Origin of the sequence: Marinobacterium weihaiense, from assembly GCF_019061305.1 — a bacterium.
GTDB classification, from domain to species: Bacteria; Pseudomonadota; Gammaproteobacteria; order Pseudomonadales; family Balneatricaceae; genus Marinobacterium; species Marinobacterium weihaiense.
Window position 1 is genome coordinate 55,505 of the sequence record NZ_JAHQZT010000007.1, and the last position, 113,525, is coordinate 169,029.

Sequence of the window (113,525 nt, forward strand, 5' to 3'; positions counted from 1 at the left end):
CCAGGATATGCCAGTGCATGAAAACTCCAATACAAATGATGTGATCTTAGCCCTGTTGTGGCAGGGAATGAAACCGATATTAACAGGAGAGCCGCTATGCCTTCATTCGACGTCGTATCCGAACTGGATATGCATGAAGTAACCAATGCCGTGGATCAGGCCAACCGTGAACTGCAGAGCCGTTATGACTTCAAAGGCGTGCAGGCCGGTTTTGAGCAGAGCGGCGAAAACGTCACGCTGGAGGCGGAAGTGGACTTTCAGCTGCAGCAGATGCTGGAAATGCTGAAATCCAAGCTGACCAGTCGCAAGATCGATATCAAGTGCATGGAAGTGAAGGAGCCGGACGTCAGCGGCGTCAAGGCGAAACAGGAAGTGGTGCTGCGCCAAGGATTGGACCAGCCGATGTGCAAGAAGATCGGCAAGGTGGTTAAGGATGCTAAATTGAAGGTGCAGACCCAGATTCAGGGAGACAAGGTGCGCGTGACCGGCAAGAAACGTGACGACCTGCAGGACGCTATCGCCTTGTTGCGCGAAGCGGATATCGAGCTGCCGCTGCAGTTCAATAACTTCCGCGATTGATCTATCCGGCGCTGCCGTTCGGCAGCGCCGTCTTCCCGTTTCAATCCTGACAGCAGAGCAGAAACAGCTCCCGTGCCAGAGCTTGTTGCTCGTTTTCACTGCTACGGTGAAAGTCTGCTGCCACCAGTCCGCCCTTGTTCATGAGCCGCTGCAGTTGAGCGCCGTGCCACTGCAGCAGCATCATGCCGCTATTTTTATCACTGATACTCAGGGTCGGGTTGGGGCGCTCCAGCCAGGCGTTGATTTGAAACGTCATGTTATCGCTCCTGCCATTGGGTTGATGGCAAAACTATAGCGCTCAGAAGACTGGTTGTAAATGATAATAAGTATCATTTGCTTTTTAGGGGGTCCGTACCCTGGCTGATCCCGTTGAAGCGATCCCGCAAGACCCACAGCATCAGCAGTGATGGCAGCACCATCAAAGCAGTGACAACAAAGAAGCGTTCCCAGCTGCCCAGCCAGTCTACGGTGTAGCCGCTCAAGCCCGCCAGGGTCGTACGGCTCAGGTTGCCCAGTGAAGCCAGCAGGGCATACTGGGTGGCACTGAAGGCCCGGCCGGTCAGCAGGGTCAGGAAGGAGACGAAGGCGACAGTGGAGAAGGCCGTGGTAAAGTTGTCGATAACCAGCGTCAGCAGCAGCAGCCATTCGACAGGGCCGGTGGTGGCGAGAATGGCAAACATCAGGTTGCTGGCCGCCATGGCGCTGCCGCCCAGCATCAGGCCCTTGACTACACCGAAACGGGTGTTGAAAGCGCTACCCAGCAGAGTAAAGCTGACGGTAATGAACCAGCCGAACAGCTTGGTGTACTCACCGATCTGCTCGTTGCTGAAGCCGATTTCCTTATAGAACACCACCGACATCCGACCCAGAAAGGCCTCGCCGATCTTGAACAGGAAAATGAACAGCATCAGCATCAGTGCTACCTTAAGGCCGTTCTTACGGAAGAATTCGGCAAAAGGCTCGATGACGGTGGCCGCGAACCAGCCGGCCCAGCGGTGGCCATCCAACTGGCGCCGGTAGCGCTCATCGGCACGGGCCTGCAGTTGATCGCGCGCACTGGCGGGTTCGCGTACCAGCAGGGTAAATGTCATCAACAGCACAATGACACCGGCCATCAACAGGTAGATGTTGTTCCAGCCCAGTCGGTCGGCACTGGCAAAAGCCAGATAACCCGGCCAGGAATAGCCGGTCCACCAGCCCATGATCGCCACGGCTGCAGCCGGTGGCAGTGATGCTTTTTCATGCGGGGCGAACTGGTCGATGCGAAAGGCATCCACGGCGATATCCTGGGTTGCGGAACTGGCGGCGATGCCGAAGGCGAATAGGCCGGCCAGTAACAGCGAAGACGCCGGGTTGACCGTGGCCAGCAGCAGGGTGAATACCAGCATCATCAACTGGGTCGCCAGAATCCAGCTGCGGCGCTGGCCCAGAGTGCCCAGCAGCGGCAGGTGCACGCGGTCGACCAGTGGTGCCCATAGGAAGTTGACAGCGTATACCGTCGCCACGCTGCCCAGCAGGCCAACCTCGGCACGCTCGATGCCGGCATCGGTCAGCCAGCCACTGAGAATGCTGCCGGTCAGCAGAAAGGGAAAGCCGCTGGCGCAGCCCATCAGGAAAATCCACAGCAAGCGGATGTCGCGGTAGCGCTCGAAGGTGTCTTTCCAGGCGTTCGGCATGATCAGGCCCCTGCAGGTGAAAGGTGGCGCAGTATATCAGAGCGCACCGAGCGAATGCTGAACAGGGAGGCGAGGGGTCCGTCGGCTGGTGTAGTCGGCCGGACCCCGGGGCGGTGAGGTCAGATGCGCAGGGCGCCATCCACCTCGATGCAGCGGCCGTTGACGTAGTCGTTTTCGAGAATGAAAGTGACCGTGCTGGCAATCTCTTCCGGCTTGCCCAGGCGCTTGGCCGGGATACCCGAAGCGATCTTGTCCAGCGCTTCCGGTTTCATGCTCATGACCATCTCGGTGCCGATATACCCCGGTGCGATGGACGCTGCGCGAATGCCGTAACGCGCCAGTTCCTTGGACCAGGTCACCGCCATGGCCTGTACGCCGGCCTTGGTGGCGGTGTAATTAGTCTGGCCCATGTTGCCGGAGCGGGATACGGATGAGATGTTGATGATACAACCTTCGGAGCCGGTCTCGATCATCTTGATGGCGGCTTCGCGTCCGCACAGGAAGGTGCCGGTCAGGTTGACATCGATGACCTGATTCCACTGTTCCATTGTCATCTTGCCGACAACCTGACCGTCCTTGGCCTTGATGAACAGGCCATCGCGGGTAATACCGGCATTGTTGACCAGGCCATTGATGGCACTGAAGTCCCGGGCGATATCCGTAAACAGCTGCTCGACCTGCTGTTCGTCGGCAACATTGGCAGTGTAGGTACGCACTTCAACACCTTTCTCCATGCACAGGCCAGCGGCCTCATCCAGATCCGCCGGGTTCAGATCGACCAGTGCCAACTTGGCACCCTTGCCGGCCAGCTCCAGTGCCATGGCACGGCCCAAGCCGCGACCACCGCCTGTTACTACGATTACTTTGTCTTTGAGCTCCATGGGTATCACCTCTTTTTGGGGATGCTTGCTGTATTGTGCACTGCACATATTGCACTGCAACAATCTAGTTGTCATCGTCCAAAAAGTCTATATTTGACATGAAATAGTCATAAATTTCTGAAATTGTCCTGAAATTTGTTCATTGCTAAAAAGGCGTGTACGGGTGCCAAATATCTGTTAAGTAAGGGTTTTTACCTATTATTTGTGAGGCTAACAGGCAGGGAGCTTGCTTGGTTGAACCGAACAAAAATGAAACAATCCAAAGACACATCTCAGCCAAGTTCATAGCAAGAGGCTTCAATGCGCTTTCTTTTTTTGCTGTTCATCATCATTCCGATCATCGAAATCACTGTATTGATTCAGGTTGGACAAGCGATCGGTGCCTGGTACACGGTCGGTCTGGTGCTGTTATCCGCCTTCATTGGCGTCAACATGCTGCGTCATCAGGGACTATCCACGCTGGCACGTGCCCAACAGCGCATGCAGCAGGGTGAAATGCCGGGTCAGGAAATGGTCGAAGGCATCTTGTTGGCCGTGGGGGGCGCACTGCTGGTGACCCCCGGCTTCGTTACCGACGTGCTGGGCTTTAGCTGCCTGGTGCCCGGTATCCGCAAGGCACTGATCAAGCCGCTGCTCAGCCGCTTTACAGTTGTTGCCGCCGGTCAGGCGGGGCATGCCGGTTTCCAGTCGCAGGGTGCCGATATGCCGCCTCATGCTGCGCCGCATCATCCGCCACGGGAAGGGGATGTGATCGATGGTGAATATACGCGCCGCGATTGATCCTCAAGTCAGGCTTGAAAGCCGGTTCACTGTCCCCATTTAAATGTGGCAGTCAAGGTGAGCGCAGGTCAGCGTCTCATGCAAAAAAAGTTGCATGCAGGTCTTGAAATGCCATCGCGCCTCCCCCATCTAGGTTGCAAACAGGTTTGGGCTGTCCTGACGGATGGCCACCTTCAACAACAACATCGCATTGGATCCTCGATACCAGGAGAACAACCAGATGAAAATTCGTCCACTTCACGACCGTGTTGTAGTTCGCCGCAGCGAAGAAGAAACCAAAACGGCTGGCGGTATTGTCCTGCCGGGTTCTGCAGCCGAAAAGCCCAATCGTGGTGAAGTCGTGGCAGTCGGCCCGGGCCGCACACTGAACAACGGTGATGTTCAGGCGCCTTCCGTAAAAGTGGGTGACAAGGTCCTCTTCGGCCAGTATGCCGGCTCCAACACCGTCAAGGTTGACGGCGACGAGCTGCTGATCATGCAGGAAAGTGAGATCTACGGCGTGCTGGAAGACTGAGCAATCAGCTTCGCGTCGCTTAAATCATCAAATATTCAATTCGATACAGATACAGGACTAGCAAACAATGGCTGCTAAAGACGTACGTTTCGGTGATGATGCCCGTCAGCGCATGCTGCAGGGCGTAAACATTCTGGCTGATGCGGTTAAAACCACTCTGGGTCCCAAGGGCCGCAACGTGGTATTGGACAAGTCCTTCGGTGCTCCGACCGTGACCAAGGATGGCGTGTCCGTTGCCAAGGAAATCGAACTGAAAGACAAGTTCGAAAATATGGGCGCGCAGATGGTCAAGGAAGTGGCTTCCAAGGCCAACGACGTAGCCGGTGACGGTACGACCACTGCAACCGTTCTGGCGCAGGCGATCGTCAACGAAGGCCTGAAATCCGTTGCTGCCGGCATGAACCCGATGGACCTCAAGCGCGGTATCGACAAGGCCGCGATTGCCGTTGTTGAACAGCTGGCCAGCATGTCTGTTCCGTGCGAAGACTCCAAGGCGATCGCACAGGTGGGTACTATCTCCGCCAACTCTGATGCTGAAGTCGGCCGCATCATTGCCGAAGCAATGGAAAAGGTTGGCAAGGACGGTGTCATCACTGTTGAAGAAGGCTCCGGTTTCGACAACGAGCTGGATGTGGTTGAAGGCATGCAGTTTGACCGCGGCTACCTGTCTCCGTACTTCGTCAACGAGCAGGACACCATGACCTGTGAGCTGGAAGACCCGTTCATCCTGTTGGTTGACAAGAAAATCTCCAATATCCGCGAACTGCTGCCGACCCTGGAGCAGGTTGCCAAGGCCTCTCGTCCGCTGCTGATCATCGCGGAAGACGTCGAAGGCGAAGCGCTGGCGACGCTGGTGGTCAACACCATGCGCGGCATCGTCAAGGTATGTGCCGTTAAGGCGCCGGGCTTCGGTGATCGTCGCAAGGCCATGCTGCAGGATATCGCCGTGATCAGCGGTGGCCAGGTCATCTCCGAAGAGATCGGTCTGAGCCTGGAAACCGTGACGCTGGAGCAGCTGGGTACTGCCAAGCGTGTCAACATCACCAAAGAAAATACCGTGGTGGTCAACGGTGCCGGTTCTGCCGCTGAGATCGATGCGCGCGTACAGCAGATCCGTGCCCAGATCGAAGAAACCACGTCCGACTACGACCGTGAAAAGCTGCAGGAGCGCGTTGCCAAGCTGGCCGGCGGTGTTGCAGTCATCAAGGTGGGTGCCGCGACCGAAGTGGAAATGAAAGAGAAGAAGGCCCGCGTTGACGATGCCCTGCACGCGACCCGTGCGGCGGTTGAAGAAGGCGTGGTACCGGGCGGTGGTGTTGCACTGATCCGTGCGCTGAGCAAGGTCGAAGGCCTGGAAGGCGACAACCATGACCAGACCATCGGTATCCAGCTGGCCCTGCGTGCCATGGAAGCGCCGCTGCGTCAGATCGTGGGCAATGCCGGTGGCGAAGGCTCCGTGGTAGTGGACAAGGTCCGTGCTGGTGAAGGTGCCTTCGGCTTCAACGCCGGTACCGAAGAGTACGGCGACATGATGGAAATGGGCATCATCGACCCGGCCAAGGTGACCCGTTCTGCACTGCAGGCAGCGGCATCCATCGCCGGTCTGATGATTACTACCGAAGCTATGATTGCTGACCACCCGGAAGACAACGCCGGCGCTGGCATGCCTGACATGGGCGGCATGGGCGGCATGGGTGGCATGGGCGGCATGATGTGATGCGACGAGAGTCGCTCGCGAGGCGTATTGATTCCTTATAAATCAATACGTTGCCCGGGGTTTAGGTGTGTTGAGCACCTGCCCCATCCTCTCACCCGGACTGTGAATGAGAGGAGCCGCTGCGGCGGTCAGTCCACCCATGTGACCCCCGGTCGATGATGGCGTTCAGCTAAGCGCCTGAGACCACAGACTCGGTTCATCTGCGAATGAACCAACAACGCATGCGAAAGGAGAACCGGGCTTGTCTCGGTTCTCTGCATGCCTTCACCTTATGGCCCACTGGTCATATCACCTCGTGGTAACACATCCGCCCGGATGTCGTGAACACTCCGCTTCTGCACGGATAGTGCGTAGCACACTTACGATCACTACGGCTTACTTCAGCCACTGATCTAACCTCGCAGCGATGCAAGCTGTAACGATGATTGTTCGGCGCATTTAGCTGATGCGTAGAGAACCTGCTGTTCAGCCAGCTGTAGCCTAGGGATAGTGCGACTCTAGTAATGGAGTGGTGCGAAGCTTCCTGACAATGTAACCCCTTTTTATGGTGTGTGCGACCTGTGAGGGTACGTGCATGGATCCTGCGAGTGACAATGCGGGTGAGGTACTAGGCTGGGAGGTATGGTTAACGTATGTGAACTGCTGATAAATACCGTCAACCGCAAGGAGCCAAAGTCACTGACAGGCTTTAACCAAAATGGTGCGTAGCTGGTTAATCCTTTCACATCTGGGATTACGCTGACAATAAAGCTACCGGTAGATAGGCAGAACCTAACCCTCTTGTGTCATCGTTACGGAACTCGGTAAGCCCGTACACCTGCCCTCTGGGCAAGTAAGCCGCAAGGCGAACCCTTGGGTGTGCGGGTAAAGGAGGCTGGAAAAAGCGAATGTCTGGCTGTAATGGCCGGAATAGGGGTTCGAACTTTGCCCTGACTGGAAACAGTGCTGACTTCCAGCTGGTCTTTACTCGCGTAACGGCCTGTAAAGTTTTCTATCGAAGCCGGCTTCGGCCTGAGCTTCACTCATCGACACCCTTGTGGGGATGCAGAGTCCCCGCAAGGGGTTACTGCGTCTTCAGTCATTCAGGGGTGCTCAAACCTAGGAGGACTGCAAGATGAGTACATCAACTACGATTGACGTACCTGCGTCTTTCCACCCCGCCAGCTGGCACGGTATTGACTGGGAAACCTGTCATATCAGGCTGAGAGGACTACAGGTGCGCATCGCGAAGGCGGCCAGAAATCAGCAGTGGCGTAAGGTGAAAAGCCTGCAGCGCATGCTGGTTCGCTCGTTTTCGGCCAAGGCTTTGGCTGTGAAGCGAGTGACGGAAAACCGGGGGCGTAAAACTCCCGGTGTCGATGGCAAAACATGGGACACCCCTGATGCCAAATGGAATGCTGTATTTCGGTTGGTGCGAAAGGGCTACAAGCCCAGACCACTGCGCCGTGTATATATCCCGAAGTCAAATGGCGCTCGTCGCCCTTTGGGGATTCCGACGATGCTGGATCGAGCCATGCAGGCACTTTACCTGCTAGCGCTTGAGCCGGTGTCGGAGACCACGGCAGACCGAAATTCCTATGGCTTTCGTCCCCTGCGCTCTACAGCCGATGCAATTGAGCAGTTGTTCATCAACCTCAGTCGCAAGAGTTCGGCTCAATGGGTGCTGGAAGGCGATATCAAAGGGTGTTTCGACAACATCAGTCATGACTGGCTGGTTGCTCATGTCCCGCTGGACCGAGTGATCGTCAAAAAATGGCTAAAGGCAGGGTACATGGAATCCGGCCAGTTGTTCCCAACTGAGGCGGGGACTCCGCAAGGAGGTATCATCTCGCCGGTGTTGGCCAATATTGCGCTTGATGGCCTGGAACAGGAGTTAGAAACCCGATTCGGGAAGAAAAACACCAAAGCCAGCTACAAGACAAAGGTCAACTACGTGCGTTATGCGGATGACTTCGTTATCACCGGCATCTCGAAAGAGTTACTGGAAGATGAGGTAAAACCTATTGTTGAAGCCTTCATGGCGGAGCGCGGGTTAACCTTGTCAGCGGAGAAGACGCTGATTACGCATGTGTCGGAAGGGTTCGACTTTCTGGGTCAGAATATCAGGCAATATGGGGGCAGCTGTTAATCAAGCTTGCTCACAAGAACCTGAAGCAGTTTTTGGCCAAGATACGGCAAGTGGTGAAGGATAACAAAACGGCCCCGGCCTGGTTGTTGATAGATATGCTCAATCCGATGATTCGGGGCTGGGCCAACTATCACAGGCATATCGTGGCCAAGGAAATCTTTAACTACGTGGATTATCGTATCTGGAAGCTGTTGTGGCAGTGGTGTAAGCGTCGGCATCAAAACCGTCGTAAACGCTGGATCAAGGCGAAATATTTCAAGCGCGTTGAAAAACGCAATTGGGTGTTCGCGGAGCAGTATCCCAGCGGAAAACTCGCCAGCTGTTGTATGCAGCTGACACGCCGATAAAGCGGCATACCAAGATAAAGGCGGAAGCGAACCCGTACCTGCCGGAGTTTGAAACCTACTACGAGCAACGCTTGGAGTATGTGTGGAGAAATTCGGAACAGGGTAAACGGAAGACCTGCACGCTTTGGAATCGACAGCAAAAACGCTGCCCGATGTGCAAGCAGTACATCACGTTCGAGACCGGGTGGAACATCCACCACATTATTGAACGGCACAAGGGCGGGAGTGACAAGCTGGAAAACTTGGTGTTGTTGCATCCGAACTGCCATCGTAAGATACATGCATTGAGTGACGGGCCAGCTAGTTAATCTAGCTGGTTTGCTTAGACAGTTCTTGGTTTTCGGGGCCTATCCAGCCCTGAAATGTCGCTTGGGAAAGCGGCTAAAGGGCTTCTGGACTGGATGGTCAACCTCCCACGGGTGTGGGAACTATCCGCAGGCGGGGCCTGCCGGTAGGGGGAGATCCTCTGGAAAGGTTGTCCGGCGTTGAAGGGGATGCTAGTTCACCCTGATACAACCGCTTTGGCTAAGGCGGTATATAAATTCCAGGTTTCTTTGAATCTGGGCGCCCAGATCAAATTTTGAGGCATTAGCCGATGAATATTGATCTGACAGTAACGGTGGTTTTCGACCTCGCACAAGTACTGGCATCCTTAGCGGTGCTGCTACCAGTGATTTGGGGACGAAAGAAGTAATCACTGTTATCGGTGGGGCGTGTGCCCCACCATCCAATACCAAGATCTGATGCATGCGAAATTAGAAAGGTCTGCCGGTTCTCTGCAAAGAGGGCTTGTAAAGGCTTGAGCCGTATGCGGGGAAACTCGCTCGTACGGTTCTTAGGGGGCGGCGGCACAGTAATGCGCTGCTGCTACCCGGCATCTGCCCCCCGGCTCTCTGATCCAAGCCAAGCCCCGCGATTGCGGGGCTTTTTCGTTTTTGGCAAACCTGCTAGGGTTGATCGCCTGTTTTCTGCAAAGACTATATCCCGATGAGTGAACGCAAGGAACCCGGCCTGAATACGGACGGGCTGGAATCTCTGGTGGTCGAGAACGCGGCGCGACCGGCCGCCGCGACCCGTACCGCGCCATCGGCAGCCGCCCCGAACGGGCGCGGCGGTAACCTGCTGGTGACGCTGATACTGTTGCTGATGGCTACGGCCCTGGGGTACCTGGGCTTCATGCTGACACAACAGCAGGAGCAGTTGGCTGATGTACATGCCGAACTACAGCAGGCGCAGGAACGTGTCGAGTCCCTGGAAGCGATGCTGGAAGTGACTTCTGACAGTGCTGAGCAGTCTGGCGAGACGCTGCAGCAGCGCCTCGAAGGCGTGAACACGCGTGTGGAAGAACGGTTTGCCCATTTCGACTCCGAAGTGGCCAAGCTGTGGACCATCGCCTACCAGCGCAACAAGCCTCAACTGGAGCAGCAGGCCGAGCAGCTGAAGCAGCTGCAGGCGCGTCTGACAGCGACGAACACGGCGCTGGAGCAGGTGCGCACGGAAGCCGGCAAGGTGGCGGACGCGCTGGCACGGACCGACAGTCTCAGGACCGAGCAGGCGGCACTGAAGAAAACGCTGCAGGCGCGGCTGGCGGCGTCTGAACAGCAGCTGGCGACTCTGGAGCAGGGACTCAAGGTCGAAAGTGAAGGGCGTCTCAAGGTACAGAAGCAGCTGACACGCCAGCTGTCCGAACTGGAAGGCGGGTCGGGTGTCAGCGCCGGGCTGGCACAACGCATTCGCCAGAACGAACAGGCCATCAAGGCCATCGACGGCACCCGTCGGCAGATCAATCAGGATCTGTTGCGGATACGTCAGCAGCTGAACAATCTGCAGCTGCGCATGGAGCAGGGCTGAGCCCGAGGGAGAGCATCGAATGATCAAGGTATATGGCAGTGTCTTTTCGCGGGCCGGCATGGTGATGCTGGCGCTGGAGGAACTGGGACTGGAGTATGAGTCGGTCGATATGCTGCCGCGCAGCGAGCAGACACAGTCGGAGGACTACCGCGCCCTGAATCCGACCGGCAAGATCCCGACGCTGGTGGATGGCGAGCTGGTGCTGTTCGAGACCCAGGCCATTCTCTACTATCTGGCACGTCAATACGGCAACGGCTGCCTGTGGGCCGATACGCCGGCCGCGGAAGCGGATATCCTGCGCTGGTCGCTGTATATTAGCAATCAGATGGAAGTGCCGGCACTGGATATGCTGATGCAGTTCAAGTTCAACCGGGGTGCCCCGGATGCAGAGGTGATGGCACGTGCCAGTGCCGAGCTGGAGCGGTTCCTGCCGTTGCTGGAGCAGCAGCTACACGGCCGCACCTGGATCAGTGGCGATCATTTCACCATTGCCGATATTCATGGTGGCCTGGTGCTGAGCTGGCCCAAGTTGGCTGGGTTTGATTACAGTGCTTATCCAGAAGTGCATCGCTGGATCAAGTCCGTGCTGTCGCATCCGGCGCAGCAGCGGCTCATGGCGCAGGCAAAGGGGTAACACATGCCTGTTTGCAGGCTCTCGTTATGAACACAATAAGAACGTTTTTTGCGCTGCCGATTCCAGAGCGCATTGCCCGTCCGCTGTCGGACTGCGCCGATACGCTGTGCGAGTTCGATCGCGGTCTGGATGCGCACTGGGTCGACTCCTCCAACTACCATCTGACGCTCTGCTTCCTGGGCGATGTGACGCTGGAGCAGGTCACGGAGTTGGAACAGCTGGCCCGTGAAGTGTTGGCGGACCAGCCCAGCTTCATGGTGCCGTTAGATCAGCTGGGCTACTACCGGGCCAATCCGCGGCTGGGGGTGCTGGCGGCGCTGATCAGCGATCATGAGCAGTTGTATGCCCTGCATGATCGTATGGTTAATATCGCCAAAAAAGCCGGAATCCGCTATGATGAGCGCGATTTCATGCCCCATGTGACTCTGGCACGCCTACCGGCCGAAAACCGCTTTGAAGTGCCTGAAGCTTGGCCTCGGCCTGGCCTGACGACACCCGCGGATTCGGTGGTGCTGTACCAGAGTCGTCCGGGAGAGCGAGGCTCCATCTACACGCCTCTGTTTGGGATCAACCTGTCTGCCTGAGGCTCACTCAGGCCCGTTAATCTTCAGAACTCACTACAGGTCCTATGCGAACACCAGAACTGCTGTCCCCGGCCGGGACGTTGAAAAACATGAAGTATGCCTTCGCCTACGGGGCGGATGCCGTCTATGCGGGGCAGCCGCGCTACAGCCTGCGCGTGCGCAACAACGACTTCACCCATGACAACCTGGCCGAAGGCATTCGCATCGCCCATGAGCTGGGCAAGAAGTTCTTTGTGGCCAGCAATATCCTGCCGCACAACTCCAAGCTCAAGACCTACATGAAGGATCTGGATCCGGTCATCGCCATGGGCCCGGATGCGCTGATCATGTCCGACCCGGGCCTGATCATGATGGTCAAGGACAAGTATCCGGACCTGCCGATCCACCTGTCGGTGCAATCCAACACCATGAACTGGGCGTCGGTGAAGTTCTGGCACCGTGCCGGCATCGAACGCATCATTCTGTCGCGCGAGCTGTCGCTGGACGAAGTCGCCGAGATCCGCCAGCAGTGCCCGGAGATCGAACTGGAAGTGTTCGTGCACGGTTCTTTGTGCATTGCCTATTCCGGGCGTTGCCTGTTGTCTGGCTACATCAACCACCGCGACCCCAACCAGGGCACCTGCACCAACGCCTGCCGCTGGAAGTACGATGCCCACGAGGCCAAAGAGGACGAGTCCGGTGACGTGGTGCCGGTCCAGTCCTTTGATCCCGCAGCCGAGCCGCAGCCGGCCTTGGGTGAAGGTCAGCCCAGCGACAAAATCTTCCTGTTGCAGGAAGAGACGCGTCCGGGCGAATACATGCCGGCGTTCGAGGACGAGCACGGCACCTACATCATGAACTCCAAGGATTTGCGCGCCATTCAGCATGTGCACAAGTTGGCCGAGATGGGCGTGGACTCGCTCAAGATCGAAGGGCGTACCAAGTCGCACTACTACGTGGCGCGTACTGCGCAGGCCTACCGTCAGGCGATCGACGATGCGGTGGCGGGTAAGCCATTCGACATGAACCTGATGGATACGCTGGAGAACCTGGCTAATCGCGGCTACACCGAGGGCTTCTACCGCCGTCACGTGCATGACGAGTATCAGAACTACCAGACCGGCAGTTCGGTGGGCGTGCATCAGCAGTTCGTCGGCGAAATCACCGGTCATGATGCCCAGAAGGGCTTTATCGAGATCGACGTGAAGAACCGCTTCGAGCTGGGCGATACCCTGGAGCTGATGACCCCGGCGGGCAACAAGCGCTTCAAGCTGCAGGAGATGCTGAACAAGAAGGGACAGCCTGCCGAGGTGGCACCGGGCTCAGGGCACCGGGTCAGCATTCCGGTGGATTTCGACACCGACATGACCTACGCGCTGCTGATGCGCGATCTGCCCAACGCGCCCGAACGCGACTAGACGCGATCACACCGATACAGGGAGCCCAGCGGCTCCCTTTTTTATGTACAGTATGCCCACGCGGCAATGACAAGACTGCTGGGGCCGCCGTAAGGGTGCGGACCCCGGGCAGGTGAGGTAACCAGACGATGGAGTCAAGCGGGATGGCTGCAACCATGCAATCAGGATGTGATGCTGAGGATATCGGCAAGTATGCCTTTCGCCGTGCACTGCGTCCGTTTTCCTTTCCGGTGGCGCTGATCACCTGCATGATCGGCATTCTGCTGGCAGCCCTGCAGGGGCCGATCAATCCGTTTGCCGCGCTGCTGGTGCTGGCGGGCGGTCTGCTGCTGCAGGCGGGCGTCAACCTGATCAATGATCACGCCGATATTCGTCTGCTGCAGGGGCGCCCCGAGAATGCCGCCGCCATTACCGCGATCCGGCATAACTTCAAGTCCGGCATGCTCTGTTTTCTGCTGGCCTCGGCAATCGGTTTGCACTTTGTCATTCAACAGGGGATGGGGTTTCTGCTGCTCTGCGTACTGGGGTTGGCCGGGGCGCTGGGCTATACGGTCAGTCCGGTCAACTACAAGAGTCGCGGGCTGGGCGTGGTGCTGGTGTTCTGGCTGATGGGCGTGCTGATGATGGCCGGCAGTGCTCTGGCGCTGGGTGCTTCCCTGACACCGGAGCTGCTGCTGCAGACGGTGCCGGTCAGTCTGCTGGTGTCGCTGCTGCTGTTGAGCAATGAATTACGCGACTGCGAACGCGACCGCCGTGACGGCCTGCACACGCTGACCGTGCGCATGGGCTATGCGGCTGGGGTGCGGCTCTATCTGAGCCTGCTGGCCGGGGTCTATTTGGTATCGGCACTGCTGTTGGGGCTGGGGTTACTGCCCGGAGCGCTCTGGCTATTGCCGAGCCTGCTGCTGACCCTGAAGCCGGTGCGGTTGCTGCGTGTCGATGCCGATGCACGTCAGCCGCTGACGCCGGCAACGGCCCGCCTGCTGCTCGGGTTTGGCATGCTGTTTTGCCTGGCGCTGCTGAACCCCTGGCCGATTATGCTCTAATACCAATACCCGAGAAGTTAAGGGGTCGAATTGGTGTATAATGCTGCGCCAGTTTATGCCGGTCTGCGGACGGGCCCGACCTCAATGAACCACAACCAAGCCAGATTGGAGAGTCGTCAATGAGCGTTATTCGCCAGGATGATTTCATCAACAGCGTCGCCGATGCGCTGCAGTTCATTTCCTACTACCACCCGATTGACTTCGTGCAGGGTGTGCACGAGGCCTATCTGAAAGAGGAAAACCCGGCGGCGAAAGACGCCATGGCGCAGATCCTGATCAACTCCCGCATGTGTGCCGAAGGCCAGCGCCCGATCTGTCAGGATACCGGTATCGTTACCGTGTTCCTGAAAGTGGGCATGAACGTGCAGTGGGATGCCAAGATGTCCGTGACCGATATGGTCAACGAAGGCGTGCGTCGCGCCTACACGCACCCAGACAACGTGCTGCGTGCATCCATCCTGGCTGATCCGGCCGGCAAGCGTCAGAACACCAAGGACAACACCCCGGCGGTGATCCACTACGAAATCGTCGAAGGCGATGAAGTGGAAGTTCATGTGGCAGCCAAGGGCGGCGGCTCCGAGAACAAGTCCAAGATGGTGATGCTGAATCCGTCCGACAGCATTGTCGACTGGATCGTCAAGACCGTGCCGACCATGGGCGCCGGCTGGTGCCCGCCAGGCATGCTGGGCATCGGTATCGGCGGTACCGCCGAGAAGGCAGCGGTACTGGCGAAAGAGTCCCTGATGGACCCGATCGACATTCACGAGCTGCGCGAGCGCGGCCCGCAGAACCGTGTCGAAGAGCTGCGTCTGGAAATCATGGACGCGGTCAACGCACTGGGCATTGGCGCCCAGGGTCTGGGCGGTCTGACCACCATTCTGGATGTGAAGATCAAGGATTACCCGACGCACGCGGCGTCTCTGCCGGTGTGCATGATCCCGAACTGTGCCGCGACCCGTCACACCCACTTCACTCTGAACGGCAATGGTCCGGCCGTGCTGACGCCGCCGAGCCTGGATGACTGGCCGGAAGTGACCTTCGAAGTCGGCGCCAACACCCGTCGCGTCAATCTGGACGAGATCACCCCGGAAGCGGTGAAAGAATGGAAAGTCGGCGAAACCATCCTGCTTAACGGCAAGATGCTGACCGGTCGTGATGCTGCCCACAAGAAAATGGTGGAGATGCTGAACAACGGCGAAGAGCTGCCGGTGGATCTGAAAGGCCGCTTCATCTACTACGTGGGTCCGGTCGATCCGGTCCGTGACGAAGTGATGGGGCCGGCCGGTCCGACCACGGCGACCCGCATGGACAAGTTCACCCGTCAGATCCTGGAAAGCACCGGCCTGCTGGGCATGATCGGCAAGTCCGAGCGTGGCCCGGTGGCGATCGAAGCGATCAAGGACAGCGAAGCGGTCTACCTGATGGCGGTTGGCGGCGCAGCGTACCTGGTGTCCAAGGCGATCACCGACGCCAAGGTGCTGGCATTCCCGGAAATGGGCATGGAAGCGATCTACGAGTTCGAAGTGAAGGACATGCCGGTGACCGTGGCGGTCGATACCGCCGGCGAATCCGTGCACACCACGGGTCCGGCCAAGTGGAAGGACATCATCGCCCACAAGGCGGTCTGATCCTGAACGGCTGATCGTCCTCTGAATCATGCAACCCCGCTTCGGCGGGGTTTTTTGTGCCTGTCGTTTATCCGCCCGACTTATCCACAGCACCCAGCTTCTATCCTGGTGCCGTTTCCTCGCCGTCAAGCATTGAATGTATTGTTCATATAGTAAATAATGCAAATCGTTATCATTTGTTTTACTTAAACGGATTGCTCATGGACCGGATACCCTTGAAGGCGGTGCTGCTGTCTGTGCCGATGCTGTTGCCCGTCATGGCTCAGGCCAACACCCTGGAGCAGAACCAGCAGGTGCTGGAACGGGCGCACCAGCAGGGTGCGCAGGCGCAGCGCCACATCGACCAGCTCGATCAGCAGACGCGCGAAAACTATGACGCCTACACTGCGGCCCTGCGCCAGGCGGAACTGATGGAAGCCTACAACCGCCAGCTGTCACGCATGGTGGAAGACCAGCGTCGTGAACTGGCGGACGTCGAGGCTCAGCTGACCTCCCTGACCCAGACCGAGCAGGCGACGCTGCCGCTGCTGGTACGCATGCAGTCGATACTGGAGCAGTTTATCGCCAGCGATCTTCCTTTCCTGCCGGAAGAGCGCGAACAGCGTGTTCAGCGATTGGCGCGTCTGTTGGATCGTGCCGATATCAGTTTGGCGGAAAAATATCGTCAGATTTTGGAAGCCTACCGGATCGAGGCCGAGTACGGCCGGACCCTGGAGGCCTGGAGCGGAGCGCTGGAACAGGGGGGGCAGGTCCGAGAGGTTACCTTCCTGCGCCTGGGGCGTGTGGCGCTTTATTACCAGACACTGGACGGCGAAGAGAGCGGTCGCTGGCGTCGTCAGTCGGGTGACTGGGAACGACTTGATGCCGACTTTGACTGGCCGATCCGCAAGGGAGTCAGCATGGCCCGCCAGCAGTCGGTGCCCGAGTTGCTGGAACTGCCCATTGAGTTGGTGCCCAATGAACACAGCGGAGGTGCCTCATGAAGGCCATGACCCGTACCCTGGCCGCACTGATGCTGGTACTGGCGGTGCCGTCCCAGGCCAATGAGCTGCAGCAGCTGTTGCAGCAGGTGCGCTCCCAAGTGGCCACCGATCGTCAGGCCGATGCTGAACGTCTGGCTGAATTCCGCTCTGATAATGCCCGCCAGCAGGCGCTGCTGGACCAGGCCAGGGCTCGTCTGGCGGCCGCCGAAGCCGAGCAGGCCAAGCTCAAGGCGCAGTTCCAGAGTAATGAGGATGCGCTGACCGAGCAGGGCGAAGCCTTGCGTGTGCGCAGTGGTCAGTTGGGCGAGGTGTTCGGGGTCGTCAAGCAGCAGGCGCAGGAGCTGAAGGGGCTGGTGGATGATTCCCTGATCTCCGCACAGCACCCCGAGCGTGCCGAGCTGCTGGCCTTTGCCGAACGCAGACGCATCCCGACACTGAGCGAACTGGAAGGCCTCTGGTTCCTGTTGCAGCAGGAGATGACCGCGACCGGGGAAGTGACCCGCTTTACTGCCCCGGTTATCCAGGCGAATGGTGTACGAGAAGACGCCGAGGTGTTGCGTGTCGGCCCGTTCACGGCACTGACAGAGCAGGGACGCTACCTGAACTACGTCAATGGCGCGCTGCAGGTGTTGCCGGTACAGCCCGCGGGTGCTGTGATCGACCAGGCGCAAGCCTTCGTGCAGGGGCAGGGTGATACGCTGGTGGTCGACCCCAGTCGCGGCAACCTGCTGGCGCTGCTGGCGCAAACCCCTGACCTGAAAGCACGCATCGCCCAAGGCGGGCTGGTGGGCTACATCATTCTGGCGCTGGGCGGCATCGGCCTGCTGGTGGCGCTGTGGAAGCTGCTGACCACCTTGCAGATTGAAGTCAGCGTGCGGGCTCAGTTGCGCAATGCCGACCAGGCCAGTGAGCGCAACCCCCTGGGGCGTGTACTGGCGGCGGGCCAGGCAGGCCGGACCACGGATGAGACCGAGCTGCGCGTGGATGAGGCGCTGCTCAAGGAAGCGCCGTTGCTGGAGCGTGGCCTGACGCTGCTCAAACTGGTGGCCGCCGTAGCGCCCCTGTTGGGTCTGCTGGGTACGGTGACCGGCATGATCGGTACCTTCCAGAGCATCACCCTGTTCGGCACCGGTGATCCCAAACTGATGGCCGGGGGCATCTCCCAGGCACTGATGACGACCGTGCTGGGGCTGTGCGTCGCCATCCCGCTGCTGTTCTGTCACAGCTTGCTGGCGGCACGCAGTCGCCGCCTGTTGCAGTTGCTGCAGCAGAAAGGGTTGGCGTTGTTGGCCGTCAAGCGTGAGCAGCTCAGCGATGCCGAAGAGGCGCGCCATGCTGCCTGACCTGGCCCAATTCGAAGCGGCGCTGGCGGGCTTCTTCAATGCCGGTGGGCCGGTGCTCTGGGCGCTGCTGGCGGTCACCCTGGTGCTCTGGACGCTGTTGCTGGAGCGGCTCTGGTTCCGCTGGTTCGACTTCCCACGTCGTATTCGGGCCTATCGGGCGCAGCGACCGGGCAGCGCGCGCCAGTTGCAGCGCGCCGACCTGCTGCTGGAGCTGCAGAATGCACTGCCGTTGATCCGCACCCTGATTGCGCTCTGCCCGCTGATCGGCTTGCTGGGCACCGTTACCGGCATGATTCACCTGTTTGACACCCTGGCGCTGAATGGTACCGGTAATCCGCGCCTGATGGCGGCGGGGGTGGCGCGGGCCACGCTGCCAACGCTGGCCGGCATGGTCATTGCGGTCAGCGGCCTGCTGCTGTGGAACCGCCTGGCCCGCTGGAGCCAACTGCAACGCACTCGACTGGATATCACGGGAGCCAGAGGATGAGGCAACGACTGAACCTGGACATGATGGACAACGATGCCGAGATCGACATGACGCCCATGCTCGACATCGTGTTCATCATGCTGATCTTTTTTATCGTATCGACCAGTTTCGTGCGCGAAGCCGGGGTCGAGATCGAGCGCCCGGTGTCGGAGACCGCCGAGGTGAAGGAAAACCAGGGCGTGATGCTGGCCATTACGGCCCAGGATGAGATCTGGCTGGATCGTCAGCCGGTGGATGTGCGCATGATTCGGCCCACGCTGGAGCGGCTCAAGGTGGAGCAGCCGGATCTGGGGGTAATGATTCAGGCGGACAGAGACGCCAAAACCGGCCTGCTGGTGCAGGTGATGGATCAGGTCAAGCTGTCCGGTATCGAACAGGTGGCCGTGGCGACACGTGAAGGAGCAGGCTGATGCGGGGGCTGTTGTTTATTCCGCCCGCTATCCTGGTCAGCCTGCTGCTGTTCCTGTTGATGGCGCATCTGGCCGGGGTCGGGCGTACCGTCGAACCGGAGGTATCGGCACAGACGCGCATTAACGTGCAGCGGCTGACACTGGACTCCGAAGTTCAGGTGCGTGAGCGTGAAGCCGTGCCGCCACCGGATATCATGCCGGAGCAGCCGCCCAGCCCGGCCGTGCCGGACATGGCGCAGCCGGTCGCCGTGAACACCCCGGCGGTGGCATTGAACATGCCCGCGCCCCAGCTGGATATCGGCATGAAGATCAATGCGGCGGTGGATCTGTCGTCGGTGCAGGCCCTGTCAGTGGCTGCGCCCTCACCTGCGGTCAGTATGGCGACCAATCTGAATGCCGCGCCGGTGTCGCGCATGAATCCACAGTATCCGCGGCGTGCGCTCAGTCGGCGCATTGAAGGTTTTGTGGTCGCCGAATTCACGGTGGACCCCAAGGGGCGTGTCGTGCCGGACTCATTCAAAATTGTCGAAGCGACCCCGCCGGGAGTGTTTGATCGCGCGGTGGAGCGGGCCCTGTTGCGCTGGCGCTTCAACCCGATGACTGAAGGAGGAGCAGCGGTACCCTTTCGGACCCGCCAGCGGCTGGAATTCAAACTGGAGTAAATCATGAAACGGATGATGCAAGCGCTGTGCCTGTCGGTTGGGCTGATGCTCGGCACGACCGCGCTGGCCGAACGGATCCAGCTGTCACCGGGGGTACTGCGGCAACTGAACCAGGCCCAGCAGGCGATGGCCGAGGACAATTACGCCCAGGCGGCCAAGATTCTGCAGCAACTGTCGTCGCACACGCTGAGCAAGCCGGCACAGGCCTATACCCTGCAGTTTCGCGGTAACCTGGCGCTGGCGCGGCAGCAGGAGACGGCGGCACTACAACACTTTGCCGCCGCCCATGCGCTGAAGGCCCTGTCGGGCGCGGATCAGCGTCGTTTGCTACATACGGTGGCTCAGCTGCAGATGGGGCAGGAGCAGTGGCGCAAGGGGATCGCCTCGCTGGAGCAGTGGATGCAGCAGGTTCGTACCCAGGGTGGACAGCACGAAAGCATCCGCGCCGAGGATTATCTGTTGCTGGCACAGGGCTATTCGCAACGGGCGCAGTGGTCGCGTGTGGTCAAACCCGTACAAACGGCGATCCGCCTCAAGGGAAGGGCGCCTGAGGATTGGTATCGATTGCAGTTGGCGGCGCACTTTCAGCTCAAGCAATGGAAGGGCGCGACAGCGGTGCTGCAGTTGCTGGTCAACCGTTATCCACAGCAGGCCCGGTACTGGGAGCAGCTGGCCAGTGTGTATCAGCTGCGTGACCGCCACAGCGATGCGCTGACGACGCTGAGAGCGGCCTGGCTGGCGGGCAAGTTCAGCCAGGAACGCCACTACACCTGGCTGGCCCAGCTGATGGTGCAGCAGGGACTGCCACAGCGGGCCGCCGAACTGCTGGACGATGCCATGTCCCGGCAGCAATTGAGCCGTACGCTCAAGCATGAGCGTCTGTTGGCACAAACCCAATTGCAGGCCAAACTTTATCCACAGGGGCGCGCAACCTTGCAGCGCATTGCCAAACGCCAGCCGGATTACGCCACCTGGCGCCAGATCGCCTATCTGGACATGCAGCTCAAGCACTGGGATGCCATGCAGCGCAGTATTGGTGAAGCGGTGGCGCTGAAGCCGGACGCGGCGGATCTCTATCTGCTCGACGGCATTGCCGACGTCAACCGTGCCCGCTATGAGCGAGCGCGCCAGCGTTTCAATAAGGCGCGTGAGTTTGAGGCGACCCGCGCCCAGGCACAACGCTGGCTCAACTACCTGGACCAGGTGAGCAACAGTGTCGCCAGTCGCGAAGCACCGACCACCGAAGGGCCGCTGACCGCGCGCAGCTGACGAGAAAATCGGCGCCGGATATGGCAGGATACGCCCATCTCCAACCAGGTAACGATGATGAGCAAGACACCCCAAGCCCTGTCCGGTCGTGCGCCACAGCAACAGTGGTCGACCCGCATCTCCTTTATATTGGCTGCAGCAGGGGCAGCCGTTGGCCTGGGTAACATCTGGAAGTTCCCGTATATCGCCGGCGAGAACGGAGGCGGAGCCTTCATTCTGGTCTATCTGGCCTGCATCGCCCTGCTGGGGGTGCCGCTGCTGATGGCCGAGGTGTTGATCGGCCGTCGCGGCCAGCAGAACCCGATCAACTCCATGGCCAGACTGGCGCAGGAGGCGGGCGCCAATCCGGCGTGGAAAAACGTGGGTCGCCTCGGGGTGCTGACCGGCTTTCTGCTGCTCAGCTTCTATGTGGTCGTGGCGGGCTGGGCGCTGGCCTATATCCCCGTGACGGCCAGCGGCACCTTTACCGGCCTGGAGCCGCAGGCAATCGGCCAGCGCTTTGATGCCCATCTGGAGCAGCCGCTGGTCCTGATCGGCTGGAGTACACTGGTGCTGCTGCTGACGTTGGGCATTGTCGGGCGCGGCGTGCGCAAGGGCCTGGAAAGGGCCGCTAACCTGTTGATGCCGCTGCTGTTTCTGTTCCTGGTGATTCTGGTGGGCTATGCCACCACCACGGGGCATTTCGGCGCGGCGGTGGCGTTTATGTTCGAGCCCGATTTCAGCAAGCTGACCGCATCCGGCATTCTGGTGGCGCTGGGGCATGCCTTTTTTACCCTCAGCATCGGTGGCGGCGCCATGATGATCTATGGCTCCTATCTGCCGCCGGATGTTTCCATCGCCCGTACCTCCATGCTGGTGGCGGTGCTCGATACGGCGGCGGCACTGCTGGCGGGGCTGGCGATCTTCCCCATCGTCTTTGCCTACGGGCTGGAGCCGGGCGCCGGGCCCGGGCTGATCTTTGTCACCCTGCCGATCGCCTTCGGCCAGATGCCGCTCGGCACCCTGTTCGGCACCCTGTTCTTTGTCATGCTGTCGGTGGCGGCGCTGACGTCGGCGTTCTCGCTGATCGAACCGGCCATCGCCTGGCTAACGGAAAAGCAGGGCATGTCGCGCCTCAAGGCCAGCGTGCTGGGGGGCAGCGGCATCTGGCTGCTCAGCCTGGGCACAGTACTGTCGTTCAATCTGGGCGCCGAGTGGACCCTGGCCGGCAAGACCTTCTTCGAGAGTCTGGACTATTTGACCTCCGGTTGGATGCTGCCGCTGGGCGCCTTGTTGATGGCGCTGTTTACCGCCTGGGTGATGAAGCCGGAGATCACCGCCTATGAGTTGGGTGGTGAGAGCACCGGTTACCGCATCTGGTTACTGTTGATCCGGTTTCTGGCACCGGTGGTGATTCTGGTGATTTTCCTGCAGGCGATCGGGCTGATCGGCCTCTGAGCCCCGTTAGAATGCGTCTGTCACGCCGCCCGTGCCGATAAGGTCGGGCGGCTTTTTTGTTCGCCGCCCAAGGTTTACAAAACTTAACCATTCTCATTCGTTGATGGTTAATGAGAATTGTTATATTCTGGTCTCCTGTCATTCAGGCCTGCCCTGATCTTCATCGGTTCCCGTCAGGGATGTATTGCAAGGAAGAAGAATGCTCGTCAGACGCTCGCTTTGGCTACGCCGCCTCCTGACCTGGCACTGGATCAGTTCGGCGCTGGCGCTGTTCGGCATGCTGCTGTTCGCCCTGACTGGCTTCACCCTGAACCACGCCGGGCAAATACCCGCCGATGTTCGTGTGCAAACCCTTGAGCAGCCGGTACCGGCGCCCTTGCTGGAGCGCCTGCGTGCCACGGCAGTCGAAGCGGATGCTGCTCCTCTGCCGGCAAGTGCGCGTGACTGGTTGCGTGACGAGCAGGGTATCAACCTGCCGCATCGTGATGCGGAATGGTCCGCCTTCGAAGTGTACCTGTCACTGCCGCGCCCCGGTGGGGATGCCTGGTTGAGTGTTGACCTTGAAAGCGGCGTGCTGTTGTACGAGTCCACCGATCGTGGCTGGATCGCCTATCTGAATGACCTGCACAAGGGGCGGGATGCCGGCCCTGCCTGGAGTCTGTTTATTGATGCCTTTGCCCTGATCTGCGTGCTGTTCAGTCTAACCGGGCTGGCGGTGCTCGGGCTGCATGCGCGTGAGCGCGCGGCGGTCTGGCCGGTCACGGGGCTGGGGGTTCTGGTGCCGGTGCTGCTGGCCGTACTGCTGATTCACTGAGGAATGTTTATGCAATGGAAACCCTTGGCAGCGGCGTGTCTGCTGTCAGCCATGGCCATACCGGCCTGTGCGTCCGAGTTCAGTGTGGAGATCGAGATTCCGGCGCTGAACGTGGCCGAATATCACCGCCCCTATGTGGCGGTCTGGATCGAAACCGACAAGGGGCGTCATCAGCAGGACCTGGCGCTCTGGTATGACCTGGCGCTGCAGGACAACGAAGGCACCAAGTGGCTGAAAGACCTGCGCCTGTGGTGGCGGCGCAGTGGGCGCCAACTTGAATTTCCGGTGGATGGACTCTCGGGGGCGACCCGCCCGGTGGGGGTGCATCAACTGACATTCAAGGCGGACTCTCCGCAGTTAAAGGCATTGCCGGCAGGTGACTACCGGCTGGTGGTGGAAGCCGCCCGCGAGGTGGGCGGCCGCGAGGTGATCCGCTTGCCGTTCAGCTGGCCGACTGACGCCCCCGGACAGATTTCCCGACAGGGCAAGCACGAGTTGGGGCGCGTTGCCCTGCAGCTGACGCCCTGAGCCCTCAATTTCATTCGCAATAAGGACATCACATGAATATCAAACGTTTGGGCGCCTGTACCCTGCTGGCCCTGGGTATCGGCGTGGCGACCACGGCACAGGCGCACCGTGCCTGGATGCTGCCGTCGGCCACGGTGCTTTCCGGTGACAACGCCTGGGTCACCGTGGACGGTGCCGTCTCCAACAGCCTGTTCTATTTCGAACACCATCCTTTGTCACTGGAGCGGCTGGAGATCCTGTCGCCCTCCGGTGAGCCGGTCGAAGCCCAGAACCCGGCGCGTGGGCGCTACCGTTCCATGTTTGATATCGAGCTGAAGGAAGAGGGTACCTATACCCTGCAGATGTATCGTCAGGGCGCCTTTGCCCGTTATAAGCAGGCGGGCGAGTTCAAGCGCTGGTCGGGCCCGGTGGAGCAGCTGGATCAGATCCCGGTGGCTGCCGAAGACGTGCGTGTCAGCGAGATCGATAGCCGGATGCAGGTGTTCGTGACCAAAGGCGCACCGAGCGCGCATAACTTCACGCCGACCGGGCAGGGGATCGAGCTGGTGCCCATCACCCATCCCAATGATCTGGTGACCGGCGAACCGGTCCGTTTCAAGTTTCTGCTGGATGGCCAGCCGGCGGCCGGACTGCCTCTGGTGCTGATTCGGGATGGTATCCGTTACCGCGATCAGGTCGGGGAGATCGAGCTGACGGCGGATACGAATGGCCAAGTTGAAGTGACCTTCACCGAGCCCGGCATGTACTGGCTGGAAGCCGAACTGGAACAGCCCAGCCGCCTGATCGAAGGGGCTCAGCGTCGCCTCGGTTACAGCGCCACCCTTGAGGTACTGCCGCTTTGAGACCGGGGTTGAAAACCCTCGCGGCGGCAGTGGCGCTCGCCCTGCTGCTGGTCTGGCAGCTGGACGACGTGAGCGGTGCACGGCGCTGGATCGCGAGTCTGGCACTGCTGGCCTATGCCGCAGTCCTGGCTGCCGCGCTGCGCAGGTCGGGTGACCGCGCGGGGCTTCAGGGCGGGGCACAGGACTACTGCATCGCCTATGCCACCGAGACTGGCACCGCCCGCCAGCTGGCACAGGCCACGCGCAAGCGGCTGCGCCAGACCGGTTTCCAGGCCGAGGTGGTCGCACTGAACCGGCTGGCCGACACGGAGGTGCCCGAGCAGGCCCTGCTGCTGGTGGCCAGTACCACGGGGCAGGGCGATGCACCCAAAACCGCTCAGGGCTGGGATGATGCTGCGGTGCTGGCCCGTTTTGACCAGAAACCCTATGCCGTGCTGGCGCTGGGGGATCGAAGCTATCCCCGTTTCTGTGCCTTCGGTCTGGAGGTCCACCGGCGCCTGCAGGCCGCCGGGGCACAGCCACTGTTCGACCCCGTGCAAGTGAGTCAGGCTGATCCGCGCATGGTGGATGTTTGGTTCCGGCAACTGCTGCCTGCCAGCGATTAATCGCCCGCCGCTGCCCGAATCTGAAGGCTATTCTCGGCCAGCTCGGCAAGGCGAGCCGGTTCAATCGCGACGGTAGACGATTCGGAAGGTGGCTCCCGGGCCGTGATCACCCTGGATGGCAAATTCCTGCCATACACGCCGTTCTGATGATCGGTTAGACTCTGCGCCGGTGTACAACACCGGCGTTTCTGTTTACACGGGTAACCACTGCATCATGTCTCAACAGTCTTCCTCGATCGGCGCCCGTATGGCGGGCATCTGGCCCATGCTGATCATTATTGCGCTGGCGCTGAACCTGCGTCCCATCGTCACCTCACACGGCCCTCTCTTGGAGTCGATCCGTCAGAGTACGGGGCTGGGGCTGCAGTCGGCCTCGCTGCTGACGGTCCTGCCCATGCTGTGCATGGGCGTCTTTGCCCTGTTGTTGCCCCGCATCGGCCGCTGGCTGAGTGAAGGCGGCTGGGTTCTGTTCGGCCTGCTGGCCATTGCCGTGGCCTGCGGCTGGCGCTTCTGGCTGGAAGACGGTGCCTCACTGGTGGTGACGGCTCTGGTGGCCGGCATCGGTGTGGCGGTAGTGCAATCACTGGCGCCGGGGGTGGTCAAGCGCTGGTACACGCACAAGGTGCCGCTGGGCATGGGACTGTACTCGGCGGCGTTGATGGGCGGTGGCGGCTTGGCTGCTGTGGTCAGCCCGTTGGTGGCCCGTGCCAGCGGCCACTGGCAGGCCGGGCTGGGCATCTGGTTATTACCGGCGGTGTTGGCGTTGCTGTGCTGGCGGCTGCGTCCGCGTGATGGCGTCTCGACGGCCGCTGCGCCGCCGCAGCTGAACTGTCTGCGCAACCGCCGAGCCTGGCTGCTGGCGGCGTATTTCGGGCTGGCCAACGGCGGTTATGCCAGCATGGTGGCCTGGTTGCCGCTCTATGCCCAGTCGTTGGGCTGGAGTGCCGCCGACAGCGGCGAACTGATCGGTCTGATGACCCTGTTGCAGGTGTGTGCCGCGCTCTGCGTGCCCCTGCTATGTCGCGGCCGTGTCGACCGCCGTCCCTGGCTGCTGCTGGCCGTCGGTCTGCAGCTGATCGGTTTTAGCGGTCTGCTGTTCTGGCCCGAGCCGGGGCTGGTGGTGTGGGTGGCGCTGATCGGCTATGGCCTGGGCAGCTGCTTCGCACTGACATTGACGCTGACGCTGGATCATCTGGAGGGGCCGGCCATGGCCGGTGTGCTGGCGGCATTCGTGCAGGGAGTGGGATTTGTCATTACCGCGCTGGTGCCCTATCTGGCGGGCTTGCTGCATGATCTGGCGGGCAGCTTTGCCGCGTCTTGGGGGCTGATTCTGGTGACGCTGGTGGCGATGCTCATGGTGACCGGGCGCTTTGCGCCGCAAGGTTATGCTCAGGCCATGGCCGAGATTGCTGCGCCCAGGCGCTGAGCGGCCACAGCAGGCTGGGCGGTTGTTATTGCTGTGCGCATGATAATTCCCGTGTGTTCGGATTGTGATCCCCCGAGGCAAACCCTGCCCCGGGGGGGATGTCAGCCGGTTAAAACCAGAAGCTGACCCCTAGTCGCCAGTAGGTTTCTTCCACGTCGTGACCGCTGGCGCGGGCCAGGTCGGCGCTGTCACCCAGCTTGCGCTCCCAGGTGACGCCGACATAGGGCGCCAGGTCGGGGCGCACTTCCCAGGCCAGACGCAGTTCCAGGTCCAGGTCGGCCAGGCCGCTGCCTTGGTGTTCCTCGGGATCACTGAAGTTGTGCGCCGTCAGGCCGACTTCCGGGCTGAGCACCCATTGCCGGGTCAGTCGGATCTCTCGTTCCACGCTCAGCTCGGCGCTGAGGTCGGTGCCTGGGCCCATCAGCAGGTTGAACTCGGTTTCCAGGTACCCGGGCGCGGTGCCGTTGATGCCCAGCAGGGCGCGGTCATCGCGGCGCTCGGCCAGGGGCGCGTGGTGCCAGCCCAGCTGCAGGTCCCAGTAGGGCGCGATGGCGCGACGATAGAACAGGCGCAGTTCCTGCTCCTCGCTGCGGCCATCCAGGCGCGCCCCCTCGCTGGTGAGCACCAGCTTGTGCAGATCGGTCCCCAGCCAGCCCTCGATATTCCAGGCCAGACGGGTATCGCCATCGCGGTAGGCGCCTTCCAGTTGCTTGACGTCGAGCTTGGTGAGCACCGGATCGTCATTCATGCCGGCCAGCGCCAGGGCCGGTGTCAGCAGGGCCGCCAGTGGCCAGTATGCATGCAGTTTCATTCGCTCTCTCCTCAGCTGACCACGACTTTTCGGAACATGCCCATCATGTGATAGAGCAGGTGGCAGTGGAATGCCCATTCGCCCTTGGCGTCGGCGGTCACCAGATAGCTCAGGCGTGCGCCGGGCTGCACTACCAGGGTGTGTTTGCGCGGCAGGTGCGTGGCGTCACCGGTTTCCAGATCGCTCCACATGCCGTGCAGGTGGACCGGGTGCGGCATCATGGTGTCGTTGACCAGGGTGATACGCACGCGCTCGCCGTAGTTCAGATGGATGGGGTCGGCGTCGGCATAACGGATGCCGTTGAGCGACCACATGTAGCGGCTCATGTTGCCGGTCAGGTGCAGCTCGATCTCGCGGCCGGGCTCGCGGGTGTCGGGCGTGGGGTGCAGGCTACGCAGGTCAGCGTAGGTCAGCACTTTGCGGCCGTTGTTGCGCAGACCAACGCCGGGATCATCCAGGCGGTATTCTGGTGCTTCGGCGCGCATGTCCACATGGGGGCCGTATTCGCTGTCGGCATGCACCGGCATGCCGGCCGACAGGGGATGGCCCTTATAGGTTGGCGCATCGGTGTGAGCCTGGCCATGCGACCTGCCCTGTGAAGCGCTATGGGTATTGCCGTGGGACATGCCGTGCCCGTTGCTCGACGCCATGCCGTGGCTGGCATGTGCATCCTGAGCGCCCTGATTCATGGTGTGTTGGCCCATGCTGTGCCCGGTCATGCCGTGGTCGGCGTGTGACTGAGCCATCGGCATTGCCATGCCTTGGTGCGGCATGGCAGCGTGCTCGCCACGCACGCCAAGGTGGCCGCCGTGTTGCATGCCGCTGTCGGCCGTCGGCATGTCATGCCCTGCATGTCCGTGTTGGGTTGGCATCGCATGGCCGCCATGCGCACCATGATCACCGCTGCTCATCGCCATGCCCATATCCATGTGGGTCAGTTCGGGGGCCGGGTCCATGGCCGGCGGCGTGGCACTGAGCGCCGGGTCTGGGGTCAGGTGACCGTGGGCGTAACCGGAACGATCAATGGCCTGGGCGAACAGGCTGTAAGCCTTGTGTTCGATGGGTTCCACAATGATATCGATGGTTTCGGCCACGCCGATGCGGAACTCGCCGACACGGACCGGTTCCACGTACTGGCCGTCACAGGCCACCACGGTCATGCTCAGGCCGGGAATGCGCAGGTCGAAGAAGGTCATGGCCGCGGCGTTGATCACGCGCAGGCGCACCTTCTCGCCGGGGCTGAACAGGCCGGTCCAGCCGCTGGCCGGCGTCTGGCCGTTCATCAGGAAGGTGTAGGTGTACCCGGTGACATCGGAGATGTCGCGATCGCTCATGCGCATCTTCTCCCACATCTGGCGCCGTGACAGCGCCGCGCCCCAGCCATCCTGCTGCGCTTCCGGGATGAGATCATCGGCCAGGGTACGCTCGCGGCGGTTGTAGTAGTGGCTCATCTTCTTCAGGTTGGCGTACACCCGCTCCGGCGGGGTATCGCTCCAGTCCGACAGCATGAGCACGTAATCGCGGTCGTAGCTGAAGGGCTCGGGCTCCTTGGGGTCGATGATGATGGCGCCGTACAGGCCGGTCTGTTCCTGGAAGCCGGAGTGGCTGTGATACCAGTAGGTGCCGTTCTGCTGCACATCGAACTCATAGGTAAAGGTTTCGCCGGGGGCGATGCCATCGAAACTGAGCCCCGGCACGCCATCCATGTCCGTGGGCAGAATGATGCCGTGCCAGTGGATGGAGGAGTCGGTGTCCAGGGTATTGCGTACGTTGAGGCGAACCCGGTCACCCTCGCGCCAGCGCAGGATGGGGGCAGGCAGGGAGCCGTTGACCGTCGTGGCCAGCGTGTCGGTGCCGGTGAAATTGACCACCTGATGGCCGATGTCGAGGTTGAACTCGGTACCGCTCAGCACGGGATGCGCAGTGGCAGCCGGCGTTGCGGCCAGCAGCGGGCGGGCATGCAGGCCCAGTCCGGTGGCGAGACCGCCCAGGGCCAGTCCCTGGACGAAACGGCGCCGCGAGGGCGCAGGCAAAGTCGTATCCTTGCTCATGAAGGTGCTCCTGAAAGACGTCAATAATGTCGGGCCGCGAACGGTCGGGCCGCGATCGGTCGAGCCGCGTACGGTCGGGCCGCGTACGGTCGGGCCGTGCATGAAACAGCGGCGATTATTCGGCGTATGTCAGGCGATTGGAGGGCGGTGCAGGCTGTTGGGGAACAGCCGTTGATACAGGTCGGGCGGGAGCGTGCCATGGACACTGCCGGCGGCAGTTGCCAGCGCGATACCGGGCACCAGCGGGGCGCAGTGACTGGCGCAGCTGGCCATGCACTGCTGCCAGCAGTCGGCGGCGGTCTGATGTTGTTGGTCGCTGTCATGCGGCATGTCGGTGGCATGCAGGTGCTGTGCGGACGGGTCGGTCATGGGGACTGCTGCCGTGATCACGGGCGCGAGCAGCAACAGCAGCAGCGCAAGTGCGCTCAGCAGGCTGATCAGTCGTGGTGCGGGCAGATTCGGCATGACAGCTCCATCAGGGTTTTGGCATAGTATAGCGTTGTGACCGGTGCCGGGTGCAAGGGTTCCGGTTGTTTCCGTCCAGTGTACCGGTAACCGAGATCGCCTTGTCCAACCGTCATCCTTCTTTTCTGCAACGTTATCTGCTGCGGCCGTTCTGGCGCCTGTGCTGGCGTCTGGGGCTGGCGCTCATGCTGCTACTGACACTGCTGGTGCTCAGCCTGAAGGTGATCGACCCGCCGGTCTGGTCCTGGCAAGTCTGGCGCGACTGGACGCGCCCGGCCGGTTATCCCGACCAGCAAGCGCACCGCTGGGTGGATCTGGATCGCATTCCGCTGCACCTGCAGCTGGCGGTCGTGGCGGCCGAGGATCAGCGCTTTCCGCTGCATGCCGGGATTGACCTGCGGGCGGTGCGTCAGGCCGTCGATGACGCCTTGGCCGGAGAGGGACTGCGAGGCGCCAGCACACTGACCCAGCAAACGGCCAAGAACCTGTTTCTCTGGCCCGGGCGTGATTGGGCCCGTAAGGGACTGGAGGTCCCGCTGGCACTGATGCTGGAGGGAATACTGGGCAAGGCGCGGATTCTGGAGCTGTACCTGAATATTGTTGAATTTGCGCCGGGCGTGTATGGCGTGGCGGCTGCCAGTGAATACTGGTATCGGCAACCGGTCGAGCAGCTGGATGCGGATCAGGTGGCACGGCTGGCCGCGATTCTGCCTAATCCGTGGCGCTACAGCGCCCAGCCGGCATCGCCCCATGTGCGTCAGCGGGCGGATTGGATCCGTCGCCAGATGCAGCAGCTGGGGTCTGACTGGATCCTGCAGATTGAGTAATCGGTTATAAAAGGTTCAGTTTTTATGATGATTGCGGTATAAAGAATCCATTCTCGGTACCCTTGGGTACCATGCCCCTGCATGGATACGTGCCGACCGGCTTGGCACTGCGCATAACTTCTTGATTCCGTTCGCTGCCCCGCTGACCTGGCCGGGCAGTGGTGAATATTTGACCTGATCGGTCAGGCATGACTCGGATAGCACAATGACGAAAAACTCTCCCTTGGCCCTGTTGCCACTCGGACTCTTTCTGGCCCTGTTTATCGGCAGCGGTCTGTATTATCAGGCGGCCGGCGTCGAGTTCGCCTTTTACGAGATATCGGCGCCCGTCGCCATTCTGCCGGCCATCGTACTGGCCCTGATGCTGGAAAAAGGGCGCTTGAACGCCCGCATCGAAACCTTTATTGCCGGGGTGGGCGATCACACCATCATCACCATGGCATTGATTTACCTGCTGGCCGGCGCCTTTGCCAGCGTGGCCAAGGCGGTGGGCGGTGTCGATGCTACGGTCAATTTCGGACTCAGCATCATTCCGCCGGAGCTGGTGCTGCCGGGGCTGTTCGTGATCAGTGCTTTCATCGCCACGTCCATGGGCACGTCCATGGGCACCATCGCCGCCATAGCCCCCATTGCCGTGGGCGTGGCCGATGCCACGGACCTGTCGCTGCTGTTGGCGGTCGGTACCGTGGTGGGGGGCGCGATGTTCGGTGACAACCTGTCCATCATTTCCGATACCACCATTGCCGCCACGCGCACTCAGGGATGCGAGATGAAGGACAAGTTCCGCCTCAACTTCAAGATCGCGTTGCCGGCGGCGCTGCTGACGCTGGTCTGGCTGTTCTTCCAGGGCAGCAGTGCACAGGTGGAAGTGCCCGGCGAGTATGAATTGATCCGTGTGCTGCCTTATCTGGCTGTGCTGGCGCTGGCGCTGTCGGGTCTGAACGTGATGCTGGTGCTGTTTGTCGGCATTCTGCTGGCCGGTGGCGTGGGCCTGTTTGCCACCGAGGGCTACAGCGTGGCGCAGTGGTCCAAGGATATCTACGCCGGGTATACCGGCATGCAGGAAATCCTGATTCTGTCGCTGCTGATCGGCGGGCTGGGTGCCCTGATGAAGTCCCAGGGCGGTCTGGTGTGGCTGTCGGGCATGATCGACAAGCTGTCACGCCAGAGTGATGACCCGAAAAAGCACCGTCGTTCCGGTGAGTTCAGCATCAGCGCCGCAGTGGCCCTGACCAACGTCTGTACCGCCAACAACACCGTGGCGATCATCATTTCCGGTGGTTTGGCCAAGGACATCGCCGGCCGTTACGGCGTCGACCCGCGCCGCAGCGCCAGCCTGATGGATATCTTCTCCTGCGTGGTGCAGGGCATGCTGCCGTATGGTGCCCAGGTGCTGCTGGCAGGCTCTATTGCCAAGCTGTCCCCACTGGAGATCATCGGCAATATTCACTACTGCTGGGTGTTGGGACTGGTGGCGCTGGTGTCCATCGTGGCCGGTTATCCACAGCCGAAAAAGGCACTGAACGGCTGAGCGTTCAGTAACCTGAAAACGCAAAAGGCCGCTGCACTGCAGCGGCCTTTTTGATGGAGCCCCACGCGGTCGGGGTCAGAACCGCAGTTCCATGGAGGCCAGGAAGTTGCGGCCCTCACCGATGACGGTGTTGTTCCGGTCACCCCCGGCCAAGTAGTCCTCATCGAACAGGTTTTCCACCTTCAGGCGCAGGGTCAGGTCGGCCTGGTTAAACTGGTGCAGCTGGTGTGATACAGCGGCATCAAAGCGGGTGTAGCTGTCCTTCTTGTAGGTGTTGCGGGCATCGCCATAACGCTCGCCCACGTGAATGGCACCCAGGTTGAAAGCAGTGCTGTCGGTCAGGTCGTAGCGGGTCCAGACGCTGGCCGCAAACTCCGGCACGTCGGCCGGGCGGTTGCCGTCCAGTGAGGCGTCGTAGGGGTCCTTGAGTTCGGCATCCAGCCAAGTGGCCGAGCCCTGCAGGGACAGCTTGTCGGTCAGTCGCCCCGATGCCAGGATTTCGGCACCGACGTGTTTCTGTTCGCCGACCTGGCGCGTTTCCACCAGGCCCGCGCCCAGGTCGTCACGGTCACGGGTCAGAACCTTGTTGGTCTGGGTCAGATCGAACACGGCGGCACTGAACATCAGACGGTCGTCCATCAGGTTCCACTTGGTGCCCAGCTCGTAGATTTCACCGCTGACCGGGTCCAGTGTCATGCCATCGTTGATGTCATCCGGGTTGCTGACCGGGCTCTGTGGCTCGAAGCTTTCGGCATAGGTCAGGTATACGGAGCCGGCCGGAGTCGGGTGGTAGATGACGCCGGCCTTGGGTACCAGGTTGCCCTGATTGTCGTCACCACTGTCTTCGTAGTCGTAACGGGCACCTATCAGCAGCTGCCACTGCGGGTTCAGGGTGATCAGGTCCTGTACATAAAGGCCATAGGAATCACGCTCCGGGTAGACGCGCGCATCCGCGGTGCGGTAATCGAGGTCGGCCGGTTTTTCGATGGGCTGCCCGACGGTTGCGTCCACCGCATTGCTGCCACGGAAACTCTGTTGCTGGCGCTTGTAGTAGTAGTTGAGCCAGTTGGCGCCAATCAGCACCTCATGCTGGACCTGTCCGGTATTAAAATGTCCATTGAGGTCGGCATAGGCGGTGTCAAACTGCCAGTTGTCGTGGCGGTCAAAGCCGCTGACCTTGTAGGTGCCGGCAGCGGCGTCGTAATGACTGAAGGACGAGCTTTCCAGGTCATGACGGACGAAGTCCTGATGGTTGTAACCGGCTTTCAGGCGCCAGTCCTGCCCAAGCTGCCAGTCCAGATCGACGCCGATGTTTTCCACATCGTTGTCAATGTTGGACCACTGGGCGTTCCAGATGTGCTGATCCCCCAGCACCGGTTTGCCGTTTTCAATCAAGGCACCGGAATCCACGCTGCCATCGTCGTGGGTCTTGTCGTAGTGAAAGGAGAGGGTCGCCGTGTCGGTCAGGTCATAGTCCACGAACAGGCCGCCGACGAAGCGCTCGGTTTCAGGCGTGCTGCCGTCGGTGTACTCGCGCCAGCTGTCATACTGCTGGCGTGACAGGACCAGGCGTGCCCGCAGGCGCTCGTCCTCGGTCAGCGCACCGCCGGTGTCCAGCATCGTGCGCAACTCGTTGTCCGAGCCAACGTCCTGGCGGATGATCGTCTGGCGTTCGTAGGTCGGCTTTTTGGTGACCATGTTGATCAGACCGCCCGGCGCGGACTTGCCGTACAGAAGGCCGGACGGGCCTTTCAGAACTTCAACTCGGTCCAGCAATTCGATCGGCTGGCGATAGTGGGACCAGTGCTGCTGACCGTTGCGCAGAAAACCCGAGCCGCTGCTCAGTTCAAAGCCGCGCAGGGAAAAGCGCTCGCGGTTACGGCTGGTACCGCCGGCCGACACACTGGCATCGTTGCTCAGTACCTGACCCAGGGTGGTCGAGCCCTGCTCCGTCATCAACTGCTCATTGATGACATTGACCTGCTGGGGCGTTTCCAGCTGATCCATTTCCATGCGCATGGCGCCGCTGCTGGTGATGGTCTTGAAACCGTCTTGTACACCGGTGATCAGGATACTGTCGTTCTGGACGACCTCCCGGTGACTGGTGTTGTCAGTGGCGTGAGCGGCCTGGGTACTCAGCAGGGTGGCAATGGCAAGAGCAAGAGGGTGTGGCTTGGGCATGGAACAGTCCTTATGCATTGGCTTCCGGGGATAAGTAAATATTGTAATTATACTAATGATAACAATTCGCGTTAGCAATTAGTTTTTGTGTGAGGCTTTATGGGCCCAGGCCGGATAGCCTCGGTTACAAAAGTCGGTTCCGGTTGCAAAACGCGCTATAATTGGCCGTTAACTTGTGCCTTACCGACCGGGATCTTCATGCACGCTGTCACTCCGATTTACGATTACACGCCGTACTGGGCCGAATGCTTCGGCTCGGCGCCTTTCCTGCCCATGTCCCGGAAGGAGATGGATCAGCTCGGCTGGGACAGCTGCGACATCATCATCGTCACCGGCGATGCCTACGTGGATCATCCCTCCTTCGGCATGGCGATCATCGGCCGCCTGCTGGAAGCCCAGGGCTTTCGCGTCGGTATCATCGCTCAGCCGGAGTGGCACTCGGCCGATCCCTTCAAGGCGCTTGGCAAGCCAAACCTGTTCTTCGGCATCGCCGCCGGCAACATGGATTCGATGATCAACCGCTACACGGCTGATCGAAAAATCCGCTCCGACGACGCCTATACCCCGGGCGGCAAGGCGGGCAAGCGCCCGGACCGTGCCAGCCTGGTGTACAGCCAGCGCTGCCGTGAAGCCTACAAGGATGTGCCGATCATTCTCGGTGGTATCGAAGGCTCGCTGCGCCGCATCGCGCATTACGATTACTGGCAGGACAAGGTGCGCCGTTCCATCCTGCTGGATGCCCGCGCCGACCTGCTGCTGTACGGCAATGCCGAGCGCGCCGTGGTTGAGGTGGCCCACCGCATCGCCCGGGGCGAACTGGTCAGCGAGATCACCGATGTGCGCGGCACGGCATTCGTGCGCAAGGACACCCCCGAAGGCTGGATGGAGATCGACTCCACCCGCATCGACCGTCCGGGCAAGATCGACAAGATCATCAATCCCTATGTGAATACCCGTGACCTGGACGCCTGCCAGATCGAAAACGGCCGTGACGATGGCGAGACCGCCGAGATGGACGCCGAGGACGAGGTGCAGATTTTGCACATCGAGCCGCGGGTGAAGCTGGACCGCAGCCAGACGGTGATTCGTCTGCCGTCGTTTGAAAAGGTCAGCAAGGACCCGGTGCTCTACGCCCACGCCAACCGGGTGCTGCACCTGGAAACCAACCCGGGCAACGCCCGTGCGCTGGTGCAGTTGCACGGCGATCAGGAGGTCTGGCTCAACCCGCCGCCGATTCCGCTGAGCACCGAAGAGATGGATCACGTCTTTGGTTTGCCGTACCAGCGCGTGCCGCACCCGACCTACGGCAAGGCGGAGATCCCGGCGTACAAGATGATCCGGTTCTCGGTCAATATCATGCGCGGCTGCTTTGGCGGCTGTACTTTCTGCTCCATCACCGAGCACGAAGGGCGCATCATCCAGAACCGCTCTCACGAGTCGATCCTCAACGAGATCGAAGAGATTCGCGACAAGGTGCCGGGCTTTACCGGCGTCATCTCCGATCTGGGTGGCCCGACCGCCAACATGTACCGGCTGGCATGCAAGAGCCGTGAAATCGAAGCGGCCTGCCGCAAGCCATCCTGCGTGTTCCCCGGTATCTGCCAGAACCTGAACACCGATCACAGCTCGCTGACCGGTCTGTACCGCAAGGCGCGGGATCTCAAGGGCGTGAACAAGATCCTGATCGCCTCCGGCCTGCGCTATGATCTAGCGGTGGAAGACCCCGAGTACGTGCGCGAGCTGGTGACTCACCATGTCGGCGGCTATCTAAAAATCGCGCCCGAGCATACCGAGCGTGGTGTGCTCGACAAGATGATGAAGCCGGGTATCGGCACCTATGATGCCTTCAAGCGCATGTTCGAGAAGTTCTCCAAGGAGGCGGGCAAGGATCAGTACCTGATCCCGTACTTCATCGCGGCGCACCCGGGCACCACCGACGAGGATATGATGAACCTGGCGCTCTGGCTCAAGCGCAACGACTTCAAGGCCGACCAGGTGCAGGCGTTCTATCCGTCCCCCATGGCCACCGCTACGGCGATGTACCACTCCGGTCGCAACCCGCTGCGCAAGCTGACCTACAAGAAGAGTGGCGAGAAGGTGGAAACGGCCAAGGGCGAACGCCAGCGCCGTCTGCATAAGGCGTTCCTGCGCTGGCACGATCCGGACAACTGGCCGCTGCTGCGCGAGGCGCTGACCGCCATGGGCCGTGCCGACCTGATCGGTGACGGGGAGAAGCAGTTGATTCCGGCGACCCAGCCCGAGGATGCCCAGCATGTGAATCCGCGGCGCAAGAACTCGCCCAAGGCGGCGCCCGCGAAGGCGCGTGCCGGCAAGGGTAAACTGCTGACTCAGCACACCGGTCTGCCGCCTCGCGCGGGCAACAAGCCCGGGCGTGGCGGCAAGCACAAGCCGAACGCGGGGGGCCGTTCCGGTCGCCGTTGAGTGGCTCTAACGCCGGCCTGCAGCGTCAGACCGGCCGTTGCCTCAGCGCCGGCTGATCTCCTGCTTCAATGCGTCGTCATCCTCGAACGGCGTTGGGCGAGGAGTGGCGTCGGCGGAGGGCGGCAGCATCGGCAGCAGGAATCGGGGCTGGTCGCCGGTCAGCGTTTTCAAGAATGCCACTATCTTGGCATTCTCTTCCTGGCTGAACTCACGCCCTAGCTGCAGCCGAGCCATGATATCCACAGCCTCGGTCAGCGTTGCCGCCTCGCCATCATGAAAGTAGGGGTACGTCAGTTCCACATTGCGCAGTGTCGGGACCTTGAACGTGAACCGATCGGCATCCTTGCCGGTTACCGCAATCCGGCCTTCGGCCGGGTTGGAGGTGCTGTAGGGTTTGACGACCCCCATTTTCTGGAGTGAGTTGCCGCCCACGGCTGCACCGTTGTGGCAGGCAGTGCAGCCACTGCTCTTGAACAGCTCGTAACCTTCCCGTTCGAAGGATGTAATGGCTTCGGCATCCCCCAGCAGCCATTGGTCAAAGGGCGCGTTGGGAGTCACCAGTGTCTTTTCGAACTCCGCAATGGCTCCGGTGATACGTTCGATACTGACATCTTCACCATTGAAAACCAGCTTGAATTCGCGCACGTAGCCGGGAATGGACGAGATGACGTCAACGGCCAGCGCGTGTGAAGAGCCCATTTCCATCGGGTTGGCGATGGGGCCTCCGGCCTGTTCCTGCAGATCTTCAGCTCGCCCGTCCCAAAACTGCGCCAAGTTCAGGCTGGCATTGAGCACGGTGGGGGAGTTGATAGGGCCTTGCTGCCAGTTGTCACCGATCGATGTTTTCAGGTTGTCGGTGCCGCCCATGCTGAGGTTATGGCAGGAGTTACATGAAATGACTCCCGATTTAGACAAGCGGGGATCGAAGTAGAGCTTCTTGCCCAGTTCCGCCATGGCCGCATTGATTTCCTTTACCGGCTGAATGGGTTGAATCGGTTCCGTGGCTTGAAGCTGCGGGCTGGCTCCGACGGCAAGTGCCAGGAGCGAGATTTTCAGTATGTTCATGACAGTCCTTTGATTTGCGTGTATCGCGTGTACGGTGAATTACATTTCATCGCCCGGGCATTGTGAAGTCAGCCAGGGCTTTGGGCAATGTGGAAAATGGGGGACACTGCAGGGTACAGCGGTGAGAAAGGGGGCCGCCCGATTGGCGTTTGCGTGTCAATTAGAGGGGTAAAAAATGCCCTTTGGAGCATTGTAATTGGGATTTACTGGGGTATTATGCGGTAAAGATATTTTATCCGGTGTGATTTGCGCAGGGCTTGCCAAGCGTAAATCCGGCCCTTGAAAAGGGCACCGGGCGACCGGAGCAATCCGGTACGGAGTTTGATTTAGTTGATTCGATTTTTATTCAGCAACCCCGGGGTTGCCCGTAAAAACCCGACAATCGCACCCCCGCGTGCGAGGAACAGCTTGTATACCATCCGGCACATCATGATGGCTCCCGAGATGGTCTCCTCCCTGTTTTACCTGCGTTCTTTATCCACTTCCCGTTCATTCCGCTCAGACAGCACCTTCATCGGCCGCCGCGCCTTCGGTCGTCTCGTCACGGGATCGCAACGAAGTGTGGATAGACTAGACTTGTCGAGGTTTTCAACGGTACTGGTGCACGTCGTGTCTGTACCATGGAAGATTTCCGCCTCCGGTTGACTGGAGGCAGAAGGCGCCCGCGGCCACCGGCGGCGGGCACGGGATTCGGCATGAGGCCGTTTCCCCACGATCGGATGGCACCCGAGTGCGTCCAAACATAAGAAAAACCAGCACATCGCTGGTGTACATGCAAAAGAAAGAGGCAAAAAATGTCACAGCTCGTTACCGGTACCGTCAAGTGGTTCAACGATGAAAAAGGCTTCGGCTTTATCCAGCAGGAAAACGGCCCGGACGTGTTCGTTCACTTCCGCGCTATCAACGGTACTGGTCGTCGCACTCTGCACGAAAACCAGACAGTAACTTTCGAAGTTACCCAGGGCCAGAAAGGTCCCCAGGCTGAAAACGTAACTGTTGTTGCTTAATCGCTGACAGTTCGGATTCGCAACAGCGGGCGTTCTGCCCGCTGTTCTGTTTTTGACTCTCCGCTTTCAGGGGCGCGGCACCGCCAGCGGCAGCTGCAGACCCGTCTCGCTTTCCCCCAGCAGCCAGGGCTGATTAAGCTCGATGGCTTCACGCAGAAACTGCCATAGCAAACGTACCCGCAGCAACTGACGCTGCTCGCTGCGTGCGGCAATCCAGAATTCACGACAGATCTCGATTTCCTGCTGCAGCACGGACAGCAGGGTATTTTCCTGTGCCGCCATGAAACAGGGCAAAACTGCCAGCCCGGCACCGGCTCGCACGGCATGCAACTGGGCAATCACGCTCGTGCTGCGTTGCACAAAGTGAGGCTGGGAGGATAGCTCGCGCAGGAGCGGATCCAGATAGCACAGCTGGTCACTGAAAATCAGGTCATCCACATACCCGATCAGCTCGAAGCGTGACAGGTCGCCCACATGTTCGGGGGCGCCCCTGCGCGCCAGGTAGCCGGCTTCACCGTAGAGGCGCAGCCGGTAGTCACACAGCCGGGACACGACCATTTCGGCATTTTTCGGACGGTCAATGGTGATCGCCAGATCGGCTTCATGACGGCTGAGGTTGACCGCGCGAGGCAGTGCCAGCAGTTCCACGGTGACATCCGGATAACGGCGCTGAAAGGCGCTGAGCAGCGGGGTAATGACGTAGGTGCCGAAGCCTTCTGTGACGCCGACGCGGATCTGTCCGCTAACTTGCAGGTTCTGATTGCTGATGCCTTCCTGGGCGCTGCCGGCCTGGCGTGACATCTCCTCGGCAAACAGCAGCAGCTGCTCGCCGGCGGCGGTCAGACGATAGCCGCTGGTACTGCGCTCGAACAGCTGGGTATTGAGCTCGGTTTCAAAGCGTCGAATGCGACGCGATACCGTGGAGTGATCGATAGCGAGCCGTCGGGCGGCATCGGTCAGGCGGTCGGCACGGGCGACTTCAAGAAAAATCTGCATGTCTTGCCAGTTGAGCATTCCCTATCCCTCTGTGCATTTTTGCACAAGCAATGTGCTTGGCTGAGCGTTGTCTGTCAACCACATGCGCCGCTAGACTCGAATGCACCTGCAACAGGGTTCTGTTTTGCCTGAATACACAAAAAATATAAGGAGATCAGGTGCATGTCGGTTCGAGAAATCCCGCTTTTCATCAATGGTGAAGCCGTACGTTCAAACAGCAGCGAATGGCGTGACGTGGTCAACCCGGCGACGCAGGAGGTGGTGGCACGTGTGCCTTTTGCCACCGAAGCCGAAGTCAATCGGGCGGTGGCGGCGGCCAGTGAAGCCTTCAAAAGCTGGCGCAAGGTATCTCTGGCGCAGCGCATGCGCATCATGCTGCGCTTCCAGGCGCTGGTGCGCGAGCATACTGCCGAGCTGGCGGCACTGATCACCGAAGAGCACGGCAAGACGCTGCCGGATGCCGAGGGTGAAGTGGGGCGTGGGCTGGAAGTGATCGAACACGCCTGCTCCATCACCTCGTTGCAGCTGGGCGAAATCGCTGAAAATGCCGCGGGCAATGTCAATGTCTACTCGCTGCAGCAGCCGCTGGGTGTAGGGGCCGGCATCACCGCGTTCAACTTCCCGGTGATGCTGCCCTGTTTCATGTTCCCGCTGGCGATCGCCACTGGCAATACCTTCGTGCTCAAACCGTCTGAGCAGGACCCGACCTCCACCATGCGCCTGGTCGAGCTGGCCCACGAGGCGGGTATCCCCGCGGGGGTGCTTAACGTGGTGCATGGCGGCCCGGCTGTGGCCAACCAGATCTGCGATCACCCGGATATCAAGGCACTGTCCTTCATCGGTTCCACCCACGTGGGCACCCACATCTATGACCGCGCCGGTGCCGCCGGCAAGCGCGTGCAGTCGATGATGGGCGCCAAGAACCACTGCGTGATCATGCCGGATGCCAACCGCAGCCAGGCAATCAACAATGTGATCGGTTCCTGCTTTGGTGCGGCGGGGCAGCGCTGCATGGCCAACTCGGTGGTGGTGCTGGTCGGCCAGGCGAAAGAGTGGCTGCCGGAAATCATCGAAAGCTCCAGAACCATGAAGGTGGGGCCGGGCACTCAGCGTGACGCCGACCTGGGGCCGCTGGTGTCACCGCAGGCGCGCGACCGTGTGGTCAGCCTGATCGATACCGGTGTCGCCGAGGGCGCGACCCTGGCACTGGACGGGCGTGGTATCAGCGTCGACGGGTATCCCAACGGCAACTTTGTCGGTCCCACCATCTTCACCGACGTGAAGCCGGGCATGCGCATCTATGATGAAGAGATCTTCGGCCCGGTGATGTGCATCGTGACCGCGGAGACGCTGGACGAGGCCATCGAATTCATCAACGCCAACCCCAACGGCAACGGTACCTCCATCTTCACCAGTTCCGGCTGGGCGGCGCGCCGCTACGAGGCCGATATCGATGTGGGCCAGGTCGGCATCAACGTGCCGATTCCGGTGCCGGTGGCCTTCTTCAGCTTTACCGGCTCCCGTGCCTCCAAGCTGGGTGACCTGGGTCCGAACGGCAAGCAGGCGATCCAGTTCTGGACCCAGACCAAGACCGTCACCTCGCGCTGGTTCGAGCCGGACAGCGAATCTGACGGCGTCAATACGACCATCAGCATGAAGTAAACCCCGGTCGACACGGTTGTCAGCCAACCGTGTCGCTGTATCCTGTTTTCACCCGCAATAAAAACAAAAGGAAGTGAAATCATGAGTCAGTATTCCCGCTTTACCACTGCTCTGGGCGCCGGTGCCGCTGCACTGGCACTGTCCACGACCCTGCACGCGGCCGGGCCGTCCAAGCTGGACGTGGCCAACACCTTCAACACCAACATCTTCATCGGTGAAGGCGCGGTGCGCTTTGCCTAAGAACTGGAAACCGTGACCGACGGCAAGGTCAAGCTGAAGGTGCACAACCCCGGCGACCTGGTGCCGGCGTTCGAGGTGTTCAATGCGGTTTCCTCTGGTGCGGTACCGGCCGGCTGGGACTGGATCGGTTACTGGGCCGGCACCGTGCCGGTGACCAACCTCTACGGCGCGCTGCCCTTTGGTCCGTCGCCAGAAGCCTTCATGTCCTGGATGTGGGCGGGCGAGGGCACCGAGATCCTGCAAAGCGCCTATGACCAGTACAACGTGAAAGTGCTGCCGTGCTTTATTTCGCCACAGGAAACCGGGGGCTGGTACAGCAAGGAAATCAAGGATATCAAAGACTTCGAAGGCCTGCGCATGCGCATCTCCGGCCTGGGCGCGAAGGTGCTGAACAAGTACGGTGCCTCCACCCAGCTGATTCCGGGCGGTGAAATCTACCTGGCGCTGGAGCGTGGCCGCATCGACGCCACCGAGTTCTCGGTGCCGCAGGTGGACCAGATCATGGGCTTCGAGGAAGTCACCAAGTATTACTACTTCCCGGGATGGCACCAGTCCGCCAGCTGGTTCTCGTTCATCATCAACAAGGATGTCTGGAACGAGTACGACGCTGCCACCAAGGCCAAGTTCGAGACCGCCTGCCGCTCCACGCTGCAGTGGGCCATGGCGGAAGCACCGGCCGAGCAGATTCGCACCATCCGCAAGCTGGAAGAGAAGGGCATCGAGGTCAAGCGCTTCCCCGATCCGGTTCTGGCCGAGCTGCGCAAGGGCTGGGATGAAGTGCGCGAAGAGGAAATGAAAAACAATCCGCTGTTCGCCAAGGCGTACAAATCGCTGATGGAACACAGCAAACTGGTGGATGAGTGGTATGAGCTGCAAGCAACTCCGCGTTAACCCACCGTTGCCCGGCTGGCGCCAGACTGGCGCCCGCTGGTGCGCCCGTCTGGCCTGCCCGTTGATCGGGCTGGGCCGCTGGCTGGGCCAGATCAGCAGCTGGCTGGTGCTGGGGGTGATGATGGCCGTGCTGGCCACAGTGATTATGAACGCCTTCGGCATCAACGAGCTGCTGCGCTGGGAAGACAAGATCCTGCTGCTGGGCAAGGCCGTCACCATCAACACCATGACCGAGCTGCAATGGCACCTGTTCGGCTTGCTGACGCTGGTCGGGGGCAGCTATGCCATGCATGCCAACATGCACGTGCGGGTCGACATGCTGCACCACCGCATGTCACCGGCGGTGCGGCACTGGGTCGAAATCATCGGCCACCTGCTGCTGCTGATCCCGTTCTGTGTGCTGGTTGCCTGGCTGTCCAAGCACATGGTGCAGATGTCCTATATCTCGGGTGAACAGTCGAACTATGGCGGTCTGACGGATCGCTTTTTGATCAAGGGCGCGCTGCCGGCCGGTCTGATTTTGCTGGCCCTGGGGGCATTGGGGCAGGTGTTCGACCACTTGGCGCGCATACTGGATCCGGCACGTGATGTAGAGGAGAACTCGGATGCTGGATGAATATGGATTGGCCATTGCGATGGTCGTGGCATTGCTGGTAGGGATTTTCAGCGGGTATCCGGTGGCCTTTCTGCTCGGCGGCCTGGGGATTGTATTTGCGTTTATCGGTGACATTCCGCTGCCGTTTCTGGGCACGGTCGGATCACGCATTTTCGGCGGGGTGATCGAGAACTGGCTGCTGATCGCCATTCCGCTGTTCGTGTTCATGGGGCTGATGCTGGAGCGCTCCGGTGTGGCCAAGAACTTGCTGCTGACGCTGCAACGGTTGTTCGGCAACGTGCGCGGTGGCCTGGCGGTCTCCGTGGCCCTGTTGGGGGTAGTGATGGCGGCCAGTACCGGCATTATCGGTGCTTCGGTGGTCATGCTCGGGCTACTGGCGCTGCCGGTGATGCTCAAGCAGGGCTACAAGGCCGAAATGGCCTACGGTGTGGTGGCGGCCTCCGGCACCCTGGGCATTCTGATCCCGCCCTCGATCATGCTGGTTTTGATGGGCTCGATCATGCAGATTTCCGTCGGGGACCTGTTCAAGGCGGCGTTGATTCCCGGCCTGATGCTGGGGGCGCTGTATACCCTGTATCTCCTGTTGGCCGCACGGCTGCGGCCGGACTGGGCGCCTCTGGCCAGTGAAGGCGGCGCGGCCGAGGAAGCGGAAGCGCAGGCCCCGCTGGCGCTGGCGCTGCTGCGTGATCTGCTCGGCCCGGTGGTGCTGATCACGGCGGTGCTCGGCTCGATCATGGCGGGTATCGCCACGCCGACCGAGGCGGCGGCGATCGGGGCGGCCGGTGCCATGCTGCTGGCACTGTTCCTGAAACAGCTGAACGTACAGGCATTGCGCGAGGTCTGCCGGTCCACTTCCAAGACTTCGGCGATGATTCTGTTCGTGGTGATCGGTGCGACCTGTTTCAGCGTGGTATTCAAGCGCCTGGGCGGGGCCGACATGATCGAGGAGATGATCACCGGCACCGGGCTGGGGCCTTATGGTCTGTTGCTGCTGTTGATGGGGTTGATCTTCCTGCTGGGCTTCTTCTTGGAGTGGATCGAAATCAGCTTTGTCATCTTGCCGCTGTTGTTGCCGGTGGTGAATGGCCTCGATTTTGGCGGCCAGCTGTATGGCGAAGCGGTCCTGGTCTGGTTTGCCATCCTGGTGGCGATCAATCTGCAGACCAGTTTCCTGACTCCCCCCTTCGGCTACGCGCTGTTTTACCTCAAGGGGATTACGCGTGGCAGTGTCAGTATCGGCACCATTTACAAGTCGATCATCCCCTTTGTGCTGCTGCAGCTGACGGGGCTTATCCTGTGTATTCTGTTTCCGTCCATCGTGCTCTGGCTGCCGGGGCTCGGCTGACTTTCAGCGAGAGTTCGGGCCAGGGAAGGCTCGATAGAATACAAGCAGCCGTACAGGCTGCTTTTTCATGCGCGTTTCTGAGAGGGGGACGCGCTTCATGGTGGGACGAATTCAGATGCCGTTCGACCGCTCAGTCGGCCTCCGGGCGCCCCGTCCAATGAGCGGAGGCATGCCCTTCGATATGTGCCTGCAGTTGCGTTGCCAGTAGTTGCGCGGCTTCCGTCAGGTACTCACGGCGGTGCAACGCGATCTCGATGTGCGGCAGCTCGGGCAGCCCCGCCTTGAGGACCCGCATGCCGCTGCCGAGCATCGAAGGCGTCAGCACTGTTACTGCCAGGCCGGCGCGTACGGCGGCAGACAGGCCGGACAGGCTAACGCTGGTGTAGGCGATGCGCCAGGAGATGCCCGCCGTATCCAGGCTGGACAGGGTGTGATCTCGAAAAATGCACACCCCCTGTCGGGAAACCGCCAGTGGCAGCGGCGAGCGCTGCTGGGTGTCGAAGCCGGTTGCGCCCACCCAGATCATCGGCTCGCGTCGCAGTACCTCGCCGCCGGGACTGCGGGGCTGACGAGTGGTGATGGCCAGGTCCAGTACACCCGTCTCCACGTCCTGCATCAGATCGACGCTGAGCCCGCAATGCACCTCAAGCTCCACCGCCGGGAAGCGGGCGTCGAAATCGGACAGGGCGGCGGGCAGGTAGCCCAGATAGTCTTCCGGAATGCCCAGCCTGACCACACCGGCCAGGCGCTGATCATGAATGTCCTGCCAGGCCAGGCGATTCTGGCGCAGCATCTGGCGTGCATGCAGCAGCAATTTTTCGCCTGCGACCGTGGGGGCGGCAAGCTTCTGGCCGCGCTCAAGCAACGGGCGGCCGAGCACACCCTCCAGTCGCTTGATATGCGCGCTGACCGTTGGCTGCGCCAGGTGTAAGTGTTCAGCGGCCGCTGTGAATCCTCCTTTCTCGATGACACTGACAAAGGTGTTTAACAGGACAAGGTCCAGTGGGCGCTGTGGTTGGGATCGGGTCATCATAATTCGTAATGGAGTTATTGGAAAACTTCATTTCCTTGATGGAGGTCAGTCTTCCAGAATGTACCCCACAAGGCAAACTGAGCGGCCATGTTGCTCATTCTCACCCGCCAGAGACAGGTTTTCGCTGACGCCAGGCGTTCGGACCTGGCCCGATCGGCACACGGCGGGTCTCTCAGATACACATCAAGGCGTCCCCCGGTGCACTGGGGGACTCGCTTGCCATTCCCGATATCTGCTGCTCCGCCGGCACTGCCGTGCGGAGGCTCAGCTGTTGGTTGCATGTGCCCGCAACCGGCGTGTCGCGGGCATGCCGATATTCACCGAATGATAGGAGCATTATGAACACCGAGTATCATCCACCCGATTCAAGCATCGCTGTGAATATACCTGATCCCGGTCTGCCTCTACCCGAAGGTGACTCCAATGTGATTGATACCGACTACGTGATCGGCCAGGACAACGTCACGGCCGGTATGCTGGGGCTGCGGGTGGATCTGCATGGCACAGTCTTCCTCTGGTCTGCTGCCGTGATTCTGTTTTTTGTCATCGTGACCCTGGGTTTCCCCGATACCATGGGACGCCTGTTCGGCGAGACGCGCGGTTTTCTGACGGCCAACCTCAACTGGGCCTTCATGCTTTCGACCAATCTGTTTGTCATTCTGGCAGTTGCCTTGATTTTCTCGCCCCTGAGCCGCGTGCGCCTGGGTGGCACTGATGCACGCCCAGACTTCAGCTACCCGGGCTGGTTTGCAATGCTGTTTGCGGCCGGCATGGGGGTGGGGTTGATGTTTTACTGCGTCTCGGAGCCGCTGACCTACTTCGGAGATCTGCGCAGCGGCACCGAAGGGCCGCTGGGAGCGCAGTTGACCGGTGTGAGCGAGGCACGCTCATTGAGCATGGCTACCTCCATTTTCCACTGGGGCCTGCACCCCTGGGCAACCTACGCGATCGTCGCGCTGGCGCTGGCGCTGTTCTCCTTCAATAAGGGCTTGCCGCTGACCATGCGCTCCATTTTCTACCCGATCCTGGGTGAACGCATCTGGGGTTGGCCGGGCCATCTCATCGATGTACTGGCGGTGTTTGCAACGCTGTTTGGCCTGGCAACCTCATTGGGGCTGGGGGCATCCCAGGCATCCGCCGGCCTTCATTATCTGTTTGGGCTGCCGAACAACAATACCACCATGGTGCTGTTGGTGCTGGGCATTACCGCCGTGACGCTGGTATCCGTGGTGGCCGGTGTGGAAAAAGGAGTGCGCCGCATTTCACAGCTGAACATGTCGCTGGCATTCGTGCTTATGTTCTTTGTCATCATCTGTGGTCCGACCCTGCTGATCGCAACCGGTGCCCTCAATAACCTCAGCGCCTATCTGAAGGAGTTGCCATTGCTGTCCAACCCCTTTGGACGTGACGACCAGGACTTCATTAACGGTTGGACCGTGTTTTACTGGGCCTGGTGGGTCAGCTGGTCACCCTTTGTCGGCATGTTCATCGCACGGGTTTCACGTGGCCGGACCGTGCGTGAATTCCTGATTGCGGTGTTGCTTGTGCCGACAGCGGTTTCGGTCGTCTGGATGAGTGCCTTCGGGGAAACGGCACTTGATCAGCTGATGAACGGATATGAAGGTGCCAAAAATGCGGCGCTGGAGCTGCAACTGTTTGCCATGCTGGACCAACTGCCGCTGGCTTCAGTGACCTCGCTGGTGGGGATTTTGCTGGTGATGGTGTTTTTCATCACCTCGTCGGATTCGGGCTCGTTGGTGATCGACTCCATCACCTCCGGCGGCAAGGTCAGCTCACCCAAGACCCAGCGTGTGTTCTGGGTGCTGATCGAAGGTGCCATCGCCATTGCGCTGCTTTTGGGGGGCGGCCTCACGGCGCTTCAGGCAGCCGTATTGATCACCGGTGTGCCGTTCATGCTGGTGGTGCTGGTGTCGGGTTACTCGGTGTATCAGGGGTTGCGCAGCGAACCACGTATCTGAAAACGGTGCTCGGCCGGCCAGGCCTGAATGCTCTCAAGGGGCTCAGGTCTGGCGCTCGCAGTATTTACAGCGACGGCTCGCCAAACATGGCCGCATGCAGCGACTGAAAATTCGGAAAGGCATAGTCTGCCAAGTGTGAATAATCCGGCAAGGTGGTGTAGTTGACCAGGCAGGATTTCATGTTGGCATTGCGGCCGGCTTCCAGGTCATAGCGATAATCCCCAACCATCAAGACCGCATGAGGCGGCAGCGCAAAATCGCGAGCCACTTCCAGCAGGGCAGACGGGTCCGGTTTGGGCCGTGAGTTTTCCCGCGTGATGACACGCTCGATGGGAATGGCATTGCGCTCGATCTTCAACTGAGAGGACTGATGCGAATTGCGTGTCACAATCGCCATCGGAATACGCTGTTGCAAACAGGTCTCGACAAAGGCGCGTGCTCCCGGAATCCAGTCACAACCCTGTGCATCCTGCAATTCATGACGATGAATGACCGCCTGCGCGGCATGACGTTGTTGCGGTGACAGCGTTTCCAGAAACGTCAGCACATCGGCATCAACGGGACAGCCGATTTCACGCTTGATGGCCGGAAAGTCCAGGGATGACGACACCAGTGTGCCGTCCAGATCAAAAATCACGCCGCGAAGTTGTTTCACTCGACCGCCTCTGCAAGGTTTAGGTTTGGGGTTGTACCATTGAAGCCAGCCATACTGGACGCAACCCGGTTGATTGCCAAGACTTACGCGGGCCTCAGGGGGATCGGTTCAGTAATAGGCTGCGCCCCGGGTCAGCTCCACAGTCTACGATGAAATATCATCCACACATGAAAAGTGCCGACATCCACAATCGGGAATATGCCAGCACTGCGACACAGCCCCTTTACATGTCAGATGCTACAGCGATACATGATTTTAATCTTTTTGGAATAGAATGAGTTTTATTAATTATAGATGAATTGATTTTATAATATAGCTATAACGTTATAATAGGATTATTTAAAAATGATATGTGATATTTAAGTTAAGACTTGGTACAACGATTGGATTCAAAAGTTTCGACGTGAGGAGCTTGATATAATTCTGAAATCCATCATTATATGCTCTCTATTTTTGAGGCTCTTGCAGTTCAACGATACACAAAAGTACCGGAAATAAATGTGCTCATTGATACAAAGCTGGCTATCAGTATTTGGGTGGTATTCGAACGCTGGCCGAGATGGAATGCTTATTAAAACATGGGGTTAAACAAGGGAAGAGGCTTTTGATCAAGAGCAGGTTTGAATGGAACGGCTTATGATGAATATGAAAGTCGTTAGTTTAGACCATCAGATCTGGCAATTTGAAGCAGCTCAGCCAGGCTGCTCCAAGTTGCATTTTTGTTGGATTACGCTCCCAGGTTGGAGAGAATAAAGCGCCCTCCCACGACCACCAGGAAAACGGCAAAGATTTTTTTCAATATCGGTTGCGACAGTCGGTGGGCCAGACGTGCGCCGATGGGTGCGGTGAGTGAGCTGGCCAGTACGATACCGGCAAAGGCCGGCATGTATACATACCCCAGGCTCCATGCCGGCAAGTTGGCTTCGCCCCAGCCCATCCAGATATTGGTCAAGGCGCCCATGACGGCAATGGGCAGACCACAGGCAGCTGAGGTGGCCACGGCTTGTTGCATGACGATGCGACGCCAGCTCAGGTAAGGCACGCTCAGAGTGCCGCCACCGATCCCGAAAATAGATGATGCCCAGCCGATGAGCCCCCCAGCAATGCTCAGCTCAGCCTTTGAGGCGACCTGGTCCCCCGCGCCTGGCTTCAGGTTGAGTGCCATCTGAATGGCCACCAGCAGGGCAAAGATGCCCAGTGCAATCTGCAGCACGCCGCCTGGCAGCTGTACGGCGGTATTCACGCCCAGTACGGCGCCCAGCAGAATCCCCATAGCCAGTGGCTTGAACAGCTCCCAGCGCACGGCGCCGTGTTGATGGTGTGTGCGTACCGAGCTGATTGAGGTTACCACGATAGTCGCCAGTGAAGTGGCGACCGCCATGTGGGTCAGCACTTCAGGGGCTATGCCCTGAAGTTCGAAGGAGAAGACCAGTACCGGTACGATCAGCAGGCCGCCGCCGATACCGAAGAGGCCTGCCACGACGCCTGCAAGCGCGCCCAGCACCACGTAGAGAAGCAAAGTTGTCAGCATGATATATCCATCCAAACTGGAAAGCGGACCATCTTAGAGCCTCAATTCGATAAATCAAACCGGAAATATCGGTCCGTTGGTGTCTCTAAAGGTTGATTTTGGCGTACGTTAAACCAATGAGTAAATTTCATATATCAATAAAATTAAATCAATATTATTCATTTAATCCTTGGGCAAGAATACGCACTCTGCTCTTAACGTTTGGTCACATCAGGTTTGGAACATCACCAGGCCCAATATCCAAAGAGACTGACAGGAGTGCTGACCGGGAAAGCCGTAATCGCAACCGGGTGACCTGGAAAGAGCAAGGAATACATTGACGCTTAATCTCGGATACATGATCACGATGAATACAGAATTCGATTTTTCCATCAAGAGCATTTGTTTCGATGAGCATTACCAGCCATCAGAAAAAACACGTCTTACCACCAACTTTGCCAACTTGGCACGGGGCAGCCGGCGTCAGGACAACCTGCGTGACACCCTGAAGATGATCAACAACCGTTTTAATGCGTTAGTACACTGGGATAATCCCAATGCTGACCGTTATTCTGTTCAGCTTGAAATCGTTTCGGTTGATATTGATATCGAAGGCAATGGTCGTACCTTCCCAAGCATTGAAGTGCTGAAAACAAATATCGCCGATCATAAAACCAATCGCTTGATAGAAGGCGTGGTTGGTAACAATTTCTCCTCCTATGTGCGTGATTATGACTTCAGTGTGCTGTTGCTGGAACATAACAAGGACAGGGAGACGTTCAGTGTGCCAGATCACTTTGGCGAGTTGCACGGGAAGCTATTCAAGTCGTTTGTGCATTCAAACCACTACCAGGATAATTTTAAAAAATTGCCTGTCATTTGTTTGAGTGTATCAGACAACAAGGTGTATCACCGGACGGAAAATCAGCATCCCGTACTGGGGTTTGAATATGAGCCCAACGAACCTTCCCTGACGGAGCGTTATTTCAAGAAAATGGGGTTGCAGGTACGCTATTTCATGCCGCCCAATAGTGCAGCGCCACTGGCATTTTACTTCTTTGGTGATCTGCTCAATGATTACACCAATCTGGAGTTGGCCAGCACCATCAGCACGATGGAGACTTTCCAGAAAATCTATCGGCCCGAGATTTATAATGCCAACACGGTGGCCGGCAGACGCTTCCAGCCAAGCCTGAAGCACCCGGATCATTCCCTGACCCGCATTGAGTATGACCGGGAAGAGCGCAGCCAGCTGGCCGTGAAACAGGGAAAATTTACCGAAGAGCACTTCATCAAGCCCTATCAAAAGCTGCTTGAACACTGGTCTGCCAATTTCGCGCTTTAATTCACCGGAACATGTACGGTTACTGATCATGAAAACACTATTGCCCACTTCAACGGCAGGTAGCCTGCCAAAACCCTCCTGGCTGGCAGAACCCGAAACGCTGTGGTCGCCCTGGAAGCTGGAGGGCGATACGCTGGCCGAGGGGAAACAGGACGCATTGCGGGCGTCACTGCACGAGCAGCAGTTGGCCGGTATTGATATCGTCAGTGACGGTGAGCAAACGCGCCAGCATTTTGTCACCACCTTTATCGAGCACCTTAGCGGTGTTGATTTCGAGCATCGCAAAACCGTCAAGATCCGTGATCGTTATGACGCCAGCGTGCCGACAGTTGTCGGCCCGGTTGCGCGTCAAAAGCCAGTGTTTGTCGAGGATGCCCGCTTCCTGCGTCAGCAAACGGATCAGCCGATCAAGTGGGCCCTGCCCGGTCCCATGACCATGATCGACACGCTGTATGACGACCATTACAAGAGCCGTGAAAAGCTGGCCTGGGAATTTGCCAAGATCCTCAACCAGGAGGCCCGGGAGCTGGAGGCAGCGGGTGTGGATATCATCCAGTTTGATGAGCCGGCCTTCAACGTGTTCTTTGAAGAGGTCAATGACTGGGGGATTGCGGCTCTGGAACGGGCCATTGAAGGCCTGAAGTGTGAAACAGTGGTGCACATTTGCTACGGCTATGGCATCAAGGCCAATACCGACTGGAAGAAGACCCTGGGCTCCGAGTGGCGCCAGTATGAGGAAGTCTTCCCCCGACTGCAGCAGTCCAGCATCGACATGATTTCGCTGGAGTGTCACAACTCCCGGGTGCCGATCGAACTGCTCGAGCTGATTCGGGGCAAGAAGGTGATGGTCGGAGCGATTGATGTTGCCACCAACACCATCGAGACGCCGGAGGAGGTCGCCGATACCCTGCGCGCGGCACTCCAGTATGTCGATGCCGACAAGCTGTACCCTTGCACCAACTGCGGCATGGCACCGTTGTCACGCGCCGTCGCACGCGCCAAGCTGCAGGCCTTGAGTGCCGGTGCACAGATCGTCCGTCAAGAGCTTCTGTCCCGGTAGTCGGCGCGATACGCTAGCGGTGTCAGAGCACCGGTTGGACCGGTTGGACCGGCTGGATTGCTGGATCCAACCGGGCGCGTGACACAAATACCGGTAGCGTCCGGCCTGCTGCGCGCTGACGATTCACCATCCTTAGGGCTGCAGGCAGTTCAGCAGTATCCTTGCCAGTTCGGTCTGATCCAGCGGCTGGCCTGTCAGTATTTCCAGTCGTGAATCGCGCCGCCAGGCGGACTCGTTAATCTGAGCCGGCTCCCCCGCGTTACGGTTGTAGCTGACCCAGGCATGGCCGATTCTCAGTACAGCCTTAAGCCTCAATACCCCGGTCATCGCATCCAGCGCGTGCTGAATAGCGTTCCAGTCAAAGCAGTCCTCGGCGGCAAACATCCAGCCGTAACTGTAGTAACCGTCTTGGCTGCCGCTTTGGGCTAGGGGCTTGCCCGGCTCGGCAACACGCGGTTTGTCCACCGGCGCCAGGTTGTGTGGACGCAGGTTTGGCTTGGCGGCATGGGCCTGGGGATAACGTGCCTGGCGCTGGATCCGGTGATCCAGATCCAGCCATTCCTGAGCCAGCCGGCCGTGTGTCGTGATGTGGATGGCGGCCTTGGGCGGAAACAGGTTGGCGGACAGCGCTTGTGCCTCGGTGACATCGGCTGTATCGACCAGGTCGGTGCGGTTGAGCACGATGATATCGGCCAGGTTGAGCTGGTCGATAAAGCTGGGGTGGCGCAACACTTCCGGCTGATGCAGTACGCCGGGATCAAGCAGGCAGATGATGCTTTGCAGTGAAAGTACGTTGCGGAATTGTTCGCCTTGCAAGGTATCGATGATGCGCGCCGGGTGGCCCAGCCCGGTGGGTTCGATCAGTAGGCGGTCCGGGCGAAAGCGGCGCAACAGCGTGGCCAGAGTGACCGGCAGGCTGGGCCCCAGAGCGCAGCACAGGCAGCCGCCGGCCAGCTCCTTCACCTCGATGCCGTCCTGCTGCTCGATCAGGCTGCCGTCAATACCCACCTGGCCGAACTCGTTGACCAGCACGGCCCAGCGTTCATGCGCGGGCTTGTGCGTCAGCAGGTGATTGATGGCGGTGGTTTTGCCGCTGCCGAGAAAACCGGTGATGATGTTGGTGGGGACATGCTCAATGGCAGGCTGGCTCACACGAAAACTCCCTGGCGGTTACAGGGTAACAATTGTGAGCCAGGGGCCCGTCGCTGACAAGGTCAGACACAGACCTTTTCGTGCTTGCGCTTGGCCTCTAGATAACGCGGCATGGGGCCTATATCTTCATATACCGGGTCACCATCCTCGACGCGAATCACGCGGGTGCCCGGTTTGTAGGGCATGTGCGCTTCGATATCGGTCAGAATGGTATGCAGCAGGATGGGAGTCAGTTCGACAATATCCATGCCGTAGGTTTCCGCCAGTGCCTGCAGCCGTACCATGTCTTCACGGTCGATGGGCAGGGTAACGGTTTCTTGCCGGGCGTGCCGTTGCGAGTGTTGCTCCAGCCGCTCCAGCAGGGCGGCAATATGACGGTCAGGCATAAGTGTGCATCCTCTCACTGGAACAGGACGCCCCACGGCGGGGGCACTCCCGTTCAGCATAGTTGACACTGATGCCGGCTGCACGTCTCAGCGCTTGGCAAAGCCCTTGCCGTGCAGGAAAGGCAGCATGTGCGGGCGTGCCTCCTTGACCAGCATGCCGGAGATCTGTTCGCTCCAGCTCATTTCCTTCTTGCCGCCGGTGCGGGTGCGGTAGTATTCGCGCACTTCGCGGTCATACTCGGCAATGCGCTCGGCATCGGCGCTGTCGTCGTAACGGTCCTGCTTGAGGACCACGTCCAGCGGCAGGCGCGGTTTGATCTCCGGGTTCTGGTCCGGGTGGCCCAGGCAAAGACCGAAGACCGGATACACCAGTTCCGGCAATTCCAGCAGGTCGGACACGGCGGCGATGTTATTACGCAGGCCGCCAATGTAAACACCGCCTAGGCCCAATGATTCGGCGGCGACCATGACGTTCTGGGCGAACAGGGCACAGTCCAGAGACGCGGTCAGGAACTGTTCGGTGTAGCCGGACTGCATCTCGGCCTGGTGCATGTCGCAGGCCAGTTGATGACGCTTCATGTCGGCACAGAACACCAGGAAGACCGGCGCTGTGGACACGTATTGCTGGTTGCCGGCCATCTCGGCCAGAGCATCGCGGCGTTCGCCCTGGCTGACCTGGACGACGCTGCAGGCCTGGATGAAGCTGGAGGTGGCCGCGCTCTGGCCGGCCTTGACCAGGGCTTCGACGGTGGCCTGGTCGATCGGCTCTGCCGTGAATTTGCGGATGGAGCGGTGGCTGTTCAGCAGGTCGATCATCGGGTTCATGCATCTCTCTCCATTAATGGGGTTGGGGGCGATTATACAGGGATCTGCGGCAAGATCAGGTGCCCGGCCGGTGCCGGGCACGGAGGCTCATGAGCGGGCGGTTACGGTCAGCAGCTGCTGTACCGCCGCGGCAATGGGGGCGGCAATGTCGATCTGGTTGCTCAGGTGCGGAATGCAGGCGGTGGTGACGACATCGGCCACTTCGGTCAGCTGGCTGTAGGCCTCGCCGGCGAAGATGCCGTGGACGCCGATGGCCACGGCACGGGGCAGGCCGGCTGCCTGCAGGTGCTTGATGGTCTCCAGCATGGTGCGGCCACTGGAGATGATGTCATCCACCAGCACCGGGGTCCGCTCGGCGGCGCTGCCCAGGTCGGGAAGGGACACGCTGACGTCGTAATCGCCGCGGCGTTCCTTCTGCAAGACCTGGAACGGGGCGTCGGCCAACTCGGCCACATGGGACACCCACTGCTCGCTTTCGCTATCCGGGCCGATCAGCAGCGGGTTTGGGATGTGGCTCTGAATCCACTGGGCGATCAGCGGCGCGGCTTGTACCACCCGCGATGGAATGCTGTAGATCTCGTCCAATGAGTCGTAGCGGTGCAGGTGCGGGTCCACCGTAACCAGGTAGTCAAAAGCACCGGACAGCAGCCTGGCAAAGGGGCGTGAGCTGACGCATTCGCCGGGCTGGAAGCGCTTGTCCTGGCGCATATAGGCCAGGTAGGGCGTGACCAGGCCTACGCTGCGGGCACCGCAGTCGCGCAGGGTATCGGCCAGAAAAAGCAGCCGCAGGGTACGCTCGTCCGGGTGGAACAGGTTGCACAGAATGACGCAGTCTTGGTCGGCGCAGTCAGAATGTACGCGCAGATAGCTTTCACCATCAGGAAAGCGGCGCTGTTCGAGAATGCCGGCCTGGGCATCCAGCAGCCGGACTAATTGTGATGCCAAGGCCGGGTCGGAATCGGGGTTGAAAATCAGCATGCGAGTTCTTGCTCTTCTTGGGTGGTGCGGTCCAGTTCAATAACCTGGGTGTGGTCGTTGAGATACTCAACGGCGTAGTTGAGTTCCCCGGCATTTTCCGCATGGATCATCAGCAGAATATCCTGGCACGCGACCTGGTCACCTAACTTGACGCAAATCTCAACACCGGCGGCGGGGTCGGCCGGTGCGCCAGCCAGCTTGGCGATTTTGGCCAGTAGACGGTTGTCGATGCGGCTGACGGTGCCGGCATGTTCGGCGACCAGTGCATAGCGATAGGAGGCCACCGGCGGCATGCGCAGCCCGCCCTGTGCCGCGCAGATGGCCTGAAACTTGTCCCAGGCAGCGCCGCTGTCCAGGGTTTCCTCGGCCAGGTGGGTGCCTTCTTCGGCACTGATGTCACGAACCATGGCCAGCATGGCGCCGGCGACCTGAGCGGCACGGGTGCGCAGATCCTGGGGGGCGTTCGGCATCCTTTGCAGTACGGCCAGCAGGTCGTGGGCTTCCAGTGCCGGGCCGATGCCGCGACCGACCGGCTGGCTGCCATCGGTAAACAGTATCTCGAGGGTCAACCCCAGATTGGCGGCCACGGCCCGGAAGCTCTCGGCCAGGCGCTCTCCGGCGTCACGGCTGCGCACCTTGGCCGTGGGGCCGACCGGAATGTCGATCAGCACATGGGTCGCGCCGGCGGCGATTTTTTTCGACAGCACCGACGCGATCAGCTGGCCTTCGCTGTCGATATCCAGTGCGCGTTCCACCTGAATCAGCATGTCATCTGCCGGGCTCAGACGCATGGCGCCACCCCAGGCCAGACAGCCGCCTTCACGGCTCACCACGTCACGCATCTGTTCCAGGGTCAGGCTGACATCGGTGAGCGTTTCCATGGTGTCGGCGGTGCCGGCGGGGGAGGTGATCGCGCGCGATGAGGTTTTGGGTACGGTCAGGCCACAAGCGGTCAGAATGGAAACGACGATCGGTGTCGTGCGGTTGCCCGGCAGTCCGCCCACGCAGTGCTTGTCGACCACCAGCGGCAGTTGCCAGTCCAGGGTGCTGCCGGACTTGACCATGGCCTGGGTCAGCGAGGTGATCTCACGGTCACTGAGGCTGTCGTCCCCGCAGGCAGTGATAAAGGCTGCCAGGTGGACTTCCGCATAACGGCCGTCGACGATGTCGTTGATGATGCTTTGAAACTGGAGGTCGTCCAGTTCATGTCCATAAACCTTGGCGCGTACATGCGACAGCGACTGTACCGGCTTGGGGTGGGACAGCCAGATCGGATCCTGGCTGGCCAGCTGCAGCCGCTCCCAGGCGGAGTCGGAAAAACCCACTTCGTCATCGCCCAGCAGGTCGCTGGTGATGATGTTGAGAGACGTGATCAGGTGCCGGCCCTGGTGGGTGGTGACCAGAACGCGAGAAAGGCTATCGAAACCTTCCGATCGGCAGACATGGCTGTGTGCCGGCAGGTACAGGGTGGGTTCATGGTGGGTGTCGATACCCAGCCGGCAGGCCTTGAGTGGCGCCATCCGCTCAGGGGGCAGCATCATCATCGGAAGTCTCCTTGTCATACAACCAATGTCTCAGTGTACCGCAACTGTTGCAGCAGCGGATAACGCGGATGTTGAGACAGTGCTGTCGGCCACCTGTTGCGGCTGCTAGAATGTCGGATTCGACTTTGGATCTACATACTGGATGCGAGCACAGCCTATGGAACGCCGTTACCGTTTGGTTCTTTCCTGCCCCGACCGCGTGGGCATTGTATCAATGGTCAGTAACTTCATCTCCAGCCACGGCGGCTCGATCACCGACGCCAACCAGCACTCCGATGCCAGCACCGGGCGCTTTTTCATGCGTGTGGAGATCGATGCCAGCACGCTGCCGTTCACGCTAGACGAACTGAAGGCGGCATTCGAGCCGATCGCGGCCTCTTTTCAAATGGAGTGGGAGATTCATGACTCAGCCCGCCCCAAGCGCGTCGTGCTGATGGCCAGCCGCGAATCGCACTGCCTGGCGGATCTGCTGTACCGCTACCACAGCAACGAGCTGTTCTGCGAGATTCCTTGCGTTATTTCCAATCATGACGACCTGCGCTCGATGGTGGAGTGGCATGGTATTCCCTACTTCCATGTGCCGGTGGACCCGGCTGACAAGGCACCGCACTTTGCCGAGGTCAACCGCCTGATTGAAGAGCACGCGGCCGATACCGTAGTGCTGGCGCGCTACATGCAGATACTGCCGCCGGACCTGTGCGACCGCTACCCGCATCGTATCATCAATATTCACCATAGCTTCCTGCCGTCCTTTGCTGGTGCCAAGCCGTACCACCAGGCACACGAACGCGGCGTCAAGCTGATCGGCGCCACCTGCCACTACGTGACCCAGGATCTGGATGCCGGCCCGATCATCGATCAGGACGTGACCCGTATCAGCCATCGCGACGTGCCCGAAGACATGGTGCGTCTGGGACGTGACGTGGAAAAAACCGTGCTGGCCCGCGGCCTGCGCTGGCACCTGGAAGACCGGGTGCTGGTGCATGGCAATAAGACGGTCGTGTTTGCCTGATGGCAGTGACGCCCGCCTGCGCTAGTATAAAGACAGGCCGAAGCAGCGGCTTCGACCCTTGTCTCGATACCAGGAGGTTGATGGATGCTTAGATCGGTAAAAGCGGAAGACTACATGGCGACCAGCCTGATCTCGTTCGGCCCGGAAACCCGGCTGTTCGACGCCATCCGCGCCTTACAGGAGTACAACATCTCCGGTGCGCCGGTGGTGGACGCCGATGGCGTGCTGATCGGAATGCTGTCGGAATTCGACTGCCTGAGGGCCATCCTGACACACACCTACCATGAAGAAGAGATGGGTAGTGGTGGCCATGTGGGTGATTACATGACACCCCAGGTCGATACGGTTGCCCATGACGCCGACCTGACCGCCGTGGCGCGTCAGTTTTTGGAGCAGGGCCGACGCCGGCTGCCGGTGGTGCGTCAGGGCAAGCTGGTGGGCCAGATCAGCCGCCGCGATGTGCTGCGGGCGGTGGAGGAGTTTGCCAAAGATGGTTGAGTTGACCCGCAGGCGCTCACATGCGTGACTGGTTGCCTGAAGCGCCGGTGCGCTTCTATCCGTCGCTGGCGCGCGAACTGGGCAGCGACGAGGCGTTGCTGCTGTCGATTTACAGCGATTATGCCCGGCATGCCGGCATGCACGCGGACGACGGCAGTGTCGAGTGCATTCTGCCGCACAGCCGCTGGCTACAGTTGGCCGACTTCTGGAGCGAAGCGCGCCTGAAACAGGCCACGGAAAGCTTGGCCCGGCAGAACTGCCTGCAGGCCAGCCTCAATCAGGGCGGCAGTGTGCGCCTGCGCCTGCTGCCGCGTCCGGTGGCACCGGAACCGGAACCCAGGCCAGAACCGACACCTGGATTGGCACCGTCCCGGTCCGCCGAATCCGAAGACAGCCGCGTGCAGCAGCTGCCGGTGTATGATGCGCCGCCGCCGCGACCGGCCCGGCCGGACACCATGATGCAGCGCAAGGGCCCGGCACCGACCTTTGGCGGCAGCATCGGCTGGCGTCGTCACAAGGATGAACTCCAGGCCATTTTCGAGCAGGCGGAAGAGCGCAACCAGCAACTGCAGCCGATGCAACTGGGCTGGCAGCCCTCTGACATGTTTCATGCCATGCTGCCGCGCCACGCCATTCCGCCCGAGTTTGCCAACGAATGTCTGGACGAGTTCGTGCTCTATTGGCTCGACAAGGACCGCAAGGAAAGCAACTGGGACCAGAAGTTCCTGGCCTGGGTGAAGCGCGAATGGGTGAAGAAACAGACGCGGGATGCGCGCGGACAACGCTACGAGCAGGAACGTCAGTCTACGGGGGGCAACGATGAAAACACCCGCTTCGATTCTCGGGAAAAACGCAAACGGATTACCGCAGCCATCATGGACATCAAAGACACCGACTGGTAACAGCAGTGCCCGCGTGCCCGCCGGCGAGAGCGCCCAGAAACCGATCAGTGCGCAGACCAAAACTCTGGTCAACATGATCTTTGCCCGCTTCATGGCGATCTACGGTCACAAGTTCAAAAGCTGCTTCGAAACCGAAAACGAGCTGCGCCTGGCCAAGCGCGAATGGGCATTAAGCCTGGACGGCTACGGCGAGGCGGAACTGGTGGCGGCGGTCAATCGCTGCAAGGAAAGCACGGCCTGGATGCCCAGCATCGCCGAATTCGTTGCCATTCTGCGCGAGATCCATGGCGACTTCGGTCTGCCCGGCGTGCGTGATGCCTATGCCGAAGCCTGTCTGCATGCCGAGCACCCGACCCGGCATCAGTGGTCGCACCCGGCGGTGTACCATGCCGGCCGCGAGGCGGGCTGGTTCATGCTGCGCAGCGAAGAAGAAAGCCGTGCACTGCCAGCATTCCGGTATCACTATGATGTCATCTGTCGCCGAGTGCGTGAAGGTGAAGCCCTGGATCAGCCGGTACCGCCGGCGCTGGAAAACAAGCAGGCCAATACGGTGGCGGATTTTATCCAGCGCTTTACCGCCGAACACGCGCTGGCACCTGAAGAGGGCGCAACGCTGCTGTACTACCTGACCCTGCCGCGCGGCAGCCGTATTCGCAAGCGGCTGCAGGCCCAGTCGCAACAGAAGCTGGACCGGCGCGGGCTGGCCATCAGGCTGCCGGACGAGGCCTGCTGAACCGGCCTCAGTGGCTGGTAGGCGCTTCGAAGGTCTGACCGAACATCTCGCCGATGGCTTGGCTCAGTGCTTCGCTGCGTTCCGGGTTGCGGAAGGCCTGCAGCAGCAGGGCACGGTGGACCGGCATGAACATCAGCTCCGCCAGGATGCGACTGAAACCGGTCTGACCGGCTTCGCCCCGGGCCAGTTGCTCCAGAAACCGGCTCAGTACGCGCGGTTCCAGCAGCGCGCTTTCGCAGCGCGTGGCGATCACGGTAATCACCTCGGCCTGAGTGGCATGCTTGCTGGCCAGCACTTCACTGACCCATTGCTGCTTGGCAAGCTCGTCGGGTCCATTGGACAGGGCACGGCAAAGGGCGGCTACCCGGTTGCCGTTGTCTTCGGTCAGGGCCGGGTGCAGCAGCTCCAGCAGAGCCTGATGCAGGCGCCCACTCGGCTGCTGATGCTCCAGCAGTGGGCAGAGGGTCTCCAGTACGGCGGCCGGCATGTCGGGCAGGCGTTCGCACAGTGCCTGCTCGTTGCCTTCTTGGTCCAGGCGCATGATGACATCCGCCAGTCCCTGATAGGCCAGTGACGGCCATTCATCCAGGCCCAGCTGGCCCTTGAACCAAGCCTGGGCACGTTCGTAATGAGGCGAGGCCGGGGCTTTCATCTCCCGTGCAGCTAGGGCGTGAAACGCTGCCATGCGGCTCTGTTCGGGGGTAAACGAGTAGGGATTATCCTTGAGCGCATCCTCGTCCGGCTGGCCGCTGCGGCTGTTGATCACGTTCTGAATCAGGCGCTTGACCAGGTCGTCGCGGGCGGCCGGTGCGACCAGCCCCTGTTCATCCAGCGGCAGGCGCAGAAACCAGACCGCATTTTCGTCACGCTGCTTCGGGTTCCAGATCAGCACCGCCAGCCAGGCCTGGTGCTGAAACGGCGTGGGATAAGGCAGCTGTGAGTCCTCGATGCGGCGAAAGCGCTCCAGCGGTAGCTTGCTGATGCGACGGCCCATGTCGAAGATGCGCAGGGCCGCGCCGGTGGCGCGCAACAGTTCGGTAAGAGAATCGGGCAGGGTGTTTTCAGCAGACATACACGTTCACAACATAATGATGGAGTCAGCCGTCATCTTACCATCTCGCCCCCGCGCCTGCCTTTGCACTTTACGGGCAGGGGGCGAGTGCAGGTGGACAGCTGTGATAGATTAACCGTTGAACACGCGACAAGGACCGCTGTTACCATGATCCTGACCCTTCTGTTTGCCAGCGCGATGCTGCTGATCAGCATCCTGCTCAGCCCTCTTTCCAACCGTATCGGCATGCCGGTGTTGCTGCTGTTTCTGGGCGTCGGCCTGCTGGCCGGGCAGACCGAGATGGGGCAGGTGTTGTCCACCGATGTGGACAGTACCTTCCTGGTGGGGCATCTGGCGCTGGCCATCATCCTGCTCGACGGCGGCATGCGTACCCGCATCGAGACTTTCCGCGTGGGGTTGAAGCCGGCGCTGGCACTGGCCACCTTCGGAGTGGTGGTCACGGCGGCCCTGACGGGTTTGGCGGCGCACTGGATTCTGGACCTGCCGCTGCTGCCGGCCCTGCTGATCGGCACCATCATTTCCTCGACTGATGCGGCGGCGGTTTTTGCCCTGCTGCAGAACCATGGCCTGCGGCTGAATCAGCGCGTCAGTGCCACGCTGGAGATCGAGTCGGGCAGCAACGACCCCATGGCCATTTTCCTGACCATCATTCTGTTGGAATTGATTACCCGTACCACGCCGCCCGGGCTGGGCGAGGCCGCACTGTTGCTGCTGACACAGCTGGGACTGGGGGCGGTGGCCGGTCTGGCGGCCGGTTGGCTGCTGGCACATTTGCTGCCGCGGCTGGAGTTGCAACCGGCGTTTTATCCTCTGCTGGTGACGGCGGCGGGGCTGACCGTGTTTGCTCTGGTTGGGCTGCTGGAGGGCAGCGGTTTTCTGGCGATCTATCTGATGGGGATTCAGATCGGTAACCGGGGGCTGCGCAAGCTGGATGATATTCTGCAAGTGCACGATGGTCTGGCTTGGCTGGCGCAGCTGAGCCTGTTTCTGATGCTGGGACTGTTGCTGTCGCCCCATGACAAAATCGACTACGTGGTGGAGGGGCTGGCGCTGGGGGCAGTGCTGATTCTGGTGGCGCGGCCGCTGGCGGTCTTTCTCAGCCTCTGGCCTTTCGGGTTTCGCTGGAAGGAGCAGCTGTTTATTGCTTGGGTGGGCCTGCGCGGGGCCGTGCCCATCGTGCTGGCGCTGTTCCCGCTGATGGCGGATATCGAACATGCAGCCCTGTTCCCGATTATCGCCTTCATTATTGTCACCCTGTCGCTGCTGTTGCAGGGCGCAACGCTGGCGCGGGTGGCGCGTTGGCTGGACCTGGAGCTGCCGGCTGAGCCTGAAGCGCGGCAGCGGCAGACGGTTGACTGGCCCTCCGACCAGACCCATCGCCTGATGGTCTTCGAGCTGGATGGCGAGCACTGGACGCCGCCGCGTACGCTCAAGGGCGTGCGACTGCCGGCGGATATCGTGGTGGCGGCCGTGCTGCGGGAGGGGGGCATGCTGCCCTACGAGGCCGATCTCAAACTGCAAGGCGGTGATCAGCTGGCGGTACTGGGCGGCGAGCAGGCCGAGCGGCCGCTGGCACGCCTGTTCAGCTCGGTCGAGTCCATCCCGGCCTTGAAGGAAAGTACCTTCTTCGGGGCCTTCGAGCTCAACGGTGATGTTGAACTGCTGGCGCTGGCGCAGAATTTCGGGCTGGCGATCGATGCTGAGCTGCAGGCTCTGAGCCTGGCGGACTATATTGCCCGGGCGCGGCATGCGCCGCCGGTGGTGGGGGATCGGGTTGTGCTAGGCGCCATCGAGTTGGTGGTCAAGGCGATGGAAGACGGACGGGTGACGCGGGTTGGCCTAAAGTTCTGATCCCTGTCGCTGACAGTCTTGGAATGGCATGGTTTAATGCCCCGCGATTGCAAGGATTAGAGGGAGTCACGCGTGATTGAAGCGGTCTGGATCATCTTCGCCTTCGGGCTGGGGATGGGGGTTAAATTGATGGGGCTGCCGCCGTTGATTGGCTATTTGGCAGCCGGTTTTGCCATCGTGGCGGCGGGGGACATGGCCGGCATTCCGGTGGAAGGCACTGAGGCACTGAGCCATATAGCACATCTGGGGGTGTTGCTGCTGCTGTTTACCGTCGGTCTGAAACTGAAAATACGTAATCTGGTTCGGCCAGAGGTGATCGGAGGCGGGGTACTGCATTTCGGCATTTCCATTGCACTGTTCACCCCGGCGCTGCACCTGATAATGGGGCTGGAGTGGTATACCGCACTGATGTTGGGTATCGCGCTGTCTTTCTCCAGCACGGTGCTGGCGGCCAAGGTGCTGGAGTCGAAACGGGAGCTGCGCGCCTTTCATGGTCGCGTTGCCATTGGCATTCTGATTGTGCAGGACCTGTTGGCACTGCTGGTGATGGCATTAGCCAGCGGCAAGACGCCCTCGGCCTGGGCGCTGCTGGTATTTGCCATTCCGCTGTTGCGCCCGGTGTTCTACAAACTGCTGGACATCAGTGGCCATGAAGAACTGCTGGTGCTGCTGGGCCTGCTGCTGGCCCTGGTGGTGGGCGGCAAGGGCTTTGAGCTGGTGGGCCTGAGTTCGGAGCTGGGAGCGCTGGCATTTGGTGCGCTGTTGGCCAACCACCGTCGTGCTGGCGAGTTGTCGCAGTCCCTGTGGAGCATCAAGGAAGTTTTCCTGGTCGGTTTTTTCCTGCAGATCGGTATGGGTGGTCTGCCGGATACCGATGCACTGGTATTTGCCCTGGTGATGGGGGTGGTGCTGCCGCTCAAGGGCATTCTGTTCTTCTTTCTGCTGCTGCTGTTCAAGCTGCGTGCGCGCAGTGCCTTCCTGTCCGGTCTGAGCCTGACCAACTACAGCGAATTCGGCCTGATCGTGGCCAGTATCGTGTTGCCGGAATGGCTGATTCCGCTGGCCATTGCCGTGTCGGTCTCCTTCCTGGTATCAGCGCCACTGTACCGGGTTGCACACCCGCTGTATGACCGTTTCAGTGTTTGGCTGAGCCGTTTCGAGCGCCACGGCTTTCATCCGGACGAGCAGCCGTTGTCACTGGGTGATGCGGAGATTCTGATTATCGGCATGGGCCGTACCGGTACCGCGGCGTATGATCACCTGAAGCAGCGCCAAACGCCGATGGTGGCACTGGACTCGGACCCGGCGAAAGTGGATACCCACGTCAAGTGTGGTCGCCATGTGGTGTTTGCCGATGCGGAAGACGTGCAGCTGTGGCAGAACCTGAAGGCGCCGGAACTCAAGTACGTGATTCTGGCGGCCAATGATGTGGAGGCCAAGGTGACGGCTGCGCGCCAGTTGCGTCAGGTCGGTTTCGAAGGGATCATCGTGGCGCACAGCATGTTTGCCGACCATGCCGATGCGATTACCGCGGCCGGTGCCGATCATACCTACCAGACCATGGCGGAAACCGGTGTGGGTCTGGCAGAACACATCTTCAGCGAGTCCCGTCGCAAGGAGGAGGCGCTGATCTGATCAGCGCTGTTCGGGCGTGTGACCGTCCCCGTCGGCTTCTGTGTCGGCTGGCGGGGATGGCTTTTCACCTACCGGCGACGATTGCCTGTCGGCGGATGCCTGTAACAGTGTCAGCACATGTTCCAGCTGCTGCTCGATATTCTCCAGCCGGTTCTCAAGCCGGGTAATGCGGTTCAGGTTCTGGCGTTCACGTTCGGCAATCTGACCCTCGTCCTTTTCGATAAAAAACACCGAAAAGCTCGCGGTCAGCAGCGAGAACATGCAGATCCCGATCAGAATCAGCAGCGAGCCAAACAGTCGGCCTTCATTGGTACTGGGAACAATATCGCCGTAGCCGACCGTAGTCATGGTGACCCAGGCCCACCAGATGCCATCCAGTGGGCCATCGAAGGCCGGGTCCAGTGCGGCAATCAGAAAGCCCGAAATCACCAGAAACAACAGGCACACCATCAGTGTGGTGCCCAAGTTGTGGCGTGACAGAATGGTTCTCAGGTCTCTGGACACTTTGAACAGGATGCCCAGCATCACCAGCAGCCGCAGGCTGCGAATGGCACCGGCGTAGAAGGCATAGTCACCGAACAGGGCCGGTAGCCCGGCGACAATGATCACCAGGCTCATCCAGTTGTTCTTCAGGTGTCGCTGACGGTCATCCACCACGCTCAGCATGATCACCATTTCCGCAGCAAAGCCTAGCCAGATCACCCAATCAGTAACCTGATGTGTCATGCCGTTGACGATGCCGTCGGCGCGCAAGTACCAATCCACCAGTATCCACAGCGCCAGGATCAGCATCGGCCATTCCAGCCGCTTGCCCCAGCGTCGTGCGCGCGGGTTCTCCGCCGCGGACACGCCGCCAAAGCCCATACGAAACATCAGCGAGTGGTGTTTGTCGAAGCTCATGGGCGTTCTCTGCAGCGGGTTAGTGGTGGACGCGCAGTGCCTGATCCAACTGGCTGATCAGTGCCAACAGCCGGTCGGTATCTTCCGGCATCGGCTTGAACACCTCTTCGGCCATGGGCTGGATTTCGCTGTTCTGCGGCAGCGGCAGCTGACGTTCGATCAGCTCCTGCAAGCGCGGCAGCAGCAGCCACTGCACCCATTCAGTAAAGTCCAGGGTATCGACACAGAAAGGCTCGCGGCTGGCCAGGGCCGCCGGTTCCGGCGGCTGCGACTGCCACAGATTCTGTGCCTGCATTTCGTTGCGGATCTCGATCAGCAGCACACTGACCTGCTCGTGTCGACTCATGCTTACTCCTTGCGTGCGGCCTTGAGGGTATCGGCAATCAGGAACGCCAGCTCCAGCGACTGGTCGGCGTTGAGGCGCGGGTCACACTGGGTGTGATAGCGGTCGGCCAGGCCTTCCTCGGTGATGCGGTAGGCGCCACCGATACACTCGGTGACGTCGTTGCCGGTCATCTCGAAGTGGACGCCGCCGGCGTGGGTGCCTTCGGCGTTGTGCACTTCGAAGAAGCCCTTCATCTCGGCCAGGATGGCATCGACGCTGCGCGTCTTGTAGCCGCTGGATGCCTTGATGGTGTTGCCGTGCATGGGGTCGGAGCTCCACACCACATGGTGGCCGCTGGCCTTGACCGCACGCACCAGCGGCGGCAGCATCTCGGTAATCTTGTCGGCCCCCATGCGCGCGATCAGTGTGATCCGACCCGGGATCTGGGCCGGGTTGAGGATGTCCAGCAAACGCAGCAGGTCGTCAACCTGGGTGCTGGGGCCAACCTTGATGCCGATCGGATTACGTACGCCGCGCAGGAATTCCACATGGGCGTGGTCCGGCTGGCGGGTGCGGTCGCCTATCCACAGCATGTGCGCCGAGCAGTCGTACCAGTCGCCGGTCAGGCTGTCCTGACGGGTCAGGGCCTGCTCGTAACCCAACAGCAGCGCCTCGTGCGAGGTGTAGAGGTTGGTTTCCTTCAACTGCGGTGTATTGTCCGAGCTGATGCCGCAGGCCTCGATGAACGCCATGGTCTGGTCGATTTGATCGGCCAGGTGCTGGTATTTCTCGCCCTGGGGGCTCTGTTGCACGAAGCCCTGGGTCCACTGGTGCACCTTGTGCAGATCGGCAAAGCCGCCGGTGGCAAAGGCGCGCAGCAGGTTCAGCGTGGCCGAGGACTGGTGATAGGCTGACAGCAGACGCTGCGGGTCCGGCGTGCGGGCATCGGCGGTAAAAGCGATGTCGTTGATGATATCGCCACGGTAGCTGGGCAGTTCAATGCCGTTGATGGTTTCGGTATCAGCCGAGCGAGGCTTGGCAAATTGACCGGCCATGCGACCGATCTTGACCACCGGACAGCTGCCGGCAAACGTCATCACCACCGCCATCTGCAGCATCAGCTTGAAGGTGTCACGAATCTTGTTGGCGTTGAATTCGGCAAAGCTCTCGGCGCAGTCACCGCCCTGCAGCAGAAAGGCCTTGCCTTCCGATACCTGGGCCAGCTCGTCGGTCAGTGAGCGGATCTCGCCGGCAAACACCAGTGGCGGATACTCGCCCAGCACCTGCTCGACCTGATACAGGGCGGCCTGATCCGGGTAGGTCGGGTGCTGTTTGATTGGCTTGCTGCGCCAGCTGTCGGGAGTCCAGATTTCCATTGTGCTACTCACTGCTTATTTACGATTAGGAACCCCGATACTACCGCAAATCCGCACGTTCGACAGCCTGCAGGAGGCATGAGAGGCTGGATGATGCGTATCGGCTGTACAGGCGGCGACCAGCAGTTGACGGGTTGGATGGGCGGGCGCATACTCCTGCTTTCATCCCTTTGGAGTCCGTCGGTGCCTTCGAGCCTGTCCCCAGTTATTCAACAGTGTACGCGGCTGCAGTCCCCGCTGCGGGCCGTACTGTTGACGCTGCTGGCAACCCTGCTGCTGTGCTGGAGTGTACTGGCACCGTCCGCGGCGGCAGTCACGGGCTTTGTCGACGTATCCCATCCGGCTGCCGTGCTGGCGACCCCGTCCCAGAAGGCGTTGCCCACCAATGAGCGGCGTGAGCCGGATATGCGCAGCGATGGCGATGCCCATCACCTGCTGGCGCTGCTGATCGGGCTGGCAGCATGGCTTGTAGTCACGCCGGTCCGTTGTGGCGCCATGTCTGTTCTGGCACATGGCGCGCGCCGTGCCGCCGCGGCTGTGCCGCCCCTGCGAGCCCCGCCCCGCCTGTAGTGTCTGCTTCCAAGTCGTCCGCGTGGACCACTTGGCACCTGTTGATCATTACATGTGGGAATCACCATGAAGCATTTTTCCTGGCGAGCGCTGACGTGCGGCTTGCTGATCGTCTGTGGGCTGCTCAGCGCACTGCCCAATTTTTTGCCATCTTCCATCGGTGCGCGTCTACCGCACTGGTATACCGATAACACCCTGTCACTGGGGCTCGATCTTCAGGGAGGCTCGCATCTGCTGCTGCAGGCCGACATGCAGGCCCTGGTGGCGCAGAGTCATGCGGCACTGGCCGACGAGGCCGGTAGCCGCTTGCGCGAGGCCGGCATTCGTTTTCGTATTGAGGATGCGCGGGCTGCGCCGGTGCAGCTGCGGCTGCTGCAGCCGGAGCAGTTGCCGCGTGCGCAAAGCCTGCTGCACGAGCTGAGCCGTGACCCGGCCAGTGGTATCAAGCGCTTCCGTATGCAGGCCGAGGGCGGCATGCTGACGCTGGCCCTGACCGAACAGTGGCAGGCCCAGCTGGGTCAGGATGCCATCGATGCCAGTCTGGAGGTGGTGCGCCGCCGGCTGAATGAAACCGGGCTGGTCGAGCCGGTGGTGGCGCGCCAGGGCGAAGATGCCATTCTGGTGCAGATGCCCGGCGTGGCGGACCCCGGTGAGGTACGCACGCTGCTGGGCACCACGGCCAGAATGACCTTTCACTGGGTGTTGGCGCCGGGCGAGGCCGGTGCCTCGATGATGCTGCCGGCGCAGACCGGCGAAGAACGCTACCGGGTTGCGCAGGACGTGGCGCTGGAGGGGCGTCACATCCGTGATGCCCAGCTGGGGTTCAATCCCGAGACCGGGGCGGCGGTGGTGAACTTCCGCCTGGATAACGAGGGCGGGCGTACTTTTGCGCGCATGACGGCTGACAATATCGGCCGGCCACTGGCCATTGTGTTGGATGATGCTGTGCTCACCGCGCCGGTGATTCGCTCGGTGATTGGCGGGGGCAGCGGCGAAATCAGCGGTGACTTCACGCCACAGGAAGCGGGCGAGCTGGCGCTGATGCTGCGGGCCGGCGCCCTGCCGGTTCCCCTGCAGGTGATCGAAGAACGTACGGTCGGCCCGGACCTGGGCAGTGATGCTATCGCCATGGGGCTGGCCACGGGGCTGGCCGGGGCCGCCCTAGTGGTGGCCTTCATGCTGGCGGTATACCGCGGGCGCGGTCTGGTGGCCTGCCTGGGGCTGTTGCTGAACCTGGTGCTGATGCTGGGCATACTCAGTCTGTTTCGTGCCACTCTGACGCTGCCGGGTATCGCCGGGATCATCCTTACGCTGGGGATGGCTGTGGATGCCAATATCCTGATCAACTAGCGGATCCGTGAAGAGGCACGGCAGGGCCGGTCTGCCGGCATGGCGGTCAAGGAAGGCTTTGCGCGTGCCTATCGCACTATTCTGGACTCGAACCTGACCACGCTGATCGCCGTCAGTCTGCTATTTTTGGTTGGTAGCGGTCCAGTCAAGGGATTTGCCGTGACCATCGGCATCGGGCTGCTGACCTCCCTGTTCACGGCCGTAACCCTGACGCAGCTGCTGACCGAGTGGCAGATTCGTGGTCGTGAACGTCAGCCGCTGGTGCTGCCGGGCGTTGCCTGGCTGGACCGTCTGAGTGCGCGGGTCCCCAACGTGATGAGGGGGCGCAGGGTCGGGCTGACACTGTCGGCCGTACTCTCGCTGGCGGCCGTGCTCCTGTATGTGCAGCCGGGGCTGAAGTACGGCGTCGACTTTACCGGCGGCACGCTGGTGGAAGTTCAGGCGCCGGGGGTGGCGGCGGATGACCTGCGTCAGGTGCTGCCCGGCCAGGCCGGTGTGCAGGAAAGTGAAGGCGAGGGACATTACCTGGTTCGCCTGCCGGTGGCTCAGGAGCCGACAGTGGCGGCTGAACAGATGGAAGCCCTGAAGGCGTCGGTACGTGACCTGAGTGCGGAGGCCGAGTTTCCCCGCACCGAAATGGTAGGCCCAAAGGTCAGCGGTGACTTCAGTGATATCAGTATTCTGGCGGTCCTGCTGGCCGGAGCCGGTGTGCTGGGGTACCTCTGGTGGCGCTTTGAGTCCCACTTCGCCCTGGCGGCCACGCTCACCATTGCGCTGGATCTGACCAAGACCATCGGCTTCTTCGTGCTGGCGGGCGTCGAGTTCAACCTGACCGCCGTGGCGGCGCTGCTGGCGCTGATCGGCTATTCGGTCAACGACAAGGTGGTGGTGTTCGACCGCGTGCGTGAACAGCTGCGCCTGACACCGGACAAGCCCCTGCTGGATGTGCTCAACGAAAGCATCGCGGCCACGCTGACGCGCACGGTGTTCACCTCGGTGACCACCCTGCTGGCGCTGTTGCCGATGGCGCTGGCCGGTGGCGCCGCTGTGGTCAGCTTTGCCCAGCCGCTGCTGTTCGGCGTGATCGTGGGCACCAGTTCGTCGGTCTTCATTGCCGCGCCGCTGCTGTACTGGCTAGCCCGTCGCCGGGCCCGCAGGGGGCTGGCTCAGCTGCAGCCCACGGCCGAAGAGGTACGCCAGCGGCTGGCGCAGATGCCTTGATGTACGGCATGCTGCGCAGGGGCGAGGGGAGTCGGTATACTGTCGCTCTTTTCGCTCGCGCTTGCCCGGAGGCCCTATGACAACCCGAGTCTTTCATGTATCACCCGGTTACCGACGTCGTCAGCAAGCCCGGCAGCTGGCCTGGATGCTGGCGATGCTGGGGCTGGTTCTGTTCAGCCTGTATTACCTGTACCGGCTGATCATGGGCAACGGTGCTCTGGCGGAGATGCTGGTACCGGTAGTGGGTGTCGCCGCATGCCTGGCGTATGCGGTCAAGCTCTGGCTGCAGCTGCGCCAGGGGCGGGCTGCCTATCCCGAGGTCTGCTGGGATGAGGATAGCCGGATATTGAGTCTGCAGGCGCCGGAAGGGGCCTTGGTACTGCCGCTGGCCTCGGTGCTGAATCTGCGTATTCAGGTGGGGGGTGGACGTGTGGTTGCCGCCACTCTGACGACCGAGTCCGGTGAACAGCTGCGCCTGGAAGGCTACGCCGAATTGGATGAGCTGGTGGGTCGGTTGGAGGCAGAACTGCCCGAGGGGCAGGTGGTGCGTACCCGTTTACGATACTGAGGTGAAGTCCGCAGGGCCTCAGGCGCTGCGGATGCCGTTGAGATTGTGGAAGGTGACTTCGCGTGCTGTGCCCAGGAAATCGACCATGAAATCGGCATTTTTCTGGTCTTCGCGCATGGCCGCGTACAGTGTGCACCAGAGTCCCTTTTCGCCTAGTGGGCGAGCGGCGATGTACTCCCGCTGAAGATACTCGTGCGCCGCCCAGTTGGGCAGTGCAGCCACCCCGCGCCCGCTGGCGACCAGCTGCATGATCATCACGGTCAGTTCGGCAGTGCGCACCTCGTCGGGTTCGACATCCGCCGGGTCCAGGAAGCGGGTGAACACGTCCAGGCGGTCCCGCTCGACCGGGTAGGTGATCAGGGTTTGCCCCTCCAGGTCGGCCGGCCGAATGCAGCGCTTGTTGACCAGCGGGTGCTGGCGTCCCATCACCAGAATCGACTCATAACTGAACAGTGGAATATAGTGGATGCCGGTACGCTCCTCCGGGTCGGAGGTGATGACCAGATCCAGGTCGCCCCGCGACAGCGCGGGCAAGGGCTGAAAGCTGAAACCCGTGGACAGGTCCAGCTCGACCTCGGGCCAGTGCTGGCGAAAGTGGTCGATGGTCGGCATCAGCCAGTCAAAGCAGCTGTGGCACTCGATGCAGATGTTCAGTCGACCGGTTTCACCACCGGCCAGGCGCATGATGTCCCGTTCGGCGCTGCGCACCATCGGCAGCAGTTCGTCGGCCAGGCTCAGCAGGCGCTGACCGGCGCTGGTGAAGCATATCGGGCGTGTTTTGCGGATGAACAGCGAACAGTTGAGGCGCTCTTCAAGGTCCTTGATCTGATGAGACAGTGCAGACTGGGTCAGGTGGATGCGCTCGGCGGCTTCCACCAGGCTGCCGGCGTCGCGCAGGGCGGCCAGCGTTTTCAGGTGACGAATTTCGATCATGCCCACACCTCTGGTTCCGGATAAGAGCCAGTATAGTATCGAATACAGCTGTCTGACGAGGGCGGCCGGGACGGCCGCCGTTCATCGTATCAGGATTTGACCAGCAGGAATTCCAGCAATGCCTTTTGGGCATGCAGGCGGTTTTCCGCTTCTTCAAACACCACTGAACGTGGATCGTCCAGCATGTCTTCGCTGACTTCCTCGCCGCGGTGGGCCGGCAGGCAGTGCATGAAGATGGCGTCTTCTTCGGCCAGATCCATCAATGCCGGCGACACCTGGTAGCCGCGGAACTCACGGATGCGCTCGCGTTGCTCGTCTTCCTGACCCATGGAAGCCCAGACATCGGTCACCACCAGGTGGGCGCCGCTGACGGCTTCTTCCGGGCTGGAGAATACATTGACACGGTCGCTGTTGCGGGCGACCAGATCGGCATCGGGCTCAAAGCCTTCCGGGCAGGCGATGTTAAGCTTGAAGTCGAACTGGCGTGCCGCGTTGATGTAGGAGTGACACATATTATTGCCGTCACCGACCCAGGCCACCGTCTTGCCCTTGATCGGACCGCGCTGTTCCAGGAAGGTCTGCATATCGGCCAGCAGCTGGCAGGGATGGTAGTCATCGGTGAGGGCATTGATGACGGGCACCCGGGAGTAGCGGGCAAAAGTTTCGACCAGCTCATGGCTGAAGGTGCGGATCATCACCACGTCGACCATGCTGGAGATGACACGTGCGCTGTCTTCGACCGGCTCGCCGCGGCCCAGCTGGGTATCGCGCGGGGACAGGAACATGGCGTGGCCGCCAAACTGGGCCATACCGGCTTCGAAGGAAACGCGGGTGCGCGTGGAAGACTTTTCAAAGATCATGGCCATGACCTTGTTCTTCAACGGCTCATAGGTTTCGTCCGCGTTGCGCATCTGCTTGAGGATGATGGCCCGCTGCACGATCTGCTGCAGTTCTTCGGGCGTCATATCCAGCAGGGTGAGAAAGTGTCGTGTACTCATAAGTAGGTATCGGTCGGCGGCCCATGGCCGCCGGCTCCCGGTGTCAGTTGATGTGAGGGGCTCAGTTGATGCTGTCGCGTTCTTCACCGGCATAAACCCGGATCAGCTGAGCAACGGTACCGACCAGCAGGTCGGCTTCCTGATCGGACATGATCAGGGGCGGCAGCAGGCGTATGACACGCCCGCCACCCGTGACATTGAGCAATATGCCCTTGACCTTGGCCAGAACCACCAGCTCGCTGCCGGCTTCATTCAGTTCAATGCCGATCATCAGGCCCTTGTTACGTATCTCTTTTACATAAGGAGCATCGCCCAGCCGGGCGCGGAAGCCGTCGGCAATGCGGTTGCCCAGTTGTTCAGCACGCCGGCACAGGCCATCCTGTTCAATGGTGTCAATCACCGCCAGTGCGGCCGCACAGGCCAGTGGGTTGCCGCCATACGTAGTGCCATGGCTGCCCGGGCCCAGTACCTCGGCCGCTTTGCCACGGGCCAGGCAGGCGCCGATGGGGAAGCCGTTGCCCAGCCCTTTGGCGGTGGTGACGACGTCCGGCAGGATATTGGTGTGCTGATAGGCAAAGTAGCACCCGGTACGGCCGTTGCCGCTTTGAACTTCGTCCAGCATCAGCAGCCATTCATGCGCGTCACAGATATCGCGCAACTGCTGCAGGTAGTCGGGGGCCGGAATGTGAATACCGCCTTCGCCCTGCACCGGTTCAACCAGCACTGCCACCACGTTGGTGTTGTTGCGTGCTACCTGGCGCACGGCCTCGATGTCATCGTAAGGGACGCGGACAAAGCCGCTGACCAGTGGTTCGAAGCCCTGCTGGGTGGCGCGATTGCCGGTGGCGCTCAGGGTGGCCAACGTACGGCCATGGAAGGACTGTTCCATGACGATGATGGTCGGGGTGTCGATGTTGCGGCTGTGGCCGTAACGGCGGGCCAGCTTGATGGCTGCTTCATTGGCTTCGGCGCCGGAGTTGGCGAAGAAGGCGTTGTCCATGCCGGCGATGCGGGTCAAGCGTTCTGCCAGTTCGATCTGCAATGGAATGGTGTAGATGTTGGAGCAATGCACCAGCTTGGCTGCCTGCTCGCTGATGGCGCGGGTAACAGCCGGGTGGGCATGGCCCAGTCCCGTCACGGCGATGCCGCACAGTGCATCCAGATATTTGTTACCGTCGGTATCGTAAAGCCAGGCGCCTTCTCCACGCTCAAAGGCAACCGAAAGCCGGTTGAATACATTCATCAGTGGCTGCGTAGCCATGGGGAGTCTCCCTACAACGCAAAAAGGCAGCCATGGCTGCCGATAAAACAAACATTCTATGAGTCGCAACCCGGTTTGGCAATTCAATCAGCGGGCCGACGTCAACAAAACGACGGCAAATGCGGTCATGTTGGCGGCTTTGCCACGGCGTATCGGTGGTACAAAAGGGCCCAGGTCCGGTCTAACTTGAGTGGAACACTCGGTTATATGTTAAGCTGTGGTGCTTGAACGGATCCACGAGTCAGACATAGTAAAGGTGCATAGATGAGCGTAGTCGATACGATCAAAGAACAGATCGAAAACAATGCAATCCTGCTGTACATGAAGGGCACGCCCCGGTTTCCGCAGTGTGGCTTCTCCTCACGTGCCGTTGAAGCGGTGATGTCCTGTGGCGAGCGTTTCGCGTTCGTGAACATTCTGGAAAACCCGGATATTCGCGCCGAACTGCCCAAGTATGCCAATTGGCCGACCTTTCCGCAGCTGTGGATCAATGGTGAGCTGGTGGGCGGGTGCGACATCATCTGCGAAATGGCGGCCAGTGGTGAGCTGAAAGAGATGGTGGCAGCGGCATCCCAGGCGGACGGTGAAGCTGAGGCCTGATCAGCCTGGCTTGCAAGCGTTTACAAAAAAAACCGCGCCTTCGAGCGCGGTTTTTTATCGTGAACATCCCGTACCTCGCGGTGAACAGGCTCAGTCGCGTGTGGCCAGCAGCATGTCCCAGCCGCCCATGTCTTTCCAGTGATTGACGATGGTGCAGAATAGTTCAGCCGTTTTCAGGGTGTCATACAGAGCCGAATGAGCTTGTTTGCCGTCAAAGTCGATGCCCGCCAAGTCGCAGGCTTTGGCCAATACCGTGTGGCCATAGGCCAGGCCTGCCAGCGATACGGTGTCAAACGTGGAAAAGGGGTGGAAAGGGTTGCGCTTGACGTTGCAGCGTTCAGACGCGTTGGTGACGAAGCTGTGATCGAACGAGGCGTTGTGGCCCACCAGGACAGCACGTTTGCAGCCGTGAGACTTGATCGACTTGCGAATCGGCTTGAAGATCTTTTCCAGTGCATCCTGCTCGGCAATGGCGTTGCGCGCCGGGTCATAGGGGTCAATGCCGGTAAAGTCCAGCGCTGACTGTTCCAGGTTTGCACCCGCAAAGGGGATGACGTTGGCGTCATAGCTCTGATCAATCATCAGATAGCCATTTTCATCCATGGTCAGGGTGACGGCTGCAATTTCGAGCAAGGCATCGGTGCGCGGGTTGAAACCGGCGGTTTCAACATCTACAACGACAGGCAGAAAGCCCCGGAAGCGGTCTGCCATGGGATGAGGGTGGGCGCTGTGATGAGTCACGAAAATCCTTACTTGCAAGTTATAATTGGCCGCGGGCATTCTAACAGCCTGGCCCACGGCGTCAAAACGGCCTCAAGTCCGACGCTCGGCGGCCGTTACATTGCGTGAAATCGGATCTGTGGAGACGACAAATTTGAACCCCCGCTGGTTGGCCTTACTGATGTTGCTGTTGTTGCCGGGCTGGGTGCAGGCGGTGGTGTTTCGTGCGTCCATTGATGACTCGGTCTGGGAGATGGAAACCTCGCGTTTCTTTTGTCGTCTCAGTCAGCCCGTGCCGGCCTTCGGCCGTGCCCTGTTCGAGCATGAGGCCGGCGAGTCGTTGCGATTTCGTCTCACGCCTACCCAGACGGACCAGCTCAGCGGCGAAGCGCTGCTGGTGGCCAGGGCCTCGGCCTGGCAGCCGGGTATTGCGCCGGTGATGATCAGCCGGGTGCAGGTAAGCCCTGATAATGGTGGCCTGGAGCTGGACAGTGACGCGGCCAACCGGATGCTGGTGGCTCTGCACAAGGGTATGACGCCCACCTTTTCCAGCGAGCAATGGTTTCAAAGCGGCGAGCCGGTGGAAATTGGTATCTCTGCAGCCAACTTTCAATCGGCCTACAACGATTACCTTGATTGCCTGACCACGCTGCTGCCGGTGAACTATCGTCAGGTGGCCCGTACCGCCGTGCTCTTTCCGTCAGCCACTTGGCGGCTATCGGATGCCACTCGCGAGCGTCTCGACCTGATTGCGCTGTACGTCAAGACCGACGACAGCGTGAAGTCGATCTATGTCGATGGTCACTCTGACAACTACGGCCGTCGCCTGCTCAACCGAGACCTGTCCAAGAAACGGGCGGAAGAGGTCACGCGTTATCTGGTCAGTCAGGGTATCCCCGAGGACATGATCGTGACACGCTTCCACGGCGAGCGTTATCCGGTCGTACCCAATACAACGGCCGAAAACCGAGCGCGCAACCGCCGCGTGGCGGTGCGCCTTGAACGGGACTGACCTATGCAGCAGTTCAGCGTTCAGGTGCTTTCTGATATATTATAAACACTTGTGTCGAGTGAATTTTAGCGGCCGGGTGTCCATGGTGGACACCCGGCAATTGTTTCTGGAGCAGCAACATGTCCGACATTAAAAAGGTCGTCCTGGCGTATTCAGGCGGTCTGGATACTTCTGTAATCGTGCGCTGGTTGCAGGACACCTACAACTGTGAGGTGGTGACCTTTACCGCTGACCTGGGTCAGGGTGAAGAGGTGGAGCCTGCACGTGCCAAGGCGCAGGCCCTGGGCGTAAAAGAGATCTACATCGAAGACCTGCGTGAAGAGTTCGTGCGCGACTACGTCTTCCCGATGTTCCGCGCCAACACCATCTATGAAGGTGAATACCTGCTCGGTACGTCCATCGCGCGTCCGTTGATTGCCAAGCGTCTGATCGAAATCGCCAACGAAACCGGTGCTGATGCGATCTCTCACGGTGCCACCGGCAAGGGTAACGACCAGGTTCGTTTCGAGCTGGGCGCCTACGCGCTGAAGCCGGGTGTCAAGGTAATCGCGCCCTGGCGTGAGTGGGATTTGACGTCGCGCGAAACACTGATGAAATACTGCGAAGACCGCGATATTCCGGTTGATTTCAGCTCCAGCAAGAAAAAGTCGCCGTACTCCATGGATGCTAACCTGCTGCACATCTCCTACGAAGGCGGCATTCTGGAGGATCCTTGGGCGGAAGCCGAAGACGATATGTGGCGCTGGAGTGTCAGCCCGGAGCAGGCTCCGGATGAACCGACCTACCTGACGCTGACCTACCGCAAGGGCGATATCGTCGCGATTGATGGCAAAGAGATGACCCCCGCCACCGTGCTGGAGTATCTGAATAAGGTAGGCGGTGCCAACGGTGTCGGCCGTCTGGATATCGTCGAGAACCGCTTCGTGGGCATGAAGTCCCGTGGCTGTTACGAGACACCGGGGGGCACCATTATGCTCAAGGCGCACCGTGCCATCGAGTCCCTGACGCTGGACCGTGAAGCGGCGCACTTGAAAGACGAGCTGATGCCGCGTTACGCCAAGGTGATCTATAACGGTTTCTGGTGGTCCGAAGAGCGCAAGATGCTCCAGCAGATGATCGACTACAGCCAGCGCAACGTGAACGGTGATGTGCGCGTGAAACTGTATAAGGGAGCCGTGACTGCGGTTGGTCGCCGTTCAGAAGACAGCCTGTTTGATGAAAGCATTGCGACTTTCGAGGATGATGCAGGTTCTTACGATCAGAAGGATGCTGAAGGCTTTATCAAGCTGAATGCACTGCGCATGCGCATCGCGGCCAGCAAGGGCCGTGATCTGCTTGACGACTGATCCGCGCCTCTTTCACAGACCCGCTCAGGGCCATGCCGGCAGTGCCGGCATGGCCTTTTTCGTGCGTGTTCGACAGCAGGTGCGTCAATCTTTGCCGGATCTTCAGTCGGCGTGCTACTTTTCCATAAGTTCCTGATAGTGTAGGTTTATGGATACTCTTCTTTCTGCTAAAAAAGCGCTGATACTCGACAAGCGGCTGGATGACATGCGGACCCTCAAGGGGCTGCTGCAGCGTCTGGGCGTGGCTCAGGTCGAGGTGGCGTCATCGGTCAACATGGCCCTGTCGATCCTGCGGGAAGAAACGATAGACCTGTGCTTCATGGTGTATGACCTGGGTAAGGGAGAAAAAAACGGCCTGCAGCTGATGCATGAAGCACAGGCCGAGGGATTGTACCGCTTCGGTACCGGTTTTGTACTGGTGGCGGACCAGGAAGCGGCCTCGCTGCTGTTCGGTTCTCTCGAGTCTTCCCCGGATCTGTGCATCGAGAAGCCTTATCAGGAAGGGCGTCTGCGCATGTCGTTGCAGCGCTTGATACGCCTCAAACAGGCGATCAAGCCGCTGGATTCCTTGATGGACCAAGGCCGCTGGGTCGAGGCCTATGACCTGTGCGAGCAGAAGCTGCGGCAGTACCCGGCACTGAAGGTGTTCATGCAGCGGTTGCAGGGCATTATTCTGCTGCGCCTGGGGCGCTATGATGCGGCGCAGGCGCTGTTTGGCGATTTGTTGGAGGAGCGTGACCAGCACTGGATGCGGGTCGGGGTGGGGGTGGCCGCCTATCGGCGTATCGAGCTGCATCAAGCTGAAGAGGCACTGGGCAGCGTGATTCGTCAACAGCAGGTTTGTATTGATGCTTTCAGCTGGCTGGCGCGGTTACACCGTCTCAAGGGAGAGCTGAATCAGTCGATGACGTTGCTGCGCAAGTCCGTGCTGTTGCAGCCGACGGTGGCGCAGCTGCAGGCCGAGCAGGGCGATGTGGCCGCACGGCTGCAGGACTGGCGCATGGCTGTGGATGCGTTTCGGGCTGCGGTTCGTTTCGGGCGCTATTCGGCGTTTCAGCAGCCCGATTACTACTTTGCACTGGCTCAGGCGCTACGGGCGCGAATGGAAGACCTGCAAGGTGATGCCGTGCTCGAGGCCGAGCAGGAAGCGGTGCAAGTGCTGGAGCAGGTCGTGGAAGATTTCAATCACGACCCGGTGGCGCAATTCAAGTCGCGTCTGCTGCTGTCCGATGTTTTGCGCCACTCGCGGGACAAGGGGCGGGCAGAGCAGGCGGCGCGGGCTGCGCTGGAGATGTTTGACCAGCTGCCGCTGGAATACCAGGCGCAGTGGCTGGATCAATTGCTTGATGGTCTGGAGCATAGCGAGTCGGCCGCGCAGGCGCACGCCATCCGGCATGATCTAACCCCCAAAACGGTCAGCATCGACTGGGCCCGCATCAACCTGAAAGGGATGATGGCGTTTCGCAAGGGGGACGTAGCGGGGGGGCGTGAGGCATTCCTGCAGGCCTATCAGGTTCAACCGGAAAACCCCAGTGTCGCGCTCAACCTGGTGCAGGCTGAGTTGGAACTGCTGCGCCGGGAACAAAGCGATGATCCAGTAGTATCGATTCGCCGTTGTGATGACGTGCTCTTCAATCTGCAGTATGCCGCGCTGACGCACCGGCAGCAACAGCGGTACAGCAGTCTGGCCGAGCGTTTGGCAGATCGACTCAAAACCCGCCTGGGAACGTCTCGGGCCGAATCAGAATAACTGCTCGTCTTCACGCAGGAACAGTGCTTCATGCTGGCTGGGGGCGGCGCTGTCGGTCGCGGCGTCCGGGTTTGCCAGCGAGCGTGCTACCTTGCGGCTCAGCAGTTTGCGCTGGGCGGCGTCCGGCAGATCGGTGAAACGAATGACCTGACGCTCAATCAGAGTGTCGATCAAATCCTCCAGTATGCGAATGGTCGACAGATCCGATCCGTCCAGAAATTCACTGGCGGTGAAGTTGGCTTCATCCAGTGACAGGAACGCCATTACGTCCGGGTCGTTGGCCTGTACGGCCTTGGCATCGGGCAGTGGTCTGTCGGTCAGTGCCGAAATGCGGCCCGCTTCATCTCGCAACGCATACAGCATTTCATGGATCCTGAACTAAGCTGGTAGTGGCTCCAGTGTAGCCACCATTATCTCGGCTGTAACGTGCATTTCCGACTTTTCTATTTTTGAAACACTTGTTAGATTGATTACTCATTGATCAGGAATCTGACTGCATGGATGTCGAAAGGGACCCGCTGCTCCAGTGTCTGGTGCTGCTGACAGAACAGAACAATCGCCCCTGCACCCCTCAGGTACTGACCGAAGGGCTTCCGCTGGAGTCTGGCCGTCTCACCCCCAAACTGTTTCTGCGAGCCGCCGCCCGTGGCGGTTTTTCCGCCCGGCTGGCCCAGCGCCGGCTGGGTGAGTTGCCCAACCTGTTGCTGCCGGCGGTGCTCCTGCTCGAAGGCGAAGGGGCCTGTCTCCTGCAGTCGGTGGATGAGGACGCCGGCGAGGCTGAAGTGGTACAGCCGGAAAGCGGCGGCGCCGCCCGCATGACGCTACAGTCACTTGAGAACGTTTATACCGGGTACGTGATCTTCGTGCGCCCCGAGTATCGCCTGGGCGAGCAGTCCAGTCGGGTGCTGGGCGATCGTGACGGCCACTGGTTCTGGGGCACGTTGTGGCGTTCGGCCCGCATTTACCGTGACGTGCTGCTGGCGTCGGTGCTGATCAACCTGTTTGTGCTGGCCAACCCGCTGTTCGTGATGAACGTGTATGACCGGGTGGTGCCCAACCATGCGGTTGAAACCCTGTGGGTTCTGGCAATTGGTGTGGGCGTGGTGTACCTGTTCGATTTCGGGCTCAAGATGCTGAGGTCCTATTTCATCGAGGTAGCCGGCAAGAAGTCCGATGTGCTGCTGTCGGCCCGGTTGTTCGAAAAGGTCATGGGGTTGCGCTATGACGCCATGCCGAGCTCGGTCGGGGCCTTTGCCAGCAACCTGCGCGAATTCGACAGCATTCGTAATTTTCTCAGCTCTACCACCAACACCGTTCTCATCGATATTCCCTTCATGCTGCTGTTCCTGGTGGTGATCAGCCTGATCGGCGGGCCGCTGGTGATCATCCCGGCGATGGCGGTGCCGTTGATTCTGCTGTATGCCCTGGCTGTACGGCCCGCTCTGCGGCGTTCCATCGAGCGCACCTTCAGCTCCACGGCACAGAAAAACGGAACTCTGGTGGAGTCGTTGACCGCCATGGAAACCCTCAAGACCCAGCGGGCGGCGAGCCCCATGCAGGTACGCTGGGAAGAAGCCGTGGGGTATATCGCCCGCTGGGGGCTTAGGTCGCGCATGCTGTCCGCCTCGGTGGTCAGTTTTGCCGGTCTGGTACAGCAGCTGGCGTCGGTGCTGCTGGTGATCGGCGGGGTATACATGATCATGGAGCAGGATCTGTCCATGGGGGGGCTCATCGCTTGTGTCATCCTCAGTGGGCGCGCCATTGCACCGCTGGCACAGGTGGCCAGCCTGATCGCCAATTACGAACAGTCGCTTAAGGCGCTGAAAACGCTGGATGAAATCATGGCACTGCCAGATGAGCACGAGGCTGATCGGCATTATGTACACCGCCCTGATTTCAAGGGTGGCGTTGCTTTCAAGGAGGTGGATTTTACCTACCCGGGCACGGAATACGGGGCGCTCAAATCGGTCAGTTTTTCCGTCCAGCCCGGTGAAAAGGTGGCACTCATCGGCCGCATCGGGTCCGGTAAAAGCAGCATTCAGAAGCTGGTCATGGGGCTGTATCAGCCGACAGCGGGCGCCATTGCCATTGATGGCATCGACCTGAAACAGATTGATCCTTCCGACCTGCGTCGCAGTATCGGCTATGTGCCCCAGGACGTGATGCTGTTTGCCGGCACGGTCCGTGACAATATTACCATCGGCCTGCCGCAGGCAACGGACAAGCAGATTCTCCGCGCGGCTCGGATGAGCGGCGTGGAAGCTTTCGTCAATCAGCACCCGCTCGGGTTTGATATGCCGGTGGGTGAGCGCGGCAGTGCCCTGTCCGGGGGGCAGCGCCAGGCTGTGGCATTGGCGCGCGCGCTGCTGCACGAGCCGGCCATCCTGATTCTGGATGAGCCCAGCAACGCCATGGATAACGCCTCGGAAGAGTACCTGCGCCGTCAACTCAAGACCTTCGCCCGCGAACGTACGCTGCTGATGGTGACCCACAAGATGTCGCTGCTGGACTTGGTGGATCGGCTGATCGTCATCGATGACGGCTGCGTGCTGGCCGACGGCCCCAAGGATAGCGTACTGGAAGCCCTGAAGCAGGGACGCCTGCAGGTGAGGCGCTGATGAGCAGGCATTCTCGACCCCGTGCAGGGGATATCCGTTATACCAACAGCATCAGCGAAGCCATGCTGGAGCAGGCGCCGCGAGGGGCCAGCCTGCTGCTTTGGGCCGGGGCGCTGTTCATCGTGCTGGCGCTGATATGGGCTAATTGGGCCGAGCTGGACGAGATTGCCCGGGGCGAGGGCGAGATCATCCCGTCACACCAGTTGCAAGTGGTGCAGAACCTCGAGGGCGGTATCGTGGCCGACATTTTGGTGCGCGAGGGGCAGCTGGTCGAGCGTGGCGAGGTGCTGCTGAAGATCGAAGACAAGCGTTTTGCCAGCTCCTTCAAGGAAAATCAGGTGCGTGAAGTTGAGCTGCAGGCCCGTGCCGCACGACTTGCCGCCGAAGCCAATGACGAACCCTTCAGCATGCCGCAGGACTTTGACCCGGCCTATCGGCGCTTGCTTGAACAGGAGCTTGATCTGTTCGAGTCGCGTCAACAGGAGTTGGCCAGCAACCTTGAGGTGCTGGTCCGCCAGCGTCAGCAGCGCGAGCAGGAGCTGGTCGAAGCCAATTCGCGCATTCGACAGCTGCGGGGCAGTTACGGCCTGCTGTTGCGAGAGCTGCGCATCAGTGAGCCGCTGATGCGTGAGGGGGTCATTTCGGAGGTGGAACATCTGCGCCTGCGTCGCCAGGCCAATGACCTGCGGGGCGAGATTTCCGGCATTGAACTGAGCGTGCCGCGTATCGAGTCCGCCATCAGCGAAATCGAGCAGCGCCTGCAGGAAATGGAGTTGCAGTTTCGTAACCGCGCCCGTGAAGAACTGAACGAGGTGGTGGCGGAGCAGGTGCGTCTGGAGCAGGCGCTGTCCGGGATGCAGGACCGGATCAGCCGCACCGATGTGCGCGCGCCCATTCGCGGTACGGTGAAACAGCTGATGATCAATACCATCGACGGTGTCGTCAAGCCGGGTGACCCCCTGCTCAGCATCGTGCCCTTCGAGGACAAGTTGCTGGTGGAAGCGCGGATCAAGCCTTCTGATATCGCCAATATTCGCCTGGGGCAGGATGCCGTGGTCAAGGTCAGCGCCTACGACTTTGCCATCTACGGTGGCTTGGATGCGAAGGTGGTGTTCATCTCGCCGGGCACGATCATGGACCCCGAGGCCAAGCTGCCCTACTACCTGGTGCGGCTGGAAACAGCGGCGCCCTATCTGGGCAGTGAGGCCAGCCCGCTGCCGCTGATGGCGGGCATGACGGTCGGCGTGGATATTCTGACCGGCAAGAAAACCGTGATGCAGTACCTGCTCAAGCCGATCAACCGCGCGTCTCAACGCGCCCTGACGGAGCGATAGACATGCACATCGAGCTTTATGCCCCGCACCCTGATCTGATGCAGCGCTGGCAGCAGGCCCTGCACAGTGACGCACACTGCTGTACCCGTCTCGAAGACGCACTGCGGGGGGGCGAGCCGACCCTGTTGCTGGTGCACTGGAGCGGACTGGATGCCCATTGGCAGCGGACGCTGCTGGCCCGGCCGTGGCCGGGGGCACTGGTGGCGCTGGTCGACCGGCCCAGCCCGGAAGAGGGGGAGTGGTTGCTCCGGCACGGGGTCAGCGGCTATGCCAATACCTATATTCAGCCGGAGCTGTTGCCTGAACTGGTTGCCAGCGTCATGCGGGGCGATGTCTGGGCCGGCCCCGAAGTCATGCAGGGCCTTCTCAAGCGGTTGCTGGACCGCCAGGAGCCGGTGTTGCGCCCGGCCGATGACTGGCATCTCAGCGGGCGCGAGCAGGAGGTGCTGGCGCTGCTGGCGCAGGGGCTCAGCAACAAGCTCATCGCACGCCAGCTGGAGATCACCGAGCGTACGGTCAAGGCACACGTCAGTGCGATTCTGGAAAAGTCCGGCGTACATGATCGGATTGAGCTAATTTTAAAGCTGAGCGGCCAGACGCTCTCGGACTCACGGAATGCAGGAGCAAAGATATGAGATTCAAGCACTCGATGCTGGCGCTAGCGCTGAGCCTGGGCGCGTCAGGCTGGACCCATGCCGCAACCTTGCAGCAGGTGGTGGTCGACAACATCGACCAGAACCCTGAAGTACAGCAGGCGCTGCAGAGCTATGCCGCGGTATTGCAGGAGATACGTCAGGCGCGGGCCGGGTACTACCCGACGCTGGATGCCAGCCTGGGCTATGGCTATGAATGGACCGACAAACAGAACGGAATACAGGACCAGGAACTGGACCGTCGTGAAGCACGGTTGAACCTGAATCAGATGATCTTTGACGGCTTTGCCACCCGCAGCGAGGTCGAGCGCCAGCAGGCACGGGCTGCGTCCCGCGCCAGCAATTACAAGGATACCGCGCAGCGTTACGTGCTGACGGCTGCACGGGCCTACCTGGAAGTGCAACGCCGCGAACAGCTGCTGCAGCTGGCCAAGGAAAGCCTGTACAACCACGTGACCCTCTATGATCAGATCCGCCGTCGCTCCGAGTCCGGCATGGGCACCCTGGCATCCCTGCAGCAGGCCGAAGGCCGACTGGCACTGGCCGAAGTGAACATGCTGGCGGCCGAGAACAACCTGCGCGATGCCCAGGCCAGCTATCGCCGAGTGGTCGGGCAACCGGCGCCGGATACCCTGGAACCCTTCGACAGCAGCACGTTGATGCTGCCGGAAACGCTGGCGGCGGCGGTTGAAAAGGGCCTGGCCAACCAGCCGATTGCCGGCTTGGCTCAGGCGGACGTGGAAGCGGCCGTGGCCCAGCGGGATGCCGCCAAAAGCCGTATGGCGCCGCGCCTGGACTTCGAGGTCGAGCGCCGCTGGGACCATAACATCGACGGCATTGAAGGTGATGACGAAGACCTGACCGCCATGCTGCGCTTGCGTTACAACCTGTACAACGGCGGCGGCGATCAGGCCCGCATCCGTCAAACCGAGCACCAGATCGGCGAGGCGCAGGCGATTCAGCGCGATGCCCAGCGTCAGATTCGTGAAAGCGTCGAACTGTCCTGGAATGCGCATGAAATCCTGCAGCGCCAGCTGGAGCACCTGGAACGTCATGTGCGCTCCAGCGAGGATACGCGCAACTCCTACAAGAAGCAGTTCGATATCGGTCAGCGGTCTCTGCTCGACCTGCTGGATACCGAGAACGAGGTTTTTTCGGCCAAGAATCAGCTGGCCGAGGCCCGGGTCGACAGTGAAATCGCCAAGCTGCGCATCCTGACCGGCACCGGCGAGCTGCTGGAGGCACTCGAAGTGTCGTTGCCGCCAGTGGAAGCCACGGCAACTGACGCGGATTCCGGCGCCCCGGAAGTGGTGGCCGGCGGCCAGTAATTGCATCCTTCGGCGCCGGTAGCTTAAAATCCGGCGCAGCCAGAGGTCTTTCTGAAGGGTTGTCCGCCGGGCAACCCTTTTTCATTTAAAGGATGCACCGAGCATGAAGTCACACAAAATACTGGAAGCGCCGATCCCGATGCGCTGGGTCGGCCCCATCAAGATCAGCGGCGATGTGCTTGACGAAAAGCTCAGCGTGCCCCTGGCCACCTATGAAACGCCGCTCTGGCCGTCGGTCGGGCGGGGGGCTCGGGTCTCCAACCTGACGGAAAAGGGTATCGTGACCACCGTCGTGGACGAGCGCATGACCCGCTCCATCCTGCTGGAAGCCGATGATGCCCTGGCGGCACATCAGGCGCTGCAGTCAATCAAGTCGCGCCGGGCCGATCTCAATGCTGTCGTGGCGACCAGTAGCCGCTTTGCTGACCTGATCGACATGCACAGTCAGATCGTCGGCAATCTCATCTATCTGCGCCTGGAGTTCACCACCGGTGATGCCTCCGGCCACAACATGGTGACCAATGCGGCGGACAAGCTGATCCCCTGGATTCTGGCCGAGTACCCGCAGCTGCGCTACTCCTCCATTTCCGCCAACTACTGCTCGGACAAGAAAGCCACCGCGGTCAACGGCATTCTGGGGCGCGGCAAGTATGTGGTCAGCGAAATCCTGATCCCGCGCGCTGTTTGCGAACGTCGACTCAAGACCACACCGGAAAAAGTGGTTGATCTGAACATCAAGAAAAACCTTATAGGTACCCTGATGGCCGGCGGCCTGCGCAGTGCCAATGCGCATTACGCCAACATGCTGCTGGCATTTTATCTGGCCACCGGCCAGGACGCGGCCAACATCATTGAAGGCTCCCAGGGTGTGGTGCATGCCGAGGTACGGGAAGGCGATCTCTATTTCTCCTGTACCCTGCCCAACCTGATTGTGGGATCCGTGGGCAACGGCAAGGGCATCGACTTTGTGGACGAGAACCTGCGTCAGCTGGGATGTCGCGAGGCACGCGAGCCCGGCGCCAACGCCCGGCGCCTGGCGGCCATCTGCGCGGCCACCGTGCTCTGTGGTGAACTGTCGTTACTGGCGGCGCAGACCAACCCGGGTGAACTGATGGAAGCCCATATCAAGCTGGAGCGGTCATGACCGACCCGACCAACGAGCGCAAGATCGAACATATCCGGGCCATCGAGCGAGACCCGGCCACCGACCGTGACAGCCAGTGGTTCGATCGCATTTTGCTGACCAACCGGGCTCTGCCGGAACTGTCACTGGACGCGATCGACCCGAGCACCCAATTCCTCGGCAAGCGTCTTAGCTTTCCGCTGCTGATCTCTTCCATGACCGGGGGCGACCATGAGCTGGTACGCACCATCAACACCAACCTGGCCATCGCCGCCGAACGGTGTGGCGTGGCCATGGCCGTAGGCTCACAGCGGGTCATGTTTACCCATCCCGCGGCCGAGGCCAGCTTTGCCTTGCGTGAGCATGCGCCCACCACGGTACTGATCGGCAACGTGGGCGGGGTGCAGCTCAACTACGGTTTCGATCTGGACAAGTGCCGCCGTGCGGTCGAGGTGCTGGGGGCCGACGCGCTCTATTTCCATCTCAATCCGCTGCAGGAAGCGGTGCAGCCGGAAGGGGATACCGACTTCCGTGGCGTGGCCGACAAGATCGGTGCCATCCGCCGTGAACTGAATGTGCCGGTGCTGCTCAAGGAAGTGGGGGCCGGTTTGTCGGCCGCCGATATCGCCCTGGGGCTGGAGCAGGGCGTGACCCACTTCGACGTGGCCGGCCAGGGCGGTACCTCCTGGAGCCGTATCGAGCACCATCGCCGTCACGACGGCAATGACATCGGCATCCGCTTTCAGGACTGGGGGCTGCCAACGCCGCTGGCTCTACAGCAGGCCGCCCCCTTTGCCGACCGCGCCACCCTGATTGCCAGCGGCGGTCTCAGAGATGGGATTGATATGGCCAAATCTGTTATACTCGGCGCCTCGCTGTGCGGCATGGCAGCCCCTCTGCTGCAGCCGGCGATGGAATCGGCCGAAGCCGTGGCAGCCGTCATCGAGCGACTGCGACGGGAATTTATCACTGCGATGTTTCTGCTCGGTACGCCGGATATGGCGGCGCTGTTCCGAAACAGGGCGCTTATTGTCCACGAGCGTTGAGGACCCTGGTCTAGTATGTCCGTTGGTATTGACGAAATCAGCTTTTACACCTCCAACTACTATCTCGATCTGAAGACGCTGGCAGAGGTTCAGGGCACGGATCCCGAGAAGTATTACACCGGTATCGGCCAAGAGCAGATGGGCATGGCCGCGCCCGACGAAGACATCGTCACCATGGCCGCCAATGCGGCTCTGCCACTGATCGAGCGGGTGGGGACCGATGCCGTCGGCACGCTGATGTTTGCCACCGAGACCGGCATCGACCAGTCCAAGGCAGCCGGTATTTATGTACACCGCCTGCTGGGACTGAACCCCAACTGTCGCGTGGTGGAGATGAAACAGGCCTGTTACAGCGCCACGGCTGCCCTGCAGATGGCCTGTGCGCTGGTGGCGCGGCAGCCGGAGCGCAAGGTGCTGGTCATCGCATCCGATATCGCGCGCTATGATCTGGATACTCCGGGTGAAGCCACTCAGGGCTGTGGTGCCGTGGCGATGCTGGTGAGCGCCAATCCGCGTTTGGTGAGCATTGCCCCCGAGGTCGGCAACTACACCGAAGATGTGATGGACTTCTGGCGTCCCAACTATCGCTCGACCGCGCTGGTCGATGGCAAGTATTCCACCAAGATCTACCTCAAGGCGCTGAAGAAGGCCTGGGACAACTATGCCGATATCAGCGGTCATGCCTTCGGCGATTTCAGCCGCTTCTGCTACCACCTGCCGTTCAGCCGCATGGCGCAGAAGGCCCATCAGCAGCTGGTGCGTCACAACAAGGCGGGCCTGTCAGCGGAAGAACAGGAAGCGCAGATCTGCGATACCCTGATCTACAACCGCATGATCGGCAACAGCTATACCGCCTCCATGTACATCGGTCTGACCTCGCTACTTGAAAACACCACAGAGGACCTGAGCGGTCAGCGTATCGGTTTCTTCAGTTACGGTTCCGGCTGCGTGGGCGAGTTCTTCTGCGGCACGGTCGTGCCTGGCTATCGTGATGCCCTGCACCTGCAGCGTCACCGTGACATGCTGGCGGCGCGTCGCGAGATCAGCCACGATGAATACCTTCAGCTGTACCGTCATCAGGTGCCTACCGATGGTGGCGAGCACGGTTTTGCGGAAGGCACGACCGGCCGTTTCCGTCTTGCCGGCATCTATCATCACAAACGCGAATACATTCCACGCTGATGCCCACCGCCTGCGCGCCGGGGAAAATCATCCTCAGCGGTGAACACGCGGTCGTTTACGGCGCCCCGGCGCTGGCGCTGGCGGTGGATCGGCACATGCGGATCCACTACCGGCCGGATCAGCTGCCGCGGCTGAGCTGGCATGCCCAGGAACGGACGCATGTGCTGGGTCTGGACAAGCTGGCCAGCCTGCGCCGTCGCCTCGACAGTCACTTTGAACGTTACCTGCGCGGCGAGCTGCCGATCACCCGCATCCTGCAGAAACCGGCCGAACTGGCCTTCTATGCCGTCGACATGGCGCGTGTGCTGTCCGGGCTGGATATCCACCCGCGGGGCAGCCTGCGCATCGATTCCGATATTCCCATCGGTGCCGGCATGGGCTCCTCGGCGGCGCTGATCGCCGCGCTGCTCAAGCTGTTCGGGCACTTCGATCGTCTCGACGAACTCATTCGCCAGGTCCGCCATTGCGAGCGCCTGCAACACGGGCGTGGCAGCATCATCGATGCCGCCGCTGTGTGCTCCGGCGGGCTGGTGCGGGTGCAGGGCGAACGGGTCGAACGCCTGACACTGCCGGCGTCGGGGCTGGGCGCAGGGTACTTTTGGCTGTTTACCGGCACTCCGGCCTGCAGTACCGGGGCCTGTGTTGATCAGGTGCGGCGCAACTTTGCCGGTGCCGCCATCTGGGATGAATTTGCCGCCACCACGGCTGCGCTGGAAGCGGCGTTGCTGGCCGGTGACAGCCTGCTTGAGTCGGTACGGCACAACCACCGCCTGCTGACCCGTATTGGCGTGGTGCCGGCACCGCTGCAGCGACTGGCGGAACAGGTCGAGCAGCGGGGCGGAGCCGCCAAGGTCTGTGGCGCCGGCGCCGTATCCGGTGATCAGGGTGGACTCATGTTGTTGCTGCTGCCGGAGGGCATGACCCCGGCGCAGCTGCCCCTGCAGCCGGACTGGCACTGGGGCGTATTGAAGGAGGATCCTCAAGGTGTCCGCATACTCGAAGATTGAGGTCAGTGCCCCCGGCAGTACCATGCTGATGGGCGAGCATGCCGTGCTGTTTGGCGAACCGGCCCTGGCCTGCGCGCTGGACGTCCGTCTGACCGTCAGCCTGCGCCCGCGTCAGGACCGTCAGGTGCATATCGACAGTGCATTGGGGCAGTACCGGGGATCGCTGGATGAGCTGACGCCGATGCCCGCGCTGGCCTTTGTGCTGGCGGTGATCGAACGCTATCGCGCCCACCTGCAGACCGGTATCGAGCTGAGCATTCACTCCGGTTTTTCGCATACCGTCGGGCTGGGCTCGTCGGCTGCCGTGACTGCGGCAACGACGGCTGCCCTGGCGGCGCACACCGGGCAGGACACCGAACCCGAGGCGCTGTTTGCCACCGCGCTGGCGGCGGTGCACCAGGTACAGAACGGGCGCGGCTCGGGCACGGATCTGGCCGCCAGCATCTATGGCGGCGTGATCGGATACGAGCTGTCACCCGCACAGGTACGTCCCCTGTCTGGCCTGCCGCCGATCGCGTTGTACTACAGTGGTTATAAGATGAAAACTCCCGATGTGCTGGCGCTGGTGGAGGCCAAGGCGGCGCGGCAGCCGGCACTCTACAGTGGTCTGTATCGCCTGATGGGGCAGACCAGTCGCGCGGCCGAGCAAGCGGTACAGGAGCAGAACTGGAACACGCTGGGCGAACTGATGAACCTCTATCAGGGGCTGATGGATGCACTGGGGGTCTGCGACGCCACGCTCGCCAACATGGTCTACCGTCTGCGGGCCGAACCGGGCGTGCGCGGGGCCAAGATATCCGGCTCGGGCCTGGGAGATTGCGTGCTGGTGCTGGGCCAGGTGAGTCCTGAGCAGCCCTGGGAGTGCATTCCCGTATCCGTATCTGCAACCGGCGTGGAGATCCGCTATGAAACGAACTGACGTGCTGGACCGGCTGGTACCCCGGGTGGTCAAGGCCTCGGCATCGGCCGAGCAGTTTGCCCCCAGCAACATTGCCCTGTGCAAATACTGGGGCAAGCGTGACCGCGAACTCAACCTGCCGATCAACGCCTCGCTGTCGGTATCCCTGGATTATCTGGGCAGCCATACCCGTCTGATTCCGGTGGACGGGCAGAGGGACGAGGTCTGGCTCAATGGCCAGCAGTTGCAGCCGGGCGCGCGGTTTAGCCAGAAGGTCAGTGCCTTTATTGACCTGTTCCGGCGCGACCAGGATTTGTATTTTCGCGTCGAGACCCGCAACAACATCCCGACCGCGGCCGGCCTTGCCTCTTCGGCATCCGGTTTCGCGGCCCTGACGCTGGCATTGAATGATGCGCTGGCGCTGGATCTGCCGCCCGAACAGCTTTCGATCCTGGCACGGATGGGCAGCGGCAGCGCCTGCCGCTCGCTGTTCACCGGTTTCGTGCAGTGGAACATGGGGCTGCGTGAAGACGGCATGGACAGTCACGGGATTCCGCTGGCCCGGACCTGGCCCGGCTTCTGCATCGGCCTGGTTGAGATTGATGCCGCGGAAAAGGCGACCGACTCCCGTTCCGGCATGCAGCGCACCGTCGAGACGGCACACCTCTATCAGAGCTGGCCGCTGCAGGCGGCAGCTGACCTGAGCAAGCTGCAGCAGGCAATCGAAGCGCGTGATTTTGAGCTGCTGGGGCAGACGGCGGAGCAGAATGCCCTGTCGATGCATGCCACCATGATCGCCTCCTGGCCGCCCCTGCTGTACTGGCAGCCGGAGTCGGTTGCGGCCATGCAGAAGGTCTGGCAGCTTCGGGCCGAGGGCATGCCGGTGTATTTCACCATGGACGCCGGCCCCAACCTCAAACTGCTGTTCCAGCGTGAAGATCGTGATGCGCTGCTCAAGCATTTCCCCGGCCTGGAAACCGTCGAGCCCTTCGGTCCCTGACGGCGGCCCCGGATGTCGATACCTGATGACGGGCTGGCCCGGGTCGGCCTGCCGCTGACCCGCCGCCAGCGCGATCATGACGGCCGCCTGCAGCTCAGCTACTGGCTGCGTACCGCCGGTGGTGCCGAAGAGGTCCTCATTGAGGGCGAATCGGCAGTGGCCTTTGTGCGCGCTGCCGACCATGAGCGGGCCGCCTCAGTGCTGCAGGGACTGCGCGGCTGCTCCCTGCGCCCGTTGGCGCTCAACACCCTGTCCCATGAGCCGGTATGTGGGCTCTATGCCGATAATCTGGCTGACTGGCATGAGGCGCTGAACCGCCTGCAGCAGGCGGGCGTTGCGCTCATGGAAGAGGATATCCGCCCGGTTGATCGCTACCTGATCGAACGGGGCATCTTTGCCGGGGCCCGGGTGGTCCATCGGAACGGGCAGCTGGCGTTGACCCGGGACCCCTTTGTCCCCGATCTTCGCTTGCTGTCACTGGATATCGAGACCACGCTCAGGGCCGATCGCATTCTGTCCATTGCCCTGCAGTGCGGTGACCAGGAGGTGGTGCTGTTCAACGGCGATATTCCGCCGGCCCCGGGCATTCTGCCCTGTGCCGACGAGGCTGCACTGTTGGGGGCTCTGGTCGAGCAGGTGCGGCGCATGGACCCGGACATTCTGATCGGCTGGAACGTTATCGGCTTTGACTTGCGTGTGCTGGTACAGCGTGCCCGCGCCCGAGGGGTGCGCCTGTGCCTGGGCCGCGATGATCAACCGCTGCGGGTGGAGCAGTCCCAGACCGGGCGCTGGTTTGCCCGACTCAATGGCCGGGTGGTGCTGGATGGCATCGATACCCTCAAGGGAGCGACCTGGCAGTTCGAACGCTACAGCCTGGAATTCGTGGCCCGTGAATTGCTGGGGCGTGGCAAGCTGATTCATGACCCGGACGACCGTGGCGAGGAGATCCAGCGCCTGTACCGTGAAGCGCCCGAGGCGCTGGCGCGCTACAACCTTGAGGACTGTCGCCTGGTCACCGAAATCTTCGCCAAGGCCGAGCTAGTGCCCTATCTGTTGGCGCGGGCACGCTTGACCGGTCTGGCGCTGGACAAGGTCGGCGGTTCGTCACAGGCGTTCGACAACCTGTATTTGCCGCGCCTGCACCGGGCCGGTTTCGTGGCGCCGGAATATGCCTCCGGGCAGGGGGATCTGGAAGTGCCGGGCGGTTTTGTCATGGACTCGCGCCCGGGGCTCTATCGCCATGTGCTGGTGCTGGATTTCAAGAGCCTGTACCCGAGCATCATCCGCAGCTTTCAGATCGACCCCCTGGGGCTGGCCATGGGCACCCGGGGCGATGCGCCGCCTGAGGCGCTGGTGCCGGGGTTTCATCACGCCATTTTCGATCGCCGTCATGCGCTGCTGCCCGGCATCATCGAGCGGCTCTGGCGTGCGCGCGATGGTGCCAAGCACGCGGGCAACTCGGCCCTGTCACAGGCGATCAAGATCCAGATGAATGCCTGTTACGGCGTGCTGGGCTCGCGGGTGTGCCGTTTCTTCGACCAGCGCCTGTCCGGCTCCATTACCCTGCGCGGCCATCAGATCCTGCAGCAGACCGCTGAACATATCGAAGCCACGTATGGCCATACCGTAATCTACGGTGATACCGATTCCGTTTTCGTCTGGCTGGGTGATGACTGGCCGGATCAGGACACGGATGCCCATGGTGAACGCCTGGCCGCCGAACTCAACCAATGGTGGCATGATCAGCTGCGCATGCGCTTTGATATCGACAGTGCGCTGGAGCTGCAGTACGAAGCACACTACAGTCGCTTTCTGATGCCGCGCATGCGCCACTCGGAGAAGGGCAGCAAAAAACGCTATGCCGGCCTCAAACGCCAGGCCGAGGGAGGCGAGGCGCTGGTGTTCCGTGGCATGGAGACGGTGCGCACCGACTGGACCCCGCTGGCACGCCGCTTCCAGCACCAGTTGTATGAATTGATCTTTCACGACCGCCCCTGGCGTACCCTGTTACAGGCGCAGGTGGCGGCCGTGTTTGCCGGTGACTGTGATGCCGATCTGGTGTACCGGCGTCGCATTCGCCAGCCCCTGGCGGACTACGTGCGCAACCGCCCGCCGCATGTGCGGGCAGCCCAGCAGCTGGAGGATAATCGCCGCCGTCAGGGGCTGCCGCCCGCCTATCGCGTGGGCGACAGCGTGGCCTACGTAATGACGGTAAACGGACCTGAACCGGCTGAGCAGTTGCGCTCGCCGATCGATTACCAGCATTATGTCGACCGGCAGCTGCTGCCGGTGGCCGACAGCATCCTCCCGTTCGTGGGCGAATCCTTTGCCCGGCTGGTGGCACCGCAAATCGATCTGTTTTGACGGGAGCAAAACGGGGGGCGGCAGGTCTCATGGACAAGAGCAGACAATTGACGAGGCAGGACAAGATGGCAGCAGAACAGGACCCGGACTCAACCCGTCGCGGACTGGCCAGGGGCATGCACTACATGACCTGGATTGTGCTGCTGGCGCTGTTGACGTTCTATTTCAACGATTTCGTGGGCGAGCAGCGCAACCCCAACCGGCACCTTAACCTGACGGATAGCGGCAGCGGCGAAGTGGTGCTGGCCCGTAATCGAGCCGGCCACTATGTGGCGCCGGGGCGCATCAATGGCGAGCCGGTGACCTTTCTGCTGGATACCGGGGCGACGCGGGTGAGCGTGCCGGAAAGCCTGGCGGATCGGCTGGGTCTAAGGCGGGGCGCCGAGCAGCGCACGCTGACGGCCAACGGCATGATCAGTGTCTATGCCACCCGGCTGGACAGCGTGAAACTGGGCGGCATCGAACTGCGCGATGTGGCCGCGAGCATCAACCCGTTCATGCCGGAAGAAACGGTTCTGCTGGGCATGAGCTTCATGCAGCACCTGGAGCTGCAGCAGCGTGACGGCGAGCTGACACTGCGGATACCGTCACGCTGAGTGTACTCACGTCGGAAGAATTACTGCTGCAGGAAGAAGGGCTCTGAGCGGCTGTCGAGCCAGGACTTGACCTGTTCTTCACTGGTGCCGAAGAATACCACACGGGGCAGAATGCTGCGGCGACCATGACGGGGAAGATCCGAGCGGAGCACCCACCAGCTGTTGTCGTCTACCTGTTTGATGGTGAAGCAATGGTCGGCCTGGGCAAAGTTCTGATGTGCGGTCATGGGGGTCCCGTTGGTTGTCTGTAAGTGCAGAGGCGCGGGCATGAACGCAGCGGTTCAGGCCGTTGGGCGCCGGGCTCGTGTTGTGGCGCTAAAGGTAGCCGCAAACCCGGTGTATCGCAAGAAATTTGGCGCGCTTGCTGCGCATTAATAGTGCAAACATTAGTCTAATGCACGCATTTGGTGCATTGTTGATATTTAACGTCAGGGTGCCTGCAATTCAGGTATGGTGCGTAGAGCAGCGCCCTTACATGGATACCTGCGGTATTGGCTACGCCTTGAGTGCACAAAGATGGTGCATTCGGGCCTGAAACAGATACCGCTCTACACATCCGGCCTCGGGGTCGGCAGAGGACAGAAGCAATGAGCAGTACAACAGTCACGCGCGCACTGTTTGACGATGTCATGGTGCCCAACTACAACCCTCAGCAGATGGTGCCGGTGCGCGGCGAAGACTGCCGCCTGTGGGATCAGGAAGGTCGAGAGTACCTGGACCTGACCGCCGGCATTGCGGTAACGGCTCTGGGACACTCGCACCCGGCGCTGCTGAAGGCGCTCAAGGAACAGGCCGATCGAGTCTGGCACCTGAGCAACGTGTTCACCAACGAGCCGGCCCTGCGTCTGGCGCAGAAGCTGACCCAGGCCACCTTTGCCGATCGCGTGTTCTTCTGCAACTCCGGTGCCGAGGCCAACGAGGCTGCCTTCAAATTGGCGCGCAAGTACGCCCATGACCATTTCGGTGCGGAAAAATCCGAAATCATCTCCTTTGTGCAGTCCTTCCACGGCCGGACCCTGTTTACCGTCACCGTAGGTGGTCAGCCCAAGTACTGTCAGGGTTTCGAGCCGGTGCCGGGCGGCATTGCGCACGCGCCGTTCAACGATCTGGCCGCGGTGGAAGCGCTGGTGTCCGAGCGCACCTGTGCCATCGTGGTCGAGCCGGTGCAGGGCGAAGGGGGCGTGATTCCGGCCGATCCCGCCTTCTTGCGGGGGCTGCGTGAACTCTGTGATCGCCACAACGCCTTGCTGATCTTCGATGAGGTGCAGACCGGTGTCGGCCGTACAGGCTCGCTCTATGCCTACATGGATACCGATGTGATTCCGGACATCCTGACCAGTGCCAAGGGCCTCGGTGGCGGTTTCCCCATTGGTGCTATGCTGACAACAGACGCCATTGCCCAAAGCTTCAGCGTGGGCACCCACGGCACCACCTATGGCGGCAACCCTTTGGGCTGCGCGGTGGCCGAGGCGGTACTGGATGAGGTCAACCGTCCTCAGCTGCTGGCCGATGTTGGTCGCAAGCATGAACGGCTGGTGGCGGCACTGCAGGCGATCAATGAGCGCCATGGCCTGTTTGCCGAGGTGCGTGGCAAGGGACTGCTGCTTGGGGCCGAGTTGATCGACGCCTGGAAGGGGCAGTCTGGACGCTTCCTGGCTGCGGCCCGCGAGCAGGGCGTATTGATCCTGGTGGCCGGTCCGGACGTGCTGCGTTTTGCGCCGCCGCTGATCATTACTGACGCCCAGATCGATACCGCCATGGCGGCGCTGGAGCGGGCGATCGAGCAGGTACTGGAAGAGGGGCCGGAGAGCTGATCCGACCCCGGGAGGGGATATGGACATGCACGCATTCCAGCCCTGGCTGGACTGGTTGAACGATCGCCGGTCCGCCATGCTGGAGGCCACCATCCGGCTGGCCGAGATCAACTCGGGCAGCCTGAACGTGACCGGTGTTGACGCCACGGGCGACGCACTGGTCACGCTCTGTCAGCCGCTGCAGGCGCAGGTCGAGCGCCTTCCGGTGGCGCCGTTCACCCGTATCACCGACAGCGGCGAGCTCGAATCCTGCCCGCTGGGACATGCTATTCGCCTGCGCAAGCACCCCGGGGCTCCGTTCCAGATTTACCTGGGCGGTCATCTCGATACCGTCTATGCCGCCGACCATCCTTTTCAGCGGGTGCGCTGGCTGGATGACAATCGCCTCAACGGACCCGGCGTGACCGACCTCAAGGGCGGTCTGGTCGTCATGATCCATGCGCTGATGGCGCTGGAACGCAGTCCCTGGGCCGGCGCTCTGGGCTGGGAGGTGCTGCTCAATCCCGATGAAGAGATCGGCTCACCCGCATCGGCTCCCCTGATTGCCGATGCTGCCCGGCGCGTGGACCTGGGCTTGATCTACGAGCCCTGCATGCCCGACGGCAGCCTGGCCGGGGCCCGCAAGGGCAGCGGCAACTTCAGTGTGGTTGTCGACGGCCGGGCCGCCCATGCCGGGCGCGAACATCACCTGGGGCGCAACGCCATTCGCGGACTCTGTGACTATATCGCGGCACTGGACCGGCTCAATGGCCAGCGTGACGGCGTGACCCTCAACCCCGGTTTCATTCATGGCGGCGGGGCTGTCAATACTGTTCCGGATCGTGCCATGGCGCGTTTTAATATTCGCATTGAACGGCCGGAGGACGAGCACTGGTGCCTGCAGCAGCTGCAGCACCTGAGCGATGAGATCAACCGGCGCGACGGGCTGGCACTGACGCTGCATGGTGGCTTTGGTCGCAAGCCCAAGCGGCTGAGTCGCGCCAACCGGGCATTGTTTGAACTGCTGCGCCGCTGTGGCGAGTCCGAGGGCCTGGCGCTGAGCTGGCATTCGACCGGAGGCTGCTGTGACGGCAACAATCTGGCGTCTGCGGGCGTGCCGAACATCGATACTTTGGGCGTGCAGGGCGGCGCCATTCATTCGATTGATGAATATCTCTGCGTTGACAGCCTGGTGCCTCGGGCGCGGCTCAGTGCAGCACTGTTGATGCAGCTGGCGGCCGATCCGGGGTGCTGGCCGGACCTGATGCAGACGGGAGGTGAGCATGATTGAATCCCTGTGGATCAACAATGTCTGGCAGCCGGGGCATGGCGCTGCGCTGGTGTCGCTGGATCCCGGCAGTGGTGCGCGGATCTGGGAAGGCGCGAGCGCCGACGCCGAGCAGGTGGCGGCCGCCGTATCCGCGGCTCGGGCAGCGGCCGGGGAGTGGGCGTTGACCCCGCAGGCAACGCGCCTGCGTCACGTACAGGCCTTTGCGCAGCGGCTGGCGGCCGAGCAGGAGGCTATGGCACACCTTATTGCCCGTGAAACCGGCAAGCCCTTGTGGGAGTCGCGCACGGAAGTGGCGGCGATGCTGGCCAAGGTGGCGCTTTCCGTGCGTGCCCAGGCGGAGCGTGCCGGCGAGCGTGCCCGTGATATCCCCGGCGGGCAGGCCTGGTTGAGGCACAAGCCGCATGGGGTGCTGGCCGTGTTCGGGCCCTACAACTTCCCCGGCCATCTGCCCAACGGGCATATCGTGCCCGCGTTGCTGGCCGGCAACGTGGTAGTGTTCAAGCCCAGTGAACTGACCCCTGCCGTGGCCGAAGCCATGGTAAGGCTCTGGCAGCAGGCCGGATTGCCACCGGGCGTGTTGAGCCTGTTGCAGGGCGGACGCGCCACCGGCGAGGTGTTGGCGCAGCACCCCGACCTTGACGGGCTGCTGTTTACCGGCAGCGCCGCGGTAGGGCAGCAGCTGCATCGCCAGTTTGCCGGCCAGCCGGAGAAAATACTGGCGCTGGAAATGGGTGGCAACAATCCGCTCATTCTGGACCGGGTGGATGATCCGCTGGCCGCGATCCACGAAGTGATTCAGTCAGCCTATCTCAGTGCCGGGCAGCGCTGCACCTGTGCCCGGCGCCTGTTGGTACCTCATGGCGACTGGGGCGATCGCTTTCTGCATCGGCTGACTGACGCGGTCCGTGCCATTCGCATTGGGCTGGCGCTTGACGAGCCGCAGCCGTTCATGGGCTGTCTGGTATCGGCCGAAGCCGCCAGCGGCATTGTGCAGGCCCAACAGCGTCTGATCGAACAGGGCGCGATGCCCTTACTGAAGGCGCAGGTCCGGCCCGAGAGTGCGGCGTTGCTGTCACCGGGGCTGCTGGATGTCAGCCGAATCGATGCCCTGCCCGATGAGGAGTACTTCGGGCCGCTGCTGCAGGTGCAGCGTTACGCCGATTTCGAGGCCGCAATCACTCTGGCCAATGCAACCCGCTTCGGCCTGGCCGCGGGGCTGTTGAGCGATGACCGGGAGCGATTTGTCCACTTTCATGCCCGCATCCGCGCCGGCATTGTCAACTGGAACCGTGCCCTGACCGGTGCCTCCAGCGAGGCGCCGTTCGGAGGGGTGGGAGCCAGCGGCAATCACCGCCCCAGTGCCTGGTACGCGGCGGACTATTGTGCCTATCCGGTGGCAGGGCTGGAGCTGGATACCCTGCAGCTGCCCGAGCGACTGGCGCCGGGGCTGGAACAGATGGCAAGGGGAGATCGGGATGGCGCATGAACTGAACCTCGATGGCCTGGTCGGGCCGACGCATTTCTACGGTGGGCTGGCCGTTGGCAATCTGGCGTCCGGCCGCCATGCCGCCAAGCCGTCCAACCCCAGAGCGGCCGCGTTACAGGGATTGGCCAAAATGAAACGCCTGATGGTGCTGGGATTGGAGCAGGCCGTGTTGCCGCCCCTGGCGCGGCCGGATCTGGCAACGCTGCGCCGCCTCGGGTTTGCCGGCCGTGATGCGGATGTTATCGCGGCGGCGGCCGCACAGGCTCCGGCACTGCTGCAGGCCTGCTATTCGGCGTCCAGCATGTGGGCGGCCAATGCGGCAACGGTGAGCCCCTCGGCCGATACGCCGGACGGGCGTGTTCATCTGACGCCGGCCAACCTGATCAGCCAGTTTCACCGCTCGCTGGAAACGGCGGATACCGCCGCCATGTTGCAGCGCATTTTTCATCACCCGGACCACTTTTGCCACCACCCGGCCCTGCCGGCCGCCGTGCCCTTCGGCGACGAAGGGGCAGCTAACCACAGCCGCTTGTGCAGCCACTACGCTGACCCGGGTGTGGCGCTGTTCGTGCACGGCGATCCGCGCGAGGCGCACGGGCCCCGTCCGCACCGCTATCCGGCACGCCAGCATTGGCAGGCATCCTTGGCGGTGGCGCGTCAGCACGGCTTGCGACCGGAGCGGGTGGTGCTGGCGCAGCAGCATCCCGATGTGATTGATCAGGGCGTGTTCCATAACGATGTCATTGCGGTGGCTAACCGTGAACGGCTGTTCTGCCATGAGCACGCCTTTGTCGAGCCCCGGCGCGTCCATGACGCACTCAATCAGGCGCTGCAGGGGCAGCTGCAGTTGATCGAGGTTGAGCAGGCCGTGGTCAGCGTCGAAGCCGCGGTCAACACCTATCTGTTCAACAGCCAGCTGCTGAGCCTGCCGGGAGGACAGGCGCTGCTGCTGGTGCCGGATGAATGTCGCCGGGATGCGGGCGTCTGGGCGTATTTGCAATCGCTCAAGGAGGAGGGGGGTATCGATCAGCTGGACGTGATGGATCTGCGCCAGAGCATGGATAATGGCGGCGGCCCCGCCTGTCTGCGGTTGCGGATGGTGCTGACCGATACTGAGCTGCATGCCATGCACCAGGGGGTGCGCCTGACCGAACGGCTGTATCGGCAGCTGGTGGCGTGGGTCGAACGACATTACCGTGACCGCTTGCTGCCCGCTGATCTGGCCGACCCCGGTCTGCTGCACGAAGTGCGCAGTGCGCTGGAGGAATTGAGCCGGATATTGGCGCTGGAGGGCGTTTACGCCTTCCAGCGCGGCTGAGGCAGTCAGGGGATCAGGAAGATGACCAGCTGACGAGGGCCATGGGCGCCCATCTGCAGTTTCTGTTCGATATCGGCGCTGCGCGACGGGCCGGTGATCATGTTGACGGTACGCGGCAGTCGACCGGGCGAGGCTTCGCGCAGCCGGTCCCAGGTGTCCTCGTAGGGGCCGACGATCGCCTGCTTGCTCAATACCACCAAGTGGGTATCCGGCAGGAAATTCAGTGTGGTCGGACTGTCTGGTCGGGAGAACAACATCAGCGTGCCGGTCTCCGCGATGCCGGCAAAGGCCAGGGTCAGGCTGGCCTGATCACCGACCTGCGCCACGCGCTGATGGCACTCCACGCGCTCGTGTACGGCAGCCCAGCCCAGCTCGGTCAGCGCCGAATCGCTGGCCAGCACCAGTTCATGTTGCTGTTTCTGCTCCAGGTTGTCGGCCACGGCGCAGGGTAGCTGTTCCAGACTGTCGAGTTCGACCACTTCAGCCGCGGCCTCCCGGGCCATGCGCACGAACAGTTCCACCAGGGCGTCATGCTCATGCTGGCTACGCGACGGTATGATGTTGCGAGGGCGCTGCTGCAGCCGCTGACGCACGGTTTCCCGCTGGGCCTCGGTCGCCTCGCTGCGGCGTAGACCGCGACGGATATTGGCAAAAATGTCGGCGCGGCTCATCGCTGTTTCTCCTGTTGCTGGCGTTCATTCCACTGTTGCATAAACGTTTTGCCGGTTGGCGTGGGCATGTCACGGTGATCGGTCCAGCCGCCAGCCAGCGGCAGTTTGCGGATCTTGCCCTTGCGACCGCCAAGCAGCCGCATGAACCTTGAGGCGCCGGCGGAAGCCCATCGATAAAGCCCGGGTCGAGTGGCAAAAAAAGCCCAGCCGCCCAGGCCCCAGCGCACCGCTTTCGGGCTCAGATGCTTTTCAAACTCCTTCTCGCGCCAGTGGCGCATCAGCTTCGGCAGCGGGATGCGCACCGGGCAGACCTCTTCGCACTTACCGCAGAAGGTAGACGCGTTGGGCAGCAGGGCAGCCTTTTCGATGCCGATCATCTGCGGCGTCAGTACTGAGCCCATGGGGCCGGGGTAGACCCAGCCGTAGCTGTGGCCGCCCACGGCACCATAGACCGGGCAGTGATTCATGCAGGCCGAACAGCGGATGCAGCGCAGCATCTCTTGAAACTCGGTGCCGACCATGTCGCTGCGGCCGTTATCGACCAGTACGACATGGAAATTTTCCGGGCCATCCTGATCATCCGGCCGGCGGTTGCCGGAAGACAGGGTGTTGTAGACGGTAAACTCCTGGCCGGTGGCGGAACGTGCCAGCAGGCGCAGGAACAGGCTCATGTCTTCCAGCGTGGGGACAACCTTTTCGATCGAGGACACCACGATATGAGTTTTTGGCAGAATCTGGGTTAGATCGCCGTTGCCCTCGTTGGTGGCGATGAGGGTGGAGCCGGTTTCGGCCACCAGGAAGTTGGCGCCGGTGATACCCACGTCGGCGGCCGCGAACTGCTTGCGTAGCATCTCGCGCGCCTCGGCCATCAGTACCGCCGGATCATCGGATTTGGGACGGTGGTGGTGCTCGTGGAAGGCTTCGGAGACATCTTCCAGGTTGAGGTGGATCGCCGGCGCAATGATATGGCTTGGGTGATCACCGCGCAGCTGCAGAATATATTCGCCCAGGTCGGTTTCCACCGGTTGAACGCCGTGTTCTTCCAGGTACTCGTTGAGGTTGATCTCCTCGGTCACCATGGATTTGCCCTTGGTGACGGTCTTGGCGTTCTGCTCACGGCAGATCTGCAGGATGGTCTGGCGGGCATCCTCCGAGGTACGGCACCAGTGTACCTGGCCGCCGTTTTCGACCACGCGGGCCTCGAACGCCTCCAGATACAGGTCCAGGTGTTCGAGGATATGGTTTTTCAGATCGCGGGCCTGATCACGCAGTGCATCGAACTCCGGCATGCGGGCGACGGCCGAGGCGCGCTTGCCGGGAAAGCCGGCCTTGAGGTTGCCCAGCGCTTTCTGCAGGTTGGCATCCTGCAGGGCGATACGGGCACTTTGCTTGAATTCGGGGCTTTTGATATCCATGGGTGTGCTCCGTTCAGAGTGGCTGGCCAAGGTCGTAATCGGCCTCGCCGATCGCCGGGGTATCCGTCATGTCGGCCAGTAGCTCGACTACATGGCGCACCTGGATGTCGCGACCTTCACGCTTGAGCTTGCCGGCCATGTTGAGCAGGCAGCCCAGATCGCCCCCCACCAGGGTGTCGGCATCGCTGTCGGCAGCAAAGCCGGTCTTGTTGCTCACCATGCGGTTGGAGATGTCGGCATACTTGACGCAAAAGGTGCCGCCAAAACCGCAGCAGGTCTCGGCTTCCTGCATTTCGCGCAGGTCTGCGCCGGCCACTTCTGCCAAGAGTTGGCGGGGCTGCTGCTTGATGCCCAGCTCACGCAGGCCGGAGCAGGAGTCGTGATAGGTGATGGTGCCCGTGAAACGGCTTTCAATGGCGTTGAAGCCCAGCTCATCGACCAGAAACGAGGTGATCTCGAACGCGCGGGCCTTGAGGTGCTCGGCGCGCTGTTTCCAGGGATCGCGGTCATCGAACAGCTCCGGGTAATGGTGCAGCATGCCGATACAGGAGCCCGACGGGCCCACAACATATTGATAGCCTTCAAAAGCCTCGATGGTCTGGCGTGCGATACGGCGGCTGTTGTGGTTGTCGCCGGAGTTGAAGGCGGGCTGGCCGCAGCAGGTCTGGGCGGCAGGCACTTCAACATCGCAGCCGGCCTGTTCCAGCAGCTTGACGGTGGCAAAGGCCACTTCGGGCCTGAACATGTCGGCCAGGCAGGTAACGAAAAGGCCGACCTTGATCGGTGCAGTCTGGGTGTCGGACATGGTCTCGGCAACCTCTGATTATGATCCTGTGGGCGTCTTGTCTGACGGTCGTGACTATCAAGATAGGTGATGAGGGCGCAGGCGTGAATGCTATACTGTCAACTGGTCTTACCAAGTGTTGTCGGGCGGGAGGCGTACCGATGAAGCTGCAACATGAACTGGAGCGCTGCCTGCTGGACGGGGACTGGCTGCCTGGTCAGACGGTGCCGTCCGAACGTGAACTGATGGCGCGCTACGGTGCTTCCCGTGGCGCCGTGCGCGAGGCGCTGGCCGGCCTGAGGGCCACCGGTGCCATAGAGACCCGCCAGGGCGGGCGCAGCCGCTGCTGCAACCTGCTGGCGCCGCATTTGCAGCTGCCGTTGGCCGGGCGAGAGGATGATGTGGAGTTCCAGCTGCAGGTGCTGGAAGCCCGAGCTGCATTGGAAGGCGCCGCGGCCTGGTTTGCCGCCCGGCGTGCCAGTGATGAGGAGCTGGGGCGGCTTGATCGGGAATATCGGCGCATGTGTGCACGTGCGTCAGCGAGCGGTGGTCAGGGCGAGGGGACACTGGAAAAAGCTAAGGCGGACCTGCAGTTTCACATGCTGATCGCCCAGTCCAGCCATCATCTGCTGGTCAGTGCCTTCAGCGAGCTGTTCTACAACCGCTATTTCAACGCCATTTACAGCGTGCTGTCGCGCACGCTGGGCCGCCTGGGGCGCTATCCTGACGGCATTGCTCAGCAGCATGGCGCCATTCATCGGGCGCTGCAGGCGCGAGACGCCGAGCGGGCCCGTGAACAGGCTCAGGCACATATCCTCTACACCCGTGACCTGCTGCGTCAGTGCCGGTAGCGTTATGCCCTCTGCCGGCGGATAAAATGAAGCCCTGCCATCGCGCTTTCACATGCCGGTGGGTATAATCCTGCACTGAGCCGGCCGACGCCTGGTATGTGTCGATGCCTCGAGCTCCGTAACCCTATTCAAGAGACGTGACCTGTCGTAGGGGCCACGTCTGACAATCAAGGAATTTTCCATGCCTGTCATTACACTTCCGGATGCGAGCACACGCACCTTCAATCACCCCGTTACCGTTCACGATGTGGCGGCCGATATCGGCACCGGTCTGGCCAAGGCGGCGCTGGCCGGCAAGGTCAACGGCGAACTGGTCGATACCAGCTACCTGATCGAAGAGGACGTGGATCTGGCAATCGTCACGGCGCGTGATGAAGACGGCCTGGAAGTGATCCGTCACTCCTGTGCTCACCTGATGGCGATGGCCGTACAGGAGCTGTTCCCGGGTGCCCAGGTGACCATCGGTCCGGTCATCAATGACGGCTTCTACTACGATTTCGCCTACGAGCGTGCGTTCACGCCGGAAGATCTGGAAAAGATCGAAGCGCGCATGAACCAGCTGGCCAAGGAAAACTTGCCGGTGTCCCGTTCCATCATGGAGCGTGCGGACGCGATCAAGCTGTTCGAAGGCATGGGCGAGAAATACAAGGTCGAGATTATTGACTCCATTCCGGGCGAAGAGCCGCTGTCGTTCTATCAGCAGGGCGAGTTCATCGACCTTTGCCGTGGCCCGCACGTGCCATCGACTGGTCATATCAAGGCGTTCAAACTGATGAGCGTGGCCGGTGCCTACTGGCGTGGTGACTCCAAGAACGAGATGCTGCAGCGTATCTACGGCACTGCCTGGGGTGATAAGAAGGCGCTCAAGGCGCACCTGCATCGCCTGGAAGAAGCCGAGAAACGTGATCATCGCAAGCTGGGCAAGCAGCTGAACCTGTTTCATATGCAGGAAGAAGCGCCGGGCATGGTGTTTTGGCACCCGAACGGCTGGACCCTGTACCAGCAGATCGAACAGTACATGCGCACCAAGCAGCGTCAGCACGGCTACCAGGAGATCAAGACGCCGCAGGTGGTGGAGCGTACCCTGTGGGAAAAATCCGGCCACTGGGGCAAGTTCCAGGAGCAGATGTTTACTACACACTCCGAGAGCCGAGACTTTGCCATCAAGCCGATGAACTGCCCGTGCCACGTACAGGTGTTCAACCAGGGCCTGCGTTCCTATCGTGACCTGCCGCTGCGCCTGGCTGAATTCGGTTCCTGTCACCGCAACGAGCCGTCCGGTTCCCTGCACGGCATCATGCGTGTGCGTGGTTTTGTGCAGGATGACGCACATATCTTCTGCGCCGAGGACTCCATTCAGACAGAAGTGGCCGCGTTCATCGATTTTCTGCACGAAGTCTACGCCGATTTCGGCTTCACCGACATCATTTACAAGCTGTCCACTCGTCCGGAAGAGCGTGTTGGTTCCGACGAGAGCTGGGACAAGGCGGAAAAGGCCTTGGCCGATGCGTTGAATACAGCCGGCCTGGATTGGGAAGAACTGCCGGGCGAAGGGGCTTTCTACGGCCCGAAAATCGAATTCTCGCTGCGTGACTGCCTGGACCGTGTCTGGCAGTGCGGTACCATTCAGGTAGACTTTTCGATGCCGGGCCGCCTAGGCGCCCAGTTTGTCAACGAGCATGGCGAGCGTGAGACGCCGGTGATGCTGCACCGTGCGATTCTGGGCTCATTCGAGCGCTTCATCGGTATTCTGATCGAGCACTACGCGGGTGCGTTGCCGGTATGGCTGTCGCCGCTGCAGGCGGTCGTGATGAATATCACCGACAATCAGGCCGATTACTGTCGCGAACTGGCAGAAAAACTCGAAAAAGCGGGTCTGCGAGCCACTGCGGACTTGAGAAACGAGAAAATCGGCTTTAAAATCCGTGAACGTACTCTGCAGAAAGTTCCCTACCTGCTTGTGGTAGGTGATAAAGAGGTCGAGTCAAAATCCGTTGCAGTGCGTACGCGCTCCGGTGAAGACTTGGGTACGATGTCGGCCGACGCGCTGGTGGATCAGCTGGTTCAAGAAGTGACGCGCAAGGGCCGCCAGGCATAATAAAATCGTCAGGAGATAAAGCTATCAGGCGTGATAACAGACGTGGTGGCCGTGCGCCACTGCCGCCGATCAATGAAAATATTCGTGCTTCCGAGTGCCGCTTGATTGGTGCGGATGGTAACCAGATCGGTGTTGTTTCGATTTCAGAAGCTCTTGAGCACGCTCAGGAAGCCGAACTTGACCTGGTTCAGATCTCGGATTCTGATCCCATTGTCTGCAAGATCATGGACTATGGTAAGCATCAGTACGAGCTGAAGAAGAAAGCAAATGAGGCGAAGAAAAAGCAGTCTCAGATGCAGGTCAAAGAAGTGAAATTCCGTCCGGGTACGGAAGAAGGGGATTATCAGGTAAAACTGCGCAACCTGATACGTTTCCTTGAAGCCGGGGATAAGGGCAAGGTTACCTTGCGCTTCCGTGGCCGTGAGATGGCTCACCAGGAGCTGGGCATGCAGTTGATGCAGCGGATCGAAAAGGATCTGGTTGAAATCTGTACTGTTGAACAGCGTCCGAAAATGGAAGGTCGTCAAATGGTCATGGTGCTAGCCCCGAAAAAGAAATAGTCACCCGACTGCACAAACCCGGTACCGCTCACAACGTGAGCTGTGTGCCGGGTTTTGTTATTTGTCAGAGGTTGGCTCATTAACAAACGAATGCGTGGAGAAAGTTAATGCCTAAGATTAAAACTGTCCGCGGTGCGGCAAAGCGTTTCAAGAAAACTGCTAATGGCGTCAAGCACAAGCAGGCCTTCAAAAGCCACATTCTGACCAAGAAAAGCACCAAGCGTAAGCGTCAGCTGCGCCCGATGCTGCAGGTTCATGCTGCTGACCAGGCTCTGGTTAAGCGCATGCTGCCGTATCTGTAAATCTCTCTCGGTCATTATTTAGTTTTTATTAAGAAGGAAATGCTATGCCTCGCGTAAAACGTGGTGTACAGGCTCGCGCCCGTCACAAGAAGATTCTGAAACAGGCTAAAGGTTACTACGGTGCTCGCAGCCGTGTGTTCCGAGTAGCCAAACAGGCCGTCATCAAAGCTGGTCAGTATGCATACCGTGACCGCCGTCAGCGTAAGCGTCAGTTCCGCGCTCTGTGGATTGCACGTATCAATGCTGCCGCACGCATCAACGGTCTGTCCTACAGTCGCTTCATCGCCGGCCTGAAAAAAGCTCAGATCGAAATCGACCGTAAAGTTCTGGCTGACCTGGCTGTATACGAGCAGGCTGCCTTTGCTGCGGTTGTCGAAAAGGCTAAAGCTGCACTGGCGTAACCCCACCGATTGGTAGGGATGGACGACATGCCCCGTTACAATTGTACGGACCTTGTCGCCCACACATGATCGAATCAAACAGGGGAAGGGTGCAAGCTCTTCCCCTGTTTTTGTTTGGAGCCGGAAATGGAAAATCTTGAGACCCTGTTGGCACAAGGCAAGCAGGCGGTTGCTGAAAGCGAGACACTGGCGGCACTGGATGAGATCCGAGTGCAGTATCTGGGTAAAAAAGGCGAATTGACCTCGCTGCTGAAAGGTCTGGGCAAGCTGTCCGCCGAGGAGCGTCCTGCAGCGGGTGCCCGCATCAACGAAGCCAAGGAAGCGCTGCAGGCGGATATCACTGCGCGCCGCAAGGCACTGGAAACGGCCGCGCTGGAAGCTAAGCTGGCAGCGGAAACCGTGGACGTGAGTCTGCCGGGCCGCGGTCAGTCGGTCGGTGGCCTACATCCTGTCACCCGGACCCTGGAACGTATCGAAGCCTTTTTCGGCAGCATCGGCTACAGCGTTGCTGAAGGTCCCGAGATTGAAGACGACTATCATAACTTCGAAGCGCTGAACATTCCGGCTCACCATCCGGCGCGGGCGATGCATGATACCTTCTACTTCGATGCCCACCGCTTGCTGCGTACCCACACCTCGCCGGTGCAGGTACGTACCATGGAGTCTCAGGAACCGCCGATCCGTATCATCTGTCCGGGTCGCGTGTACCGCTGCGACTACGACCAGACCCACTCGCCGATGTTCCATCAGGTGGAAGGTCTGCTGGTCGATCGCAACATCACCTTCGCCGACCTCAAGGGCACGCTGGAACAGTTCCTGCGCGAGTTCTTCGAGGAAGACGTGAAAGTCCGTTTCCGCCCGTCCTACTTCCCGTTCACCGAGCCCTCCATCGAGGTCGATATCGACCGTGGCGATGGCAAATGGCTGGAGGTACTGGGCTGTGGCATGGTGCACCCGAAAGTCTTCGAGTACTCCGGTATCGACCCGGAGGAATACACCGGTTTTGCGTTTGGCATGGGCGTTGAGCGTCTGGCGATGCTCCGCTACGGCGTGGACGATCTGCGTCTGTTTTTTGAGAACGATCTGCGCTTCCTCGGCCAGTTCAAGTAAGACGACAACGCACACAAACAGATTTTTCAGGAAAGCAGCATGAAATTCAGTGAACAGTGGTTGCGCGAGCTGGTCCAGCCGCAGATCGGAACTCAGGAACTGGCGGATCAGCTGAGTCTGTCCGGCCTTGAAGTGGATGGTGTCGAAGGTGTTGCCGGTGATTTTACCGGTGTGGTCGTGGGCGAGATCCTGACCGCCGAACAGCACCCCAACGCCGACAAACTGCAGGTCTGTAAGGTCAGCGACGGCGAACAGACGGTACAGGTGGTGTGCGGTGCGCCCAATGCCCGTGCCGGTCTGAAAACGGCCTTTGCCCGTGTGGGTGCGGTGTTGCCGGGCAACTTCAAGATCAAGAAAGCCAAACTGCGTCAGGTCGAGTCTTTCGGCATGCTCTGTGCCGAAGACGAACTGGGCCTGTCCGAGGATCACGGTGGCATCATGGAGCTGGCGGCCGATGCGCCGGTGGGCTCGGATATCCGTGAATACCTCAACCTGAACGACAAGATCATCGATGTCGACCTGACACCGAACCGTGGCGACTGTCTGAGCATCGCCGGCATGGCCCGTGAAGTGGGTGTGCTGAACAAGGCGGCGGTGACGGAAGTCGAAGCGCCGGCCGTGGCGCCGGTGATCGATGACCGCTTCGAGGTGGAACTGGTTGATGGTCATGCCTGCCCGCGTTACCTGGGCCGCGTGATCCGCAACATCAACCCGGGTGTCGCCACGCCGCTGTGGATGCAGGAAAAACTGCGCCGTTCCGGTGTGCGCAGCATCGATCCGGTGGTCGATGTGACCAACTATGTGCTGCTGGAGCTGGGTCAGCCGATGCATGCCTTCGACCTGAAAAAGCTCGACAGCGGCATCAAGGTGCGTCTGGCAGAAGAGGGCGAGAAACTGAGCCTGCTCGATGGCCAGGAAGTCGAACTCAACGCTGATACGCTGGTGATCGCCGATGCCAAGGGCCCCGTAGCCATGGCCGGCATCATGGGCGGTGAACCGACGTCGGTGACCGACCAGACCCGTGATATCTTCCTGGAAAGCGCCTTCTTTGCACCGCTGGCGATCGCTGGTCGTGCGCGCAGCTATGGTCTTCACACCGATTCTTCGCACCGCTTCGAGCGTGGTGTTGACTGGCAGCTGCAGCGCAAGGCGATCGAGCGCGCCACTGCACTATTGCTGGACATCGTTGGCGGCGAGCCCGGCCCGGTGATTGAGGCGGTAAACGAAGCCGAACTGCCGGCCGTTGAGCAGGTTCACCTGCGTCACGCCAAAGTCACTGCCGTACTGGCGCTGGAGATCCCGGCGGCCGAGATCGAAGAGATCCTGACCCGTCTGGGCATGCAGCTGGACAAGATCGAGGATGGCTGGAAGGTCACCGTACCGAGCTACCGTTTTGATATCAGCATCGAAGTGGATCTGATCGAAGAGATCGCCCGCGTGTACGGCTACAACAACCTGCCGGTCCACACGCCGACCGCCAAGCTGCCGATCCCGCCCATCGCCGAAGCACGCCAGACGCTGCAGTCCCTGCGCCGTCATCTGGTGGCTCGTGGCTATCAGGAAGCGATTACCTACAGCTTTATCGAAGCCGAGCTGCAGAAATCGTTCGATGATCAGCACGAGGCGATCGCCCTGGCCAACCCGATCTCTGCCGAGATGGCAGTGATGCGCACCACCCTGTGGCCGGGCCTAACGAAAGCCCTGCAGTATAACCAGCATCGTCAGCAGAGCCGTGTGCGCCTGTTCGAGACTGGTCAGCGCTTCCTGCCCAAGGACGACGAGCTGGTACAGGAAAACGTGATTGCCGGCATTCTGGCCGGCAACCGTGATGCCGAAGGCTGGACCGCCGGTAAGGACAAGCTGGACTTCTTCGATGCCAAGGGTGACCTGGAATCCCTGCTGGCACTGGGCGGCTGCGCCGATCAATTCAGCTTTGTCGCCGATCGCCATGTGGCGCTGCACCCGGGCCAGACCGCACGTATCGAGCGCAACGGCGAAACCGTCGGTTACATCGGTGCGCTGCACCCGTCACTGGTCAAGCAGCTGGATCTGAACGGACCGGTCTATCTGTTTGAAGTGAATCAGGATGCGGTCACCGGCGGCAAGCTGCCGCGTTTCAGTTCACTGTCCAAGTTCCCTGAGTCGCGTCGTGATCTGGCGGTGGTGGCGGATCAGGCAACGTCTTTCGAAGCGATTCGTCAGGTAGTGGAAGCCGAGGCGGGCGAGTTCCTCAAACAGGTCACCCTGTTTGACGTCTATCAGGGCCAAGGTATTGAACCGGGACGAAAAAGTCTGGCACTGGGCTTGACCTGGCAGCACCCATCGCGCACTCTTAATGAAGATGAAATCAACAGTGCCGTCAGTGCCGTTGTTTCTGCACTCCGCGAGCGCTGTGGTGCGATGCTGCGAGAGTAATCATAAACGGGGTGACCAACATGAGCTCGTTGACCAAAGCCGATATGGCCGAGCGCCTCTACGATGAGGTGGGCCTGAACAAGCGTGAAGCCAAGGATATGGTGGATTCCTTCTTTGATGAGATCCGAGCCAGCCTGGCGCACAACGAGCAAGTGAAACTCTCCGGTTTCGGTAATTTCGACCTGCGCGACAAGCGTGAACGCCCGGGTCGAAACCCCAAAACCGGCGAGGAGGTCCCCATTTCTGCCCGCCGGGTGGTGACCTTCCGCCCGGGGCAGAAACTCAAAGAGCGTGTGGAGATTCATGCCGGAAACCAGCCAGACAACGTCTGAACTGGGCACTATCCCTTCCAAGCGTTATTTCACCATTGGTGAAGCCGCTGAGCTTTGTCAGCTCAAACCCCATGTACTGAGATACTGGGAGCAGGAGTTCGATCAGATTCAGCCGGTTAAGCGCAGCAATCGACGTTACTATCAACATCAAGATCTGCTGCTGTTGCGTCAGATCCGCAGTCTGCTGCATGAGCAGGGTTACACCATTGCCGGTGCACGCCAGTGGCTTGCCGGTGATACGGCTGGCGACGATGCCGCCCGTTATCGCCAGTTGCTGCGTCAGACTATCAGCGAGCTGGAAGAGATTCAGGCATTGCTGCGGTCATGCTAGCGGTTTACCTGTGTTAAGTCACACAGGGGCCAGCGTTTTCAAAAAGGTTTCGAAAAAGCTTCCATTTATCAAAACGTTGGGGTAATATTTGCATCCTCTTCAGAGCTGATCTTTCAGCTCTCATCGTCGGGGCGTAGCGCAGTCTGGTAGCGCACCTGCATGGGGTGCAGGGGGTCGCAGGTTCAAATCCTGCCGTCCCGACCATTTAAAACAAGTAGTTAGAAGAATCGCCGCTTGGCGATTTTTTCGTTTCTGGCAGCTGTGACCGTTCTGGTTGCCACTCGGTTGCCGTTTGCAACTTGCTTGCTGAACTATCCCGCATCTACTTCTCAATGCCTGGGCCTGGTTGCCGGTGACATGTCGTGCTGTCTGAAATACTCTCGATCTATACTCATCACCAAGCAGGAGTTACCCCATAACGGCAGCTTCGCGCAGTCAAACACCAGTGACTGTCTGCGCAATGAACATGGGGCAATTGTCCAGCAGCCTGTTGGACAACCTTGGCATGTAGGCACCATTACAAACGATAACAGGCAGCAGCTCGGCACTAACAAGTGCCAACAGGGAGGTATCACTATGGCGGCATCCAGTGCGGACCTTGCGCCAGCAAGTCTAAGTGTTGAGGGGAAGGCTGATCTGGCTCGCTGGATTGAGCTGGACCGGCAACATAAGCAGCTTACTGAACAGCTCCAGCCCTGTAATGGTCCCGGCCATGAAATTAGCAGGCAGCTTGAATTGCTGTGGCATGAGAAGGCATTGCTGGCAGATCGGCTATTGTCGGTGCTGGCTCTTCAGTTGGCAGAGTAGATAGAGCTGTGAAGGCAGCTCGGCACAAGCACTGACACGGTATCGTATCCCGCCGTGGCCATGCCCTGTTGCGTTCGAGTGCAACGGTGTTGCGCCATGCCCTTGTTTCCATGGATACCCGTCTGGATACCAGATTAGTGGATACCGGGCCGCTCGTGCGCTTGAGGGTGTTTCCTTCAAAGGAAACGGTGTTTCCATCCGTGCGCATGGAGGTGTTAACTCCGGTGTTAACTTCGACTGTTAACCATGCCGGTGCGCCCCTGGATACATGCCGATTTGCTGCGTACCTCTCTGCGTACTTTACCCATTACTGTTTTGTAGTGGGGCAGCTGGGGCAGTGGGGCAGTAGCTCTACAAGTCCCGTAAATACTGACCTCCCGGCGCTGTCCATTGTGCCCCACCTGATTATGGGCACTGGGGCAGCTGGGGCAATTACTCTCAATGTGCTGGCGCTACTCCTCATTCAGCAGTTAACACCCGGCCAGATTCTGATCTGGTAATGCCGCTGGTCAGTAGGGTGCCCAATTCGTTCACCCTGTTATCTGCCGTCGTGTTCTGCGACGGGTGCTTGAGTGATCTGATTCAGGGGTGTCGCGTTTCGCTACCCCCTTGC

The 113,525-nt window shown here is 60.7% G+C and carries 108 protein-coding genes and 1 tRNA gene (1 of these 109 cut by a window edge); 78 read left to right on the top strand and 31 right to left on the bottom strand.

What is annotated here, in order from left to right:
- A protein-coding gene (locus KTN04_RS07040; RefSeq protein ID WP_217334516.1) for a ketopantoate reductase family protein crosses the window boundary here: on the bottom strand, positions 1 to 19 show its beginning. The gene continues 884 nt to the left of window position 1, outside the view; the window shows 19 of its 903 coding nt (coding positions 1–19); the start codon lies at positions 17 to 19; the stop codon falls past the left edge of the window.
- A 77-nt stretch (positions 20 to 96) separates the two neighbouring features.
- Here KTN04_RS07040 and KTN04_RS07045 point away from each other — a divergent pair, with 77 nt between their 5' ends.
- Positions 97 to 579 (top strand): YajQ family cyclic di-GMP-binding protein, encoded by a 483-nt coding sequence (locus KTN04_RS07045; RefSeq protein ID WP_217334517.1) that lies wholly within the window; start codon positions 97 to 99, stop codon positions 577 to 579.
- Between the two features lie 40 nt (positions 580 to 619).
- Here KTN04_RS07045 and KTN04_RS07050 read toward each other — a convergent pair whose 3' ends face one another.
- From KTN04_RS07050 to KTN04_RS07060, 3 genes are all read right to left on the bottom strand, one after another.
- On the bottom strand, positions 620 to 835 hold the full coding sequence (locus KTN04_RS07050) for a PA4570 family protein (protein ID WP_217334518.1): 216 nt from the start codon (positions 833 to 835) through the stop codon (positions 620 to 622).
- Between the two features lie 73 nt (positions 836 to 908).
- Positions 909 to 2,255, bottom strand: a complete 1,347-nt coding sequence (locus KTN04_RS07055; protein ID WP_217334519.1) for an AmpG family muropeptide MFS transporter — start codon at positions 2,253 to 2,255, stop codon at positions 909 to 911.
- Between the two features lie 119 nt (positions 2,256 to 2,374).
- Entirely contained in the window at positions 2,375 to 3,136 is a 762-nt protein-coding gene (locus KTN04_RS07060; RefSeq protein WP_217334520.1) for an SDR family oxidoreductase, read from the bottom strand.
- A gap of 300 nt (positions 3,137 to 3,436) precedes the next feature.
- On the opposite strand from KTN04_RS07060, the gene KTN04_RS07065 reads away from it, so the two are divergent.
- The 24 genes from KTN04_RS07065 to KTN04_RS07170 all read left to right on the top strand — a co-directional run bounded on the left by KTN04_RS07065 (position 3,437) and on the right by KTN04_RS07170 (position 26,568).
- Entirely contained in the window at positions 3,437 to 3,916 is a 480-nt protein-coding gene (locus KTN04_RS07065; protein WP_217334521.1) for an FxsA family protein, read from the top strand.
- Positions 3,917 to 4,136: 220 nt separating this feature from the next.
- The gene (locus KTN04_RS07070) at positions 4,137 to 4,430 is read left to right on the top strand and encodes a co-chaperone GroES (protein WP_217334522.1); all 294 of its coding nucleotides are present in this window, start codon (positions 4,137 to 4,139) and stop codon (positions 4,428 to 4,430) included.
- 67 nt (positions 4,431 to 4,497) lie between these two features.
- Positions 4,498 to 6,147: a chaperonin GroEL gene (gene groL, locus KTN04_RS07075; RefSeq protein WP_217334523.1), complete on the top strand. Its 1,650-nt coding sequence runs from the start codon at positions 4,498 to 4,500 to the stop codon at positions 6,145 to 6,147.
- Between the two features lie 1,114 nt (positions 6,148 to 7,261).
- A complete protein-coding gene (gene ltrA / locus KTN04_RS16845) occupies positions 7,262 to 8,275 on the top strand; it encodes a group II intron reverse transcriptase/maturase (RefSeq protein ID WP_254262426.1) in 1,014 nt (337 codons plus the stop codon).
- A gap of 53 nt (positions 8,276 to 8,328) precedes the next feature.
- Positions 8,329 to 8,622 carry a group II intron maturase-specific domain-containing protein gene (locus tag KTN04_RS16850; protein ID WP_328515968.1) on the top strand — a complete coding sequence of 98 codons (294 nt, stop codon included), beginning with the start codon at positions 8,329 to 8,331 and terminating at the stop codon, positions 8,620 to 8,622.
- 152 nt (positions 8,623 to 8,774) lie between these two features.
- Complete coding sequence (locus KTN04_RS16855) at positions 8,775 to 8,930, top strand: HNH endonuclease (protein WP_254262436.1); 156 nt, start codon at positions 8,775 to 8,777, stop codon at positions 8,928 to 8,930.
- 679 nt (positions 8,931 to 9,609) lie between these two features.
- Positions 9,610 to 10,473 carry a coiled-coil domain-containing protein gene (locus tag KTN04_RS07085; protein WP_217334524.1) on the top strand — a complete coding sequence of 288 codons (864 nt, stop codon included), beginning with the start codon at positions 9,610 to 9,612 and terminating at the stop codon, positions 10,471 to 10,473.
- Positions 10,474 to 10,492: 19 nt separating this feature from the next.
- A complete protein-coding gene (locus tag KTN04_RS07090) occupies positions 10,493 to 11,107 on the top strand; it encodes a glutathione S-transferase family protein (RefSeq protein ID WP_217334525.1) in 615 nt (204 codons plus the stop codon).
- A gap of 26 nt (positions 11,108 to 11,133) precedes the next feature.
- Entirely contained in the window at positions 11,134 to 11,691 is a 558-nt protein-coding gene (gene thpR, locus KTN04_RS07095; protein ID WP_217334526.1) for an RNA 2',3'-cyclic phosphodiesterase, read from the top strand.
- Positions 11,692 to 11,735: 44 nt separating this feature from the next.
- Entirely contained in the window at positions 11,736 to 13,088 is a 1,353-nt protein-coding gene (gene trhP / locus KTN04_RS07100) for a prephenate-dependent tRNA uridine(34) hydroxylase TrhP (RefSeq protein ID WP_217334527.1), read from the top strand.
- A 143-nt stretch (positions 13,089 to 13,231) separates the two neighbouring features.
- Complete coding sequence (locus KTN04_RS07105; protein WP_217334528.1) at positions 13,232 to 14,134, top strand: prenyltransferase; 903 nt, start codon at positions 13,232 to 13,234, stop codon at positions 14,132 to 14,134.
- A gap of 119 nt (positions 14,135 to 14,253) precedes the next feature.
- Entirely contained in the window at positions 14,254 to 15,762 is a 1,509-nt protein-coding gene (locus KTN04_RS07110; protein ID WP_217334529.1) for a fumarate hydratase, read from the top strand.
- A 200-nt stretch (positions 15,763 to 15,962) separates the two neighbouring features.
- Entirely contained in the window at positions 15,963 to 16,745 is a 783-nt protein-coding gene (locus KTN04_RS07115) for a DUF3450 domain-containing protein (RefSeq protein ID WP_217334530.1), read from the top strand.
- On the top strand, positions 16,742 to 18,088 hold the full coding sequence (locus tag KTN04_RS07120; protein WP_217334531.1) for a MotA/TolQ/ExbB proton channel family protein: 1,347 nt from the start codon (positions 16,742 to 16,744) through the stop codon (positions 18,086 to 18,088). The genes KTN04_RS07115 and KTN04_RS07120 overlap by 4 nt, the downstream gene beginning before the upstream one ends.
- Positions 18,078 to 18,575 (top strand): MotA/TolQ/ExbB proton channel family protein, encoded by a 498-nt coding sequence (locus KTN04_RS07125; protein ID WP_217334532.1) that lies wholly within the window; start codon positions 18,078 to 18,080, stop codon positions 18,573 to 18,575. Before KTN04_RS07120 ends, KTN04_RS07125 begins: the two co-directional genes overlap by 11 nt.
- A complete protein-coding gene (locus tag KTN04_RS07130; RefSeq protein WP_217334533.1) occupies positions 18,572 to 18,985 on the top strand; it encodes an ExbD/TolR family protein in 414 nt (137 codons plus the stop codon). The genes KTN04_RS07125 and KTN04_RS07130 overlap by 4 nt, the downstream gene beginning before the upstream one ends.
- On the top strand, positions 18,985 to 19,647 hold the full coding sequence (locus KTN04_RS07135; RefSeq protein ID WP_217334534.1) for an energy transducer TonB: 663 nt from the start codon (positions 18,985 to 18,987) through the stop codon (positions 19,645 to 19,647). The genes KTN04_RS07130 and KTN04_RS07135 overlap by 1 nt, the downstream gene beginning before the upstream one ends.
- A gap of 3 nt (positions 19,648 to 19,650) precedes the next feature.
- A complete protein-coding gene (locus KTN04_RS07140; RefSeq protein WP_217334535.1) occupies positions 19,651 to 20,916 on the top strand; it encodes a tetratricopeptide repeat protein in 1,266 nt (421 codons plus the stop codon).
- 57 nt (positions 20,917 to 20,973) lie between these two features.
- On the top strand, positions 20,974 to 22,353 hold the full coding sequence (locus tag KTN04_RS07145) for a sodium-dependent transporter (RefSeq protein ID WP_217334536.1): 1,380 nt from the start codon (positions 20,974 to 20,976) through the stop codon (positions 22,351 to 22,353).
- 199 nt (positions 22,354 to 22,552) lie between these two features.
- Entirely contained in the window at positions 22,553 to 23,167 is a 615-nt protein-coding gene (locus tag KTN04_RS07150) for a PepSY-associated TM helix domain-containing protein (protein ID WP_217334537.1), read from the top strand.
- A 9-nt stretch (positions 23,168 to 23,176) separates the two neighbouring features.
- Positions 23,177 to 23,695 carry a DUF2271 domain-containing protein gene (locus tag KTN04_RS07155; RefSeq protein WP_217334538.1) on the top strand — a complete coding sequence of 173 codons (519 nt, stop codon included), beginning with the start codon at positions 23,177 to 23,179 and terminating at the stop codon, positions 23,693 to 23,695.
- Positions 23,696 to 23,727: 32 nt separating this feature from the next.
- Positions 23,728 to 24,537, top strand: a complete 810-nt coding sequence (locus KTN04_RS07160) for a DUF4198 domain-containing protein (RefSeq protein ID WP_217334539.1) — start codon at positions 23,728 to 23,730, stop codon at positions 24,535 to 24,537.
- Positions 24,538 to 24,545: 8 nt separating this feature from the next.
- On the top strand, positions 24,546 to 25,142 hold the full coding sequence (locus tag KTN04_RS07165) for a flavodoxin domain-containing protein (RefSeq protein WP_217334540.1): 597 nt from the start codon (positions 24,546 to 24,548) through the stop codon (positions 25,140 to 25,142).
- Between the two features lie 214 nt (positions 25,143 to 25,356).
- Positions 25,357 to 26,568, top strand: a complete 1,212-nt coding sequence (locus KTN04_RS07170) for a CynX/NimT family MFS transporter (RefSeq protein WP_217334541.1) — start codon at positions 25,357 to 25,359, stop codon at positions 26,566 to 26,568.
- 109 nt (positions 26,569 to 26,677) lie between these two features.
- Here KTN04_RS07170 and KTN04_RS07175 read toward each other — a convergent pair whose 3' ends face one another.
- The 3 genes from KTN04_RS07175 to KTN04_RS07185 all read right to left on the bottom strand — a co-directional run bounded on the left by KTN04_RS07175 (position 26,678) and on the right by KTN04_RS07185 (position 29,895).
- The gene (locus tag KTN04_RS07175; protein WP_217334542.1) at positions 26,678 to 27,379 is read right to left on the bottom strand and encodes a copper resistance protein B; all 702 of its coding nucleotides are present in this window, start codon (positions 27,377 to 27,379) and stop codon (positions 26,678 to 26,680) included.
- Positions 27,380 to 27,390: 11 nt separating this feature from the next.
- The gene (locus KTN04_RS07180; protein WP_217334543.1) at positions 27,391 to 29,430 is read right to left on the bottom strand and encodes a copper resistance system multicopper oxidase; all 2,040 of its coding nucleotides are present in this window, start codon (positions 29,428 to 29,430) and stop codon (positions 27,391 to 27,393) included.
- A 129-nt stretch (positions 29,431 to 29,559) separates the two neighbouring features.
- A complete protein-coding gene (locus KTN04_RS07185; protein ID WP_217334544.1) occupies positions 29,560 to 29,895 on the bottom strand; it encodes a hypothetical protein in 336 nt (111 codons plus the stop codon).
- 65 nt (positions 29,896 to 29,960) lie between these two features.
- On the opposite strand from KTN04_RS07185, the gene mtgA reads away from it, so the two are divergent.
- A complete protein-coding gene (gene mtgA / locus KTN04_RS07190) occupies positions 29,961 to 30,722 on the top strand; it encodes a monofunctional biosynthetic peptidoglycan transglycosylase (protein ID WP_254262428.1) in 762 nt (253 codons plus the stop codon).
- A 205-nt stretch (positions 30,723 to 30,927) separates the two neighbouring features.
- Positions 30,928 to 32,253 (top strand): Na+/H+ antiporter NhaC family protein, encoded by a 1,326-nt coding sequence (locus KTN04_RS07195; protein ID WP_217334545.1) that lies wholly within the window; start codon positions 30,928 to 30,930, stop codon positions 32,251 to 32,253.
- Between the two features lie 75 nt (positions 32,254 to 32,328).
- On the opposite strand, the gene KTN04_RS07200 is transcribed toward KTN04_RS07195, so the two are convergent.
- Complete coding sequence (locus KTN04_RS07200; RefSeq protein ID WP_217334546.1) at positions 32,329 to 34,434, bottom strand: TonB-dependent siderophore receptor; 2,106 nt, start codon at positions 34,432 to 34,434, stop codon at positions 32,329 to 32,331.
- Positions 34,435 to 34,632: 198 nt separating this feature from the next.
- Between KTN04_RS07200 and KTN04_RS07205 the strand changes: the two genes are divergently transcribed.
- Positions 34,633 to 36,876, top strand: coding sequence for a YgiQ family radical SAM protein (locus KTN04_RS07205; RefSeq protein WP_217334547.1), 2,244 nt, complete (start codon positions 34,633 to 34,635; stop codon positions 36,874 to 36,876).
- Between the two features lie 42 nt (positions 36,877 to 36,918).
- On the opposite strand, the gene KTN04_RS07210 is transcribed toward KTN04_RS07205, so the two are convergent.
- Entirely contained in the window at positions 36,919 to 37,941 is a 1,023-nt protein-coding gene (locus KTN04_RS07210) for a cytochrome-c peroxidase (protein WP_217334548.1), read from the bottom strand.
- Between the two features lie 794 nt (positions 37,942 to 38,735).
- Between KTN04_RS07210 and KTN04_RS07215 the strand changes: the two genes are divergently transcribed.
- Positions 38,736 to 38,948 (top strand): cold-shock protein, encoded by a 213-nt coding sequence (locus KTN04_RS07215; protein WP_181740479.1) that lies wholly within the window; start codon positions 38,736 to 38,738, stop codon positions 38,946 to 38,948.
- 66 nt (positions 38,949 to 39,014) lie between these two features.
- On the opposite strand, the gene KTN04_RS07220 is transcribed toward KTN04_RS07215, so the two are convergent.
- Positions 39,015 to 39,962 carry a LysR family transcriptional regulator gene (locus KTN04_RS07220; RefSeq protein ID WP_217334549.1) on the bottom strand — a complete coding sequence of 316 codons (948 nt, stop codon included), beginning with the start codon at positions 39,960 to 39,962 and terminating at the stop codon, positions 39,015 to 39,017.
- Positions 39,963 to 40,106: 144 nt separating this feature from the next.
- On the opposite strand from KTN04_RS07220, the gene KTN04_RS07225 reads away from it, so the two are divergent.
- The 5 genes from KTN04_RS07225 (at position 40,107) to KTN04_RS07240 (ending at position 44,698) form a co-directional block, all read left to right on the top strand.
- Entirely contained in the window at positions 40,107 to 41,606 is a 1,500-nt protein-coding gene (locus KTN04_RS07225; RefSeq protein ID WP_217334550.1) for a CoA-acylating methylmalonate-semialdehyde dehydrogenase, read from the top strand.
- Positions 41,607 to 41,687: 81 nt separating this feature from the next.
- Entirely contained in the window at positions 41,688 to 41,846 is a 159-nt protein-coding gene (locus KTN04_RS16860) for a hypothetical protein (RefSeq protein WP_254262429.1), read from the top strand.
- 12 nt (positions 41,847 to 41,858) lie between these two features.
- Positions 41,859 to 42,737 carry a TRAP transporter substrate-binding protein gene (locus KTN04_RS07230; RefSeq protein WP_328515969.1) on the top strand — a complete coding sequence of 293 codons (879 nt, stop codon included), beginning with the start codon at positions 41,859 to 41,861 and terminating at the stop codon, positions 42,735 to 42,737.
- On the top strand, positions 42,712 to 43,353 hold the full coding sequence (locus KTN04_RS07235) for a TRAP transporter small permease subunit (RefSeq protein ID WP_217334551.1): 642 nt from the start codon (positions 42,712 to 42,714) through the stop codon (positions 43,351 to 43,353). Before KTN04_RS07230 ends, KTN04_RS07235 begins: the two co-directional genes overlap by 26 nt.
- Positions 43,343 to 44,698 (top strand): TRAP transporter large permease, encoded by a 1,356-nt coding sequence (locus KTN04_RS07240; protein WP_217334552.1) that lies wholly within the window; start codon positions 43,343 to 43,345, stop codon positions 44,696 to 44,698. Before KTN04_RS07235 ends, KTN04_RS07240 begins: the two co-directional genes overlap by 11 nt.
- Before the next feature lie 130 nt (positions 44,699 to 44,828).
- On the opposite strand, the gene KTN04_RS07245 is transcribed toward KTN04_RS07240, so the two are convergent.
- Positions 44,829 to 45,728, bottom strand: a complete 900-nt coding sequence (locus KTN04_RS07245) for a LysR substrate-binding domain-containing protein (protein WP_217334553.1) — start codon at positions 45,726 to 45,728, stop codon at positions 44,829 to 44,831.
- Between the two features lie 341 nt (positions 45,729 to 46,069).
- On the opposite strand from KTN04_RS07245, the gene KTN04_RS07250 reads away from it, so the two are divergent.
- Entirely contained in the window at positions 46,070 to 47,710 is a 1,641-nt protein-coding gene (locus KTN04_RS07250) for a BCCT family transporter (RefSeq protein ID WP_217334554.1), read from the top strand.
- A 64-nt stretch (positions 47,711 to 47,774) separates the two neighbouring features.
- Here KTN04_RS07250 and KTN04_RS07255 read toward each other — a convergent pair whose 3' ends face one another.
- Both KTN04_RS07255 and KTN04_RS07260 read right to left on the bottom strand, forming a co-directional pair.
- On the bottom strand, positions 47,775 to 48,365 hold the full coding sequence (locus KTN04_RS07255) for an HAD family hydrolase (protein WP_217334555.1): 591 nt from the start codon (positions 48,363 to 48,365) through the stop codon (positions 47,775 to 47,777).
- Positions 48,366 to 49,092: 727 nt separating this feature from the next.
- A complete protein-coding gene (locus tag KTN04_RS07260; protein WP_217334556.1) occupies positions 49,093 to 49,896 on the bottom strand; it encodes a sulfite exporter TauE/SafE family protein in 804 nt (267 codons plus the stop codon).
- A 346-nt stretch (positions 49,897 to 50,242) separates the two neighbouring features.
- Between KTN04_RS07260 and KTN04_RS07265 the strand changes: the two genes are divergently transcribed.
- Both KTN04_RS07265 and KTN04_RS07270 read left to right on the top strand, forming a co-directional pair.
- A complete protein-coding gene (locus tag KTN04_RS07265; RefSeq protein ID WP_217334557.1) occupies positions 50,243 to 51,220 on the top strand; it encodes a DUF1852 domain-containing protein in 978 nt (325 codons plus the stop codon).
- 28 nt (positions 51,221 to 51,248) lie between these two features.
- On the top strand, positions 51,249 to 52,280 hold the full coding sequence (locus tag KTN04_RS07270; protein WP_217334558.1) for a methionine synthase: 1,032 nt from the start codon (positions 51,249 to 51,251) through the stop codon (positions 52,278 to 52,280).
- A gap of 132 nt (positions 52,281 to 52,412) precedes the next feature.
- Here KTN04_RS07270 and KTN04_RS17275 read toward each other — a convergent pair whose 3' ends face one another.
- The 5 genes from KTN04_RS17275 to KTN04_RS07295 form a co-directional block, all read right to left on the bottom strand.
- Positions 52,413 to 53,432 carry a CobW family GTP-binding protein gene (locus KTN04_RS17275; RefSeq protein WP_217334559.1) on the bottom strand — a complete coding sequence of 340 codons (1,020 nt, stop codon included), beginning with the start codon at positions 53,430 to 53,432 and terminating at the stop codon, positions 52,413 to 52,415.
- Positions 53,433 to 53,494: 62 nt separating this feature from the next.
- On the bottom strand, positions 53,495 to 53,818 hold the full coding sequence (locus tag KTN04_RS07280; protein ID WP_217334560.1) for a hypothetical protein: 324 nt from the start codon (positions 53,816 to 53,818) through the stop codon (positions 53,495 to 53,497).
- 87 nt (positions 53,819 to 53,905) lie between these two features.
- Positions 53,906 to 54,643, bottom strand: a complete 738-nt coding sequence (nfsA, locus tag KTN04_RS07285; protein ID WP_217334561.1) for an oxygen-insensitive NADPH nitroreductase — start codon at positions 54,641 to 54,643, stop codon at positions 53,906 to 53,908.
- 87 nt (positions 54,644 to 54,730) lie between these two features.
- Complete coding sequence (locus KTN04_RS07290; protein WP_217334562.1) at positions 54,731 to 55,621, bottom strand: ribose-phosphate pyrophosphokinase; 891 nt, start codon at positions 55,619 to 55,621, stop codon at positions 54,731 to 54,733.
- Positions 55,615 to 57,162: a thymidine phosphorylase family protein gene (locus tag KTN04_RS07295; RefSeq protein ID WP_217334621.1), complete on the bottom strand. Its 1,548-nt coding sequence runs from the start codon at positions 57,160 to 57,162 to the stop codon at positions 55,615 to 55,617. Before KTN04_RS07295 ends, KTN04_RS07290 begins: the two co-directional genes overlap by 7 nt.
- A 160-nt stretch (positions 57,163 to 57,322) precedes the next feature.
- Here KTN04_RS07295 and purU point away from each other — a divergent pair, with 160 nt between their 5' ends.
- The 4 genes from purU to KTN04_RS07315 all read left to right on the top strand — a co-directional run bounded on the left by purU (position 57,323) and on the right by KTN04_RS07315 (position 60,310).
- Entirely contained in the window at positions 57,323 to 58,177 is an 855-nt protein-coding gene (gene purU / locus KTN04_RS07300) for a formyltetrahydrofolate deformylase (RefSeq protein WP_217334622.1), read from the top strand.
- 84 nt (positions 58,178 to 58,261) lie between these two features.
- Entirely contained in the window at positions 58,262 to 58,675 is a 414-nt protein-coding gene (locus tag KTN04_RS07305) for a CBS domain-containing protein (protein WP_217334563.1), read from the top strand.
- A gap of 20 nt (positions 58,676 to 58,695) precedes the next feature.
- Entirely contained in the window at positions 58,696 to 59,577 is an 882-nt protein-coding gene (locus KTN04_RS07310) for a DnaT-like ssDNA-binding domain-containing protein (RefSeq protein ID WP_217334564.1), read from the top strand.
- A gap of 13 nt (positions 59,578 to 59,590) precedes the next feature.
- Positions 59,591 to 60,310: a replication protein P gene (locus KTN04_RS07315; RefSeq protein WP_328515970.1), complete on the top strand. Its 720-nt coding sequence runs from the start codon at positions 59,591 to 59,593 to the stop codon at positions 60,308 to 60,310.
- Positions 60,311 to 60,317: 7 nt separating this feature from the next.
- Here the strand turns inward: KTN04_RS07315 and KTN04_RS07320 are convergent, their stop codons facing one another.
- Positions 60,318 to 61,382 (bottom strand): DUF3549 family protein, encoded by a 1,065-nt coding sequence (locus KTN04_RS07320; RefSeq protein ID WP_217334565.1) that lies wholly within the window; start codon positions 61,380 to 61,382, stop codon positions 60,318 to 60,320.
- A gap of 147 nt (positions 61,383 to 61,529) precedes the next feature.
- Here KTN04_RS07320 and KTN04_RS07325 point away from each other — a divergent pair, with 147 nt between their 5' ends.
- Both KTN04_RS07325 and KTN04_RS17280 read left to right on the top strand, forming a co-directional pair.
- The gene (locus KTN04_RS07325) at positions 61,530 to 63,233 is read left to right on the top strand and encodes a potassium/proton antiporter (RefSeq protein WP_217334566.1); all 1,704 of its coding nucleotides are present in this window, start codon (positions 61,530 to 61,532) and stop codon (positions 63,231 to 63,233) included.
- A 72-nt stretch (positions 63,234 to 63,305) separates the two neighbouring features.
- On the top strand, positions 63,306 to 64,868 hold the full coding sequence (locus KTN04_RS17280; protein ID WP_217334567.1) for a cation:proton antiporter domain-containing protein: 1,563 nt from the start codon (positions 63,306 to 63,308) through the stop codon (positions 64,866 to 64,868).
- Here the strand turns inward: KTN04_RS17280 and KTN04_RS07335 are convergent, their stop codons facing one another.
- Genes KTN04_RS07335 through KTN04_RS07345 form a run of 3 tightly spaced genes read right to left on the bottom strand, consistent with a single transcriptional unit; the run spans position 64,869 to position 67,469 of the window.
- The gene (locus KTN04_RS07335; RefSeq protein ID WP_217334568.1) at positions 64,869 to 65,768 is read right to left on the bottom strand and encodes a potassium channel family protein; all 900 of its coding nucleotides are present in this window, start codon (positions 65,766 to 65,768) and stop codon (positions 64,869 to 64,871) included. It abuts the gene before it with no gap.
- 19 nt (positions 65,769 to 65,787) lie between these two features.
- Positions 65,788 to 66,114, bottom strand: coding sequence for a YqcC family protein (locus KTN04_RS07340; protein ID WP_217334569.1), 327 nt, complete (start codon positions 66,112 to 66,114; stop codon positions 65,788 to 65,790).
- Between the two features lie 2 nt (positions 66,115 to 66,116).
- Positions 66,117 to 67,469 (bottom strand): class II 3-deoxy-7-phosphoheptulonate synthase, encoded by a 1,353-nt coding sequence (locus KTN04_RS07345; RefSeq protein ID WP_217334570.1) that lies wholly within the window; start codon positions 67,467 to 67,469, stop codon positions 66,117 to 66,119.
- Positions 67,470 to 67,652: 183 nt separating this feature from the next.
- Between KTN04_RS07345 and KTN04_RS07350 the strand changes: the two genes are divergently transcribed.
- The 4 genes from KTN04_RS07350 to KTN04_RS07365 all read left to right on the top strand — a co-directional run bounded on the left by KTN04_RS07350 (position 67,653) and on the right by KTN04_RS07365 (position 71,178).
- Entirely contained in the window at positions 67,653 to 68,039 is a 387-nt protein-coding gene (locus KTN04_RS07350) for a hypothetical protein (RefSeq protein WP_217334571.1), read from the top strand.
- 66 nt (positions 68,040 to 68,105) lie between these two features.
- On the top strand, positions 68,106 to 69,389 hold the full coding sequence (secD, locus tag KTN04_RS07355) for a protein translocase subunit SecD (RefSeq protein ID WP_217334572.1): 1,284 nt from the start codon (positions 68,106 to 68,108) through the stop codon (positions 69,387 to 69,389).
- 3 nt (positions 69,390 to 69,392) lie between these two features.
- On the top strand, positions 69,393 to 70,610 hold the full coding sequence (gene secF / locus KTN04_RS07360; RefSeq protein ID WP_328515973.1) for a protein translocase subunit SecF: 1,218 nt from the start codon (positions 69,393 to 69,395) through the stop codon (positions 70,608 to 70,610).
- Between the two features lie 76 nt (positions 70,611 to 70,686).
- Positions 70,687 to 71,178 (top strand): hypothetical protein, encoded by a 492-nt coding sequence (locus KTN04_RS07365; protein WP_217334574.1) that lies wholly within the window; start codon positions 70,687 to 70,689, stop codon positions 71,176 to 71,178.
- Between the two features lie 18 nt (positions 71,179 to 71,196).
- Here the strand turns inward: KTN04_RS07365 and KTN04_RS07370 are convergent, their stop codons facing one another.
- The 3 genes from KTN04_RS07370 to KTN04_RS07380 all read right to left on the bottom strand — a co-directional run bounded on the left by KTN04_RS07370 (position 71,197) and on the right by KTN04_RS07380 (position 74,370).
- Entirely contained in the window at positions 71,197 to 72,111 is a 915-nt protein-coding gene (locus tag KTN04_RS07370) for a LysR family transcriptional regulator (RefSeq protein ID WP_217334575.1), read from the bottom strand.
- A gap of 89 nt (positions 72,112 to 72,200) precedes the next feature.
- Positions 72,201 to 73,109, bottom strand: coding sequence for an ornithine carbamoyltransferase (gene argF, locus KTN04_RS07375; protein WP_217334576.1), 909 nt, complete (start codon positions 73,107 to 73,109; stop codon positions 72,201 to 72,203).
- Positions 73,110 to 73,170: 61 nt separating this feature from the next.
- The gene (locus KTN04_RS07380; RefSeq protein ID WP_217334577.1) at positions 73,171 to 74,370 is read right to left on the bottom strand and encodes an aspartate aminotransferase family protein; all 1,200 of its coding nucleotides are present in this window, start codon (positions 74,368 to 74,370) and stop codon (positions 73,171 to 73,173) included.
- A gap of 264 nt (positions 74,371 to 74,634) precedes the next feature.
- On the opposite strand from KTN04_RS07380, the gene grxD reads away from it, so the two are divergent.
- Positions 74,635 to 74,970, top strand: coding sequence for a Grx4 family monothiol glutaredoxin (gene grxD, locus KTN04_RS07385; protein WP_217334578.1), 336 nt, complete (start codon positions 74,635 to 74,637; stop codon positions 74,968 to 74,970).
- 90 nt (positions 74,971 to 75,060) lie between these two features.
- Here grxD and rnt read toward each other — a convergent pair whose 3' ends face one another.
- The gene (rnt, locus tag KTN04_RS07390) at positions 75,061 to 75,681 is read right to left on the bottom strand and encodes a ribonuclease T (protein ID WP_254262442.1); all 621 of its coding nucleotides are present in this window, start codon (positions 75,679 to 75,681) and stop codon (positions 75,061 to 75,063) included.
- 163 nt (positions 75,682 to 75,844) lie between these two features.
- Between rnt and KTN04_RS07395 the strand changes: the two genes are divergently transcribed.
- The 3 genes from KTN04_RS07395 to KTN04_RS07405 all read left to right on the top strand — a co-directional run bounded on the left by KTN04_RS07395 (position 75,845) and on the right by KTN04_RS07405 (position 79,798).
- Complete coding sequence (locus tag KTN04_RS07395; protein ID WP_254262430.1) at positions 75,845 to 76,702, top strand: flagellar protein MotY; 858 nt, start codon at positions 75,845 to 75,847, stop codon at positions 76,700 to 76,702.
- Between the two features lie 119 nt (positions 76,703 to 76,821).
- Positions 76,822 to 78,048 (top strand): argininosuccinate synthase, encoded by a 1,227-nt coding sequence (locus tag KTN04_RS07400; RefSeq protein WP_217334580.1) that lies wholly within the window; start codon positions 76,822 to 76,824, stop codon positions 78,046 to 78,048.
- A gap of 148 nt (positions 78,049 to 78,196) precedes the next feature.
- Positions 78,197 to 79,798: a hypothetical protein gene (locus KTN04_RS07405; RefSeq protein ID WP_217334581.1), complete on the top strand. Its 1,602-nt coding sequence runs from the start codon at positions 78,197 to 78,199 to the stop codon at positions 79,796 to 79,798.
- Here the strand turns inward: KTN04_RS07405 and KTN04_RS07410 are convergent.
- On the bottom strand, positions 79,790 to 80,161 hold the full coding sequence (locus tag KTN04_RS07410; protein WP_217334582.1) for a hypothetical protein: 372 nt from the start codon (positions 80,159 to 80,161) through the stop codon (positions 79,790 to 79,792). The two genes, KTN04_RS07405 and KTN04_RS07410, sit on opposite strands and share 9 nt — an antisense overlap.
- Before the next feature lie 134 nt (positions 80,162 to 80,295).
- On the opposite strand from KTN04_RS07410, the gene KTN04_RS07415 reads away from it, so the two are divergent.
- From KTN04_RS07415 to KTN04_RS07470, 12 genes are all read left to right on the top strand, one after another.
- Positions 80,296 to 82,416: a type I secretion system permease/ATPase gene (locus KTN04_RS07415; RefSeq protein WP_217334583.1), complete on the top strand. Its 2,121-nt coding sequence runs from the start codon at positions 80,296 to 80,298 to the stop codon at positions 82,414 to 82,416.
- On the top strand, positions 82,416 to 83,750 hold the full coding sequence (locus KTN04_RS07420; RefSeq protein ID WP_217334584.1) for an HlyD family type I secretion periplasmic adaptor subunit: 1,335 nt from the start codon (positions 82,416 to 82,418) through the stop codon (positions 83,748 to 83,750). Before KTN04_RS07415 ends, KTN04_RS07420 begins: the two co-directional genes overlap by 1 nt.
- A 2-nt stretch (positions 83,751 to 83,752) precedes the next feature.
- Entirely contained in the window at positions 83,753 to 84,385 is a 633-nt protein-coding gene (locus tag KTN04_RS07425; protein ID WP_254262431.1) for a response regulator transcription factor, read from the top strand.
- A complete protein-coding gene (locus tag KTN04_RS07430) occupies positions 84,382 to 85,731 on the top strand; it encodes a TolC family outer membrane protein (protein ID WP_217334585.1) in 1,350 nt (449 codons plus the stop codon). Before KTN04_RS07425 ends, KTN04_RS07430 begins: the two co-directional genes overlap by 4 nt.
- Positions 85,732 to 85,834: 103 nt before the next feature.
- Positions 85,835 to 86,875, top strand: coding sequence for a hydroxymethylglutaryl-CoA reductase (locus KTN04_RS07435; protein WP_217334586.1), 1,041 nt, complete (start codon positions 85,835 to 85,837; stop codon positions 86,873 to 86,875).
- A complete protein-coding gene (gene fni / locus KTN04_RS07440) occupies positions 86,872 to 87,900 on the top strand; it encodes a type 2 isopentenyl-diphosphate Delta-isomerase (protein WP_217334587.1) in 1,029 nt (342 codons plus the stop codon). Before KTN04_RS07435 ends, fni begins: the two co-directional genes overlap by 4 nt.
- Before the next feature lie 15 nt (positions 87,901 to 87,915).
- Positions 87,916 to 89,082, top strand: coding sequence for a hydroxymethylglutaryl-CoA synthase (locus tag KTN04_RS07445; RefSeq protein WP_217334588.1), 1,167 nt, complete (start codon positions 87,916 to 87,918; stop codon positions 89,080 to 89,082).
- Positions 89,082 to 90,089: a mevalonate kinase family protein gene (locus KTN04_RS07450; RefSeq protein ID WP_217334589.1), complete on the top strand. Its 1,008-nt coding sequence runs from the start codon at positions 89,082 to 89,084 to the stop codon at positions 90,087 to 90,089. The genes KTN04_RS07445 and KTN04_RS07450 overlap by 1 nt, the downstream gene beginning before the upstream one ends.
- The gene (gene mvk / locus KTN04_RS07455) at positions 90,067 to 91,008 is read left to right on the top strand and encodes a mevalonate kinase (protein ID WP_328515971.1); all 942 of its coding nucleotides are present in this window, start codon (positions 90,067 to 90,069) and stop codon (positions 91,006 to 91,008) included. The genes KTN04_RS07450 and mvk overlap by 23 nt, the downstream gene beginning before the upstream one ends.
- Positions 90,995 to 91,987 (top strand): diphosphomevalonate decarboxylase, encoded by a 993-nt coding sequence (mvaD, locus tag KTN04_RS07460; protein WP_217334590.1) that lies wholly within the window; start codon positions 90,995 to 90,997, stop codon positions 91,985 to 91,987. Before mvk ends, mvaD begins: the two co-directional genes overlap by 14 nt.
- Before the next feature lie 12 nt (positions 91,988 to 91,999).
- Positions 92,000 to 94,351, top strand: a complete 2,352-nt coding sequence (locus tag KTN04_RS07465) for a DNA polymerase II (protein ID WP_217334591.1) — start codon at positions 92,000 to 92,002, stop codon at positions 94,349 to 94,351.
- 65 nt (positions 94,352 to 94,416) lie between these two features.
- Positions 94,417 to 94,947, top strand: coding sequence for a retropepsin-like aspartic protease family protein (locus KTN04_RS07470; protein WP_217334592.1), 531 nt, complete (start codon positions 94,417 to 94,419; stop codon positions 94,945 to 94,947).
- 20 nt (positions 94,948 to 94,967) lie between these two features.
- On the opposite strand, the gene KTN04_RS07475 is transcribed toward KTN04_RS07470, so the two are convergent.
- The gene (locus KTN04_RS07475; RefSeq protein ID WP_217334593.1) at positions 94,968 to 95,174 is read right to left on the bottom strand and encodes a hypothetical protein; all 207 of its coding nucleotides are present in this window, start codon (positions 95,172 to 95,174) and stop codon (positions 94,968 to 94,970) included.
- Between the two features lie 360 nt (positions 95,175 to 95,534).
- On the opposite strand from KTN04_RS07475, the gene KTN04_RS07480 reads away from it, so the two are divergent.
- The 4 genes from KTN04_RS07480 to astB are packed head-to-tail and all read left to right on the top strand — an operon-like array spanning position 95,535 to position 100,835.
- Positions 95,535 to 96,761: an aspartate aminotransferase family protein gene (locus tag KTN04_RS07480; protein WP_217334594.1), complete on the top strand. Its 1,227-nt coding sequence runs from the start codon at positions 95,535 to 95,537 to the stop codon at positions 96,759 to 96,761.
- Positions 96,762 to 96,786: 25 nt separating this feature from the next.
- Positions 96,787 to 98,031 carry a hydrolase gene (locus KTN04_RS07485; protein WP_254262432.1) on the top strand — a complete coding sequence of 415 codons (1,245 nt, stop codon included), beginning with the start codon at positions 96,787 to 96,789 and terminating at the stop codon, positions 98,029 to 98,031.
- Complete coding sequence (gene astD / locus KTN04_RS07490) at positions 98,024 to 99,517, top strand: succinylglutamate-semialdehyde dehydrogenase (protein ID WP_217334596.1); 1,494 nt, start codon at positions 98,024 to 98,026, stop codon at positions 99,515 to 99,517. The genes KTN04_RS07485 and astD overlap by 8 nt, the downstream gene beginning before the upstream one ends.
- A complete protein-coding gene (gene astB / locus KTN04_RS07495; protein ID WP_217334597.1) occupies positions 99,507 to 100,835 on the top strand; it encodes an N-succinylarginine dihydrolase in 1,329 nt (442 codons plus the stop codon). The genes astD and astB overlap by 11 nt, the downstream gene beginning before the upstream one ends.
- 5 nt (positions 100,836 to 100,840) lie before the next feature.
- On the opposite strand, the gene KTN04_RS07500 is transcribed toward astB, so the two are convergent.
- Genes KTN04_RS07500 through KTN04_RS07510 form a run of 3 tightly spaced genes read right to left on the bottom strand, consistent with a single transcriptional unit; the run spans position 100,841 to position 103,726 of the window.
- Positions 100,841 to 101,506 carry a LutC/YkgG family protein gene (locus KTN04_RS07500; RefSeq protein WP_217334598.1) on the bottom strand — a complete coding sequence of 222 codons (666 nt, stop codon included), beginning with the start codon at positions 101,504 to 101,506 and terminating at the stop codon, positions 100,841 to 100,843.
- On the bottom strand, positions 101,503 to 102,921 hold the full coding sequence (locus KTN04_RS07505) for a LutB/LldF family L-lactate oxidation iron-sulfur protein (RefSeq protein ID WP_217334599.1): 1,419 nt from the start codon (positions 102,919 to 102,921) through the stop codon (positions 101,503 to 101,505). The genes KTN04_RS07500 and KTN04_RS07505 overlap by 4 nt, the downstream gene beginning before the upstream one ends.
- A 13-nt stretch (positions 102,922 to 102,934) precedes the next feature.
- Positions 102,935 to 103,726, bottom strand: coding sequence for a (Fe-S)-binding protein (locus KTN04_RS07510; protein ID WP_217334600.1), 792 nt, complete (start codon positions 103,724 to 103,726; stop codon positions 102,935 to 102,937).
- Between the two features lie 140 nt (positions 103,727 to 103,866).
- Here KTN04_RS07510 and KTN04_RS07515 point away from each other — a divergent pair, with 140 nt between their 5' ends.
- From KTN04_RS07515 to KTN04_RS07565, 11 genes are all read left to right on the top strand, one after another.
- Positions 103,867 to 104,556, top strand: coding sequence for a FadR/GntR family transcriptional regulator (locus KTN04_RS07515; RefSeq protein ID WP_217334601.1), 690 nt, complete (start codon positions 103,867 to 103,869; stop codon positions 104,554 to 104,556).
- Between the two features lie 181 nt (positions 104,557 to 104,737).
- The gene (thrS, locus tag KTN04_RS07520; protein WP_217334602.1) at positions 104,738 to 106,654 is read left to right on the top strand and encodes a threonine--tRNA ligase; all 1,917 of its coding nucleotides are present in this window, start codon (positions 104,738 to 104,740) and stop codon (positions 106,652 to 106,654) included.
- A gap of 68 nt (positions 106,655 to 106,722) precedes the next feature.
- Entirely contained in the window at positions 106,723 to 107,214 is a 492-nt protein-coding gene (gene infC / locus KTN04_RS07525; protein WP_456085648.1) for a translation initiation factor IF-3, read from the top strand.
- A 107-nt stretch (positions 107,215 to 107,321) separates the two neighbouring features.
- Complete coding sequence (gene rpmI / locus KTN04_RS07530) at positions 107,322 to 107,516, top strand: 50S ribosomal protein L35 (RefSeq protein ID WP_091821403.1); 195 nt, start codon at positions 107,322 to 107,324, stop codon at positions 107,514 to 107,516.
- Between the two features lie 44 nt (positions 107,517 to 107,560).
- Positions 107,561 to 107,917 carry a 50S ribosomal protein L20 gene (gene rplT, locus KTN04_RS07535; RefSeq protein ID WP_181740365.1) on the top strand — a complete coding sequence of 119 codons (357 nt, stop codon included), beginning with the start codon at positions 107,561 to 107,563 and terminating at the stop codon, positions 107,915 to 107,917.
- Positions 107,918 to 108,043: 126 nt separating this feature from the next.
- On the top strand, positions 108,044 to 109,027 hold the full coding sequence (gene pheS, locus KTN04_RS07540; RefSeq protein ID WP_217334603.1) for a phenylalanine--tRNA ligase subunit alpha: 984 nt from the start codon (positions 108,044 to 108,046) through the stop codon (positions 109,025 to 109,027).
- Positions 109,028 to 109,066: 39 nt separating this feature from the next.
- Positions 109,067 to 111,442 carry a phenylalanine--tRNA ligase subunit beta gene (pheT, locus tag KTN04_RS07545; protein WP_217334604.1) on the top strand — a complete coding sequence of 792 codons (2,376 nt, stop codon included), beginning with the start codon at positions 109,067 to 109,069 and terminating at the stop codon, positions 111,440 to 111,442.
- A gap of 20 nt (positions 111,443 to 111,462) precedes the next feature.
- The gene (gene ihfA / locus KTN04_RS07550) at positions 111,463 to 111,774 is read left to right on the top strand and encodes an integration host factor subunit alpha (protein ID WP_217334605.1); all 312 of its coding nucleotides are present in this window, start codon (positions 111,463 to 111,465) and stop codon (positions 111,772 to 111,774) included.
- Positions 111,746 to 112,105, top strand: a complete 360-nt coding sequence (locus KTN04_RS07555; RefSeq protein ID WP_217334606.1) for a MerR family transcriptional regulator — start codon at positions 111,746 to 111,748, stop codon at positions 112,103 to 112,105. The genes ihfA and KTN04_RS07555 overlap by 29 nt, the downstream gene beginning before the upstream one ends.
- Before the next feature lie 127 nt (positions 112,106 to 112,232).
- Positions 112,233 to 112,309 (top strand) — tRNA-Pro (locus KTN04_RS07560).
- A 30-nt stretch (positions 112,310 to 112,339) separates the two neighbouring features.
- The gene (locus tag KTN04_RS07565) at positions 112,340 to 112,912 is read left to right on the top strand and encodes a hypothetical protein (RefSeq protein WP_217334607.1); all 573 of its coding nucleotides are present in this window, start codon (positions 112,340 to 112,342) and stop codon (positions 112,910 to 112,912) included.
- Positions 112,913 to 113,525 lie beyond the last annotated feature (613 nt).

Bases quoted from the DNA above. Each gene is read 5' to 3' on its own strand.
- KTN04_RS07380 (WP_217334577.1), bottom strand. From the start codon at position 74,370: ATGGCTACGCAGCCACTGATGAATGTATTCAACCGGCTTTCGGTTGCC.
- KTN04_RS07105 (WP_217334528.1), top strand. From the start codon at position 13,232: ATGGCTGCAACCATGCAATCAGGATGTGATGCTGAGGATATCGGCAAG.
- KTN04_RS07475 (WP_217334593.1), bottom strand. From the start codon at position 95,174: ATGACCGCACATCAGAACTTTGCCCAGGCCGACCATTGCTTCACCATC.
- pheT (WP_217334604.1), top strand. From the start codon at position 109,067: ATGAAATTCAGTGAACAGTGGTTGCGCGAGCTGGTCCAGCCGCAGATC.
- KTN04_RS07060 (WP_217334520.1), bottom strand. From the start codon at position 3,136: ATGGAGCTCAAAGACAAAGTAATCGTAGTAACAGGCGGTGGTCGCGGC.
- KTN04_RS07145 (WP_217334536.1), top strand. From the start codon at position 20,974: ATGAGCAAGACACCCCAAGCCCTGTCCGGTCGTGCGCCACAGCAACAG.
- KTN04_RS07225 (WP_217334550.1), top strand. From the start codon at position 40,107: ATGTCGGTTCGAGAAATCCCGCTTTTCATCAATGGTGAAGCCGTACGT.
- KTN04_RS07085 (WP_217334524.1), top strand. From the start codon at position 9,610: ATGAGTGAACGCAAGGAACCCGGCCTGAATACGGACGGGCTGGAATCT.
- KTN04_RS07400 (WP_217334580.1), top strand. From the start codon at position 76,822: ATGTCCGACATTAAAAAGGTCGTCCTGGCGTATTCAGGCGGTCTGGAT.
- KTN04_RS07200 (WP_217334546.1), bottom strand. From the start codon at position 34,434: ATGCCCAAGCCACACCCTCTTGCTCTTGCCATTGCCACCCTGCTGAGT.
- KTN04_RS07365 (WP_217334574.1), top strand. From the start codon at position 70,687: ATGACAACCCGAGTCTTTCATGTATCACCCGGTTACCGACGTCGTCAG.
- rplT (WP_181740365.1), top strand. From the start codon at position 107,561: ATGCCTCGCGTAAAACGTGGTGTACAGGCTCGCGCCCGTCACAAGAAG.
- KTN04_RS07050 (WP_217334518.1), bottom strand. From the start codon at position 835: ATGACGTTTCAAATCAACGCCTGGCTGGAGCGCCCCAACCCGACCCTG.
- purU (WP_217334622.1), top strand. From the start codon at position 57,323: ATGGAACGCCGTTACCGTTTGGTTCTTTCCTGCCCCGACCGCGTGGGC.
- KTN04_RS07215 (WP_181740479.1), top strand. From the start codon at position 38,736: ATGTCACAGCTCGTTACCGGTACCGTCAAGTGGTTCAACGATGAAAAA.
- rnt (WP_254262442.1), bottom strand. From the start codon at position 75,681: ATGGCAGACCGCTTCCGGGGCTTTCTGCCTGTCGTTGTAGATGTTGAA.
- KTN04_RS07320 (WP_217334565.1), bottom strand. From the start codon at position 61,382: ATGTCTGCTGAAAACACCCTGCCCGATTCTCTTACCGAACTGTTGCGC.
- KTN04_RS07150 (WP_217334537.1), top strand. From the start codon at position 22,553: ATGCTCGTCAGACGCTCGCTTTGGCTACGCCGCCTCCTGACCTGGCAC.
- groL (WP_217334523.1), top strand. From the start codon at position 4,498: ATGGCTGCTAAAGACGTACGTTTCGGTGATGATGCCCGTCAGCGCATG.
- KTN04_RS07175 (WP_217334542.1), bottom strand. From the start codon at position 27,379: ATGAAACTGCATGCATACTGGCCACTGGCGGCCCTGCTGACACCGGCC.
- pheS (WP_217334603.1), top strand. From the start codon at position 108,044: ATGGAAAATCTTGAGACCCTGTTGGCACAAGGCAAGCAGGCGGTTGCT.
- KTN04_RS07310 (WP_217334564.1), top strand. From the start codon at position 58,696: ATGCGTGACTGGTTGCCTGAAGCGCCGGTGCGCTTCTATCCGTCGCTG.
- KTN04_RS07370 (WP_217334575.1), bottom strand. From the start codon at position 72,111: ATGATCGAAATTCGTCACCTGAAAACGCTGGCCGCCCTGCGCGACGCC.
- mvaD (WP_217334590.1), top strand. From the start codon at position 90,995: ATGAAACGAACTGACGTGCTGGACCGGCTGGTACCCCGGGTGGTCAAG.
- KTN04_RS07055 (WP_217334519.1), bottom strand. From the start codon at position 2,255: ATGCCGAACGCCTGGAAAGACACCTTCGAGCGCTACCGCGACATCCGC.
- KTN04_RS07430 (WP_217334585.1), top strand. From the start codon at position 84,382: ATGAGATTCAAGCACTCGATGCTGGCGCTAGCGCTGAGCCTGGGCGCG.
- KTN04_RS07195 (WP_217334545.1), top strand. From the start codon at position 30,928: ATGACGAAAAACTCTCCCTTGGCCCTGTTGCCACTCGGACTCTTTCTG.
- KTN04_RS07170 (WP_217334541.1), top strand. From the start codon at position 25,357: ATGTCTCAACAGTCTTCCTCGATCGGCGCCCGTATGGCGGGCATCTGG.
- ltrA (WP_254262426.1), top strand. From the start codon at position 7,262: ATGAGTACATCAACTACGATTGACGTACCTGCGTCTTTCCACCCCGCC.
- secD (WP_217334572.1), top strand. From the start codon at position 68,106: ATGAAGCATTTTTCCTGGCGAGCGCTGACGTGCGGCTTGCTGATCGTC.
- KTN04_RS07405 (WP_217334581.1), top strand. From the start codon at position 78,197: ATGGATACTCTTCTTTCTGCTAAAAAAGCGCTGATACTCGACAAGCGG.
- KTN04_RS07140 (WP_217334535.1), top strand. From the start codon at position 19,651: ATGAAACGGATGATGCAAGCGCTGTGCCTGTCGGTTGGGCTGATGCTC.
- trhP (WP_217334527.1), top strand. From the start codon at position 11,736: ATGCGAACACCAGAACTGCTGTCCCCGGCCGGGACGTTGAAAAACATG.
- rpmI (WP_091821403.1), top strand. From the start codon at position 107,322: ATGCCTAAGATTAAAACTGTCCGCGGTGCGGCAAAGCGTTTCAAGAAA.
- astB (WP_217334597.1), top strand. From the start codon at position 99,507: ATGGCGCATGAACTGAACCTCGATGGCCTGGTCGGGCCGACGCATTTC.
- KTN04_RS07115 (WP_217334530.1), top strand. From the start codon at position 15,963: ATGGACCGGATACCCTTGAAGGCGGTGCTGCTGTCTGTGCCGATGCTG.
- KTN04_RS07240 (WP_217334552.1), top strand. From the start codon at position 43,343: ATGCTGGATGAATATGGATTGGCCATTGCGATGGTCGTGGCATTGCTG.
- KTN04_RS07295 (WP_217334621.1), bottom strand. From the start codon at position 57,162: ATGATGCTGCCCCCTGAGCGGATGGCGCCACTCAAGGCCTGCCGGCTG.
- KTN04_RS07070 (WP_217334522.1), top strand. From the start codon at position 4,137: ATGAAAATTCGTCCACTTCACGACCGTGTTGTAGTTCGCCGCAGCGAA.
- KTN04_RS07505 (WP_217334599.1), bottom strand. From the start codon at position 102,921: ATGGATATCAAAAGCCCCGAATTCAAGCAAAGTGCCCGTATCGCCCTG.
- KTN04_RS07410 (WP_217334582.1), bottom strand. From the start codon at position 80,161: ATGCTGTATGCGTTGCGAGATGAAGCGGGCCGCATTTCGGCACTGACC.
- astD (WP_217334596.1), top strand. From the start codon at position 98,024: ATGATTGAATCCCTGTGGATCAACAATGTCTGGCAGCCGGGGCATGGC.
- KTN04_RS07210 (WP_217334548.1), bottom strand. From the start codon at position 37,941: ATGAACATACTGAAAATCTCGCTCCTGGCACTTGCCGTCGGAGCCAGC.
- KTN04_RS07205 (WP_217334547.1), top strand. From the start codon at position 34,633: ATGCACGCTGTCACTCCGATTTACGATTACACGCCGTACTGGGCCGAA.
- KTN04_RS07485 (WP_254262432.1), top strand. From the start codon at position 96,787: ATGCACGCATTCCAGCCCTGGCTGGACTGGTTGAACGATCGCCGGTCC.
- KTN04_RS07515 (WP_217334601.1), top strand. From the start codon at position 103,867: ATGAAGCTGCAACATGAACTGGAGCGCTGCCTGCTGGACGGGGACTGG.
- KTN04_RS07510 (WP_217334600.1), bottom strand. From the start codon at position 103,726: ATGTCCGACACCCAGACTGCACCGATCAAGGTCGGCCTTTTCGTTACC.
- KTN04_RS07500 (WP_217334598.1), bottom strand. From the start codon at position 101,506: ATGAGCCGCGCCGACATTTTTGCCAATATCCGTCGCGGTCTACGCCGC.
- KTN04_RS07435 (WP_217334586.1), top strand. From the start codon at position 85,835: ATGAAGTCACACAAAATACTGGAAGCGCCGATCCCGATGCGCTGGGTC.
- KTN04_RS07160 (WP_217334539.1), top strand. From the start codon at position 23,728: ATGAATATCAAACGTTTGGGCGCCTGTACCCTGCTGGCCCTGGGTATC.
- KTN04_RS07235 (WP_217334551.1), top strand. From the start codon at position 42,712: ATGAGCTGCAAGCAACTCCGCGTTAACCCACCGTTGCCCGGCTGGCGC.
- KTN04_RS07250 (WP_217334554.1), top strand. From the start codon at position 46,070: ATGAACACCGAGTATCATCCACCCGATTCAAGCATCGCTGTGAATATA.
- KTN04_RS16860 (WP_254262429.1), top strand. From the start codon at position 41,688: ATGAGTCAGTATTCCCGCTTTACCACTGCTCTGGGCGCCGGTGCCGCT.
- KTN04_RS07280 (WP_217334560.1), bottom strand. From the start codon at position 53,818: ATGCCTGACCGTCATATTGCCGCCCTGCTGGAGCGGCTGGAGCAACAC.
- KTN04_RS07555 (WP_217334606.1), top strand. From the start codon at position 111,746: ATGCCGGAAACCAGCCAGACAACGTCTGAACTGGGCACTATCCCTTCC.
- KTN04_RS07245 (WP_217334553.1), bottom strand. From the start codon at position 45,728: ATGACCCGATCCCAACCACAGCGCCCACTGGACCTTGTCCTGTTAAAC.
- KTN04_RS07265 (WP_217334557.1), top strand. From the start codon at position 50,243: ATGAATACAGAATTCGATTTTTCCATCAAGAGCATTTGTTTCGATGAG.
- KTN04_RS07045 (WP_217334517.1), top strand. From the start codon at position 97: ATGCCTTCATTCGACGTCGTATCCGAACTGGATATGCATGAAGTAACC.
- KTN04_RS07065 (WP_217334521.1), top strand. From the start codon at position 3,437: ATGCGCTTTCTTTTTTTGCTGTTCATCATCATTCCGATCATCGAAATC.
- KTN04_RS07305 (WP_217334563.1), top strand. From the start codon at position 58,262: ATGCTTAGATCGGTAAAAGCGGAAGACTACATGGCGACCAGCCTGATC.
- KTN04_RS07270 (WP_217334558.1), top strand. From the start codon at position 51,249: ATGAAAACACTATTGCCCACTTCAACGGCAGGTAGCCTGCCAAAACCC.
- nfsA (WP_217334561.1), bottom strand. From the start codon at position 54,643: ATGAACCCGATGATCGACCTGCTGAACAGCCACCGCTCCATCCGCAAA.
- KTN04_RS07345 (WP_217334570.1), bottom strand. From the start codon at position 67,469: ATGGAAATCTGGACTCCCGACAGCTGGCGCAGCAAGCCAATCAAACAG.
- KTN04_RS07420 (WP_217334584.1), top strand. From the start codon at position 82,416: ATGAGCAGGCATTCTCGACCCCGTGCAGGGGATATCCGTTATACCAAC.
- KTN04_RS07425 (WP_254262431.1), top strand. From the start codon at position 83,753: ATGCACATCGAGCTTTATGCCCCGCACCCTGATCTGATGCAGCGCTGG.
- grxD (WP_217334578.1), top strand. From the start codon at position 74,635: ATGAGCGTAGTCGATACGATCAAAGAACAGATCGAAAACAATGCAATC.
- KTN04_RS07155 (WP_217334538.1), top strand. From the start codon at position 23,177: ATGCAATGGAAACCCTTGGCAGCGGCGTGTCTGCTGTCAGCCATGGCC.
- KTN04_RS07130 (WP_217334533.1), top strand. From the start codon at position 18,572: ATGAGGCAACGACTGAACCTGGACATGATGGACAACGATGCCGAGATC.
- KTN04_RS16855 (WP_254262436.1), top strand. From the start codon at position 8,775: ATGTGCAAGCAGTACATCACGTTCGAGACCGGGTGGAACATCCACCAC.
- KTN04_RS07260 (WP_217334556.1), bottom strand. From the start codon at position 49,896: ATGCTGACAACTTTGCTTCTCTACGTGGTGCTGGGCGCGCTTGCAGGC.
- KTN04_RS07090 (WP_217334525.1), top strand. From the start codon at position 10,493: ATGATCAAGGTATATGGCAGTGTCTTTTCGCGGGCCGGCATGGTGATG.
- fni (WP_217334587.1), top strand. From the start codon at position 86,872: ATGACCGACCCGACCAACGAGCGCAAGATCGAACATATCCGGGCCATC.
- KTN04_RS07445 (WP_217334588.1), top strand. From the start codon at position 87,916: ATGTCCGTTGGTATTGACGAAATCAGCTTTTACACCTCCAACTACTAT.
- KTN04_RS07480 (WP_217334594.1), top strand. From the start codon at position 95,535: ATGAGCAGTACAACAGTCACGCGCGCACTGTTTGACGATGTCATGGTG.
- KTN04_RS07220 (WP_217334549.1), bottom strand. From the start codon at position 39,962: ATGCTCAACTGGCAAGACATGCAGATTTTTCTTGAAGTCGCCCGTGCC.
- KTN04_RS07185 (WP_217334544.1), bottom strand. From the start codon at position 29,895: ATGCCGAATCTGCCCGCACCACGACTGATCAGCCTGCTGAGCGCACTT.
- KTN04_RS07465 (WP_217334591.1), top strand. From the start codon at position 92,000: ATGTCGATACCTGATGACGGGCTGGCCCGGGTCGGCCTGCCGCTGACC.
- KTN04_RS07135 (WP_217334534.1), top strand. From the start codon at position 18,985: ATGCGGGGGCTGTTGTTTATTCCGCCCGCTATCCTGGTCAGCCTGCTG.
- thpR (WP_217334526.1), top strand. From the start codon at position 11,134: ATGAACACAATAAGAACGTTTTTTGCGCTGCCGATTCCAGAGCGCATT.
- KTN04_RS07325 (WP_217334566.1), top strand. From the start codon at position 61,530: ATGATCCTGACCCTTCTGTTTGCCAGCGCGATGCTGCTGATCAGCATC.
- KTN04_RS07290 (WP_217334562.1), bottom strand. From the start codon at position 55,621: ATGCTGATTTTCAACCCCGATTCCGACCCGGCCTTGGCATCACAATTA.
- argF (WP_217334576.1), bottom strand. From the start codon at position 73,109: ATGAGTACACGACACTTTCTCACCCTGCTGGATATGACGCCCGAAGAA.
- KTN04_RS07470 (WP_217334592.1), top strand. From the start codon at position 94,417: ATGGCAGCAGAACAGGACCCGGACTCAACCCGTCGCGGACTGGCCAGG.
- ihfA (WP_217334605.1), top strand. From the start codon at position 111,463: ATGAGCTCGTTGACCAAAGCCGATATGGCCGAGCGCCTCTACGATGAG.
- KTN04_RS07125 (WP_217334532.1), top strand. From the start codon at position 18,078: ATGCTGCCTGACCTGGCCCAATTCGAAGCGGCGCTGGCGGGCTTCTTC.
- KTN04_RS07120 (WP_217334531.1), top strand. From the start codon at position 16,742: ATGAAGGCCATGACCCGTACCCTGGCCGCACTGATGCTGGTACTGGCG.
- KTN04_RS07180 (WP_217334543.1), bottom strand. From the start codon at position 29,430: ATGAGCAAGGATACGACTTTGCCTGCGCCCTCGCGGCGCCGTTTCGTC.
- KTN04_RS07450 (WP_217334589.1), top strand. From the start codon at position 89,082: ATGCCCACCGCCTGCGCGCCGGGGAAAATCATCCTCAGCGGTGAACAC.
- KTN04_RS07110 (WP_217334529.1), top strand. From the start codon at position 14,254: ATGAGCGTTATTCGCCAGGATGATTTCATCAACAGCGTCGCCGATGCG.
- KTN04_RS07415 (WP_217334583.1), top strand. From the start codon at position 80,296: ATGGATGTCGAAAGGGACCCGCTGCTCCAGTGTCTGGTGCTGCTGACA.
- thrS (WP_217334602.1), top strand. From the start codon at position 104,738: ATGCCTGTCATTACACTTCCGGATGCGAGCACACGCACCTTCAATCAC.
- KTN04_RS07340 (WP_217334569.1), bottom strand. From the start codon at position 66,114: ATGAGTCGACACGAGCAGGTCAGTGTGCTGCTGATCGAGATCCGCAAC.
- KTN04_RS07335 (WP_217334568.1), bottom strand. From the start codon at position 65,768: ATGAGCTTCGACAAACACCACTCGCTGATGTTTCGTATGGGCTTTGGC.